The organism is Allobosea sp. 05T433, from assembly GCF_056396065.1.
Window position 1 is genome coordinate 111,298 of record NZ_JBFTKS010000011.1, and the last position, 110,709, is coordinate 222,006.

General features: G+C 64.2%; 104 protein-coding genes and 1 tRNA gene (1 of these 105 only partly in view). 68 read left to right on the forward strand and 37 right to left on the reverse strand.

Annotated features, from left to right (window positions below):
- Positions 1-195, forward strand: partial view of a UMP kinase gene (gene pyrH, locus AC1DGP_RS17120; RefSeq protein ID WP_069880715.1) — the 3' end only. 513 nt of this gene lie to the left of the window's left edge; the window shows 195 of its 708 coding nt (coding positions 514-708); its start codon lies off the left edge, out of view; the stop codon is at positions 193-195.
- A gap of 28 nt (positions 196-223) precedes the next feature.
- Here the strand turns inward: pyrH and AC1DGP_RS17125 are convergent, their stop codons facing one another.
- Positions 224-637: a VOC family protein gene (locus AC1DGP_RS17125; protein WP_476770096.1), complete on the reverse strand. Its 414-nt coding sequence runs from the start codon at positions 635-637 to the stop codon at positions 224-226.
- A gap of 250 nt (positions 638-887) precedes the next feature.
- Between AC1DGP_RS17125 and frr the strand changes: the two genes are divergently transcribed.
- The 11 genes from frr to lpxB all read left to right on the forward strand — a co-directional run bounded on the left by frr (position 888) and on the right by lpxB (position 12,889).
- Positions 888-1,451, forward strand: a complete 564-nt coding sequence (gene frr / locus AC1DGP_RS17130) for a ribosome recycling factor (protein ID WP_069880717.1) — start codon at positions 888-890, stop codon at positions 1,449-1,451.
- 67 nt (positions 1,452-1,518) lie between these two features.
- The gene (locus AC1DGP_RS17135) at positions 1,519-2,280 is read left to right on the forward strand and encodes an isoprenyl transferase (protein ID WP_441491824.1); all 762 of its coding nucleotides are present in this window, start codon (positions 1,519-1,521) and stop codon (positions 2,278-2,280) included.
- Entirely contained in the window at positions 2,277-3,107 is an 831-nt protein-coding gene (locus AC1DGP_RS17140) for a phosphatidate cytidylyltransferase (protein WP_441505535.1), read from the forward strand. Before AC1DGP_RS17135 ends, AC1DGP_RS17140 begins: the two co-directional genes overlap by 4 nt.
- 7 nt (positions 3,108-3,114) lie before the next feature.
- A complete protein-coding gene (gene dxr, locus AC1DGP_RS17145) occupies positions 3,115-4,293 on the forward strand; it encodes a 1-deoxy-D-xylulose-5-phosphate reductoisomerase (protein ID WP_476775408.1) in 1,179 nt (392 codons plus the stop codon).
- A 23-nt stretch (positions 4,294-4,316) separates the two neighbouring features.
- The gene (rseP, locus tag AC1DGP_RS17150; RefSeq protein WP_441505537.1) at positions 4,317-5,468 is read left to right on the forward strand and encodes an RIP metalloprotease RseP; all 1,152 of its coding nucleotides are present in this window, start codon (positions 4,317-4,319) and stop codon (positions 5,466-5,468) included.
- 268 nt (positions 5,469-5,736) lie between these two features.
- A complete protein-coding gene (bamA, locus tag AC1DGP_RS17155; RefSeq protein ID WP_441491820.1) occupies positions 5,737-8,256 on the forward strand; it encodes an outer membrane protein assembly factor BamA in 2,520 nt (839 codons plus the stop codon).
- 37 nt (positions 8,257-8,293) lie between these two features.
- On the forward strand, positions 8,294-9,355 hold the full coding sequence (gene lpxD / locus AC1DGP_RS17160) for a UDP-3-O-(3-hydroxymyristoyl)glucosamine N-acyltransferase (protein WP_441505539.1): 1,062 nt from the start codon (positions 8,294-8,296) through the stop codon (positions 9,353-9,355).
- Positions 9,356-9,565: 210 nt separating this feature from the next.
- Entirely contained in the window at positions 9,566-10,024 is a 459-nt protein-coding gene (fabZ, locus tag AC1DGP_RS17165) for a 3-hydroxyacyl-ACP dehydratase FabZ (RefSeq protein WP_043236894.1), read from the forward strand.
- Positions 10,025-10,062: 38 nt separating this feature from the next.
- Positions 10,063-10,872 carry an acyl-ACP--UDP-N-acetylglucosamine O-acyltransferase gene (lpxA, locus tag AC1DGP_RS17170; protein WP_113518509.1) on the forward strand — a complete coding sequence of 270 codons (810 nt, stop codon included), beginning with the start codon at positions 10,063-10,065 and terminating at the stop codon, positions 10,870-10,872.
- Positions 10,869-11,729, forward strand: a complete 861-nt coding sequence (locus AC1DGP_RS17175) for an LpxI family protein (protein ID WP_162768454.1) — start codon at positions 10,869-10,871, stop codon at positions 11,727-11,729. The genes lpxA and AC1DGP_RS17175 overlap by 4 nt, the downstream gene beginning before the upstream one ends.
- The gene (lpxB, locus tag AC1DGP_RS17180; RefSeq protein WP_476775407.1) at positions 11,726-12,889 is read left to right on the forward strand and encodes a lipid-A-disaccharide synthase; all 1,164 of its coding nucleotides are present in this window, start codon (positions 11,726-11,728) and stop codon (positions 12,887-12,889) included. The genes AC1DGP_RS17175 and lpxB overlap by 4 nt, the downstream gene beginning before the upstream one ends.
- Positions 12,890-12,906: 17 nt before the next feature.
- Here lpxB and AC1DGP_RS17185 read toward each other — a convergent pair whose 3' ends face one another.
- From AC1DGP_RS17185 to gltX, 3 genes are all read right to left on the reverse strand, one after another.
- A complete protein-coding gene (locus tag AC1DGP_RS17185) occupies positions 12,907-13,899 on the reverse strand; it encodes a Bug family tripartite tricarboxylate transporter substrate binding protein (RefSeq protein ID WP_476775406.1) in 993 nt (330 codons plus the stop codon).
- A 125-nt stretch (positions 13,900-14,024) separates the two neighbouring features.
- Positions 14,025-15,314 (reverse strand): citrate synthase, encoded by a 1,290-nt coding sequence (gltA, locus tag AC1DGP_RS17190; RefSeq protein ID WP_441491816.1) that lies wholly within the window; start codon positions 15,312-15,314, stop codon positions 14,025-14,027.
- Positions 15,315-15,583: 269 nt separating this feature from the next.
- Positions 15,584-17,002 carry a glutamate--tRNA ligase gene (gene gltX / locus AC1DGP_RS17195; protein WP_476826654.1) on the reverse strand — a complete coding sequence of 473 codons (1,419 nt, stop codon included), beginning with the start codon at positions 17,000-17,002 and terminating at the stop codon, positions 15,584-15,586.
- Positions 17,003-17,160: 158 nt separating this feature from the next.
- Between gltX and AC1DGP_RS17200 the strand changes: the two genes are divergently transcribed.
- Entirely contained in the window at positions 17,161-19,398 is a 2,238-nt protein-coding gene (locus AC1DGP_RS17200; protein WP_476775405.1) for a ComEC/Rec2 family competence protein, read from the forward strand.
- Here AC1DGP_RS17200 and lexA read toward each other — a convergent pair.
- The 6 genes from lexA to AC1DGP_RS17230 form a co-directional block, all read right to left on the reverse strand.
- Positions 19,392-20,096 carry a transcriptional repressor LexA gene (gene lexA / locus AC1DGP_RS17205; protein WP_441505544.1) on the reverse strand — a complete coding sequence of 235 codons (705 nt, stop codon included), beginning with the start codon at positions 20,094-20,096 and terminating at the stop codon, positions 19,392-19,394. The genes AC1DGP_RS17200 and lexA overlap by 7 nt on opposite strands.
- An 81-nt stretch (positions 20,097-20,177) precedes the next feature.
- A complete protein-coding gene (locus AC1DGP_RS17210; RefSeq protein WP_476826672.1) occupies positions 20,178-21,389 on the reverse strand; it encodes a molybdopterin molybdotransferase MoeA in 1,212 nt (403 codons plus the stop codon).
- Positions 21,386-21,874, reverse strand: a complete 489-nt coding sequence (gene moaC / locus AC1DGP_RS17215) for a cyclic pyranopterin monophosphate synthase MoaC (RefSeq protein WP_441505546.1) — start codon at positions 21,872-21,874, stop codon at positions 21,386-21,388. The genes AC1DGP_RS17210 and moaC overlap by 4 nt, the downstream gene beginning before the upstream one ends.
- Positions 21,871-22,680: an indole-3-glycerol phosphate synthase TrpC gene (trpC, locus tag AC1DGP_RS17220; protein ID WP_476775403.1), complete on the reverse strand. Its 810-nt coding sequence runs from the start codon at positions 22,678-22,680 to the stop codon at positions 21,871-21,873. The genes moaC and trpC overlap by 4 nt, the downstream gene beginning before the upstream one ends.
- A 7-nt stretch (positions 22,681-22,687) precedes the next feature.
- Positions 22,688-23,701 (reverse strand): anthranilate phosphoribosyltransferase, encoded by a 1,014-nt coding sequence (trpD, locus tag AC1DGP_RS17225; protein WP_476775402.1) that lies wholly within the window; start codon positions 23,699-23,701, stop codon positions 22,688-22,690.
- A gap of 13 nt (positions 23,702-23,714) precedes the next feature.
- Complete coding sequence (locus tag AC1DGP_RS17230) at positions 23,715-24,332, reverse strand: anthranilate synthase component II (RefSeq protein ID WP_476775401.1); 618 nt, start codon at positions 24,330-24,332, stop codon at positions 23,715-23,717.
- Positions 24,333-24,509: 177 nt separating this feature from the next.
- Between AC1DGP_RS17230 and AC1DGP_RS17235 the strand changes: the two genes are divergently transcribed.
- Complete coding sequence (locus tag AC1DGP_RS17235) at positions 24,510-25,718, forward strand: patatin-like phospholipase family protein (protein ID WP_476775400.1); 1,209 nt, start codon at positions 24,510-24,512, stop codon at positions 25,716-25,718.
- On the opposite strand, the gene AC1DGP_RS17240 is transcribed toward AC1DGP_RS17235, so the two are convergent.
- The 3 genes from AC1DGP_RS17240 to AC1DGP_RS17250 are packed head-to-tail and all read right to left on the reverse strand — an operon-like array spanning position 25,646 to position 29,900.
- The gene (locus AC1DGP_RS17240; protein ID WP_476775399.1) at positions 25,646-26,470 is read right to left on the reverse strand and encodes a HipA family kinase; all 825 of its coding nucleotides are present in this window, start codon (positions 26,468-26,470) and stop codon (positions 25,646-25,648) included. The genes AC1DGP_RS17235 and AC1DGP_RS17240 overlap by 73 nt on opposite strands.
- Positions 26,470-27,984, reverse strand: a complete 1,515-nt coding sequence (gene trpE / locus AC1DGP_RS17245) for an anthranilate synthase component I (RefSeq protein ID WP_441505552.1) — start codon at positions 27,982-27,984, stop codon at positions 26,470-26,472. Before trpE ends, AC1DGP_RS17240 begins: the two co-directional genes overlap by 1 nt.
- Complete coding sequence (locus tag AC1DGP_RS17250) at positions 27,984-29,900, reverse strand: peptidylprolyl isomerase (protein ID WP_441505553.1); 1,917 nt, start codon at positions 29,898-29,900, stop codon at positions 27,984-27,986. Before AC1DGP_RS17250 ends, trpE begins: the two co-directional genes overlap by 1 nt.
- Before the next feature lie 171 nt (positions 29,901-30,071).
- Between AC1DGP_RS17250 and tpiA the strand changes: the two genes are divergently transcribed.
- The 8 genes from tpiA (at position 30,072) to AC1DGP_RS17290 (ending at position 36,884) form a co-directional block, all read left to right on the forward strand.
- Positions 30,072-30,836, forward strand: a complete 765-nt coding sequence (tpiA, locus tag AC1DGP_RS17255; RefSeq protein ID WP_441505554.1) for a triose-phosphate isomerase — start codon at positions 30,072-30,074, stop codon at positions 30,834-30,836.
- A gap of 159 nt (positions 30,837-30,995) precedes the next feature.
- On the forward strand, positions 30,996-31,397 hold the full coding sequence (secG, locus tag AC1DGP_RS17260; protein WP_441491803.1) for a preprotein translocase subunit SecG: 402 nt from the start codon (positions 30,996-30,998) through the stop codon (positions 31,395-31,397).
- Between the two features lie 157 nt (positions 31,398-31,554).
- Complete coding sequence (locus tag AC1DGP_RS17265) at positions 31,555-33,183, forward strand: CTP synthase (RefSeq protein WP_441491802.1); 1,629 nt, start codon at positions 31,555-31,557, stop codon at positions 33,181-33,183.
- Positions 33,184-33,310: 127 nt separating this feature from the next.
- Positions 33,311-33,700: a DUF350 domain-containing protein gene (locus tag AC1DGP_RS17270; RefSeq protein ID WP_441491801.1), complete on the forward strand. Its 390-nt coding sequence runs from the start codon at positions 33,311-33,313 to the stop codon at positions 33,698-33,700.
- Positions 33,701-33,712: 12 nt separating this feature from the next.
- The gene (locus AC1DGP_RS17275; RefSeq protein WP_441491800.1) at positions 33,713-34,324 is read left to right on the forward strand and encodes a DUF1190 domain-containing protein; all 612 of its coding nucleotides are present in this window, start codon (positions 33,713-33,715) and stop codon (positions 34,322-34,324) included.
- Position 34,325: 1 nt separating this feature from the next.
- Positions 34,326-35,492: a glutathionylspermidine synthase family protein gene (locus tag AC1DGP_RS17280; protein ID WP_476832329.1), complete on the forward strand. Its 1,167-nt coding sequence runs from the start codon at positions 34,326-34,328 to the stop codon at positions 35,490-35,492.
- Positions 35,493-35,565: 73 nt separating this feature from the next.
- A complete protein-coding gene (locus AC1DGP_RS17285; RefSeq protein ID WP_441491798.1) occupies positions 35,566-36,441 on the forward strand; it encodes a VOC family protein in 876 nt (291 codons plus the stop codon).
- A gap of 38 nt (positions 36,442-36,479) precedes the next feature.
- Positions 36,480-36,884, forward strand: coding sequence for a DUF350 domain-containing protein (locus AC1DGP_RS17290; protein WP_441491797.1), 405 nt, complete (start codon positions 36,480-36,482; stop codon positions 36,882-36,884).
- Positions 36,885-36,981: 97 nt separating this feature from the next.
- Here the strand turns inward: AC1DGP_RS17290 and AC1DGP_RS17295 are convergent, their stop codons facing one another.
- Both AC1DGP_RS17295 and AC1DGP_RS17300 read right to left on the reverse strand, forming a co-directional pair.
- Complete coding sequence (locus AC1DGP_RS17295) at positions 36,982-38,295, reverse strand: M23 family metallopeptidase (protein ID WP_441491796.1); 1,314 nt, start codon at positions 38,293-38,295, stop codon at positions 36,982-36,984.
- Between the two features lie 100 nt (positions 38,296-38,395).
- Positions 38,396-38,860, reverse strand: a complete 465-nt coding sequence (locus tag AC1DGP_RS17300; protein WP_441491795.1) for a peroxiredoxin — start codon at positions 38,858-38,860, stop codon at positions 38,396-38,398.
- Between the two features lie 237 nt (positions 38,861-39,097).
- On the opposite strand from AC1DGP_RS17300, the gene AC1DGP_RS17305 reads away from it, so the two are divergent.
- Positions 39,098-42,565, forward strand: coding sequence for a hypothetical protein (locus tag AC1DGP_RS17305; protein WP_476832330.1), 3,468 nt, complete (start codon positions 39,098-39,100; stop codon positions 42,563-42,565).
- Positions 42,566-42,607: 42 nt separating this feature from the next.
- Here the strand turns inward: AC1DGP_RS17305 and tyrS are convergent, their stop codons facing one another.
- Positions 42,608-43,852, reverse strand: coding sequence for a tyrosine--tRNA ligase (gene tyrS / locus AC1DGP_RS17310; RefSeq protein ID WP_441491793.1), 1,245 nt, complete (start codon positions 43,850-43,852; stop codon positions 42,608-42,610).
- Between the two features lie 135 nt (positions 43,853-43,987).
- Positions 43,988-44,659, reverse strand: coding sequence for an alpha/beta hydrolase (locus AC1DGP_RS17315; protein WP_113515436.1), 672 nt, complete (start codon positions 44,657-44,659; stop codon positions 43,988-43,990).
- Positions 44,660-44,954: 295 nt separating this feature from the next.
- Here AC1DGP_RS17315 and AC1DGP_RS17320 point away from each other — a divergent pair, with 295 nt between their 5' ends.
- The 8 genes from AC1DGP_RS17320 (at position 44,955) to AC1DGP_RS17355 (ending at position 52,684) form a co-directional block, all read left to right on the forward strand.
- Positions 44,955-46,160 carry a cysteine desulfurase family protein gene (locus tag AC1DGP_RS17320; RefSeq protein ID WP_441491792.1) on the forward strand — a complete coding sequence of 402 codons (1,206 nt, stop codon included), beginning with the start codon at positions 44,955-44,957 and terminating at the stop codon, positions 46,158-46,160.
- A gap of 61 nt (positions 46,161-46,221) precedes the next feature.
- Complete coding sequence (sufB, locus tag AC1DGP_RS17325; RefSeq protein WP_441491791.1) at positions 46,222-47,694, forward strand: Fe-S cluster assembly protein SufB; 1,473 nt, start codon at positions 46,222-46,224, stop codon at positions 47,692-47,694.
- A gap of 115 nt (positions 47,695-47,809) precedes the next feature.
- Entirely contained in the window at positions 47,810-48,562 is a 753-nt protein-coding gene (gene sufC / locus AC1DGP_RS17330) for a Fe-S cluster assembly ATPase SufC (RefSeq protein WP_441491790.1), read from the forward strand.
- Entirely contained in the window at positions 48,562-49,908 is a 1,347-nt protein-coding gene (sufD, locus tag AC1DGP_RS17335; protein WP_441491789.1) for a Fe-S cluster assembly protein SufD, read from the forward strand. Before sufC ends, sufD begins: the two co-directional genes overlap by 1 nt.
- On the forward strand, positions 49,908-50,114 hold the full coding sequence (locus AC1DGP_RS17340; RefSeq protein ID WP_069880753.1) for a tautomerase family protein: 207 nt from the start codon (positions 49,908-49,910) through the stop codon (positions 50,112-50,114). The genes sufD and AC1DGP_RS17340 overlap by 1 nt, the downstream gene beginning before the upstream one ends.
- 2 nt (positions 50,115-50,116) lie before the next feature.
- Positions 50,117-51,355, forward strand: coding sequence for a cysteine desulfurase (locus AC1DGP_RS17345; RefSeq protein WP_441491788.1), 1,239 nt, complete (start codon positions 50,117-50,119; stop codon positions 51,353-51,355).
- A gap of 14 nt (positions 51,356-51,369) precedes the next feature.
- On the forward strand, positions 51,370-51,753 hold the full coding sequence (locus AC1DGP_RS17350) for an SUF system Fe-S cluster assembly protein (RefSeq protein WP_441491787.1): 384 nt from the start codon (positions 51,370-51,372) through the stop codon (positions 51,751-51,753).
- A gap of 19 nt (positions 51,754-51,772) precedes the next feature.
- A complete protein-coding gene (locus AC1DGP_RS17355; RefSeq protein ID WP_476832331.1) occupies positions 51,773-52,684 on the forward strand; it encodes a protein-L-isoaspartate O-methyltransferase family protein in 912 nt (303 codons plus the stop codon).
- Positions 52,685-52,695: 11 nt separating this feature from the next.
- On the opposite strand, the gene AC1DGP_RS17360 is transcribed toward AC1DGP_RS17355, so the two are convergent.
- Complete coding sequence (locus AC1DGP_RS17360; RefSeq protein ID WP_441491785.1) at positions 52,696-52,998, reverse strand: ArsR/SmtB family transcription factor; 303 nt, start codon at positions 52,996-52,998, stop codon at positions 52,696-52,698.
- Positions 52,999-53,079: 81 nt separating this feature from the next.
- On the opposite strand from AC1DGP_RS17360, the gene AC1DGP_RS17365 reads away from it, so the two are divergent.
- Entirely contained in the window at positions 53,080-53,967 is an 888-nt protein-coding gene (locus AC1DGP_RS17365; protein WP_441491784.1) for a PhzF family phenazine biosynthesis protein, read from the forward strand.
- Between the two features lie 198 nt (positions 53,968-54,165).
- On the opposite strand, the gene AC1DGP_RS17370 is transcribed toward AC1DGP_RS17365, so the two are convergent.
- Both AC1DGP_RS17370 and AC1DGP_RS17375 read right to left on the reverse strand, forming a co-directional pair.
- The gene (locus AC1DGP_RS17370; protein ID WP_441491783.1) at positions 54,166-54,528 is read right to left on the reverse strand and encodes an MmcQ/YjbR family DNA-binding protein; all 363 of its coding nucleotides are present in this window, start codon (positions 54,526-54,528) and stop codon (positions 54,166-54,168) included.
- A gap of 35 nt (positions 54,529-54,563) precedes the next feature.
- Positions 54,564-55,637, reverse strand: a complete 1,074-nt coding sequence (locus AC1DGP_RS17375; protein ID WP_441491782.1) for a malate/lactate/ureidoglycolate dehydrogenase — start codon at positions 55,635-55,637, stop codon at positions 54,564-54,566.
- A gap of 178 nt (positions 55,638-55,815) precedes the next feature.
- Between AC1DGP_RS17375 and AC1DGP_RS17380 the strand changes: the two genes are divergently transcribed.
- The gene (locus tag AC1DGP_RS17380; protein ID WP_441491781.1) at positions 55,816-56,211 is read left to right on the forward strand and encodes a HesB/IscA family protein; all 396 of its coding nucleotides are present in this window, start codon (positions 55,816-55,818) and stop codon (positions 56,209-56,211) included.
- A 17-nt stretch (positions 56,212-56,228) separates the two neighbouring features.
- Here the strand turns inward: AC1DGP_RS17380 and AC1DGP_RS17385 are convergent, their stop codons facing one another.
- On the reverse strand, positions 56,229-57,287 hold the full coding sequence (locus tag AC1DGP_RS17385) for a GGDEF domain-containing protein (RefSeq protein ID WP_441491780.1): 1,059 nt from the start codon (positions 57,285-57,287) through the stop codon (positions 56,229-56,231).
- A gap of 186 nt (positions 57,288-57,473) precedes the next feature.
- A complete protein-coding gene (locus tag AC1DGP_RS17390) occupies positions 57,474-58,946 on the reverse strand; it encodes a DEAD/DEAH box helicase (protein ID WP_476832332.1) in 1,473 nt (490 codons plus the stop codon).
- A 162-nt stretch (positions 58,947-59,108) separates the two neighbouring features.
- On the opposite strand from AC1DGP_RS17390, the gene AC1DGP_RS17395 reads away from it, so the two are divergent.
- Positions 59,109-59,804 (forward strand): alpha/beta fold hydrolase, encoded by a 696-nt coding sequence (locus AC1DGP_RS17395; protein ID WP_441505572.1) that lies wholly within the window; start codon positions 59,109-59,111, stop codon positions 59,802-59,804.
- A 3-nt stretch (positions 59,805-59,807) separates the two neighbouring features.
- On the opposite strand, the gene AC1DGP_RS17400 is transcribed toward AC1DGP_RS17395, so the two are convergent.
- From AC1DGP_RS17400 to parE, 3 genes are all read right to left on the reverse strand, one after another.
- On the reverse strand, positions 59,808-60,071 hold the full coding sequence (locus AC1DGP_RS17400; protein ID WP_441491777.1) for a hypothetical protein: 264 nt from the start codon (positions 60,069-60,071) through the stop codon (positions 59,808-59,810).
- A gap of 74 nt (positions 60,072-60,145) precedes the next feature.
- Positions 60,146-61,072: a LysR family transcriptional regulator gene (locus AC1DGP_RS17405; RefSeq protein WP_441491776.1), complete on the reverse strand. Its 927-nt coding sequence runs from the start codon at positions 61,070-61,072 to the stop codon at positions 60,146-60,148.
- Positions 61,073-61,276: 204 nt separating this feature from the next.
- Positions 61,277-63,370 (reverse strand): DNA topoisomerase IV subunit B, encoded by a 2,094-nt coding sequence (parE, locus tag AC1DGP_RS17410; protein WP_476775394.1) that lies wholly within the window; start codon positions 63,368-63,370, stop codon positions 61,277-61,279.
- 335 nt (positions 63,371-63,705) lie between these two features.
- Here parE and AC1DGP_RS17415 point away from each other — a divergent pair, with 335 nt between their 5' ends.
- The gene (locus AC1DGP_RS17415) at positions 63,706-63,906 is read left to right on the forward strand and encodes a hypothetical protein (protein ID WP_162768477.1); all 201 of its coding nucleotides are present in this window, start codon (positions 63,706-63,708) and stop codon (positions 63,904-63,906) included.
- A gap of 55 nt (positions 63,907-63,961) precedes the next feature.
- Here the strand turns inward: AC1DGP_RS17415 and AC1DGP_RS17420 are convergent, their stop codons facing one another.
- Both AC1DGP_RS17420 and AC1DGP_RS17425 read right to left on the reverse strand, forming a co-directional pair.
- Positions 63,962-65,110, reverse strand: a complete 1,149-nt coding sequence (locus AC1DGP_RS17420; RefSeq protein ID WP_476775393.1) for a glycosyltransferase — start codon at positions 65,108-65,110, stop codon at positions 63,962-63,964.
- A 69-nt stretch (positions 65,111-65,179) separates the two neighbouring features.
- Positions 65,180-66,046, reverse strand: coding sequence for an FkbM family methyltransferase (locus AC1DGP_RS17425; protein ID WP_476832333.1), 867 nt, complete (start codon positions 66,044-66,046; stop codon positions 65,180-65,182).
- Between the two features lie 192 nt (positions 66,047-66,238).
- Here AC1DGP_RS17425 and AC1DGP_RS17430 point away from each other — a divergent pair, with 192 nt between their 5' ends.
- Positions 66,239-67,606 carry a TIGR03808 family TAT-translocated repetitive protein gene (locus tag AC1DGP_RS17430; RefSeq protein ID WP_441505576.1) on the forward strand — a complete coding sequence of 456 codons (1,368 nt, stop codon included), beginning with the start codon at positions 66,239-66,241 and terminating at the stop codon, positions 67,604-67,606.
- 114 nt (positions 67,607-67,720) lie between these two features.
- On the opposite strand, the gene glnA is transcribed toward AC1DGP_RS17430, so the two are convergent.
- Both glnA and AC1DGP_RS17440 read right to left on the reverse strand, forming a co-directional pair.
- Positions 67,721-69,130, reverse strand: a complete 1,410-nt coding sequence (gene glnA / locus AC1DGP_RS17435) for a type I glutamate--ammonia ligase (protein WP_441491770.1) — start codon at positions 69,128-69,130, stop codon at positions 67,721-67,723.
- A gap of 95 nt (positions 69,131-69,225) precedes the next feature.
- Positions 69,226-69,564, reverse strand: a complete 339-nt coding sequence (locus AC1DGP_RS17440; RefSeq protein ID WP_113518708.1) for a P-II family nitrogen regulator — start codon at positions 69,562-69,564, stop codon at positions 69,226-69,228.
- A 327-nt stretch (positions 69,565-69,891) separates the two neighbouring features.
- Here AC1DGP_RS17440 and AC1DGP_RS17445 point away from each other — a divergent pair, with 327 nt between their 5' ends.
- On the forward strand, positions 69,892-71,436 hold the full coding sequence (locus tag AC1DGP_RS17445; protein ID WP_476775391.1) for an NAD(P)H-hydrate dehydratase: 1,545 nt from the start codon (positions 69,892-69,894) through the stop codon (positions 71,434-71,436).
- A gap of 63 nt (positions 71,437-71,499) precedes the next feature.
- On the opposite strand, the gene AC1DGP_RS17450 is transcribed toward AC1DGP_RS17445, so the two are convergent.
- Entirely contained in the window at positions 71,500-72,057 is a 558-nt protein-coding gene (locus AC1DGP_RS17450; RefSeq protein ID WP_476775390.1) for a PRC-barrel domain-containing protein, read from the reverse strand.
- A gap of 256 nt (positions 72,058-72,313) precedes the next feature.
- Here AC1DGP_RS17450 and AC1DGP_RS17455 point away from each other — a divergent pair, with 256 nt between their 5' ends.
- Positions 72,314-72,535 carry a hypothetical protein gene (locus AC1DGP_RS17455; protein WP_113517628.1) on the forward strand — a complete coding sequence of 74 codons (222 nt, stop codon included), beginning with the start codon at positions 72,314-72,316 and terminating at the stop codon, positions 72,533-72,535.
- On the opposite strand, the gene AC1DGP_RS17460 is transcribed toward AC1DGP_RS17455, so the two are convergent.
- Positions 72,532-73,854 carry a GGDEF domain-containing protein gene (locus AC1DGP_RS17460; RefSeq protein WP_476775389.1) on the reverse strand — a complete coding sequence of 441 codons (1,323 nt, stop codon included), beginning with the start codon at positions 73,852-73,854 and terminating at the stop codon, positions 72,532-72,534. The two genes, AC1DGP_RS17455 and AC1DGP_RS17460, sit on opposite strands and share 4 nt — an antisense overlap.
- A gap of 26 nt (positions 73,855-73,880) precedes the next feature.
- Here AC1DGP_RS17460 and AC1DGP_RS17465 point away from each other — a divergent pair, with 26 nt between their 5' ends.
- The 4 genes from AC1DGP_RS17465 (at position 73,881) to AC1DGP_RS17480 (ending at position 77,236) form a co-directional block, all read left to right on the forward strand.
- A complete protein-coding gene (locus AC1DGP_RS17465; protein ID WP_476775388.1) occupies positions 73,881-74,570 on the forward strand; it encodes a pentapeptide repeat-containing protein in 690 nt (229 codons plus the stop codon).
- Positions 74,571-74,704: 134 nt separating this feature from the next.
- Positions 74,705-75,037, forward strand: a complete 333-nt coding sequence (locus AC1DGP_RS17470) for an SMR family transporter (protein WP_476775387.1) — start codon at positions 74,705-74,707, stop codon at positions 75,035-75,037.
- A gap of 203 nt (positions 75,038-75,240) precedes the next feature.
- Positions 75,241-76,065: an LssY C-terminal domain-containing protein gene (locus tag AC1DGP_RS17475; RefSeq protein WP_476775386.1), complete on the forward strand. Its 825-nt coding sequence runs from the start codon at positions 75,241-75,243 to the stop codon at positions 76,063-76,065.
- A 136-nt stretch (positions 76,066-76,201) separates the two neighbouring features.
- A complete protein-coding gene (locus AC1DGP_RS17480) occupies positions 76,202-77,236 on the forward strand; it encodes an AI-2E family transporter (RefSeq protein ID WP_476775385.1) in 1,035 nt (344 codons plus the stop codon).
- Positions 77,237-77,624: 388 nt separating this feature from the next.
- On the opposite strand, the gene AC1DGP_RS17485 is transcribed toward AC1DGP_RS17480, so the two are convergent.
- Positions 77,625-77,843: a hypothetical protein gene (locus AC1DGP_RS17485; RefSeq protein ID WP_441480139.1), complete on the reverse strand. Its 219-nt coding sequence runs from the start codon at positions 77,841-77,843 to the stop codon at positions 77,625-77,627.
- A 369-nt stretch (positions 77,844-78,212) separates the two neighbouring features.
- On the opposite strand from AC1DGP_RS17485, the gene AC1DGP_RS17490 reads away from it, so the two are divergent.
- The 17 genes from AC1DGP_RS17490 (at position 78,213) to AC1DGP_RS17570 (ending at position 91,792) form a co-directional block, all read left to right on the forward strand.
- The gene (locus AC1DGP_RS17490; protein ID WP_476832334.1) at positions 78,213-79,352 is read left to right on the forward strand and encodes a tyrosine-type recombinase/integrase; all 1,140 of its coding nucleotides are present in this window, start codon (positions 78,213-78,215) and stop codon (positions 79,350-79,352) included.
- Between the two features lie 175 nt (positions 79,353-79,527).
- Positions 79,528-79,809: a hypothetical protein gene (locus AC1DGP_RS17495; protein WP_476832335.1), complete on the forward strand. Its 282-nt coding sequence runs from the start codon at positions 79,528-79,530 to the stop codon at positions 79,807-79,809.
- 123 nt (positions 79,810-79,932) lie between these two features.
- Positions 79,933-82,116, forward strand: coding sequence for an AAA family ATPase (locus AC1DGP_RS17500; protein WP_476832336.1), 2,184 nt, complete (start codon positions 79,933-79,935; stop codon positions 82,114-82,116).
- A gap of 224 nt (positions 82,117-82,340) precedes the next feature.
- Positions 82,341-82,577, forward strand: a complete 237-nt coding sequence (locus AC1DGP_RS17505; protein WP_476832337.1) for a hypothetical protein — start codon at positions 82,341-82,343, stop codon at positions 82,575-82,577.
- A gap of 295 nt (positions 82,578-82,872) precedes the next feature.
- The gene (locus AC1DGP_RS17510; RefSeq protein ID WP_476832338.1) at positions 82,873-83,271 is read left to right on the forward strand and encodes a phage terminase small subunit P27 family; all 399 of its coding nucleotides are present in this window, start codon (positions 82,873-82,875) and stop codon (positions 83,269-83,271) included.
- A complete protein-coding gene (locus AC1DGP_RS17515; protein ID WP_476832339.1) occupies positions 83,268-83,516 on the forward strand; it encodes a helix-turn-helix domain-containing protein in 249 nt (82 codons plus the stop codon). The genes AC1DGP_RS17510 and AC1DGP_RS17515 overlap by 4 nt, the downstream gene beginning before the upstream one ends.
- A 34-nt stretch (positions 83,517-83,550) precedes the next feature.
- Positions 83,551-85,554 carry a phage major capsid protein gene (locus tag AC1DGP_RS17520; RefSeq protein WP_476832340.1) on the forward strand — a complete coding sequence of 668 codons (2,004 nt, stop codon included), beginning with the start codon at positions 83,551-83,553 and terminating at the stop codon, positions 85,552-85,554.
- 108 nt (positions 85,555-85,662) lie between these two features.
- Complete coding sequence (locus AC1DGP_RS17525; protein WP_476832341.1) at positions 85,663-85,926, forward strand: hypothetical protein; 264 nt, start codon at positions 85,663-85,665, stop codon at positions 85,924-85,926.
- Entirely contained in the window at positions 85,913-86,197 is a 285-nt protein-coding gene (locus tag AC1DGP_RS17530) for a hypothetical protein (protein ID WP_476832342.1), read from the forward strand. Before AC1DGP_RS17525 ends, AC1DGP_RS17530 begins: the two co-directional genes overlap by 14 nt.
- Positions 86,194-87,603 carry a phage portal protein gene (locus AC1DGP_RS17535; RefSeq protein ID WP_476832343.1) on the forward strand — a complete coding sequence of 470 codons (1,410 nt, stop codon included), beginning with the start codon at positions 86,194-86,196 and terminating at the stop codon, positions 87,601-87,603. The genes AC1DGP_RS17530 and AC1DGP_RS17535 overlap by 4 nt, the downstream gene beginning before the upstream one ends.
- Positions 87,593-87,841: a hypothetical protein gene (locus AC1DGP_RS17540; RefSeq protein ID WP_476832344.1), complete on the forward strand. Its 249-nt coding sequence runs from the start codon at positions 87,593-87,595 to the stop codon at positions 87,839-87,841. Before AC1DGP_RS17535 ends, AC1DGP_RS17540 begins: the two co-directional genes overlap by 11 nt.
- Before the next feature lie 3 nt (positions 87,842-87,844).
- A complete protein-coding gene (locus tag AC1DGP_RS17545; protein WP_476832345.1) occupies positions 87,845-89,797 on the forward strand; it encodes a hypothetical protein in 1,953 nt (650 codons plus the stop codon).
- Between the two features lie 2 nt (positions 89,798-89,799).
- Positions 89,800-90,363: a hypothetical protein gene (locus tag AC1DGP_RS17550; RefSeq protein WP_476832346.1), complete on the forward strand. Its 564-nt coding sequence runs from the start codon at positions 89,800-89,802 to the stop codon at positions 90,361-90,363.
- Positions 90,360-90,755: a hypothetical protein gene (locus AC1DGP_RS17555; protein WP_476832347.1), complete on the forward strand. Its 396-nt coding sequence runs from the start codon at positions 90,360-90,362 to the stop codon at positions 90,753-90,755. Before AC1DGP_RS17550 ends, AC1DGP_RS17555 begins: the two co-directional genes overlap by 4 nt.
- Positions 90,752-91,093 carry a head-tail adaptor protein gene (locus tag AC1DGP_RS17560; RefSeq protein WP_476832348.1) on the forward strand — a complete coding sequence of 114 codons (342 nt, stop codon included), beginning with the start codon at positions 90,752-90,754 and terminating at the stop codon, positions 91,091-91,093. The genes AC1DGP_RS17555 and AC1DGP_RS17560 overlap by 4 nt, the downstream gene beginning before the upstream one ends.
- 13 nt (positions 91,094-91,106) lie before the next feature.
- Positions 91,107-91,496, forward strand: a complete 390-nt coding sequence (locus tag AC1DGP_RS17565; RefSeq protein WP_476832349.1) for a hypothetical protein — start codon at positions 91,107-91,109, stop codon at positions 91,494-91,496.
- Entirely contained in the window at positions 91,463-91,792 is a 330-nt protein-coding gene (locus tag AC1DGP_RS17570) for a hypothetical protein (protein WP_476832350.1), read from the forward strand. The genes AC1DGP_RS17565 and AC1DGP_RS17570 overlap by 34 nt, the downstream gene beginning before the upstream one ends.
- 52 nt (positions 91,793-91,844) lie before the next feature.
- On the opposite strand, the gene AC1DGP_RS17575 is transcribed toward AC1DGP_RS17570, so the two are convergent.
- Positions 91,845-92,036, reverse strand: a complete 192-nt coding sequence (locus AC1DGP_RS17575) for a hypothetical protein (protein WP_476832351.1) — start codon at positions 92,034-92,036, stop codon at positions 91,845-91,847.
- A 558-nt stretch (positions 92,037-92,594) separates the two neighbouring features.
- Positions 92,595-92,684, reverse strand: a tRNA-Ser gene (locus AC1DGP_RS17580).
- Between the two features lie 622 nt (positions 92,685-93,306).
- Here AC1DGP_RS17580 and AC1DGP_RS17585 point away from each other — a divergent pair.
- Genes AC1DGP_RS17585 through AC1DGP_RS17615 form a run of 7 tightly spaced genes read left to right on the forward strand, consistent with a single transcriptional unit; the run spans position 93,307 to position 100,554 of the window.
- Positions 93,307-94,359, forward strand: a complete 1,053-nt coding sequence (locus tag AC1DGP_RS17585) for a septal ring lytic transglycosylase RlpA family protein (RefSeq protein ID WP_476775384.1) — start codon at positions 93,307-93,309, stop codon at positions 94,357-94,359.
- A gap of 49 nt (positions 94,360-94,408) precedes the next feature.
- Entirely contained in the window at positions 94,409-95,620 is a 1,212-nt protein-coding gene (locus AC1DGP_RS17590; protein WP_476775383.1) for a D-alanyl-D-alanine carboxypeptidase family protein, read from the forward strand.
- Positions 95,621-95,632: 12 nt separating this feature from the next.
- Positions 95,633-96,283, forward strand: coding sequence for a dTMP kinase (gene tmk / locus AC1DGP_RS17595; protein ID WP_441505585.1), 651 nt, complete (start codon positions 95,633-95,635; stop codon positions 96,281-96,283).
- Positions 96,283-97,353, forward strand: coding sequence for a DNA polymerase III subunit delta' (locus AC1DGP_RS17600; protein WP_476768717.1), 1,071 nt, complete (start codon positions 96,283-96,285; stop codon positions 97,351-97,353). Before tmk ends, AC1DGP_RS17600 begins: the two co-directional genes overlap by 1 nt.
- Before the next feature lie 23 nt (positions 97,354-97,376).
- Entirely contained in the window at positions 97,377-98,936 is a 1,560-nt protein-coding gene (gene metG, locus AC1DGP_RS17605) for a methionine--tRNA ligase (protein WP_441505587.1), read from the forward strand.
- On the forward strand, positions 98,936-99,736 hold the full coding sequence (locus AC1DGP_RS17610) for a TatD family hydrolase (protein ID WP_441505588.1): 801 nt from the start codon (positions 98,936-98,938) through the stop codon (positions 99,734-99,736). Before metG ends, AC1DGP_RS17610 begins: the two co-directional genes overlap by 1 nt.
- A gap of 14 nt (positions 99,737-99,750) precedes the next feature.
- Positions 99,751-100,554 carry an MBL fold metallo-hydrolase gene (locus AC1DGP_RS17615; protein ID WP_476775382.1) on the forward strand — a complete coding sequence of 268 codons (804 nt, stop codon included), beginning with the start codon at positions 99,751-99,753 and terminating at the stop codon, positions 100,552-100,554.
- A 34-nt stretch (positions 100,555-100,588) separates the two neighbouring features.
- Here AC1DGP_RS17615 and AC1DGP_RS17620 read toward each other — a convergent pair whose 3' ends face one another.
- Positions 100,589-101,224, reverse strand: a complete 636-nt coding sequence (locus AC1DGP_RS17620) for an isochorismatase family protein (protein WP_441505590.1) — start codon at positions 101,222-101,224, stop codon at positions 100,589-100,591.
- A gap of 140 nt (positions 101,225-101,364) precedes the next feature.
- Here AC1DGP_RS17620 and AC1DGP_RS17625 point away from each other — a divergent pair, with 140 nt between their 5' ends.
- Complete coding sequence (locus tag AC1DGP_RS17625) at positions 101,365-102,009, forward strand: TetR/AcrR family transcriptional regulator (RefSeq protein WP_441505591.1); 645 nt, start codon at positions 101,365-101,367, stop codon at positions 102,007-102,009.
- A gap of 28 nt (positions 102,010-102,037) precedes the next feature.
- Here AC1DGP_RS17625 and AC1DGP_RS17630 read toward each other — a convergent pair whose 3' ends face one another.
- Together AC1DGP_RS17630 and AC1DGP_RS17635 are read right to left on the reverse strand one after the other, a co-directional pair.
- Positions 102,038-102,685: a response regulator gene (locus AC1DGP_RS17630; protein WP_441505592.1), complete on the reverse strand. Its 648-nt coding sequence runs from the start codon at positions 102,683-102,685 to the stop codon at positions 102,038-102,040.
- Positions 102,678-104,156: a sensor histidine kinase gene (locus AC1DGP_RS17635; protein ID WP_441505593.1), complete on the reverse strand. Its 1,479-nt coding sequence runs from the start codon at positions 104,154-104,156 to the stop codon at positions 102,678-102,680. The genes AC1DGP_RS17630 and AC1DGP_RS17635 overlap by 8 nt, the downstream gene beginning before the upstream one ends.
- A gap of 402 nt (positions 104,157-104,558) precedes the next feature.
- Here AC1DGP_RS17635 and AC1DGP_RS17640 point away from each other — a divergent pair.
- The coding region (locus tag AC1DGP_RS17640) for a peroxidase family protein (protein ID WP_476832352.1) at positions 104,559-110,709 on the forward strand (6,151 nt) is incomplete at its 3' end.

A 110,709-nucleotide genomic window follows, 5' to 3' on the forward strand; every position in this document is an offset into this window, starting at 1 on the left:
GATCCGAACGCCAAGCGCTATGAGAGCCTGACCCATGCCGAGGCGATCAGGCATGATCTCAAGGTGATGGATACGGCTGCTTTTGCGCTGGCGCGCGACGCCGGGCTGACGATCGTCGTCTTCTCGATCGCCGAAACTGGCGCGCTTGCGGCCGTTCTGCGCGGCGAGGGCAGGGCAACCTACGTGACGCCCTGACCGCCGGATTCCCTCGCGGTTGCAAGGCTCAGTAGTTCGGCCAGATCCCCGGCGTCATCAACTCAAGCAGATGGCCGTCGGGGTCACGGAAATAGAGGCTGTTTCCGCCGCGATCCCAGCTCATCCGGCCCTCGATATCGATTCCATGCTGCTGCAACCGCTCTTCCCAGGCTGTGAGTTCGCTGGTGTCGATCGCGAAGCAGATATGGAGGGGGCCGCTGCCGTCATGCGGTGGAATATTGCCCTTCGCAGATGATTGGGTGAGGAGAGATTGCCCCCGAAGGAAGAGCAGAAGGACACTCTCTCCGCCAACATCATAGGCGAACAGCGTCCTCGTCTTCAGCATCGGCTTCAATCCGAGCTTCGTCTCATAGAACTCCTGCGCGCGATCGAGATCGTCGATGTAGAGCGCAGTTTCAATGATGCGGTTCAGACGGGGCAAGGGGCCTCCTCGTGGTTCGGTTGTGCTCGGCCGTGACGTCTCGACCGAGGCCCGACCTTAAAGCTAGGAAGCGGCGCCCGGTCTTGCCACCGTTCCGGATCACCCGTCCGCCATGCCCGGCCTGCCTCAGGCGTTTTTCCCTTGCAGATTGTCCCGGGAAGGTGCTGTTGGAACATGAAATCCTTGACCCTGAGCGGGGCCGCGGCCATGGTCGCGCCGGTTTTCGATTATCTGCAAGGTCTTGACTAAAATGGCCCAGACGACATTCGACCTCGCCGACGTGAAGCGTCGGATGCAAGGCGCGGTGCAATCCTTCAAAGGCGATCTCGCCTCCCTGCGCACCGGCCGCGCCTCCGCCAACGTTCTCGATCCGATCCAGGTCGAGGCTTATGGTGCACGTACACCCTTGACTCAGCTTGCCACCGTCAGCGTGCCTGAAGCACGCCTGCTCAGTGTCCAGGTCTGGGACCGCAGCATGGTCCAGGCGGTGGAGAAGGCGATCCGCGAATCCGATCTGGGCCTCAACCCCCAGACGGAAGGGCAGGTGCTGCGCATCCGAATTCCGGAGCTGAACGAGCAGCGCCGCAAGGAGATGGTCAAGGTCGCGCATAAATATGCCGAAGAATCCAAGATCGCTGTGCGCCATGTCCGCCGCGACGGGATCGACGTGATCAAGAAGCTCGAGAAGGACGGTCACCTGACCAAGGATGACGTGACGCGCGAGTCGGATCAGGTCCAGAAGGTCACAGACCAGCATATCGCCGAGATCGATCAGGCGCTGGCGACGAAGGAAAAGGAAATCCTGCACGTCTGATCCTGTCGCCCGGCGGGTTTGAGCCGCTGGCTATGATCCGGGACGCAACGCCGAAAGAGGCACGAGAATGTCAGCAGGCCAGCGTCCGGAGGTCCAGGCTGCAGGGCCCTCCCATGTCGCAGTGATCATGGACGGCAACGGGCGCTGGGCTCAGTTGCGCGGCCTGCCGCGACATGAAGGGCATCGGCGCGGGCTGGAGGCCTTGCGCCGGACCGTCCGCAACGCCAGCGATCTCGGCATCGAGATTCTGACGGTCTACAGTTTCTCGACGGAGAACTGGCGCCGGCCTGCTGCCGAAGTTTCGTTTCTGATGACGCTGCTCAAGCATTTCATCGAGAAGGATCTTACCGAACTCGGTGCGGCTGGGGTCCGGGTCCGGGTCATTGGCGGCAGGAGCGATCTGGCGCCCGATCTGCGCCGTCTGGTCGAGCACGCCGAGGCGACCACGCGCAACAACACGGGAATGACGCTCGTCGTCGCCTTCAACTATGGCTCGCGCGACGAGATCGTCCGAGCGGCGCGCCAACTGGCCTCGGATGTTGCGGCAGGCCTTGTCGACGCAACCACCATTGACGAGAGCAGCATCTCTGCGCGGCTCGATACCGCAGATCTGCCCGACCCCGAGCTCGTCATCCGCACATCGGGCGAGACACGGATCTCGAATTTTCTGCTTTGGCAGGCCGCCTATGCGGAGTTCGTCTTCACCCCGGTACTCTGGCCCGATTTCGATCGCGCGGCGTTGGAAGAAGCGCTGGCCGAGTATCGCCGCCGCGAACGCCGTTTCGGCGGCGTGTCGGAGCCATCCGGCCGCAATGTGGGCGTAGCGTGAGTGACCAACCTTCCGGCGGTCCGGCCGCCGGCCCGAGCGAACTGAAGCTGCGTATCGCATCCGCGCTGGTGCTGGCCGCGGGCATTGTGGCTGCGACATTTGTCGGGGGCTGGCCGTTCAGGCTCATCTGGGCGCTGGCTGCCGGATTGGTCGCCTATGAGTGGCTCGCGATCGTGAGCCGCCGGAACGCGGTGCCCGCAGGTATCGGCGTTACGATTGCCGGCCTGGCGCTTGGCTTCGCCCCGATCAGTCCAGTGGCGCTCGCCGGTGTTTCCGCCTTCGCTGCGTTCTTCGGGGCGCTCCTGACCCCGGTTCTCGAGAAGCGGAACTGGCTGGAGGCCTGCGGTGTCGCCTATGCGCTCGCCTTTGCCCTGATCACGCCGGCGCTGCGTGCACTCCCGGATTTCGGGTTTGCTGTGATCATCTGGACCTTTGCGGTCTGTTGGCTGACCGATATTGCCGCCTATTTTACGGGGCGGGCTCTTGGTGGGCCGAAGCTCATGCCTGCGATCAGTCCGAAGAAGACCTGGTCCGGCGCACTCGGCGGAACCGCTGCCGGCACACTCGGTGGTTATGTCGTCTGGGTGTTGACCCCGGGGGCGGCCGCAGTCGTCGGTCCGGCCTTTGTGATCGCCGCCTCGCTTTCGGCCTCGATCGTGAGCCAGGCTGGCGATCTCTTTGAATCGGCCGTCAAGCGTCGCTTTGGCACCAAGGACTCAAGCAAGTTGATCCCGGGCCATGGTGGCTTTTTCGATCGGCTTGACGGCTACTGGGCCGTCCTGGTCCTCGCTGGTGCTGCACTGTTCCTGGCGCATCTGGAGTTCTGAAGACGTCATGCGCCGTCTCGTCACTCTTCTTGGAGCCACAGGCTCCATCGGCCGGTCGACGCGCGACGTCGTGTCGGAGAATCCTGAACGCCTGAAGATCGATGTCGTGGTTGGCGGGCGGGACGCTGCGAGCCTCGCCCGGGTGGCGGTCGAAACAGGTGCCCGCTTTGCCGCCTTGGCGGACGAGGCGGGAGGCGAAGCTCTGGCGCAGGCCCTGGCCGGTAGCGGTATCGACAGCGGGGCGGGGCGGCAGGCCGTTCTCGATGCCGTCGCGATGCCAAGCGACATTGTCGTCAGTGCCATAGCAGGAGCTGCAGGTCTGGAAGCGACTTTTGCCGCGCTGACACCTGGCCGCGTGATTGCCCTCGCCAACAAGGAGAGCCTGGTTTGCGCCGGTGCCGCCGTGATGGCGCAGGCCACGGCCGTGGGCGCGCGCATCCTGCCGCTGGATTCGGAGCATAATGCTCTCGTCCAGGCTCTTGGAGCCGAGCCGATCTCGGCGATCCGATCCATGACGCTGACGGCATCGGGGGGGCCCTTCCGCACCTGGTCGGCAGAACGAATTGCGGCGGCCAAGCCGGAGCAGGCTCTGGCCCACCCGAATTACGCAATGGGCGCCAAGATCACGGTCGACTCCGCCAGCATGATGAACAAGGGCCTTGAGCTGATCGAGGCCTGTTTCCTGTTCGGGCTGAAACATGATCAGCTCGATGTTCTGGTACACCCCCAGCAGATCGTGCATGGCCTCGTCACCTTCCGCGATGGCTCGGTCACTGCAGGCATGGCAATTCCGGATATGCGGGTTGCGGCCGCGCATTGCCTCGGCGTCGACGGCCGGCTCGATGCGCCGGCGACGCGCTTCGTCGATCTCGTCACGACCGCGCCGCTGGCCTTCGAACGCCCTGATCTTGCCCGCTTTCCGGCGCTTGCTCTGGCGATGGCAGCGTTGGAGACCGGAGGAGCGGTGCCGGCGATCCTCAATGCCGCCAATGAAGTCGCGGTCGAGGCCTTTCTTGCCGGACGGATCGGCTTTCCCGGCATCCCGGCTCTCGTCGATGCCGTCTGCAGCGGGCTCGGTGCTGACATCGCGGCACCGGTCGATATTGAAGCGGCCCTTGCCATTGACCATGAGGCGAGAAACCGCGCTCGCCTGCTCTTGTCGAAGGGCACCTTCACTGTCACGTAAGGGGCAGGAATCGGGAGAATTTTATGGATATTGCAGCGACCGTCTGGAACTCGGGCAGCTTCCTGCTCAGTTACCTGGTGCCGTTCCTGTTTGTCCTGACCATCGTTGTTTTCGTGCACGAGCTCGGGCACTTCCTCGTCGGTCGTTGGTGCGGCGTCGACGTGAAAGTGTTCTCGATCGGCTTCGGCCGCGAGATTTTCGGATTCGTCGACAAGCACGGCACGCGCTGGCGCTTCGCGCTGATCCCGCTCGGCGGCTATGTGAAGTTCTCCGGTGACGCGGATCCCTCGAGCTCCGCAGCCGATAGCGCTGAAGTCGAGCGCATGACGGAGGAACAGCGAGCGCGTTCCTTCCCGGCTCAATCGATCGCTGAACGGGTGGCGATCGTCGCGGCCGGCCCGATTGCCAATTTCGTACTGGCCATCCTCATCTTTGCCGGGACCGTCTACGCCTTCGGTCGCCCGGTCCTGACGCCCCGGGTCGAGCAGGTGATTGCCGGGAAGGCCGCTGAGCGCGCAGGTCTGCTCGCCGGGGACGTCGTCCTGACGATCGACGGCAAGCAGATCCGCAGCTTCAGCGACATGCAAAGAGTGGTCTCGACACATCCGAACGAGACCCTTTCGGTGACGGTCGATCGCGCGGGCACCATGGTGACCCTGCCTGTCACGCCTGATCTGAACGAGACATCGACGGCTCTCGGCAAACAGCGCATTGGCGTTATCGGGGTCCAGGCTTCCCGCCGGGCCGAGGACTGGACGACCCAGCATTACAGCCTCGGTGAAGCCGTGAAGGTTGGATTCTCCGAGACCTGGTTTGTGGTCGACCGGACCTATGACTATCTGTCCAAATTGATCAGCGGGCGTGAATCGACGGATCAGCTTTCGGGGCCGATCCGCATCGCCCAGGTTTCCGGGATGGTTGCTTCCAATGGAGGCCTGCTCGCGCTGATCAATCTTGCGGCGATTCTGTCGGTCTCGATCGGCCTGATGAACCTGTTGCCGGTTCCGATGCTCGATGGCGGACATCTGATGTTCTATGCGATCGAGGCTCTCCGCGGCCGCCCCTTGAGCGAGCGCGCCCAGGAAATCGGCTTTCGGGTCGGTTTTGGGCTGGTCCTGATGCTGATGCTCTTTGTGACCTGGAATGACATCGTCCACGTCCACTCGCGTCTGTAGACTCCGACTGGCAAGCCCACGAATGCTGGGACCTGCGGCAAGGTTCGTTGCCGATAGGCCCAAAAGCTGCGTCGAATCGGGCGCTTTGCTCAGGGCGCGTGGCCTCCTGGCAACGACGAGGTTAAAAATAATTTGTTAACGACAATGTTCGTTTGCACCTCGTCGGAAACTTTGTAGAAGCGATTGGTCTGCAATGTCGCCATGCACCTGCCCAAAGGCAGGTGTCCCCGGTTGGGGTGGTGACCTACTAAATGGAATAGGCGACCCGATGACGTCGACCCCAAAGAGCCGGTCTTTCAAAATGCGGCTCTCTCGATCAGTCGGACTTTCGGCCTTTATGTTGGCCGTTAGCGGTGGCGTTGTTTTTGCGCAGGCCGTGATTGTCCAAGGCAACCGCCGCGTCGACGCGGAGACCATTCGGTCCTATGCAGGGCAGGGTGGTCCGCAGGAGGTTCGGCAGAGCCTGATGGCGACCGGACTGTTCTCGAACGTCCAGGTCAGCCGCCGCGGCAACCAGACTGTGATCTCTGTTCACGAGAACGACACGATCAATCGCGTCGCCTTCGAAGGCAACAAGCGCCTCAAGAGCGAGATCCTGCTGCAACAGGTCGAATCGAAGGCGCGTGGCCCTCTGAGCCAGGCGCTGATCGACTCCGATGTGCAGCGCCTGAAGGAGGTCTATCGCCGGGCCGGTTACGGCACTGCGACGATCTCCGGGCGTATCGCGCCATTGCCCAACGGTCGTTCGGACGTGGTCTTCACCATTGTCGAGAGCGGCAAGACCGGCATCAAGGAAATCAATTTCGCGGGTAACGGCGCCTATTCGGCATCGCGTCTGCGCGGGTTGATGAGCTCGACGGAATCGAATTTCCTCAGCTTCATCAAGACCTCCGACGTCTATGATCCCGACCGTATCGCGTCCGATCTCGATCTGGTTCGCCGCTTCTACCTGAAGAACGGCTATGCCGACTTCCGGGTCGTTGCGAGCGACGCGCGCTTCGATGACGCCAAGGGTGGCTGGGTTATCGACGTCACGGTCGATGAAGGGCCGCAGTACAAGGTCGGCAACGTCGCGGTGGATTCGCAGCTCAGCGATATCGACTCGGCGACGATGCAAAGGCTCCTCGCGACCTCGGCTGGCGATACGTACAATGCCGAGGCGGTCGAAAAGTCGCTCGTCAACCTCACGACCGAGGTGTCCCGCCGTGGTCATCCCTTTGCGCAGGTTCGCCCCCGCGGTGAGCGTGACGCCGCTGGCCGCCTGATCGGCATCACCTATGTCGTCGAAGACGGTCCGCGGGTCTATGTCGAGCGCATCAATGTGCGCGGCAATACGCGGACCCGCGACTATGTGGTTCGCCGGGAGCTCGATCTGGGTGAGGGCGATGCCTACAACAAGGTGATGGTTGATCGCGCCGAGCGGCGCCTGAACAATCTCGGCTTCTTCAACAAGGTTCGCATCACCAATGAGCCGGGCAGCGCGCCTGACCGGGTGATCATGAACATCGACGTCGAGGACAAGGCCACCGGCTCCTTCTCGATCGCGGGCGGTTATTCGACGTCTGACGGTGTCATCGGCGAAGTCTCGCTGTCGGAATCCAATTTCCTTGGCCGCGGCCAGTTCGTGAAGATTGCCGGCACGCTGGGGCAGCGGACCCAGGGCATCGATTTCTCCTTCACCGAGCCCTATTTCCTCGGTCGCCGTATCGCGGCCGGTATCGATCTGTTCTCGAAGTACAACGACAACTACAATATCGGCCGCTACGAAAGCCGTGTGACCGGCGGTCAGCTGCGGTTCACCTTCCCCATTACGGAAGAGTTCTCGATCACGCCGCGCTACTCGCTCTACACGACCGAGATCAAGATCCCGAATACGTCGAGCCGTCCGTATAACGACTGCTCGTTCCCGATCCCCGGGATTACGCCTGGAGCGCCCGGCTCTGGATTTGCAGCAACGCAGAACTTCAACTGCGTGACTAATGGCGAAGCGACGCTCGCGGTCAAGGAAGCCCGCGGCGAAACGCTGACCTCCCTTGCGGGCGTGACGCTGAACTACAACTCGCTTGATAACTACCAGACACCGCGCAACGGCTTCATTGCGGAGTTGAAGCCGGAATTCGCGGGCCTTGGCGGCGACTCGAAGTTCCTTCGTGTCGCGGCGGATGCGCGCTACTACCGCGAGATCTTCGACGATGTCGTCGGCTTCCTCCGGGTCCAGGGCGGTCACGTCCAGGCGACGGAAGGTACCTTGCGCATGGTCGATCACTACTTCCTCGGCCCGAGCCTGGTGCGTGGCTTCGCTCCGTCGGGCATCGGTCCGCGCGACGTGCTGAACGACCCGACGGCCAACGCTCTCGGCGGCCAGTCGTATTTCGGTGGCTCGGTCGAAGTGCAGTTCCCGATCTGGGGCCTGCCGCGTGACCTTGGCCTGCGCGGCGCGATCTTCGCCGATGCCGGTACGCTGTTCGACTACGATGGCGGCTCGAAGGTGATCACCAGCCCGATCCCGACGACGAACGGGCTTTGCCCGGGCGGGTCGGAGCCCCGGCAGTTCAATGTCCCGAGCACGTCCCAGTTCCAGAGCAACGTGGCCTGCGTTCGCGACAAGAACGTCATCCGCTCCTCGATCGGCGCGAGCCTGCTCTGGCAGTCGCCGCTCGGGCCGATCCGGTTTGACTATGCCTATGCCCTTAGCAAGGATGAGGGCACGCGCGATCCGATCACCGGCGTCCGTTACGGCGGCGACCGTCTGCAGGCCTTCCGCTTCTCCGGCGGCACCCGCTTCTGACGCGGCGGGGCGGCAACGCCCCGCACGGATCCATTGCATGTCAGAACCTCAATTCTTCCCGATCGCGACCTCGCTGAGCTACGGCGAGGTCGCTGCCATTTCAGGGGCTGCTCTGCCTGAGGGCGTGGAGCCCACGCGGCTCGTTACCGGCGCGGCCGCACTCGAGGCCGCCGGGCCCGATGACATCGCCTATATGGACAACCCCAAATATACGGATGCGCTGGCGGGGACTTCGGCGGGGCTGTGCCTGGTTTCTTCCCGGTTCGCTGCCCGTGTTCCCGCGGGCACTGTCGCGCTCGTATCGCCCGCGCCCTACCATGCCTTTGCCCGGATCATGGCGCGCTTCTATCCCGATGCGCTCAAGCCACGGTCGGTCTTTGGCTCGCAAGGGGTCGCGCCGGGCGCCTTCGTCCACGCCACGGCAAGGATCGAGGATAACGTCACGATCGATCCGGGTGCCGTGGTCGGCCCCGGTGCCGAGATCGGCGCCGGTTCCGTGATCGCCTCGCATGCCGTGATCGGCCCCCAGGTCCGGATCGGGCGTGATTGTGCGATCGGCGCTGGCAGCACCTTGCAATCGGCCCTGGTCGGAAACCGGGTCATCATTCACCCGGGTGTCCGGATCGGCCAGGATGGCTTTGGTTTCGCGATGAGCCCGAAGGGCCATATGAAAGTGCCGCAGATCGGGCGGGTCATCATTCAGGATGATGTCGAGATCGGCGCCAATAGCTGCATAGACCGGGGCGCCAGCCGCGATACGGTCATCGGTGAAGGTACCAAGATCGATAACCTCGTTCAGATCGGCCATAACTGCGTCATCGGCCGCCATTGCGTGATCGTTTCGCAGGTTGGCATCGCCGGCTCTACGACTTTGGAAGATTTCGTCGTGCTGGGTGGCCAGGTTGGCCTCGCCGGCCATCTCACGGTCGGGATGGGCGCGCAGGTTGCCGCCCAGAGCGGCGTCGCCGGTGACATCCCTCGCGGCGCGCGCTATGGCGGTTATCCCGCGCAGCCGGCGCTCAGCTGGGCGCGCGAGACAGCGCTTCTCAAATCTCTTGTTGCAAAGCGCGGCAAGTCTTCGGGCGGTTCGGAGAGCTGAGGATACGCGAGAGCGCGAGGCAGCCTTCGCAATCCATGCGAAGAGTGGGCCTCGTGTCGAATTCGCTTGATCGTCCGGTACCATTTCCGGCAAACGGGCATAGAAGCTGACAGGAACCCGGCGCCAGCCGCAACCTCCTGTTCCGGCATCGATTTAAACGATACAACTTTGCGGGCGAAGCCGGCAGGCCTGCGCGGGAGACGGGAGAGCATGACCGACGCGACGACATCGCTGGGTGTGGCCGATATTCAGAAGATCATGGCCTGCATTCCCCACCGCTATCCGTTCCTTCTCGTCGACCGTGTCATCGAGATGAATGGCGACGAGTCCGGCATTGGCATCAAGAACGTCACCGCCAACGAACCCCAGTTCACCGGACATTTTCCTGGCCGTCCGGTCTTTCCGGGTGTGTTGATGATCGAGGCCATGGCGCAGACCGCCGGCGTGCTCGTCGTCAGCGCGCGGGGAATTGACGAGGAAGCGGTACAGTCCGTCCTCTTCACCACGATCGACAAGGCCAAGTTCCGCAAACCGGTCGTGCCGGGCGATACCCTGCGTTTCCACCTCACCAAGGTCGCCCGCAAGCGCAATATCTGGTTCTATCGCGGTGAGGCGAAAGTTGACGGCGTGCTTGTCGCGGAGGCCGAGATCTCTGCGATGGTGGCTTAAGGCCAGCCGCTTTCCGTCGAAATCAGGACAGAACTTTCATGAGTGCGACTATCCATCCGATGTCGGTCGTCGACCCGGCTGCGCAGCTGGGCGAGGGGGTCGTTATCGGTCCGTTCTGCACGGTCGGCCCCCATGTCGTTCTCGGGGACGGCGCTGAGCTGTTGAGCCACGTTGCAATCGCCGGCCGAACCACGATCGGCCCCCGGACCAGGATCTACCCCTTCGCTTCCATCGGCCACCCGCCGCAGGATCTCAAATATCACGGCGAGCCGTCGACGCTGACGATTGGCGCGGATTGCATGATCCGCGAAGGCGTGACGATGAATCCGGGCACCGAAGGCGGCGGCATGAAGACGGTCATCGGCGACCGCTGCCTGTTCCTTGCCAATTCGCATGTTGGCCACGACAACGAGATCGGCAACAACGTCATCTTCTCGAACAACGTGATGAGCGCCGGCCATGTCAAGGTTGGCGACTATGTCATCGTCAGTGGCGGGACGGGGCTCCACCAGTTCGTTCGCATCGGAGAGCATGCCTTCATCGGCGGCGGCGCCGGCGTGATGAATGATGTCATTCCCTTCGGCATGGTGCGGGACAATCCTGCGCATCTGGCCGGGCTCAATCTGGTCGGGCTGAAGCGGCGTGGTTTCTCGCGGGAGCAGATTCATGAGCTGCGGCGCGCCTATCGCCTGCTGTTCGCCGATGAAGGCACCTTGGCCGAGCGCGTCGAAGACGTGGCGACGGAATTTGCGTCGCACCCGCTGATGCTCGAGATCCTCGATTTCATCCGCTCGGGCAGCGACCGCGCCATCTGCATTCCGCGCGACGTCAACGCGCCCGACCGGTGAGCACGGGCAGCGACGCAGCGACCGGCGCCTTTCCTCTCGCGATCATAGCCGGAGGCGGCGAATACCCGCCGCATCTGGCCCGGCTGGCGACAGCGCGGGGGCATCAGCTTTATATCGCGGCGATCGACGGTGCAGCCAACCCCAGCGATTTCGATCCTGAATCCTCGCGTGTCTATCGCCTGGGACAACTCGGGCGATTGCTCGACGAGCTCAAGCGACGCGGGATCGTCGATATCGTCATGATCGGCGCGCTGCCGCGGCCGAGCTTTGGCTCGCTGATGCCCGAGCCCTCGACGCTGAAATACCTGCCCCATTTCGCTCGCGCCTTTCGCGGCGGAGACGATCATTTGCTCAAGGGCGTGGTCCAGTTCTTCGAGGGGCGGGGTTTTCGCGTTCATGGCCCAGCCGAGATCGCTCCGGGCTTGACCGCGCCGCTCGGCCCACTGGGGCGCCGCAGCGTCTCGGCCGTGGCGCGCGACGGCATCGAACATGGCTTCTCCTTGCTGGCGGCTTTGTCGCCCTTCGATGTCGGTCAGGCCGCAATCGTTGCCGATCATCGTATCGTGGCAATTGAGGCTGCAGAGGGTACCGACGCCATGATCAGGCGCGTCGCCGAGCTGGTAAGCGCAGGGCGTCTCAAGATCGACAAGGGCGACGGCGTTCTGGTCAAGGCCCCCAAGGACGGCCAAGACCTGCGCGTCGACATGCCGGCGATCGGACCTGAAACCCTGCGGAACGCGGCCAAGGCTGGACTCTCCGGCATCGCACTTCGCGCCGGCAATGTGCTTGTCGGAGACAGCGTTCGATTGGGCGCACTGGCCGACGAGCTTGGCCTGTTCGTCGAGGGCGTCGCGTGATCCGGCCCTTCCGGCTCGCCGTCATTGCGGGCGAAGCGTCTGGAGATGCTCTGGCGCTGCGTTTTCTCACCGTCCTGCGGCAGCGGTTGGGGGATCGCCCGCTCGAGATCGTGGGCGTCGGCGGCGAGAGCCTGATCGCGCAGGGGCTGCGGCCGCTCTTTCCCCAATCCGATATCGCCGTGATGGGGTTTGGTCCGGTCCTGGCTCGGCTGCCCCTGTTGCTCCGGCGCATGTCTGATGCGGCCAAGGGGGTCGTTGCTTTCGCGCCTGATCTCCTGCTCACCATCGACAGCCCGGATTTCTCGCTGCGCGTCGCGAAAAAAGTCCGGCGGGCATCGTCCGCAATCCCGATTGCGCATTGGGTTTGCCCCAGCGTCTGGGCCTGGCGTTCTGGCCGCGCCCGCAAGATGGCGCCACATGTCGATCGCATCCTGGCGCTGTTACCCTTCGAGCCCGCTGCGCTGGAAAGGCTGGGCGGACCGAAGACGATCTATGTCGGTCACCCCTTGATCGAGCGGCTCGCCGAGCTACGGCCAAGCGCCGAGGAACAGGTGCGGCGCAACGCTCCTTCAACGCCGGACATCCTGGTCCTTCCCGGCAGCCGTCGCTCGGAGATCAGCCACCTCATGCCGGCCTTCGGCGAGACGGTCGCGCTCATCGCGAACGAGGTGCCCGGCGCGCGCTTCGTGCTGCCGGCCGTGCCGCATCTGCGCGGCATGATTGAAGAGGCTGTCTCGACCTGGTCGGTGAAGCCCCGTCTCGTCGATGGCGAAGACGCCAAGCTTGCCGCTTTTCGCACGGCGCGCGTAGCGCTCGCGGCCTCCGGGACCGTGACGCTCGAGCTCGCCTTGGCACAGGTACCGCTGGTCGCTGCGTATCGCGGCGCGGCCTGGGAGGCGATGCTGGCGCGCAGGCTGATCAAGCTACCGACTGTGATCCTGCCCAATCTCGTCGCCGGCACGCGCATCGTTCCCGAGTTCATCCAGGACGAGGCCTCGCCCGAAGCGCTCAGCGCAGCTGTGCTGGCGGTCCTCAGCGAGGGGCCTGCGCGCGAGGCCCAGCTTGCGGGTTTCGCAGATGTCGAGCGCATCATGAAATCGGCCGGGGCGAGCCCGGCCGAGAACGCGGTCAATGCCGCCCTGGGACTGCTGGCAGCTTGATCAGCGCGGTGCAGCGCTCATTCAAGCGCCGCACCGGATGCCTTGGCGATGGGCCCCCATTTCGCGAATTCGACTTTGACGTGTTCGCCCAGCGCCTCCGGTGTCGAGCCGACGATGACGGCACTGACATCGTTCAGGCGCTGCTTCACATTGGGGTCTGTCAGGGCCTTGTTGGCTTCGGCGTTCAGGCGCTCAACGACTGCCCTTGGCATATTCGCCGGGCCAAACAGCGCGTTCCACGTATAGGTTTCATAGCCGGCAAGACCGCCTTCGGCGATGGTCGGTATCTCCGGGAATGAGGGCACGCGCTCCTTCGTGGTAACGCCGATCGCGCGGAGCTGGCCGCTGCGAATGAACTGCGCGGAGGAGGGCAGGTTGTCGAACATGATCGGCACGGCGCCAGCCACGACATCGTTCAGAGCCGGGCCAGCGCCGCGATAGGGCACATGGTTCATGCTCACGCCGCCCAGCGACTTGAACAGCTCGCCCGAAAGATGCAGCGGCGTACCCACTCCCGATGAGGCGTAGGAGTATTTGCCGGGATTGTCCTTCAGGACCTTGACGACCTCCTGGACCGTCTTGGCCGGAAAGCTCGGGTGCACGACCATGACGTTGGGCACCACGGCCAGCAGGGAGATCGGCGTGAAATCCTTGACCGGATCGAACGTCACCACCTTGAGGATCGCGGGATTGAGGGCATGGGTCGAGATCGTGCCCATCAGCACCGTGTAACCGTCGGGTGCGGCGCGAGCGACCGCGGTCGAGCCGACATTGCCGCCTGCGCCGGCGCGGTTCTCGATCACCACTTGCTGGCCGAGCGAATCCGCCATCTTTGCCCCGACGAGGCGGGCAACGATATCCGTCGAGCCGCCGGCTGCGAACGGCACGACAAGCATGATCGGCCGGGTCGGGAAGTTCTGAGCCCGCGCGGGCCCGCTGCCGGCTACGAGGGCGGATGCCCCGGCCCCAGCGATGAAGGCGCGGCGGTTCGGTGTCGTGAGGCGGTCCATCTGGCGTTTCCCGTCATTGCTCTGCGAAACGCGAGGTTATGGCAGCGCACCATATGATAAACCCCACCGGATTGTTTAATCCGGTGGGGTTCGACCTGCGTCATAAAGACTGTGTCAGATTGTTCTCAGCGACGGCCGATCGGCGTGTAATCGCGCTTCGGCGAGCCGGTATAGAGCTGGCGCGGGCGGCCGATCCGCTGGGACGGATCCTCGATCATTTCCTTCCACTGCGCGATCCAGCCGACGGTGCGGGCGAGTGCGAAGAGCGCGGTGAACATCGAGGTCGGGAAGCCCATCGCCTTCAAGGTGATGCCCGAATAGAAATCGATGTTCGGATAGAGCTTCTTCTCGATGAAGTAGCTGTCGCTGAGCGCGATGCGCTCGAGTTCGATCGCGACATCGAGGAGCGGATCGTCCTTGATGCCGAGCTCGTTCAGCACCTCATGCGTCGTCTTCTGCATGATCTTGGCGCGCGGGTCGTAGTTCTTGTAGACGCGGTGCCCGAAGCCCATCAGGCGGAACGGATCATTCTTGTCCTTCGCCTTGGCGATGTATTTCGGGATGTTGTCGACCGACCCGATCTCCTCGAGCATCTTGAGGGCCGCCTCGTTGGCGCCGCCATGCGCAGGGCCCCAGAGGCAGGCGATGCCGGCTGCGATGCAGGCGAAGGGATTGGCGCCCGAGGAACCGGCAAGACGCACGGTCGAGGTCGAGGCGTTCTGCTCGTGGTCGGCGTGCAGGATGAAGATGCGGTCAAGCGCGCGCGACAGGACCGGATTGACCTTGTACTCCTCCGCCGGCACCGCGAAGCACATGCGCAGGAAATTCGAGGTGTAGTCCAGCGAGTTCAGCGGATACACGAAGGGCTGGCCGATCGTGTACTTGAAGGCCATCGCAGCCAGCGTCGGCAGCTTGGCGATCATCCGCATCGACGCGATCATGCGCTGCTGCGGGTCCGAGATGTCGGTCGAGTCGTGATAGAAGGCCGACATCGCGCCGACCGAGGCCACCAGCACCGCCATCGGATGCGCATCGCGTCGGAAGCCCTGGAAGAAGCGGGCCATCTGCTCGTGCACCATGGTGTGGCGCGTCACGCGGTAGTCGAAATCCGCCTTCTGCGCCGCGGTCGGCAGGTCTCCGTAAAGCAAGAGATAGCAGGTCTCGAGAAAGTCGCCATGCTCGGCAAGCTGCTCGATTGGATAGCCGCGATGGAGCAGAACGCCCTCGTCGCCATCGATATAGGTGATCTCCGACTCGCAGCTCGCGGTCGAGGTGAAGCCGGGGTCATAGGTGAACATCCCGGTTTGTGCGTAGAGCTTGCTGATGTCGATGACGGATGGGCCGATCGATCCGGTCTTGACCGTCAGGTCGACGGTCTTGCCGTCCACACTCAGCTGGCTGTTGGTTCCGCTCATCGATACCGATCCTTTCAGGCTCGCTGCTGATCAATCTTCGTTCCATCCGAGCCGGCACGAATGGGTGCCGGAACGGCAATCATCATCCGAGTGGCTCTGCGTAACGGCCATGTGACGGGATTGCAGGCAAAGGAAGGTACATCCGACTGATATTAAAGCAATATTCATACCGGGGCGCCGCTTCGGACACCCTCGGCATATGGGGCGTCACTAGCCCATTTGCCCTTGGGGTTCAACCAATCACAAAGGCGGGGCTGCCCCGCCTTTGATCACGTTTGATCGCTGAGACGAGCGAGCGTTTCCTCGCGGCCGAGCACCGCCATCACATCGAACAGGCCGGGCGACTGGCTCCGTCCGGTGAGTGCGGCCCGCAGCGGCTGCGCCACCTGTCCGAGCTTGAGGGCATGTTCTTCGGCGAAGGCCCGGACCGCGGCCTCGAGCGGAGCCGGTGTCCAGTCGTTCACCGCGGCAAGCTTCTCTGCCAGGCTGGGCATGCGCTGGCGGGCGCCCTCGTCCAGCAGCGTCGCCGCCTTCTGATCGAGTGCGAGCGGACGCTTGGAAAAAAGATAGGAGGCGCTGTCGAGCAGCTCGATCAGCGTCTTGGCTCGCTCCTTCAATCCCGGCATCGCAGCAAGAAGCTTGGCTTCGAGAGCCGGATCGAGCTCGGGGCCGAGGCCGTGCGCGGGGCCGATTTCCGGCAAGATGCTCTTCAGTGCATCAAGCAGGTCACGATCATCGGACTGGCGCATGTAGAGCCCGTTCAGGCTCTCCAGCTTCGCGTAGTCGAAGCGTGCCGGGGAACGGCCGATCGAGGAAAGATTGAACAGCGAGACCATCTCTTCGGTCGAGAAGATCTCCTGGTCGCCATGGCTCCAGCCCAGCCGGAGGAGGTAGTTGCGCAGGGCCACCGGCAGATAGCCCATGGAGCGATAGGCATCGACACCGAGCGCACCATGGCGCTTGGAGAGCTTCGCGCCGTCCGCCCCATGGATCAGCGGGATATGCGACATGCTCGGCACGCGCCAGCCCATCGCCTGGTAGATCTGGGTCTGGCGGGCGGCGTTGGTGAGATGGTCGTCGCCACGGATGACATGGGTCACGGCCATGTCATGGTCGTCCACGACGACAGCGAGCATATAGGTCGGGTTGCCGTCGGAACGCAGCAGCACGAGGTCGTCGAGATTCTCGTTCTGCCAGACGACGCGGCCCTGCACCTCGTCCTCGACCACCGTCTCTCCGGTCTGCGGCGCGCGCAGGCGGATGACCGGCTTCACGCCGGCCGGCGCGGTTGCCGGATCGCGATCGCGCCAGCGTCCGTCATAGCGCATGGGACGGCCCTCGGCGCGCGCCTTCTCGCGCATCTCCTCGAGTTCCTGCGGTGTCGCATAGCAATAATAGGCCTTCCCGGCGGCGAGCATCTGCTCGGCGACCTCGCGGTGCCGGGCCGCACGGGCGAACTGGTAGACGGTCTCGCCGTCCCAATCGAGGCCAAGCCAGGACAGGCCGTCGAGAATCGCCGCGATGGCCGGCTCGGTCGAGCGTTCGCGGTCGGTGTCCTCGATGCGCAGCAGCATCTTGCCGCCATGGCGACGGGCATAGAGCCAGTTGAACAGCGCGGTACGCGCGCCGCCGATATGCAGGAATCCGGTTGGAGACGGCGCGAAGCGCGTAACGACCGCATCACTCATGAAAGGCAGGCTCCGGCAGGACGGGAAATGAGGCCGACAGAGCGGCAGAGGAACAAGACGTCGAAGGGACATGACAACCGACGCCGCCCCTGTAACATGCTGATGGGGCCGACGTTAAGCGCAAGATCGCATCTGGTTGGCTGACCGAGGGACGGCCTATGCGCGAGGCGCCGCCAGACCCGAGCCGGCTGCGCGGCGCGCGTGTTCGCGCCGTACCATTCCGCATTCCCGAGATATGGTTTCAGGACGCTGCCATTCGGTTGTTTCTCGCCGAATGGCGCGCGCGCTTCCTGGGCGCCATCGCGATCGAGGCCGGACGAAGAAGGCTGTTTCTCTGGCTGCCGGTGCTGATGGGAGCCGGCATTCTGCTCTATTTCGCGGCTGATCGCGAGCCATCCTTCTGGGTCCCGCTCTCCGGCTTTGGCGTCTCCGCTGCGATGGCAGCGCTGTCGCGCGCCCGACGCCCGGTCATGCTCGCTTGCGTCGGCCTTGCTGCCATCTTCGCCGGCTTTGGTGCCGCGGCCTGGCGCACGGCGACGATCGCAGCACCGATGCTCGATCGAATGCGCGTGGGACAACTCACCGGCTTTGTCGAATCGGTCGAGGCGCGCGACGCCGGCGCGCGCCTCGTGATCCTGGTGACCGGCATTGCCGGGGTGGAGCCTGAACGCCTGCCACGGCGGGTTCGGGTCAACGTCAAAGGTGGTTCGGTTTCGCCGGGCGATCACATCGCTGCCGTCGCGCGCCTCCTGCCGCCGCCCGGTCCAGTGCGACCAGGTGGCTACGACTTCGGGCGCGACGCCTTCTTCCGAGGGCTTGGTGCAGTCGGGACCATCCCCGGAAAGATCACGCTCGCCCCACCACCCTTGCAGCCACCGCTCGAGCTTCAGATACGCGCGACGGTCGACCGGGCGCGCAATGCCCTGACGGAGCGCATCGCCGGGATCGGGGGAGGGCAGGCTGGCGCGATGGCGGCGTCGCTGGTTACTGGCAAGCGCGGCCTCATCACGGAGGCGACCAATATCGACCTCCGCGCGGCCGGAATCTATCATATCATCTCGATCTCGGGCCTTCACATGGTGCTGGCCTCCGCCACGATCTTCGGCCTGGTCCGTGGCCTGCTGGCGCTATCGCAAACGCTGGCATTGCGCTGGCCCATAAAGAAACTCGCCGCCCTGGCCGCGATGCTCGGCGCCACGGCTTATTGCATCTTCTCGGGAGCCGAGGTCGCGACGGTGCGCTCGCTGATCATGACATTGGTCATGCTCGGTGCGATTCTCGTCGATCGCCCGGCGCTCAGCATGCGCAATCTGGCTCTCGCTGCGATGATCGTTCTGCTGCGCGAGCCTGACGCGCTGCTTGGTCCAAGCTTCCAGATGTCCTTTGGCGCTGTCGCGGCGCTGATCGCCTTTGCCGAGCGCTGGGAGGATCGCGGCCACTCCGAGGCGCCGGCGAACCTGCCTTGGCCGCTACGGCCGATCTGGATCGCGGTGGTCGGGCTCACGGTCACGACCGTGCTGGCGACGGTCGCAACCGCACCGTTCGGTGCCTATCACTTCCAGACCTTCAACCCCTTCGGTCTGCTCGGCAATGCGCTCGCCTTGCCCTTCGTTTCCCTGATCGTCATGCCTGCCGCTGTCTTCGGCGTGCTCGCCTATCCCTTCGGCCTGGATTGGCCGGCTTGGGCGCTCATGGGAGTCGCTTCGGACTATGTGCTGCAATCCGCGCGCTGGGTTGCGGGATTCGACCACTCCGCGGTGATCATTCCTGCATTCGGGGCCGCGGCGCTCGCATGCTTTGCCGCTGCGCTTCTCTGGATCACGCTCTGGACGACACCGCTGCGCTTCCTGGCCGTCGCCCCCCTGATCGCGGGACTGCTCGTGGCAGCGAAGCCCGACAGGCCCGACATCCTGATCGAACGCGATGGTTCCGGCATCCTGGTCCGCGGGGGCGATGGTCGCATGATCCTGGCGGGGCAACCGAGCCGCTTCGTGCTGCAGCAATGGCTGAACGCAGATGGCGATAATCGCCGGACTGACGACAACAGCCTGCGGGAAGGCGCGGCCTGCGACACGTTGGGTTGTGTCGTCCGCAGCAAGGATGGACGAAGCGTTGCCTTTGCACGTGATCGCCTGGCCATCGTCGAGGACTGTCGGCGCGCCGATCTGGTCATCACGCCGATTCCGTGGAACGCTCCGTGCGCAGCACGACTGATCGACCGCAGGGCATTGTCGCGCGATGGCGCGACCGCCCTTGTCGGCAACAAGGGCGGCTGGCGCGCCCATCTATCAGAGCAGGATGGTGTCGATCGTCCCTGGAGCCGCAAGCGGGAGCGGCCTGCAAGCACGCCGGCTTTGCCGCTGGCGGCTGTCGAAGAACACGAGCCGCTTCAGTAGCGCCGCATCAGGTTGACCAGGCGGCCCTGAATCTTGACGCGGTCCGGTCCCAGCACCCTTGTCTCATAGGCGGGATTGGCAGCCTCGAGCGCGATCGAGGAGCCGCGCTTGCGCAGTCGCTTCAGCGTTGCTTCCTCGTCATCGATCAGAGCCACGACGATATCCCCGGTATTGGCCGTGTCCTGACGCTTGATCACCACCGTATCGCCGTCGAGAATGCCGGCTTCCACCATCGAGTCGCCGCGAACCTCGAGGGCAAAATGTTCACCGGGGCCAAGCATGTCGGCAGGCAGTGCCACGGTATGGCTGCGGCTCTGGATGGCGGAAATCGGTGTACCGGCGGCAATCCGCCCCATGACCGGAATCGCAACCGTGGAGCGCACATCTTCGTCCGGGGGCGGTGCGATCGGCCGGACCTTGCCAAGCCCCCCTTGGACGACGGAGGGGCTGAACCGTCCGCGCGTCGCCTGAGGGCCGCCGGCCCCTTCGGGCAGCTTTATGATCTCCAGCGCTCGGGCTCGATTGGGAAGGCGGCGAATGAACCCGCGCTCCTCCAGCGCCATGATCAGGCGATGGATACCGGACTTGGAGCGCAGATCGAGCGCGTCCTTCATCTCGTCGAAGGAGGGGGGCACCCCTGTCTCGCGCAGGCGTTCCTGGATGAAACGAAGCAGTTCGAACTGTTTGCGTGTCAGCATGGTTCCCGCCGGCGCTCTTTGTATGGAATCGAAACAAAGCACGAACACCATACAGGTTCGCGTTGTGTTCCGCAAGCGCGCTCAGCGTAGGCGGATGATCCGGCAGTTGTCGCCTTTGTTTGCCGGCGCAGCAAACGATTCGCGAATGAGTAGCGCGTCGGCGCGGGCAAGAGTGGCCAGCATCGACGAATCCTGCTTGGCGAAGGGCGTTGCCAGCCATCCTTCCGGAGTGAGCGTCAGTTCCGACCTCATATAGTCTCGCCGCTCATCATTTGCCGGCAAATTTCTTCCGACGATTGCAGGCTCACTCAGATCGCGCTCCGGTTCCGGTACGCCCAGGAGGGTCCTGAGCAGGGGCACGACGAAGAGATGTCCGCAAACGATGGACGAGACGGGGTTTCCGGGCAGGCCGAGCGCGACCATGCGGCCGAGGCGGCCCATCATCATCGGCTTGCCCGGCCGCATGGCGATCTTCCAGAAGCCGAGCGCCATGCCTTGACCGATCAACGCTGCCTGGACGAGATCGTGCTCACCTACCGAGGCTCCTCCGAGGGTGATCAGCACATCGGCATCGGCCTTCCGTGCCTGGCCAATCTTGTCGGCGAGATCGGCATGATCATCGCGGGCAATCCCGAGATCGAGCGCCGTGCCGCCGGCCTGCTCGACCAGCGCGGCGAGCGCAAAACTGTTGGACGCGACGATCTGGTCGGGTCCAACCGGCTCGCCGGGCTGGACCAGTTCGTCGCCAGTCGCGAGGATCGCGACCAGTGGCTTGCGACGCACAGTGAGCATGGGGTGGCCCATGGCTGCCGCGAGGCCGAGGCTCGCACTGTCGAGCCGGCTGCCGGCGAGAAGCAACACCTCGCCCTCGGAGAAGTCCAATCCTGCCTGACGAACGAACTTGCCGCGCTCGGCGCCCTCGCGCACGCGGATCGTCGCAGTGCCGACGCCGTCCGCATTCTCCTGAATCAAGATCGTATCGGCGCCCTCCGGAATCGGAGCACCGGTGAAGATGCGAACAGCCTCATTGGAGCGGACCATCCCTGAGAAGGAACGACCGGCAGCCGATTCGCCGATGACACGCAATTCATTTGCCGGCGCAATATCGTCTGCGCGAACGGCGTATCCGTCCATTGCGGAGTTGGCAAAGGGGGGCTGGGTCCGAAGCGCCTGCAGGTCGGCGGCGAGCACGCGCCCTACGCATTGTGCGAGTGGCAGGGTTTCTGATGGTGTCGGTGCCGGAACGCTGTCGATTAGCGCCTTCAGGGCGACGGGGACGGGCGTGAGGCTCATCGCGCAGTTTCCGGGAGATCGAAGGTGCCGGATTTTCCACCTGACTTGTGGACGAGCCTGATGCCTTCGATCCGCATCGCCCGGTCGACCGCCTTGACCATGTCGTAAACTGTGAGGCAGGCGACGCCGACAGCGGTCAACGCCTCCATCTCGACGCCGGTCTGTCCCTTCATCTTGACCTCAGCGCTCACGCGCACCCCGGGCAATGTCTCGTCCAGGGTGAGGTCGACGCTGATCTTGCTGATCAGCAGCGGGTGACAGAGCGGGATCAGTTCATGCGTGCGCTTGGCGGCCATGATTCCAGCCAGGCGCGCCGTGCCAAGCACGTCGCCCTTCTTGGCGTCGCCATCGCGCACGATCGCCAGGGTCCCGGGCTGCATGACGACACAGCCCTCGGCGACAGCGATGCGCGAGGTCTCCTCCTTGTCGCCAACATCGACCATATGGGCCTGGCCGCTGGCGTCGAGATGGCTGAGCTTGCTCATGCTGCGCTGCGCGCAGAACCGGTCAGGAGATCACGGGTCGCAGCGGCGACATCGTCCTGCCGCATCAGGCTCTCGCCGACGAGGAAGGTGTTGACGCCGGCGCGCTGCAACCGTGCGATGTCGGCATGACTGAAGATGCCGCTCTCGCCAACGATGATGCGGTCCGCGGGGACGCGCGGTGCAAGTCTCTCGGTGACGGCGAGATCGACGGCAAAGCTGCGAAGGTCGCGATTGTTGATGCCGAGCAAGGGGCTGTCGAGCTCGAGGGCGCGATCGAGCTCAGCTTCGTTGTGAACCTCGACCAGCACGTCGATGCCGAGTGACTTTGCCGCCTCGTTCAGCGCGCGGGCTGTCCCGTCATCGACGCCGGCCATGATGATCAGGATACAGTCGGCGCCCCAGGCGCGAGCCTCGAAGACCTGATAGGGGTCATAGAGGAAATCCTTGCGCAGGGCGGGCAGGCCGCTTGCCATGCGCGCCTGCTGCAGGAATTCCGGCTGTCCCTGGAAAGAGGGGGCATCGGTCAGTACGGACAGGCAGGCCGCGCCGCCATCGGCATAGGCGCGTGCCAGCGATGGCGGGTCGAAATCGGCGCGGATCAGCCCCTTGGACGGGCTGGCCTTCTTGATCTCAGCGATCAATGCAGGCTTGCCGGCCGCGTGTTTCGCGGCAAGAGCGGCCGTGAAGCCACGCACGGGGCCGGCAGCCAGGGCGCGCTGCTCGATCTCAGCCTGGGAAACCGCGGCCTTGGCAGCGGCGATCTCCTGGCGCTTATAGGCCTCGATGCGGGCGAGGATGTCGCTCATGACGTCCTCACGCGTTCGAGCTGGCGATAAGTGCGGTCAGCGTCGCCTTGGCCTTGCCGCTGTCGATCGCCGAGGTCGCGCGGGTGAGGCCGTCGCGCAGATCACCGGCCTGACCGGCCACGACGAGCGCGGCGGCGGCATTGAAGGCCGCGATATCGCGGAAGGGCGTCTTCTTGCCGTCGAGAACCGCGCGGAGCGCCTCGGCATTCTGCGCCGGTTCACCGCCGCGCAGATCCTCGGGCTTTGCACGGGCCAGGCCGACATCGTCCGGGCTGATCGAGAAACTCTCGATCTTGCCCTTTTCGAGCGCGACGACGCGGGTCGGCCCGGTGGTGGTGATCTCGTCAAGGCCGTCAGAGCCGTTCACGGCCCAGATGCGGTCGGAGCCCAGAGCAGACAGCACGCGCACCATCGGCTCGAGCCAGGTCTCTGAGAAGGCGCCGACGAGCTGCCTCTTGACACCGGCCGGGTTGGAGAGCGGCCCGAGCAGGTTGAAGATGGTGCGGGTGCCGAGTTCTGTGCGCACCGGTGCTACATGCCGCATCGAGGCGTGATGGGTCGGCGCGAACATGAAGCCGACGCCGGCCTCGGCGATGCAGCGCTCCGTGCCCGCGGGCTCGAGCCCCACCTTGACGCCGAGCGCGGTGAGCACGTCGGCCGCTCCGGAACGTGACGAGGCGGCGCGATTGCCATGCTTGGCGACCGGCACGCCGCAGGAAGCAGTGATGATCGCGGCCAGCGTCGAGACGTTATAGGAGCCCGAAGCGTCGCCGCCGGTTCCGACGATGTCGATCGCGCCGGCCGGTGCTTTTACCGGCAGCATCTTGCCGCGCATGGCGCTGACCGCGCCGGCGATCTCCTCGACGGTCTCGCCACGGACGCGCAGCGCCATCAAGAAGGCGGCCGCCTGCGCATTGGTGACCTCGCCGGACAGGATGGTGTCAAAGGCATCGCGCGCCTCCTCGCGGGAGAGTGAGGCGCCGGTCGCCACCTTGGCGATGAAGGGTTTGAAATCGTCCATGGGTTCTTCGACGTCAGGCTGTTTCGGAAAGGGCGGCACGGTCCTGTGTCTGCGACCATCGTTCCGCCAGGCCGAGGAAATTGCGCAGGATCGTCGCACCCTGTTCGGAGGCGATGCTCTCGGGGTGAAACTGTACGCCATGCACCGGCAGGGAGCGGTGCGAGAGCGCCATGATTTGCCCGTCTTCCGTCGTGGCTTCGATCTCGAGTTCGGTCGGGCAGCTTTCTCGTGCCACGATGAGCGAGTGATAGCGCGTCGCCTGGATCGGCCCGTTGATGCCGTGAAAGAGGCCGCGGGCGTGATGGCCAATGGTCGAGATCTTGCCGTGCATCGGCAGCGGCGCGCGCACGATCTCGCCACCGAAGGCCTGACCGATGGTCTGCAGGCCGAGGCAAACGCCAAAGATCGGCTTCCTGTCGGCACCCTGGCGTACGAGGTCAAGGCAGATGCCGGCCTCGTTGGGGGTGCAGGGGCCTGGCGACAATACGATTGCGTCATGCCCTCCCCCCAGCGCCTCTTCGACGGCAAGGGCATCGTTGCGGCGAACCTCGACCTCCGCCCCAAGCCCGCCGATCAGGTGGACAAGGTTCCAGGTGAAGCTGTCGTAATTGTCGATCAGCAGGATACGCATTGCCGCTAACGAGATCTCCGGTCGCGATGATGGCAAGGTGGTCATGCCCGTTCGGGGGGCAAGTGGTCAAGTTATTGTCGGATCGTGGCTCCATCGCGATTGCGCTCGCAGCTCCGCTGGCGACAAGATGGCGGTGAAGAGACCGCGCAATCTTGCAGGGGCGTTCGGGTGTGGGGCATGGCGATGTTGCGTCGGGCCAAGGCGATCAGGCACGTGCTGCTGGCCTCCGCGCTGCTCGGCCTGGCTGCATGCAATTCCGGGGAACGACCGCAAGCTCTGCCCGCGGAAGGCCTGTCGACAGCCGAGGTCGCCGGATTCGGCACGATCCGCTTCTGGGGGGATGCGGTCGTCCCCACCACAAGCAAATATGTCGATATCCAATACCGGCAGATCGCCGCTTCGGGCTGTGGCAAATGCCAGGCGGCCGCAACATTTCTTGCGATTTCAGGTGGGAGCGGAGAGGGGGCCTATGGCGCGGGTTTCCTGAAGGGCTGGAGCGCGCGCGGCGACAGGCCTCAATTCGAGGTCGTCACCGGGGTCAGTACTGGCTCGCTCGCTGCGCCCTTTGCGTTCCTCGGCTCGCACTATGACGGCGCCCTGGAGGAGATCTATACGCGCTACGGCGATAACGAGCTCTTTCGCAGCAAGGGAGTCCTCGGACTGTTTGGCGAGTCCCTCTACGACACGACGCCACTGCGCCACCTGGTCGAACGCTATGCGACCGAGCAATTGCTCGATGAAATCGCTGCCGAGCACCGCAAGGGCCGCCGTTTATTGGTCCAGACCACCAATCTCGATGCTCAGCGGCCAGTGATCTGGGACGTGGGCAGCATTGCCGCGAGTCAGCGGCCCGACCGGCAGAAGCTCTTTGTCGATATTCTGCTTGCTTCGGCAGCCATACCGGCGGTCTTTCCGGCCGTGCGCCTCAATGTCGAGAGCAACGGCAAGGTCTTCGACGAGCTTCACGTCGACGGCGGTGTCACCTCGCAGATCTTCTTTGCCCCACCGGGGCTCGATCTCAACGGGGCTGCCCGGCGCAATCTCGGTCAGGAACGCAGTCTCTCGCTCTATGTCATTCGCAACGGCAAGCTGGAGCCGGAATACAAGGCCAGCACCCAGACGGTGGCGGGGTTGGCCACACGCTCGATCTCGACGCTGGTGAAATACCAAGCGCTCGCCAATATCGCAGCGATCTCGGAGATGGCGAAGCGAATGCACGCGCGCTTCTCCTTCACCGCCATTCCCAAGAGCTTTCAAGGCAATCAGCGCTCCGAATTCGATACGGAGTACATGAAAGCCCTGTTCCAGCGCGGCTATGAGGAAGGTCGTAGCGGCAAGGCCTGGGAGACACAGCCGCCGCTCTCGCCGACGCTGGCCTCTCGCTGATCGCCAGCCTCTAGCGCCCCGTCGGTGCATAGGGCGTTCCAGTGCCGGATATAGGTCGCAAGCGCGTTGGCGATGACTGGGACCTCGCGTCCCGCGGCGTCGATCCAGGCCGACGGTGCTTCTGCCAGCCAGGAAATCGGCAGGTCGGGATCGAGTGCCTTGCCCTTGCTCGCCGTCATCATACCTGCCAGGAGATGTGTGCGTGGAAGTGCGAAGCTGGCGGGCAGGCGGCCGGCCAGTGCCCTGTCGAAATAGAGACAGGCGTCGAAATCGATCGCGTGCAGCGTACCGCCGGCCCCGCGCAGGAGATTCGGATTCGAGCGCGGCCGGTCGACATTGTGCAGGAAGCAATCCGCCTCCGCGATCGCCAGGAGACTCGCCGCATCGTCGGGGCCAAGGTCCGCGGCTGCGACCGGCGCGGTGTTCGGGATGAAAGCAACGCCGAGATTCCAGCCAAAGCTGCGCTGGATCATCTCGTCGAATTCGTCGGTGCCGACCATCCATGGGAAGCTGTGCGGCAGCAGCAGTGGTTTGGCATCGGGGACCGGTGCGCCGAGCAGCTTCGCGAAGCGCAGGGCAAGGAGCTCGATCAGCAGGCCACGAGGCCCTGGCCCGGCGCCGGCGAGCTTCAGGACATGCAGCCTGCCGTCGGTCGTCCGAACCAGGCAGGGGCGTGTGCTCGCATCACTGAAGACCCGCAGGATTTCGACGACCGTAACGGCTTCGTCATCCCGGGGCTCCGGCGAGGCCACTATTGTCCCCGGCCAGCGCGCGCCGCGAACCGGATTGCTTCCTCCGCTGCCTTGAACAGGGCCTTGGCCTTGTTGATGCATTCGAGCTGTTCGGAGGCCGGGTTCGAATCATAGACGATGCCGGCGCCGGCCTGGACATGCATGCGGCCGTCCTTCACCACGGCGGTGCGCAGCACGATGCAGGTGTCCATTTCGCCATTGGCACCGAAATAGCCGATGCAGCCGCCATAGGCGCCGCGTGCGTCATGTTCCATCTCATCGATGATCTCCATGGCACGCACCTTCGGCGCTCCGGAGACGGTGCCGGCCGGGAAGCCCGCGGCGAGTGCGGCCAGCGCATCATGCTGCGGGTCGATCGCTCCCTCGACATTGGAAACGATGTGCATGACCTGGCTGTAACGTTCGATGAAGAAGGAATCGGTGACCTTGACCGAGCCGATCCGTGCAACGCGGCCGACGTCGTTGCGGCCAAGATCGAGCAGCATCAGATGCTCGGCCCGTTCCTTGGGGTCGGCCAGCAGTTCCTCGGCGAGCGCCGCATCCTCTTCGGTCGTCGCGCCGCGCCGCCGCGTGCCGGCGATCGGCCGGATGGTGACGGTATCGTCGCGCAACCGTACCAGGATCTCGGGGCTCGAACAGACGATCTGAAAATCAGCGAAGTCGAGATAGCACAGGAACGGCGCCGGGTTGACGCGCCGCAGCGCCCGGTAAAGCGCAAAGGAGGGCAGGGCGAAGGGCGCCTCGAAACGCTGCGACAGCACGACCTGGAAGATGTCGCCGGCGCGGATATAGTCCTGCGCCCGCGCCACCATGGCGTGAAACTCGGCCTCGGTCGTGTTGGAAACGATGTCGGGCTGCGGCAGCGCGGCGATATCGATGTCGGCTTCCGGGGGGAGAGGACCCTCGAGGATATCCGTGACCCGGTCGAGCCGCTCCTGGGCCCGATCGTGGGCGACGCGTGCGGCAACGCCCGGTTGCTGGCGGACGGGCGTCACGAGATGGATCTCGTCGCGCACGGAATCGAACACCACCATCAGGGTGGGGCGGGTCAGGATCGCGTCGGGGACGCCGGTCCCGGTGTCCTTTGGCTGCGGCAGTCGCTCCATCAGCCGCACCATGTCGTAGCCGAGATAGCCGAAGACGCCGGCCGCCATCGGTGGCAGGCCATCCTCGTCGGGGATAGCGCTCTCGCCGAGCAGAGCCCGCAGGCTCTCGAAGGCGGGGCGCGGATCGGCGACGAAGGCCTCGCCCAAAGCCGGTCGGCAAAGCGAAGCCTCACCGCGATGGCAGCGCCAGATCACATCCGGCTCGATGCCGATCATCGAATAACGCCCGCGTACGGCGCCGCCCTCGACCGATTCGAGCAGGAAACTTGGGCCGGACGTGGCGTGCCTCAGCTTCATGAAGGCGGCGACGGGCGTCTCGCAATCACCGACCAGGACGCGCCGCAGAAGCTGCGGCGCTCCCGCGTCATACGCCTCCGCAAAGGAGGACAGATCGGAGGGCGCAGACATCAGTTCTGCGCGCCGCCGGTGGCGTTCCGGAAGGCCGTCTCGTTGACCGTGACGCCGAGGTTGCTCTGCAGTTTCGCGACATACTGCGCGAGGATATCCTCGCTGACGCTGGAGCCGAGCAGGCGGGCAAAATTCTCCGCCTCCTGCGTCGTCCGGGCATAGGGCGGTACCGTCGCCGAAACGACCTTGAAGAGGACGCGCCCGCTGTCGTCTGCGCCCAGCGCCGAGTTGCTCTTGCCGACAGGCGTTCCGAAGATCAGGCTGATGACATTGGCGGGCAGCTCCGGCTTCTGGTCCTGCCGGCCGAGCTCCGCCGCCTGTTCGACAACCAGGCCGGCCGAGGCGGCCACGGCATCGAAGGCCTCGCCGGAATCAAGACGCTGCACCAGTTCGCGGGCCTTGGCCGAGAGCTTGCTCGCCACCTCGTCTGCCCGCCATTGACGCTCGACCTCGCCCTTGACCTCGTCAAAGGTCCGCTCGCGCGAGGGGTCGATCTTGGTCACATCGAACCAGACATAGCCCGTGTCGCGCGGCAGGCGAATGGCCTCGTTATCGACGCCGATATCCGAGCGGAAGATGGCGGGAAGCGTGGCGTCGCCGCCGGGCAGGGGCTGTGCCTGCGTGCCGTCCGGCTTGCCCAGGCTGGCATCGACCGGGCCGACCGTCAGCAGGGGCAGATTGAACTCGCGTGCGATCTCGGCAAGCGGCTTGGCCGCGGCCCGTTGGTCCTCGATCCGGTCATGCAGGTCCGTGAGCTGGCTCGTGGCCTTGCTGGTCGCGACGTCCTTGCGCACCTCGGCAGCAACCTCCTCAAAGGGCCGGATATGCTCGAGTTCGATCGTCGGGACGCGGAGGAGCACCGAGCCGAAGGCGCTGGCGACCGGAGCGCTGACGGCTCCCTGGGCAAGCGCGAACGCGGCCTCGCGCACGGCCGGATCGAAGACCTGATTGCGCGTGAAGGTGCCTAGCGTCAGGTCCTTCTCGGCGACATTGCGCGCGGCGGCGATCGCCTCGAACGCTTCGCCGGCATCGATCTTCGCCTTGGCGGCCTGCGCCTCCTCGGCATTCGGGAAGGTGATCTGCTGGATCGTGCGCTTCTCGGGGGAACCAAAGCGCTGCGCCTTGACCTGCTCATAACGGGCCTTGGCCTCTTCGTCGGTGACCTTGCTCGGGTCGGCCAAAGCTTCGGTCGAGATCGTCAGCACGTTGGCGCTACGGAACTCGGGAGCCCGGAAACTCGCCTTGCGTTCGTCGAAATAGCCCTTGAGCTGAGCTTCGGTCGGTGCGGCGATCTCACCGGCGGCGGCCGGCGGCAGCTTGGCGAATGTCACTGCGCGGCGCTCGTTGCGCAGGCGATGTCCCAGTTCCTGCAGCGCGACCGGAGCGGTCACGCCGCCGACCACCATCTCGGCGATCTGTTGGCGCAGGATCGTGGCGCGCTGCTCGCGCACATAATTCTGTTCGTTGAGCCCGTTCGAGCGCAGCAATTCGTTGAAGCGGGCCGGCGAGAAGTTGCCGGAGGCATCGCGGAAGACCGGGTCCTGGAAGATCAGGTTGCGGATGGTCTCGTCGGAGACCGCAAGCCGCATCCGGCTCGCGGTCTGATCGAGCACAGCCTCCGTCACGAGGCGCGAGAGCACCTGGCGGTCGAGCCCCAGCGCGCGCGCCATTTCGGGAGTAATCGAGCGGCGCTGCTGGCGCGTCAGGTTCTGGACTTCGTTCTGATAGGCCACGCGCATCTGCTCGAGGCCGATCTCGGTCTTCCCGACCTGAGCGACAGAGTTGCGTCCATACCCCCGGAAGATGTCGCCGATGCCCCAGATCGCGAAGGACAGGATCAGAAATCCGAACATCACTGTGATGATGAGCTTGCCAATGAGGCCCTGACCCGCCTTGCGGATGCGATTCATCATCATGGGGTCGTTCTTTCCCTCTCCGGCCGCATCGCTGCGACGCGAGCCTTCGCGTTTTGTGGCGCTGCTTATAGGAACCGATCACGCTGCCCGCAATCTTCACCGTGGTCTTGCCGGCTGATTGCGGCGCGTTGCGGGCGTTGGTAGAGCCCGGAGCGAGAGAAGAGGAGAAAAATGGTGACGCGCAGCATCAAGCCGTTGGTGGCAGGCAATTGGAAGATGAACGGGCTCAAGGCCGAGCTTGCCATCGCAGCCGAGGTAGCCAGGGGCTATGACCGGGAGCTGAAACACGCTGTCGATCTCGCCATCTGCCCACCGGCGACGTTGCTCTTTGCCATGACGGCAGCCCTGACCGGCTCGCGTATTGCCTCGGGCGGACAGGATTGCAGTGAGCAGGAAAGCGGCGCGTTCACCGGGGAGGTCTCCGCCGCCATGCTCGCCGATGCCGGCGCCGGCTATGCCATCGTCGGTCATTCCGAGCGCCGCACCCTCCACGGCGAGACCAATCCGGTCGTCAAGGCCAAGGCCGAAGCGGCGCAGCGCGCCCTGCTGGTCCCGATCGTCTGCGTCGGCGAGACGCAGGCCGAGCGCGCAGCCGGCAAGGCGCTTGCCGTGGTCAGGAAACAGCTTCGCGGCTCGGTCCCCGATGCGTCGACGCCCTCGACCCTCGTCATCGCCTACGAACCGGTCTGGGCTATCGGCACCGGGCTGACCCCGACCGCCGCCGACGTCGCCGAGATGCACGAGGCGATCCGGAGCGAACTCGGCAAGCTCCTGGGCAAGGCGGCGGCCGCTGGTGTGCGCTTGCTCTATGGCGGATCGGTCAAACCGTCCAACGCGGCCGAACTGATGAATGTCCCCCATGTCGACGGTGCGCTCGTCGGCGGCGCCAGTCTCAAGGCCGAGGACTTCCTCGGCATCGCACGCGCCTGCCGCTGATCCATGCCGTCGCGTTGACGGCGGCATTGCACGAATGACGCAATTGCCGGGTGGTGCACCCGGCAACTGCATGCTATGTGCGCCGCCGAGCCCGCAATTGGCGGACATGCGGCGCGGGGCACCTTGTGGCGGCCCGCGTCATACCTATTTCGTGGGATCATGCAGAACGTTCTCATCGTCATCCATCTGATCATCGTGATCGCGCTCGTCGGCGTGGTCCTGCTGCAGCGTTCCGAGGGCGGCGGCCTGGGCATGGGTTCGGGCGGTGGCGGTGGTGTCGGCGGCTTCATGACCGGCCGCGGCCAGGCCAATGCCCTGACCCGCGCGACGGCTATCCTTGCCGGGCTCTTCTTCCTGACCTCGATCGCTCTGGCGATCATGGCGACCCATGGGCGGACGCAGCGCTCGATCATCGACGGCGCGCCGGGAACGACTGCTCCCGCGGCACCGAACGGTCCAAGCGCTCCCAACGCCGCAGGCGGCGTGCTCGACCAGTTGCGCCAGATGCAGAATCAGGGCGGCTCACAACCGCCGACACCGCCGGCAGCGCCGCAGCAGTGACGAGGACAGGGCAGGGGCCGGGAAACCGGCCCTTCTCTTTTGGGGAAGAGCTGGCGGAAGTCCGGCCCTTCTCCGTTGTGGACAAGCATAAACAGCAGGGCGGGTCTGCAACGGCGCGCTTAGCGAATCGAAACCCTGGCGTTAAAGGTGATCTCCCATGACGCGGTACGTTTTCATCACCGGCGGCGTGGTATCCTCGCTTGGCAAAGGCCTCGCGGCGGCAGCTCTCGCAGCTCTCCTGCAGGCACGTGGCTATACGGTCCGTCTGCGCAAGCTTGATCCCTATCTCAATGTCGATCCGGGCACGATGAGCCCGTATCAGCATGGCGAGGTCTTCGTCACGGATGACGGGGCCGAGACCGATCTCGATCTCGGGCATTACGAGCGCTTCACCGGCAGGCCCTGCAACAAGGGCGACAACATCACCACCGGCCGCATCTATATGGACATCCTGACCAAGGAGCGCCGGGGTGACTATCTCGGTGCGACGATCCAGGTCGTTCCGCACGTCACCAATGCCATCAAGGAATTCGTCCTCACCGGCAATGAAGACTATGACTTCACGCTGGTCGAGATCGGCGGCACGGTCGGCGACATCGAGAGCCTGCCCTTCCTCGAATCCATTCGCCAGATCAGCCAGCAGCTGCCGCGCGGCCAGTGCATCTTCACGCATCTGACGCTGCTGCCCTATATCCCGACGGCCGGAGAGCTGAAGACGAAGCCGACCCAGCATTCGGTTGCGGAGCTGCGTTCGATCGGCATTCAGGCCGATATCCTGCTCTGCCGCACCGACCGCGAGATCCCGCGCGAGGAACGCCGCAAGCTCGCTTTGTTCTGCAATGTCCGCGAAACCGCGGTGATCGAGGCGCGGGACGTTGCTTCGATCTATGACGTGCCGCTGTCCTATCATGCCGAAGGGCTCGACACCGAGGTTCTGGCGGCGTTCGGCCTGGACGCCGGCGAAGCGCCCGATCTGAGCAACTGGCGGCGCATTTCCGAGCGCGTGAAGAATCCCGAGGGCGAAGTCACGATCGCCATCGTCGGCAAATACACCGGCATGAAGGACGCCTATAAGTCCCTCATCGAGGCCCTGATGCACGGCGGCATCGCCAACCGGGTCAAGGTCAATCTCGACTGGATCGAATCGGAGGTCTTCGAGAAGGAAGACCCGGCTCCCTTCCTGGAGCATGTCCACGGCATCCTGGTTCCCGGCGGGTTCGGACATCGCGGTGCCGAGGGCAAGATCAAGGCGGCGACCTTCGCCAGGCAGCGCAAGGTTCCCTATTTCGGCATCTGCTTCGGCATGCAGATGGCGGTGATCGAGGCGGCCCGTTCGCTCGCTCAGATCGARAAGGCCAATTCGACCGAGTTCGGCCCCACCGAGGAGCCTGTCGTCGGCCTGATGACCGAATGGATGCGCGGCAACGATCTCGAGATGCGTGCGGCCGGTGGCGATCTGGGCGGCACGATGCGGCTCGGCGCCTACGCCTCCAAGCTGGCCCCTGGCTCAAAGATCGCCGAGATTTACGGTTCGACCGAGATTTCCGAGCGCCATCGCCACCGCTACGAGGTCAACATGGGCTATCGCGAGCGGCTTGAGGCAAATGGCCTGAAGTTCTGCGGTGTTTCGCCAGACGGGCTTCTGCCCGAGACGGTCGAATATCCCGACCATCCCTGGTTCATCGGCGTGCAGTATCATCCCGAGCTGAAGTCGCGGCCATTCGAGCCTCACCCGCTTTTCGCCAGCTTCGTCGAGGCGGCGGTGGTGCAGAGCCGCCTGGTCTGATCCGAACCGGGCGGCGCGAGCTGCCCGCCTGATCAAGTGCCTGGATACCTCCGACAAGCCGCTGGTGCAGCCGCGCTGGCGGCTTATAGTCGCGTTGCGACTCGGGGGGAGCGATATGGCGGTCTCGATGGCCGGTTTGCCGGCTTTTTTGCTGTATTTCGTGGTCGGATCGGCGCTGATCACGGGTTTCGCTCTCATCTATATGCGATTGACCGCGCATGACGAAATCGCACTGATCCGGGCAGGCAATCTCTCCGCTGCGATAGCACTAGGCGGCAATCTCGCCGGCTTCTCGATCCCGCTCGAAAGGGCGATCGCTCAGGCGAGCAGCATTGCGGACTGCGTGCTCTGGGCGCTTGCCGCGATGCTGATCCAGTTCGCGGCCTATGGGCTCGCCCGCGTCCTGATCCCTGACCTCTCGAAGAAGATCCAGGAGGATCGCCTCCCGTCCGCCGCAATGCTGGCGGTGATCGCGGTGATCAGCGGCACGCTGGCGGCCGCCAGCATGACGGTTTGAGGGGAGGCGGTCATGAAACGCTCCTCGCAGATCGGATTGGCCGCAGTGGGGGTGGTGCTGGTCGCGATAGCGTGGCCGCGCTCGGAAGACGATGTGGAGGATACCCTCGTTTATAACTCGCTCGCCGATTGTCGCGCCGCCGGGCAGATGTCCGGCAGCCAATGTGAGCAGCGCTTCAACGAAGCCTCCGCAAATCAACTCCGCGACGCGAAGAAGTTCACCAGCACCAGCGCATGCGAAGCCGAGTATGGCTCCGGCTCCTGTCAGAGCGCGGTTTGGAACGGCGCGCAGGCCGTTGTTCCGGCGCTTGCCGGAATCATGCTCGCGCGCAGCTTCGCGCAGAGCGGTGGTGGTGCAGCCCAGCCGCTCCTGCCGCCGACGCGTCAGGCCTGCCCGACTGGCAGTGTGGCCGAGGAATGTCAGCAGGCCCGGTCCTCGTCGTCATCGTCCTCCGGAGGGGGAGGCGGCCGAGTCGGAAGTTCACGCGCCTATTCGACAACCGCGGGACAGGCGCTGGTCGCGCGCAATGTCTCGTCGACCGGGGTCGCCAGCATGCCAAGCGCTGCCTCCCGCGGCGGTTTCGGCTCGACCTCCCGCTCCTACAGTTCCTCCTCGTCGTCCTGAGATGCGGCGGGTTGAACTCTCACCTCGTCGGGATTGGCAGGCTCAGGTCGAGCGTCTGGGCTTCGCTTTCCACACGCTCGACGGCGAGACCTATTGGGACGAGAGCGCTGCCTACGCCTTTACGCTCGAGGAGATCGAGCGCGATATCGAAGCGCCGACAGGCGAGATCGAACAGCTTTGTTTCGCTTTCGTCGAACGCGCGATCGCCGACGAGGAGATCCTGACCCGGCTCGCAATTCCGCCGCCGCATTGGCCACTGATCCGCGACAGCTGGCAGCGCGGCGATCGCAACCTCTACGGCCGGCTCGATCTTGCCTATTACGGCAGCGGGCCGGCCAAGCTGCTGGAATACAACGCGGATACGCCCACCGCACTGTTCGAATCGAGCGTCGTTCAATGGGACTGGCTTGAGCAGGCCATGGCACGGGGTGCCCTCCCGCCGGATAGCGATCAGTTCAACTCGCTGCACGAACGGCTGATCGCGGCCTTTGCTGCCCTGCGCGAGCCATCGCCCTATCGACTGCATCTGACTTGCGTCCAGAACAGCAATGAAGACAAGGGCACCGTCGACTATCTCAAGGATTGTGCCGTGCAGGCCGGCCTCGACGCGCGTTTCACCTTCATCGAGGAGATCGGACTGCTTCCCGACGGACGGTTCTGCGACGGAGCCAATCTGCCGATCGAGACACTGTTCAAGCTCTATCCCTGGGAGTGGCTCTTCCGAGAGAGCTACGCGGATGCTCTGGCCGGCTCGCGCTGCCAGTTCACCGAGCCGCCCTGGAAGGCCCTTCTCTCCAACAAGGGCCTGCTTGCCTGCCTCTGGCAAATGGAGCCCGGCCACCCGAATCTGCTGCCCGCCTTCTTCGAGGGCGATCCGCGTTGCGCGGAGCTCAATCCCCGCTATGTCCGCAAGCCTCTCTATTCGCGCGAGGGCGCCAACATCACGCTGGTCGAACGCGGAACGGTGCTAGACAGCGATGACGGTCCCTATGGGGCGGAGGGTTTCATCCTTCAGGATGCCGCGGCGCTTGCCTCCTTCGCCGGGTATCATGCCGTGCTGGGTTCATGGCTCGTCGCCTCGCAGCCTTGCGGGCTGTGCATCCGGGAGGATGTGACGCCGATCACCAAGAATACGTCGCGCTTCGTGCCGCATTACATCGAGCCGTGACCGCTTCGGCAAAGCTTGCTACAGCCGGCGCCTGAGACCGCAACGCGCGGCCTGAGCAACGGCGATTCGCGACATGTCCCAGCCCAATCGGCCACGTGGCCTCGATCATCTCGTCATCGGCGTGCGTGACCTCGATGCTGCCGGCCAACTCTATGCGAAGATGGGCTTCAGGGTTGGAGCCCGCAATCGACATCCCTGGGGCACGGAGAACCGCATCGTCCAGTTTCCGGGGGCCTTCCTGGAGCTGATCACGATCGGCGACTCCGGGGCCATTCCACCCCATGCCCATCGGCGCTTTTCCTTCGGAGCCTTCGTCCGCGATCAGCTCGCCCGAGCAGAAGGCCTGTCGATGCTGGTTCTCGAAAGTCGCGATGCGAAGGCGGATGCGCAGATTTTCGAAGCAGCCGGCATCGGCGACTACGAGCCGTTTCTCTTTGAGCGTCAGGCGCGCAGTCCTGATGGCAACGAGGTCCGTGTCGCCTTTTCGCTGGCCTTTGCCCGCAACGCATCGGCGCCCGCTTGCGGTTTCTTCGTCTGCCAGCAGCACGAGCCGCAGAATTTCTGGAATCCGGCCTTTCAGCAGCATCAGAACGGCGTACAGGCATTGGCCTCTGCCGTCATGGTCGCGGAGAACCCGACCGACCACCACGTTTTCCTTTCGGCCTACACTGGCGAGCGCAGTCTGAAATCCAATTCGCTCGGCATCAGCGCTGCCCTTCCGCGCGGCCGCGTCGATATTCTGACGCCGCATGCCGCCTACCAGCTCTTCGGCGTCGAGGAGGGGAGAAAGGATCCGCATTTCGCCGGATTCGCGGTCGCGGTGAAGGATCTCGATGGGGTGCGTGGGGTTCTGGACGCGGCTGAGGTCGAGTGGCGACAGATCGGTGGTCGCATCGTCGTGCCGGCCAGCACCGCCATGGGTTGCATGGTTGCGTTCGAGGCGAACTGAAGCGCAGGATCGCGCACAGAATCACTTAGGGGATGACGATGCTCGGCCAAGCTTTGGCGCGACTGCCGGATTTTGCACTTTTCTTTTCAGCGTCGCTCGGGCTCGTCGCCGTTTATCTGCTGATCTACACCCTGGCGACCTCGCATAATGAATTCGGCCTGATCCGCCGCAACAACGTCGCTGCGGCACTCTCGCTGGGGCTGAGTCTCACGGGTTTTGCTCTGCCGCTGTCGAGCGCCGTGGTCCATGCAACGACGATCATCGACCTCGTGGTCTGGGGCATTGTCGCCCTCGTGGTGCAATTGCTGGTCTATTTCCTGGTCAGGCTCGTGCTGCCCAACCTGTCAGCGCGGATCGCTGCCGGTGAGCTGGCCGCCGCACTGTTCCTGGGTGCCGCCTCGCTTGCGGCCGGCGTCATCAACGCGGCGACGATGACTTTCTAGCATATCAGACCGGATTTTATATCCAGTCCGATGGGCTAGCCTTCCTTGATTGCATCGGCTCACCCGAAAACTGCAATCCACTTTTCGGGCCGATGCTTTAGAGCTGGTTGGCGAGCTTGCTCCCGGCGCGGACAAAGCGCGTCGGGTCGATGGGCTCGCCCTCGATCCGGGTTTCGTAATGCAGATGTGGGCCGGTCGAGCGCCCGGTCGTGCCGACCTTGCCGACCACGGTCCCGCTCGTCACCATTTGTCCGGCCGAAACGCTGATGGCAGACATGTGAGCATAGCGCGTGGTGATGCCGCCCGCATGCTCGATCTCGACCATGTTTCCGTAGCCGCCGGTATATTCAGCTGAGACAACCTTGCCGGGCGCGGTGGCGCGGATCGGCGTGCCGGTTTCGGCGCGGAAGTCGATGCCGGTATGCATCGCCGGGCTGCGGGTGAACGGGTCGACGCGATAGCCATAGTTCGAGGTCATGTCGACTTCGCCCTGCATCGGCTTGCGAAGGGGCAATTGCTCGACAAGACCGCGCAGCCGGTAGACCGCCGATATGCGCGGTTGCAGGGCGCTCAATGTGGCCTCGAAGGGACCGGCGGACGCATCGACCTTGAAGGGGACGAAGGGGCCGCCGACACCCTTGGCGATCGTCGTCGTGGCGGCAAGCTTGTCGGTGTCGAGCCCGGTCTCCGCCAGCGCCCCGCGCAGTGTTTTCTGAGATTCGGCGAGCGACTGTTCCATATGGCGTAGCGCGGCGAGTTGCGCCGTTGCGGTCTCCGACAGCGACTGGTCAAGCCTGGTGAGCGATTCTGCGACGCGTTGCGCGGGTGCTTGCGGAGCTTCCTCCGCCTCGCCCGATTGCCAGGGGACGCTCTTGTGCTCTTCCGAGCTGCGGAGCCCGGGAGCGTCGGGAGCGGGCATCGGCTTGCTTGAGGTGATCGGCGCGAAGCTTGAGACGCTGGAGGCGCGGATCGGTTCCTCCGCCTTGATCAGGCGTGAACGCAGTGGAACCTTTGCAGGCGATGCAATGCCGCCGGCCTGCAGAGTTTCGGTGACGGCAGCGACCAGGGCCTGCTTGCTCTCCAGCTCGGCCTGACGCGTGGCCAGTTCGTCGACACGAGCCTCGACGCCATCCTGATCGAGCAGGGCGCGGCTGGCGAGCCGGTCGATATCGGCGCGCAACGCCGCGATCCTGTCTTCATAGGCATATTGCCGGGTGGTTTCGCGGGCGATCAGCCGCGCCGCGATATCGTCCTTGCTGAGGATGTACCAGCCGGTCACACCGCCCCAGGCGGTCGTAAGGGCCAGAAGCGAGAGCCCCGCGAAGGCTGTCGAACGGCGGATCGTGTAGCTCTTGTGTGAGGCCAGTCCCGTGACGGGAAGGGCCGGGCCAGGCGAGGCGGGATGAGTCATACGCAAAACCGGATGTAACGCTGCCGATGATGCGAGTAGACCTTGTTAGGGTTAATCCTTTGCAAATCGCCAGCGCCGGCTCAGCATTCTGCGGCGAGTGTCACATCTCCCGAACGGCCGCCAGCACCTCTTCGGCATGGCCGGCGACCTTCACCTTGGGCCAGATCCGCACGATGCGGCCGTCCTGATCGATCAGAAAGGTGGTTCGCTCCACCCCCATATACTTGCGGCCATACATGCTCTTCTCGACCCAGATGCCGTAGTTCTCGAGCACCGCGCGGGCTTCATCTGCGACAAGCGGGAAGGTGAGGGCATATTTCTGCTTGAAGCGATCGTGACGCTTGATCGGATCGGGAGAGATCCCGACGATTTCGGCCCCAGCTGCGGCAAACTCCGCATGCAAGCCATTGAAGGCAATGGCTTCCTTTGTGCAGCTCTCGGTATCGTCCTTTGGATAGGCATAGAGTACGATCTTGCGTCCCCTAAGGTCGGCGAGCGAGATCGTGCCTGCGCCATCCCTTGGCAATGTGAATTCGGGTGCGAGATCGCCCACCTGCAAGCCCATGAATTGCCTTCCTTTCGTCGCGATCGCGCTGCAAGGAGCGCACGGAATCGATGGGCAGGGTGTGCCGCCCGTTCATGCGCCAGCCAGCCTGGATGGAGCAGAAGCCGAATCGGTTAGTCTGGCCGCAACATCCGTGTAACCCGCATACGGCCATTCAGAGCCGGCGAAGACTCATAGAATCTGGTGAAGCCGGACCGAAGTCGCATTTCGGCCCCTTTCAGAACGCGAAAGTCCTTGGTGAACGAAGGTAACGACAAGGTCGGTCAGGAGCCGCCGCGGGTTGTGGCACCCGAAAGCACGACCTGCGACGAGGTTGCTGCGGTCGCGCGGCGCGCGAAGGCTGGGCTTGTCACGATCGTGGTGGCGGTGGCTGTCGCTGTGGTGACGCTGGCGGGCGCGGCTGGCGCTCTGCTGGTCACCGGGATGATTCCGCTCTCGGGCCTGGAGGGCCGCATCTCGGCCGCGATTGCAGAACGGCTCGGTCCTGACTGGCAGGTCGAGGCTGGCAGCGCAGAGCTCAGCCGGATCGACGGGCGTGCCCAGCTCCGGGTCAGGCAGGTTTCGTTCCGTCACCGTAGCGGTGCGGCCTTCCGTGCTCCGGAGGCCGTGCTCGGTTATGTGCCGCTGGCGCTGCTGCGCGGCGAAATCCGGCTGGTGTCGGTCGACCTGCGTGGCGTCAACATGCGCCTCGGCGTCAATCATGACGGCGCATTGATCGTGAATGCGGATGCGGCCCCTCCGGAACCGGTGGTGCAGCCGCCCGCCATTCCAGATGCCAGCCATTGGAACGTCTTTACCAACATCATGGAAGCCGTCGCGACGGTTGCGGCCGGAGACGGTCTTCTCGGCGCGCTCGAAACGGCAGGCATGCGCGGAGCGAGGCTGGCGCTGGTCGATCCCGATGGTCGACAGAGGACCAGTCTCGAGGATGTCGACATCAGATTGTCGCGTGTCGGCAACGGAGTCAGCCGCCTCACGATGAAGGGCCGGACCGGCTCGCGCTGGAAGGAACTCGCTATCGACCTGTCGGCCGATCCGGATGGAACGCGGCGGGCGGAGATCGATGTCGTTCGCTTCGAGCCCGCCGAGGCTGTTGCTCTCGCCGTGGGCACGTCCAGTGTCGCGATCAACGGGCTGCCGATGAAGGGCAAGATCTCCTTGGCTCAGCGCCCGGGCGGCGAAAGCAAGATGTCGGCGCGCTTCGACATCCTTCCTGGCACGATCACGTTTCGCGACAGCCCGGTCGCACCGATCTCGGTCGATACTGCCCATGTCGAGTTGGAGAGCGGAACGGGGCTGGCTGATCTCCGTGTGACCTCGGCGGAGTTCAAGGCTGGTCCGACGGTTCTGCGTGGTTCCGGCAGCTTGCGGGGAGAGAATGGTGTCTGGCGCGTGGGGCTGGATGCCAAGGGACAGATAGCCGGGGTCGGTTCGGATCCGGCGGTCGCCATCGACAGCATTCAGAGCGGCATCGTCCTCGACAGCTCGGCCGGGGAGGTCCGTATCGAGAGTTTCTCACTGCGCGGCCCGCTGATCGCGGTCGACATGACCGGGCTTGTGCAGAAGCGGGGCGAATCGCCCTATCAGCAGTTCTGGATCCGGGCGACGGATTCTGACGCGCGGGCCGCCCTTGCAATCTGGCCGGAGTGGACTGCGCCCCATCTGCACGCTTCGCTGAGCCGGGAGGTGGCCGCAGGCCGTCTCACTGCGGTGGATGTCAAGGTCGACCTGCCGGCAGAAGATCACGCCCGAATGCTGCAAGGTGCAGGCATGCCCGACAAGGCGCTGCTCGTAACGGTGGACGCGACGAATGTACGCTATCTGCCGGGGCCCGGTTTGCCGCCGCTGATCGACGGCACGGTCAGCGGCACCGCGACCGGCCGGACGGTCCAGCTTACCATCCCGAAGGCGACAGCCGATCTGCGTGATGGCCGAAAGCTCGCGTTGAGCGAAGGCAGCTTTGGCATTCTCGATACCTGGGCGCCGCGTCCCCAGGCCAAGATCGGCTTCCGCTCCGTCGGGCCGGCTGACGCGGTTGCGGCACTCTTCACCTTTCCCGCGCTCAAGGAGTTCAATCCCGGAGCAGGCGATCCGGCCTCGATCCGGGGCAGCAGTGACCTGAAGACCGTCATCACCTTGCCGATGGCCGACGATATCCAGCCTTCCGATGTCGTGGTCCAGACCTCCGGCACGCTCTCCAACATTGCCTCGGATACATTGCTCGCCACCGAGAAGCTCGAAGCGGCCAATTTCACGGTCGGGTTCGATCGAACTGGCCTTTCGATCCGGGGCGAAGGCCGCGTCGGCGGCGAACGCGCGCAGATGGAGATCCGCCAGAACACGAAGGGACAGGGCGAGGCGACGCTCGCCTTCACGCTCGACAACGCTGCCCGCCAGAAGCGCGGCTTCGGGCCGGAGCTCGGCGTCAACGGCCCCGTGCAGGTCAAGGTATCGAAACAGCTTGGCAAGGGCGCGGAAATCGCGCCGCGTGTCGAACTCGATCTGACCAAGGCGGCGATCGACGGAGTAATCCCCGGATTCGCCAAGCCCGCCGGGCGCGCGGGGCGGGCGACCTTCAATTACTTGGTCGATGCCGATGGTCCCGATCTCGATGATTTCACGCTCGATGCGTCGCCGGTCCTGATCCGTGGCAAGATCGAGCTCAACAAGCAGAGTGGGTTCGAGGGGGCCAGCCTCTCGCAGTTTCGGATATCCCCAGGCGACAATCTCAAGGTCGAGGCCAAGCGTGACGGAACGGTAACGAAGCTGGTGATCCGCGGGCAGGTTGCCGATGTACGGCCCTTCATTCGTGACCTGCAGGTCGGCGCGGCTCCGACGGCGCGAGGCGACAAGAACGCCGCGCGCGGCAACGATGTCGACGTCGATCTCGACGTGCCGATCCTGACCGGATTCAACAACGAGGCGATCGGCAACGGAGTGCTGAAGTTCTCAAAGCGAAATGGTGACCTGCGCTCCCTGAGTTTCGACGGTCGTATCGGCCGGGCAAGCGTTTCCGCAAGGCAGGCCCGTCAAGGTGAGGGCGCCGGCACACTTGTCCTGCAGTCGGAGAATGGCGGCTCGGTGCTGCGCTTCTTTGACTTCTACCGTCGGGCTCACGGCGGCGATCTGGTGCTGACGCTGGGCCCGGGCGACACGCGCCAAAGCGGAGAGCTGCTCTTCCGCAACTTCGTCGTGCGCGACGAACCGGCGTTGCGGCGGGTCCTCGGAGAGCAGGCAGTGACGGCCCTGTCCGGCGATCGCGTTGGCGGAGCGGGAGGACGCATCGACGCCAGCGAGGTCGCCTTCACCAAGCTGAGGGCAGAATTCACCCGTTCTGCCAGCCGCCTGGATGTCTCGGACATGGTGATCTGGGGTCAGCAGATCGGGTTCACGCTTCAGGGGAATGTCGATTACGGCCGCGACAAGGTCGATATAGGCGGCACCTTCGTGCCGAGCTATGCCTTCAACAACGCCTTCGCGCAGGTGCCGGTCGTCGGAATGATCCTCGGCGGAGGTCAGTATGGCGGCTTGTTCGCCCTGAATTTCCGGATATCGGGATCTGCCAGCGCGCCGACCATGTCGATCAATCCGCTCTCCGCGATTGCGCCCGGCATCCTGCGTCGTTTCGTCGATCCGCTCGGGGGCGCCCCTCTGGAGCGCCCCGCCAGGCTACCGGTCCCTGCGCCGAGCCAGGCCCAGCGCTGAGCCTGGCTCGGCGCCGCGACTTGGTGTCGCGACTTGGGGCGTCTATTCCGGCCGCAGCAGGACGTGCTTCTTGCGGCCGAAGGAGAGCTTGATCACGCCCTCCGGCGAGAGATGGCCTGCCCCGAGCGCCGCGCGCTCATCGGTGACGACCTCGTCATTGACGCGAAGACCACCGGACTTGACCTGCCGGCGGGCTTCGCCGGTCGAGGGCACCAGGCCGGCGGTGACGAAGGCGGTCAGGACGCCGAGACCTGCGTCGAGAGCGGTCCGCGAGACTCCGACACTCGGCAGGTCCTCTGCGAGCGTGCCCTCCTCAAAGGTCCGGCGCGCCGTCTCGAAGGCCGCTTCCGCAGCCTCGCGGCCATGCAGCAATGCGGTGGCCTCCGTCGCGAGTACCTTCTTGGCGTCGTTGATCTCGGAACCGCCGAGGGCTGCCAGACGGGCGATCTCGTCCATCGGGAGCTTGGTGTAGAGCTTCAGGAAGCGCTCGACATCGGCGTCCTCGGTATTGCGCCAGAACTGCCAGAACTCATAGGGGCTCATCAGATCGGCATTGAGCCAGACGGCGCCATTGGCGGTCTTGCCCATCTTGCCGCCCGAGGCCGTCGTCAGCAGCGGCGACGTCAGCGCATAGAGCTGCACATTCGCCATGCGGTGGCCGAGGTCGATGCCATTGATGATATTGCCCCACTGGTCGGAGCCGCCCATCTGCAGCACACAGCCCGTGCGCTTGTTCAGCTCCACGAAGTCGTAGGCCTGCAGGATCATGTAGTTGAATTCGAGGAAGGACAGCGACTGCTCGCGGTCGAGCCGCATCTTCACGCTGTCGAAGGACAGCATGCGGTTGACCGAGAAGTGACGGCCGACATCGCGCAGGAACTCGAGATAGTTGAGCCCGAGCAGCCAGTCGGCATTGTTCAGCATGCTCGCCGCACCGTCGAAGTCGAGATAGCGGGCAAAAACCTTGCGGATACCCGTCAGGTTGCGCTCGATGTCTTCGACCGTCAGCAGCTTGCGCGCCTCGTCCTTGAAGGACGGGTCACCCACCATCGAGGTGCCGCCGCCCATCAGCGCGATTGGCTTGTGGCCGGTCTCCTGCATCCAGTGCAGCATCATGATCTGAATCAGCGAGCCCGCATGAAGAGACGTCGCGGTCGCGTCGAAGCCGATATAGGCGCTGATCGGCCCCTTCAGCGCAGCCGCATCAAGCCCTTCCGGATCGGAGATCTGATGAACATAGCCGCGCTCGGAGAGAACGCGCAGAAGATCGGATTTGAAAGTCGTCATGGCGAAAGCTCGTTTGCATAATGCGACCTCATCTCCGAGGAGCAACCGCGGATTGCGTCCCGAAGGATGTCTCCAGCATGCGCTGGAGCGCCCTTCGGGATGCCGCTTCGCGACTCCCTGGGATGAGGGCTGAATTCAGACCTGTTCCTGTTCGGCCTTGCTGATCTCGGGGCCGACCTTGCGGTCGAGATAGAGGCTGACCGCCTCCATCAGCTGGTCGACGCGACCATCGAAGAAGTGGTTGGCGCCCTCGACCACGGCGTGTTCGATCTGGATGCCCTTCTGGGTCTTCACCTTCTCGATCACGGCCATGACCTCCTTGACCGGCGCCACGCGGTCTTCCGAACCGTGCACGAACAATCCGGAGGAAGGGCAGGGTGCCAGGAAGGAGAAATCATAGCGGTTCGCCATCGCGGCGATCGACATGAAGCCCTCGATCTCCGGGCGGCGCATCAGCAGCTGCATGCCGATCCAGGCGCCGAAGGAGACGCCGGTGATCCAGCAGCTCTTGGCCTCGGGGTTCAGCGCCTGCATCCAGTCCAGCGCAGCGGCGGCGTCCGACAGTTCACCGGCGCCATGGTCGAAATGGCCCTGGCTGCGGCCGACGCCGCGGAAATTGAAGCGCAGCGCCGAAAAGCCCCGGTTCACGAACGTGTAGAACAGATTGTAGACGATCTGGTTGTTCATCGTGCCGCCGAACTGAGGGTGCGGGTGCAGGATGATGGCGAGCGGGGCGCCCTTCTTCTTTGCGGGCTGGTAGCGACCTTCGATCCGTCCGGCCGGTCCGTTGAAAATCACCTCGGGCATATCACACTCGCCTTTTGTTGGGGCAGAGCCGCGCGCAACCGGCAAATCGGCGGCAAACTGCCGTCCAAAATGTCCCGCTGCCCTTGACGGACCTGCCGCTCGCGCCCTACATCAAGCGCTTAGAATAGTTCTAACAGCCGTGAACAAGACCGGAACAAACGAGCGGTTTGCCGTTTTGGCGAACCTGCGGTCCCGGAACACGGCCGGTTGGATGGGCGGCTATAGCACGGCGCAGGGGTGCAATTTCAAGCATTTCGTGCCGGCCAGGCCGCCGCTGGATCGGAGCTTCGCAAACGTGACCGGGTCAGCCCGCAGCTATCTCGACCACAACGCCACCACGCCGGTTCGCCCGGACGTGGCGGAGGCGATGCTGGCCGCGTTGCGCATGCCCGGCAATCCATCCTCCGTCCACGGTGAGGGCAGGCTGGCGCGGGCTGCTGTCGAGAAGGCACGGGAACAGGTCGCACGCCTTTGCGCTGCCAGCCCGGCCAACGTCGTTTTCACCAGCGGCGGCACGGAGGCCAATGCCACGGTGCTTTCGCCGGGGTTGATGGAATGCAGTGGCGGACGCGATTGCATCCGCGTGCCGGGCTCGCTTCTGCTCTATGGGGCGACCGAGCATGCCTGCGTCCGCGACGGTCATCGCTTCGCAGGTGGTGCAGCGGAAACCATCCCGGTCGATGCCACGGGGCTTGCCGATCTGGCCTGGCTCGAGGCGCGGCTGCAGAGATTGGCCAGCGAGCAACCCGGCGCGCGGGCGCTCGTTTCGCTGCATCTTGCAAATAACGAAACCGGCGTCATTCAGCCGATTGCCGAAGCAGCGGTCATTGCCAGGCGTTACGGCGCGCTGCTGCACTGCGACGCGGTTCAGGTCGCCGGCAAAATTTCTATCGATATCAACGCATTGGGCGCAGATGTTCTGGCTCTGTCTGCGCACAAGATCGGCGGTCCGAAGGGAGTTGGCGCCATCGTCCTCCGCAGTGGTGCCTACGAACTCGCCGACAAGCCGGTTCGCGGTGGTGGGCAGGAACGTGGCTGGCGTGCCGGCACAGAAAACGTTCCCGGCATCGTCGGCTTCGGCGTCGCTGCCGAGATCGCCGGCGAGGCCATCGCGACCGAGGCGGCCAGGCTTTCGGATCTCCGCAACATGCTGGAAGCCGGTATCCTGTCCCTCGCACCGGAGACGGTTCTATTCGGTGGCGCTACCCCGCGTCTGCCGAATACCAGCGCCTTCGCGACGCCGGGGATCAAGGCGGAAACGGCGTTGATCATGCTGGATCTCGCTGGCATAGCGCTCTCGTCCGGCTCGGCCTGCTCCTCGGGCAAGGTCAAGCGCTCGCATGTCCTGGATGCCATGGGCGTCGACCCTGTCATGAGTGCAGGGGCCTTGCGGGCGAGCCTGGGATGGACCACTTCCGAGGCCGATATCGCTCATTTCCTTGCGGCATACGCGAAGGCGCTTGCCGCGAAAACCGGTCGGGAGAGGCAGGCGGCGGCCTGACTGTTCCGGCGACTATCTTGAAAGAACCGGCGGGCCTTGAACCCGCGACTGGAGACTGAATATGGCAGCGGTCCAGGAGACCATTGATCAGGTCAAGTCGATTGACGTGACCGAGTACAAATACGGCTTCGTCACCGAGATCGAAGTCGATAAGCCCGCCAAGGGGCTGACCGAAGACACGGTCCGCTACATCTCGGCGCGCAAGAACGAGCCGGCATGGATGCTGGAATGGCGGCTGGATGCCTTCCGGCGCTGGAAGACGATGACGGAGCCAACCTGGTCGCGCGTCAACTACCCGCCGATCGATTATCAGAACATCTATTACTACGCCGCGCCGAAGATGGGCGCGCAGCCGAAATCGCTCGACGAGGTCGATCCGGCGATCCTTGAGACCTATAAGAAGCTCGGTATTCCGCTCCGTGAGCAGGAGATTCTCGCTGGCGTCGCGCCGGAGAACCGCGTTGCGGTCGATGCCGTCTTCGACTCCGTTTCGGTTGTCACCACCTTCAAGAAGGAGTTGGCCGAGGCCGGCGTGATCTTCTGCTCGATCTCCGAGGCGATCCAGGAGCATCCCGAGCTCGTCAAGAAGTACCTCGCCACCGTCGTTCCGGTGACCGACAACTACTTCGCCACGCTGAACAGCGCGGTCTTCACCGATGGCTCCTTCGTCTACATCCCCAAGGGCGTGCGCTGCCCGATGGAGCTGTCGACCTATTTCCGCATCAACGAGCAGAACACCGGCCAGTTCGAGCGCACGCTGATCATCGCCGAAGAGGGCTCCTATGTGAGCTATCTCGAAGGCTGCACGGCGCCGAAGCGCGACGAGAACCAGCTCCACGCGGCGGTGGTCGAGCTGATCGCGCTCGATGATGCCGAGATCAAGTACTCGACCGTGCAGAACTGGTTCCCCGGCGATGCCGAGGGCAAGGGCGGCATCTACAACTTCGTCACCAAGCGCGGCGATTGCCGTGGCAAGAACTCGAAGATCTCGTGGACGCAGGTCGAGACCGGCTCCGCCATCACCTGGAAATACCCGTCCTGCATCCTGCGCGGCGACGGCTCGCGCGGCGAGTTCTACTCGATCGCCGTGTCGAACGGCATGCAGCAGGTCGATAGCGGCACCAAGATGATCCATCTCGGCCGCAACACGACCTCGAAGATCATCGCCAAGGGCATCGCGGCGGGAAAGTCGGACTCGACCTATCGCGGCATGGTCTCGGCGCATCGCAAGGCGACGGGCGCGCGCAACTTCACCAACTGCGATTCGCTGCTGATCGGCGACCAGTGCGGCGCGCACACGATCCCCTATATCGAGGCCAAGACCGCCACCGCGATCTTCGAGCATGAGGCTACGACCTCGAAGATCGGTGAGGACCAGCTCTTCTATTGCCAGCAGCGCGGCCTCTCCGAGGAGGAGGCGGTGGCGCTGATCGTCAACGGCTTCGTCAAGGAGGTGCTGCAGCAACTCCCGATGGAGTTCGCCGTCGAGGCGCAGAAGCTCATCACTATCTCGCTCGAAGGCTCCGTCGGCTAGCGCGACATCATGGTCTGGCATGTCCAGACCAGCCACGCCCTTCTTGAACAGACACCAGCCGCGGATGCTTGGCACAAGACCGAGCGCGACGCGGCAGAAACCGGAACTCTGACCAATGCTCGAAATCCGCAACCTGACCGTCAAGATCGCCGACGAGGACACCCAGATCCTGAACGGCCTGAACCTCACCGTGAATGACGGCGAAGTCGCTGCCATCATGGGGCCGAACGGCTCCGGCAAGTCGACCCTGTCCTATGTCATCGCCGGCAAGGAGGACTATGAGGTCCTCGACGGCGAGATCCTGCTGAATGGCGAGAACGTGCTGGAGATGGAGGCCGATGCCCGCGCCGCCGCCGGCATCTTCCTGGCCTTCCAGTATCCGCTGGAGATCCCCGGCGTCGCCACCATGACCTTCCTGAAGGCGGCGATGAACGCGCAGCGCAGGGCTCGCGGCGAGGACGAACTGCTGACGCCAGACTTCATCAAGCGCGTCAACGCTGCAGCTGATGGCCTTGGCATCAATCGCGAAATGCTGCGCCGCCCGCTCAATGTCGGCTTCTCCGGCGGTGAGAAGAAGCGCATGGAGATCCTGCAGATGGCGCTGCTCGCGCCCTCCATGTGCATCCTTGACGAGACCGATTCCGGCCTAGACATCGACGCGCTGCGCATCGTTGCCGAAGGCGTCAATGCCTTGCGCGACAAGAGCCGCGGCTTCCTGGTGATCACCCACTACCAGCGCCTGCTCGAGCACATCGTGCCCGACACCGTGCATGTCATGGCCAGGGGCCGCATCGTCCGCACCGGCGGCAAGGAACTGGCCCTGGAGCTCGAGAAGAGCGGTTACGCAGCCTATGGGGAGGCCGCCTGATGGCCATCGTCACCCCGCTGAAGACCGCGGCCGAGCAGGTCCTCGCCCAGCAGTTCGCCAATGTGAAGGCTGAGCTGCCGGGAGCCGGGCCGGTTCGCAAGCTGCGCGAAGATGCCTTCGCCGGCTTCGAGGCCAAGGGCCTGCCGCATCGCCGCCTCGAAGCCTGGCGCTATACGGATCTGCGCATGATGCTGCGCGAGGCGAAGCCTCTCGCCGGCGGCAATGCTGCAACCCAGGCCGTGCGCGACCGTCTTTCCACGCTGAAGCTGGACGGTCTCAGGCTCGTCCTGATCGACGGCGCCTTCAATGCCGAGCTTTCGGGCCTCGCTGCCTTGCCCGAGGGCGTCACGGTTCATGCCCTGGCCGACGCGCTGGTTTCGCCGCGCGAGGATCTGACGCGGATCCTCTCCGGTCCCGCCGTCGCGGAAGGCGATACCGGCCTGATGCTCAACACGGCGTTGATGCGTGACGGTGTCCTGGTCGAGATCGCGGAAGGCACCGAACTCGCGGCGCCGATCGCGATCATCTCGCTCGCCTCCGGCGAAGACGAGCAGGCGATCTTCAGCCGCTCGGTCGTGCTTGCCGGCAAGGGCGTCAAGGGCTCGATCGTCGAGATCAGCGAGAGCGCCGGGGCGAAAGCTGCGCAAATCAACACGGCGATCGTCTTCGAAGCCGGCGACGAAAGCGAGATCCAGCACATCCGGCTCGTGACGCGCCAGCCGGCCGAGACAGTGCAGGTGCTGAGTCTGCTCGCGACTGTTGGCGCCCATGCCAGGTTCGACTCCTTCGCGTTGATCTGCAATGCGGGCACGGTGCGTCAGCAGCATTTCGTGCGTTATGCCGGAGAGCACACTGAGGTCGGGCTACGCGGCGTCAACCTGCTCGGTGGCCAGGAGCATTCCGACGTCACGCTCGTGGTCGACCATGAAGTCCCTCACGGCACCAGCCGCGAGCTGTTCAAGTCGATCATTGGCGGCGAAGGCACCGGCGTCTTCCAGGGCAAGGTCATCGTGCGTCAGCATGCGCAGAAGACCGATGGCAGCATGAAGAGCAATGCGCTGCTCCTGAACGACGGCGCGACCATGTTCAACAAGCCCGAGCTCGAGATCTTCGCCGACGACGTGGTCTGCGGCCATGGCGCCACCGTGGCGCAGATCGATGGCGAGCAGCTGTTCTATCTGATGGCGCGCGGCCTGCCGCGGCCTCAGGCCGAGGCGCTGGTTCTGCAGGCCTTTGCCGGCGAGGCGGTCGAGTTCGTTGCCGACGAGGCGTTGCGCGACCTGATCATGGGCGAAGTCGAAGGTTGGCTCGCCAACCGCGAGCACACAGCCGAGAAGGCAGCCTGATGCCATACGTCAATCTCCAGATCACCAAGGGTGCGACCCGTGAACAGAAGGCCGAGATCGTCAAGGAGTTCACGCAGACCCTTGTCCGCGTGCTCGGCAAGAACCCGGACAACACCCATATCGTGATCCAGGAGATCGAGCGCGAGGACTGGGGCCATGCCGGCGTGCTCGTCGCCGACAGGCCAAGCAATCCTGGAAAGGCCTGACCATGAATGCGCCGGTGAAGCCTTATGACGTTGCGGCGATCCGCCGGGATTTCCCGATCCTGAGCCGGGAGGTCTACGGCAAGCCGCTGGTCTATCTCGACAATGCGGCCTCGGCGCAAAAGCCGAATGTCGTCATCGATGCGATGAGCCGGCTGATGCGCGAGGACTATGCCAATGTCCATCGCGGGCTGCACTACCTCGCCAACGCGTCGACTGAGGCCTATGAGGCGGCGCGCGAAAGCGCGCGCCGCTTCCTCAATGCCGCCCATCTCGAAGAGATCATCTTCACCCGGTCCTCGACCGGCGCGCTGAATCTCGTTGCCTCGTCTCTCGGGCGCCATCTCGGCATCCAGGAGGGCGACGAGATCATTCTCTCGATCCTGGAGCACCATTCCAACATCGTGCCCTGGCACTATTGGCGCGAGCGGCATGGGGCGGTGATCAAATGGGCGCCGATCGACGAGGACGGCAATTTCCTCATCGAGGAATTCGAGAAGCTGATCTCGCCGCGCACCAAGATCGTGGCACTGACCCATATGTCGAATGCGATCGGCACGATCGTTCCGATCGCCGAGGTTGCTGCCATCTGTCAGGCCTATCGGATTCCGCTGGTCGTGGATGGCAGCCAGAGCGCGGTGCATCTGCCGGTCGACGTGCAGACCCTCGGCTGCGATTTCTACTGCTTCACCGGCCACAAGACCTATGGACCGACTGGCTCCGGCGTCCTCTGGGGCAAGCGCGAATGGCTGGAAAAGCTGCCCCCCTATGAGGGCGGCGGCGAGATGATCGTCACCGTCAGCGAGGACGCGATCACCTATAACGACCCTCCGCATCGCTTCGAGGCGGGGACGCCGGCGATCGTCGAGGCCGTGGGGCTTGGTGCCGCGCTCGACTACATGATGGCGCTGGGGCGCGAGAATATCGCCGCCCACGAGGCCAAGCTCACCAGCTATGCCATGCAGCGGCTCGGCGAGATGAACTCGATCCGGATATTCGGCAGGGCTGCGAACAAGGGTGCGATCGTCTCCTTCGAGTTGAAGGGCGCGCATGCGCATGACGTTGCGACCGTGATCGACCGCGCAGGTGTCGCAGTCAGGGCCGGTACCCATTGCGCGATGCCGCTTCTGGCCCGATATGGAGTGACGTCGACCTGCAGGGCTTCTTTCGGCCTCTACAATACGCTGGAAGAAGTCGACCATCTGGTCGAGGCGTTGCGGAAGGCCGAGAGCCTTTTCGCCTGAACGGGATTGTTGTGATGAGTGAGAGCGCCACCGAAGAGCTGAAGCCGAACGCCCCCAGCATGGGCGCGAGCTCGGGCCTGCCGCCGGAGGAGATCGATCGTCTCACCGACGATATCGTTGCAGCGCTGAAGACGGTCTACGATCCGGAGATTCCGGCTGACATCTATGAGCTCGGCCTGATCTACCGGGTCGATATCGCCGATGACCGCCAGGTCGCGATCGACATGACTCTGACCGCGCCAGGGTGCCCGGTTGCCGGCGAGATGCCCGGCTGGGTCGAGAACGCGGTGAGCGCCGTGCCCGGCGTCGCTGCGGTGACGGTGAGCATGACCTTCGATCCGCCCTGGGACCAGTCCCGGATGTCGGACGAGGCCAGAGTAGCGCTCGACATGTGGTGACAAGGGCAGGCGGGCTTCCGTGCGGGGACAGCGCAGGACGAACGAGCGGGAGCTCGCGATCGCGCGGCGCGCATATGCCCGGCAGATGCTCGCCAGCGTCGGCGTCGCCGATAATCCTGCGCTCGAGAGCGCCTTTGCGGCAGTCGCGCGCGAGTGCTTCATCGGCCCGCCGCCATGGCATATGTCGCGCGGCGGCAGCTATGCGATCCTGACATCCAGTGATCCGACCGTCGTCTATCAGGATGTCCTGATCGCCTTGGCGCCGGAGCGCGGCGTCAACAACGGCAGCCCAAGCCTGCATGCCCATTGGCTGAATGCGCTGAGGCCGCGTGCGGGCGAGCGCGTCGTCCATATCGGTGCTGGCACCGGATATTATACGGCAATCCTGGCGCAGCTTGTCGGCCCCGCGGGACAGGTGCTGGCGGTCGAGTACGATCCGGTCTTGGCCGAGCGTGCCGCCGCCAATCTGTCGGACCAGCCCTCGGTCACGGTCGTCAAGGGCGACGGCGCCGAATGGCCGCGCGAGCCGGTCGATTGCATCTACGTCAATTTCGCCGCCGCCCGCCCTGCCGAGGCATGGCTCGATCGCCTCGCGCCCGGTGGCCGGCTGATCTTTCCGCTTGGCGTGCCCGGGCCGGTCGATGCAAGGGGCAGGAGAGGGCGACATTCCTTTCGCGGTGCGGGCTATCTGGTTGAACCTCAGGGCGAGGGCTTCAGCGTCTCCTGGCTCGGAATGGCATCCTTCGTCTGCGCTGAAGGCGCCCTTGCCGGGACGCCGGCCGAGCAGGCGGCCCTGTGGGCGGCCTTTGGCGGCGGAGATGCGGAATTCGTGCGCAGCCTCAGGCGCGGCGACGAAAAATCCTCTGCGCGGCTCTGGCTGCAGGGCAATGGCTGGAGCCTGAGCTACGACACCGCCACGAAGGAGCACTGATCTCCGCCGAGCTAAAGCTCTGCGAGCATCGCTGCCTTGGCAGCGCAGATGCGCTCCTCATTGCGCCGGTAGAAGGTCCATTGCCTGATCCGCCTCGGCGTCACCAGCCGTGCCCGCACGAGAACCTTCATGTGTTCGCTCAGCGTCGGCTGGCTGATACCGAGCTTCTCGGCGATGAAGACCCCGCAAACCCCATCCTCGACCAGATCTCCGTCGACCTGTGGCGGAAAATGCGCGCGCGGATCCTTCAGCCAATCCAGGATCTGGAGGCGGCGCTCATTGGCGAGCGCGCGGAACAGGTCAGCCGGGTTCATTCTGGCACTTTGCCAAATCCCTAATTCATGGCAAGAGGAATCCCTCTGAGCCATCGGATTCCAGCGTCGATCGGAGCCGCCATGCCGTCCTACCCCTTCGAAACCGTCGATGTCTTCACGGACCGTCGCTTTGGCGGAAATCCGCTGGCCGTCTTCACCGATGCGCGCGGCATGTCGGACGCGCAGATGCAGTCCTTGGCCGCGGAGATGAATCTCAGCGAGACGACCTTCGTGCTGCCGCCAGACGATCTGGCTCATACCGCACGTGTCCGCATCTTCCACCGCACCGGCGAAATGCCCTTTGCGGGCCATCCCAACGTGGGTACGGCCTGTGTGCTGGCGCGGCATGGCCACGACCGCGATGGCGTGCTTCTTTTCGAGGAAATCGCGGGCCTCGTCGAGGTGAAGGTTGAGCGAGATCCCAATGGCACGGTGACGGGCGCCACGATCGCTGCGCCGCAGCCGCTCTCGACAGGCATCACGCTCCCCGTTGCCGGGATTGCCGCCTGTGCCGGTCTGAACCCCTCGGATGTGGTGGTCGTGTCGCACCAGCCGCTCCAAGCCTCGGTCGGCGTGCGCTTCGTGCTGACCGAAGTGAAGGCGGAGGCTCTGTCACGGGCCGTTCCCGATCTCGCATCGTTCCGGGCGCTTGAAGCAGCGCACCCGGAGCTGGAGAAGCGGTTATCGCTCTTCCTCTATGTGCGTAATGGGCAGAGCATCCGCGCCCGCATGTTTGCGCCATTGGCCGGTACATGGGAGGACCCGGCAACGGGTTCGGCGAGTGCCACGCTGGCAGCGTTGCTGCTATCGCTTGGTGATGGCGAGAGTGCACGCTTCGAACTCACCCAGGGCGTCGAGATGGGGCGCCCGAGTCTGCTGCAATTGACGGCGCGGCGCAGTGAGGACGGCATCCGCGCGACCGTCGGCGGCGGATGCGTACCGGTGCTGCGCGGCGAGGCGCAGCTTTAGATCATCGGACCGGATCTCGTATCCGGTCCGATGGCCTCATCTCCTGTGTTCGCGTCGGCTTTTCCGAAAATCACGATCCACGTTTGGGGCCGACGCCTTAGATCATCGGACCGGATATCGTATCCAGTCCGATGATCTAACCCTTTGTCTTTGCATCGGCTTTCCCGAAAACCGCAATCCACTTTTCGGGCCGATACTTTAGCCGTTCAACCCCAATTGCTGGCGCAGCGTCTTTGTCAGTTTGAGCGCAATCAGACGATGGCTTTCGCGGAGATAATCCCGAAGCGCATCGTCGGCCATGCTCTCATCGGATTGCCGCTGGATCCAGGTCATTCCCCGTGAGGCGAGATAGGGGGCAGGCCGCAGGCCGGGCTGCTCCTGGAGGATGGTGTAGGCCATATCCGAGCATTTGAAGGTGACGGCCAGCGGCTTGCCGCCGCTCCAGCCGGCAATGGCAAAAACCTTGCCGCCGACCTTCCAGACATGGGCGCCGCCCCATTGCACGACATGGCTCGTCGCTGGCAACGAGGCGCAGAACGCGTTGTAGTCATCAAGCGTCATTGGCGCCCCCGTGCTCCCATTGCGAGCCTGAGCGCTCAGTACTGCTCTGCATCAATCCCGTAGCGCGCCGCTGCCCCCTTGATCTGCGACCAGGTCTCATCGTCAAGGGGAATGCCGGCGCGAGCGCGCTCGGCGCGGACCGCGCGCTCCTTGTCGCCCGGCGCCAGCACGGGATTGGCCGGGTCCTGCGGCTTCGCGGCGCGAACAAACGCGAGATAGCTCTCGGTCCGGCTCTTGCGGAGCGCGGCGTCCGGCTCCAGCCGCGACGGGTCGATCAGCACGCCGAACAGCGAATTGATGATCCAGCTCCTCTGTGGCTTTTCGTCGATACGGGCAGCGCCCATCAGTCCGGCTGAGAGCAGTTCGGCAATCAGCGACAGGCCGGCGCCCTTGTGATCGCCGAAGGGCAGCAACGCGCCGAGCGGCAGGTCCGGAATGGCGTGCTGGAAGACATGGGAGGGATCGGTCGTTGGCCTGCCCTCGCCATCGATGATGTAGCCCGGAGGCACCTCAACGCCCTTGTTCAGCGCGACGCGAGCCTTGCCATGCGCCATGCGGCTGGTGGCGAAATCCAGGATGATCGGCTGACCATCAGGCACGGGAATGCCGATGGCGTGCGGATTGGTGCCGAAACGGGCTTCCTTGGCGGCATAGGGCGCGACGATCGGCGGGCGGCCGGCGACATTCACCCAGAAGAACGAGATCAGCCCGGCTTCCGCGGCGATCTCGGCATAGTGGCCGATGCGGCCGATATGGTGCGCGTCCAGCAGATTGACGATGGCGACGCCACCGTCTTGCGCCATCTTGGCTGCGCGTTCGACCGCCTCGCGCGCGGTGGGCTGCCCGAGCGCGACCTGGCCGTCGATGATCAGGAAGGGAGCGCTGTCGAGTTTCGTGACGGGCGCTGCGTCCGGTTTCAGGTTCCCGTCCGCCAGCGAGGTGAAATAGAGCGGGATCATGCCGACACCATGGCTGTCATGGCCGCTCAGATTGGCGAGCACGAGATGGTGTGCCGTCTCCTGTGCCTGCGCCTCCGTCCAGCCGGCCCTTGTGACCATCTCGCGGACGAGGGCATGGAGCGATTCCGGGCGGTGCAGGCGATAGGTCATGTGTGTTCGAGCCGCTTCTGGTGAGAATGTCACAGTGCATGCCCCGGTCCGTCATGCAATGCGCGCAATGAAATGGCGCCGTTGCGCCGCAACACCTCGACGTTGCGCTTACCGATCCTTATGTAGGACATGCAATCCTGTTTCATCGGGCCTTGAACCCGATCGAGGAGGGACGAGGATGTTTTCAATTCCGGGCCTGAAGGTGGTGTCGCTGACCGACGCCGCTGCGACGCGTATCCGCGAGATCATGGCGCAATCGGCGCTCGACAATCCGGACGCGCCGGCGCTCGGCCTTCGTGTCGGCGTCAAGAAGGGCGGCTGCGCGGGGATGGAGTACACCTTCGAGGTCGCCCGTGAGGCGCATAAGGGCGACGAGGTCGTCACCGAGAAGGATGCGACCGTGGTCGTCGATGGCAAGGCTGTGCTCTTTCTGCTCGGCACCGAGCTGGATTTCAGGAGCGACCGCTTCTCCTCGACCTTCGTCTTCAACAACCCGAACCAGGTTTCCGCCTGTGGCTGCGGCGAATCGGTCGAGATCAAGCCCCACGCCGAAACGGCGCTTACCGGCTCCTGATCCCCGGATAGCGCGAGTCAGGCCACGCGGCTTGTCGTGTCCAGCGCCTCTTCGGTGATCGTGCGGTTGCGGCCGTCACGCTTGGCCTGCATCAAGGCCTGATCGGCGCGATCGACCAGTGAACCGGCCGTGTCGCCTCGACGATAGACCGAGACTCCCAGCGAGATGGTGATCCGACCGAGGTTTTCGTTGGTCGAGCGCTTGATCAACTCGCGGGTGAGAAGCGCCTGGCGCACCGTCTCGGCACCGAATTTGCCGGCGACGATATCGGCTTCCGGCAGGATGATCGCAAATTCCTCGCCGCCGAAGCGCGAGATCACCGCCTTCTCCTTGAATTTGTCCTTCATGGTGCGGGCGACGAGGCGCAGCACCTGATCGCCGGTCAGATGGCCATGTGCGTCGTTGAAGGTCTTGAAGAAGTCGATATCGGCCATGACCAGCGCAAAGGGCTCGCGCTGCAGCGTCGCCTGGTCGATCGATTTCTGCAGCATCTCCTCGAAGTGGCGGCGATTGGCGAGGCCGGTCAGAGGATCGGTCAGCGCCTCGGCCCGCGTCGTTTCCAGCGCCTCGCGAAGATGGCGGATCTCGTTGGAGCTGTCCTTCAATTGCGACTCGAGCTGGGTCTTGCGCACCACCTCTTCGCGGGTCGACATGACCAGCGCTTCGACCCATTCGCGCAAGCGCTGCCGGTCGGTCATGGGCGGGACTTCGTCCGACATCGCGCTGAGGCGGCCGTGATAGCGCTCGCTCGAATCCAGCGCGCGATCGACCAGCGACATCAGGCTGTCGATCTCGCCGAGAACCTGCAGGCTGGTGCGTTCGGCCTGGCGCGCGAGCCGTTCGGTGCTGATGAAGCGGTCATAGAGGCTGTCGATATCGGCAGCGCCGACCTGACCCTCGCTACCGGTGATGATCGCGTTCATCACCATGCTGAGTGCGGGCATCTCGCCGCTCAGATGTGCGTACCAGACCTCGAAGGCGCGGGGATAGCCGGGAGAGCCATGTTGGCGCATGGCCGCAACGACACGGTCGGGCAGGTCGGACGTGTACTGGGAGGACTGCGTCTGTTCGCTCATCGTCATCGCCCGACCGGAGCCGATCCCGCTGGCCACACCGGCCATCTCGGGCTCGATTGTGAATCGAAGCGGGACATTCTGTCCGTCATGACGGCGGCAATCGCGCCCCGCAGGGTGGCTGCGGGAAGCCCTAGCCACTCACTAAGATTGGAGGAACGGTGTTAAGATACCGTTGATGCTGCGGTGTCAGCCGACCTTGACGGGCCTCAGCAGGAAGGCCGGGACGTGATCGCCCAGGCCCTTGACCTTGGGTTCGCGATCGTCCTCGTCCCGACGCCGATCATGTGGGCGCGAGTGCGCTGGCGCAGGCTGCTCGCTGGCATKGCGAATGCGGGTCTTGGTCGGCCGGTCCTCGCCACGGCGGCGGGTGTCCTGAGGGGCACGATCGGCGACTTCCACGACCGCTGCCTCTTCCGACGGTGCGGCTTCCTCGCGTGGGGTCCGCAGGGGACGCCCGCGACCGCCACGCGGCGAACGCTTGTCGTCGCGGCGGCTGCGACGCTCGTCGCGCGGTTCACCGGGAGGCAGGTCGTTGAGGCCGGGGCCTTCCCAGGCAATCGGCTGGCCGGTGAGCTTCTCGACGGCGGCGACAAGCTTGTCGTCGTGACGGGTGACGATCGTGAAGGCTGCGCCGAGGCGGCCGGCCCGGCCGGTGCGGCCGATGCGGTGGACATAGTCCTCGGCATGGGTCGGAACGTCGAAATTGAAGACGTGGCTGACGGCCGGGATGTCAAGCCCTCGGGCGGCGACGTCGCTCGCCACCAGGATCGGATTCTCGCCGGTACGGAAGGATTCCAGTGCGGCCATGCGGGCATACTGGTCCATGTCGCCATGCAGCGCGACGGCAGGGAAACCATGTTTCAGCAGGGACTTATGGAGCGTCGCGACATCGCGCTTGCGGTTACAGAAGACAATCGCGTTCTGCAGGTCCTTGGCGTCGCGGATCAGCTTGCGCAGCGTGTCGCGCTTCTCATAGTCCTGCGAATTGGAGGCGATCAGGCGCTGCGTGATGGTCGTGGCTGCCGTCGCGGGACGCGAAGCCTCGATGCGCACCGGATTATGCAGGAACTGCTCGCTGATCCGAGTGATTTCCGGCGGCATCGTCGCCGTGAAGAACAGGGTCTGCCTCGTGAAAGGCACAAGCTTGCAGACGCGCTCGATGTCGGGGATGAAGCCCATGTCGAGCATGCGATCCGCTTCGTCGATGACTAGCAATTCGACGCCGGTCAGCAGCAACTTGCCGCGCTCCACGTGATCGAGCAGGCGCCCAGGCGTCGCGATCAGTACGTCAACGCCGCGGGTGATCTTGGCGTCCTGATCGCCGAAGGAGACGCCGCCGATCAGCAGCGCGACCGAGAGCTTCTGGTTGACGCCGTAACGCGAGAAATTCTCCTCGACCTGCGCGGCAAGCTCGCGGGTCGGTTCCAGGATCAGCGTGCGGGGCATCCGCGCCCTGGCCCGGCCATTCTCCAGAATGGTGAGCATCGGCAAGGTGAAGGCGGCGGTCTTGCCCGTGCCCGTCTGCGCAATGCCGAGCACATCGCGGCGCGCGAGCACATGGGGAATGGCCTGAGCCTGGATGGGGGTAGGCGTGGAATAGCCTGCGGATGTGACCGCCGTCAGAACTTTATCGCTGAGGCCGAGTTCGGCAAAAGACATCGAGAGTTGCGCTTCTTCAGGGTCGGTGACACGTGGCGGGACGACCTATCAACCGCGACGGTGGCGCGACTTCTCTTTCCTGCGCGCCTTCGGACCCCTGTCCAATGCAGAAATAACGCGGGAAAGTCAACAAACTAGGCAAGAACGGAAGGTATGATTGCCATGAACGAGCCGCTTGTGCTGATTCCAGGGTTGAGCTGCACCGCGGCGCTCTATGGACCGCAATGGCCGGCGCTTGCCCCAGGGCGGCCGGTCCTCGTCGCCGATCATGCCCGCGACGATAGCCTGGCCGCCATCACAGCTCGGCTGCTGGAGGCGGCCCCGGAGCGGTTTGCGCTCTGCGGTCTGTCGATGGGTGGCTATATCGCCTTGGACATCATGCGCCGGGCGCCGGAGCGCGTGACGCGGCTGGCGCTGCTCGACACCAGCGCGAAGCCGGCGACGCCGGAAACCAACGCGCCGCGTGAGCAGATGATTGCTCTCGCCGAGAAAGGGGCCTTCGACAATGTCACGACTTTGCTCTGGCAAAAGCTCGTGGCGCCGGAACGCCTGACCGACGAGGTACTGCGCCTCGATGTGCGGAAAATGGCAGAAGATATTGGTGCAAAAGGGTTTGTTCGCCAGCAAAGAGCGATCATGGGGCGGCCGGACTCTCGGCCGGGCCTTGCTGCCATCTCGGTGCCGACAATGATTCTGGTTGGCGCGGAGGACCAGATCACGCCTGTCGCGGAAGCCCGGGAGATCGCCGATGGAATCGGGGGCAATGCGCGGCTGCGCACCATTCCCGATTGCGGCCATCTCTCGACACTGGAAGCGCCACAGGCGGTTACAGAAGCGCTGCTGAGCTGGCTGGGCTGACGCTCAGCGCGGAGCGGAGCAGGGGTCGAGCCTGGTTTCGTTTGCGCTCTTGCGGATCGATCCGGTGACGAGCGGATCGATCATCTGGCCCTTGGAGGCTGCGGATGCGACCTGGCTCAGGCGCTCTGTGTCGAGATGGTGCGCCGTCTGGGTGGAAACGAAATTGACGGCGATGACCGAAAGGAAGGCGATCGCCGCGCCAGCCTTGGCAACATCCGCGACCATGCTGCCGCGCTCGTTTTTCAAGAAGAGTTTGATGACCCGCATGGGGCGCTCCGCATCGTTGGGGCGCAATGCCGCCCCTTGATGAGCATTTTGCGCGCGCGCCAGTAAAAGCTTGGTTAGCGAATGCTTGCCGGGGTCGTCAGAATGCCATTCAAGCGTGTCCTGTTTGCTCGAAAGAGTGTCTGCAGCGCCCGCAGCACGGCCATCACGGCCGGACGCTGGCGGGGGACCTCGTGCGAGACGAGAAAGATCTCGTCGGCAGTTTCGTCCGGGGGCGGCGCGAGGCGGATCAGCGCGTCGTCGAAATCGGCCATGAAGCACGGCGCCATCGAAACGGCGCCCGCCGAGCGAATGCTCTCATAGCGCGCGGCTGAATCTCCGACGCGGGCCGCGATCGGGCGCCCATTGGCCCAGTTCAGGATGTGCTCCTCGATACGGGAGGAGACGTCACGGCTGACCGAAATGATGGGCGCCGTCAGAGGATCGACATCGCGGCGCGCATAGAGCGCCTGCACCAGTCGACCGATCTTCTGGCTGAAATAGCCGCTCTCCTGCGGGGGGCGGCGCATCCGGATTGCAATATCGGCATCCCCGCGAGCCAGGTCGAGCCGGTCTCGCGTGCTGATGATGCCGATCTCGACGCCGCCCGCCTGGGCCGAAATCGTCGTCGCATGCATGGTCAGGAACAGGCTGATCGAGGTCGTCGCCGTCACCCGGACAGGCGCATCATCGGCGGAGCGTGCCGCACGCGTCCGGTTGCTGAAGCGCTCCACCGCATTGGCGATGTCACTGGCATCGCCGGCGAGAGTTGCGCCGATCTCGGTGAGAACGAGCCGGTTCGCCATGCGCCTGAACAGCGGCAGGCCGAGCTCTGCCTCGAGACTCTTGAGGCGACGGGCTACCGTTGCCTCGCTCAGCCCGAGCGCGACCGCTGCCACGGCCAGCGTCCCACCGACCGCGACGGAGTGGAAGATCGCGATGTCGTCCCAGTTGGGTGAAACCAGCGCGTGGCGTCGAGGTGGAGAGGAAGCAGGCTGCCCCATGCGATCATCGGCCATGGCTGAGCATGGGGGCCTGTTCTGGCATCGGCATCATCATGCGGCGTGTTCGGGGGCGGGCGATTGCGGTTGGGCATGTCGGCAAGATGCCGTCGGGACACCTGGCTGACAGCCCGCCGACTTTGATGGTCTCACCGACAAAAATGCGAGGGTAGCGCGCGCCCGAATATCCTGGCCGCGCCCCCGGCCTCACAGGTCGATCAGTTCGCCGGCGAAGGCCGCGCGCTCCTGGATGAAGATGAAGCGGGCTTCCGGCTTGTTGCCCATCAGCCGCTCGACGGTATCGGAGGTCTCGTCCCGCGCCTCGTGCTCGACCATCACCTTGAGCAGGATGCGCTTGGCCGGGTCCATCGTGGTTTCCTTGAGCTGCGCCGGCATCATCTCGCCCAGACCCTTGAACCGGCTGATCTCCGGCTTCTTGCCCTTGAACACGGTCGCGATCAGCTCGTCCTTATGGGCGTCGTTGCGGGCATAGACGCTCTTGCCGCCATGCTGGAGCCGATAGAGCGGCGGCACGGCAAGGTAGAGATGTCCCTTCTCGATCAGGCGCGGCGTCTGGCGCCAGAAGAAGGTGACGAGCAGCGAAGCGATATGGGCGCCGTCGACATCGGCGTCCGTCATCACGATGACCTTCTCGTAGCGCAGGTCATCCTCGCGGAACTGGCTGCCGATGCCGCAGCCCAGTGCCAGGATCAGGTCGGCAAGCTGCTGGTTCTGGTTCAGCTTCTCGCGGGTCGCGTTGGCAACGTTGAGGATCTTGCCGCGCAGCGGCAGGATCGCCTGCGTCGCGCGGTTGCGCGCCTGTTTGGCTGACCCGCCGGCGGAATCGCCCTCGACGATGAACAGTTCGGAGCCTGCAGCGCCGGCGCTGCTGCAATCGGCTAGCTTTCCAGGCAGCCGAAGCTTGCGCGTCGCGGTCTTGCGCGAAACTTCCTTCTCGAGCCGGCGGCGCTGGCGTTCCTCGGCCCGGTCGACCGACCAGTCGAGCAGCTTCAGTGCCTGCTGCGGCGCGGCGGCGAGCCAGTGATCGAAAGCATCGCGCACTGCGTTCTCGACGATGCGCGCGGCCTCCAGAGTCGCAAGCTTGTCCTTGGTCTGGCCCTGGAACTCAGGCTCGCGGATGAAGACCGACAGCATCGCGGCACAGGTCGCCATGACGTCGTCGGAGGTCACTTGCGCCATGCGCTTCGACTGACCGATACGCTCGGCATGGTCACGCAGGCCGCGCAGCAGCGCGACGCGCAAGCCCTGCTCATGCGTGCCGCCTTCGGGCGTCGGAATGGTGTTGCAGTAGGACGAGCTGAAGCCGTCTTCGCCGGTCGCCAGCCACGCCACGGCCCATTCCAGCGAGCCGTGGCCGCCATCCCGTGTGATCTTGCCGGAGAAGATCGGCTCGGCGACCAGATCCTTGCCCTCGATCTCGCGGCCGAGATAGTCGCGCAGGCCTCCGGGAAAGCGGAAGACGGCCTCCGCGGCGACGTCACCCTCCGGCTTCAGCAGCGCCGGAGCGCAGCGCCAGCGGATCTCCACGCCACCGAAAAGATAGGCCTTCGAGCGTGCCATCCGGAACAGGCGGGCAGGGGAGAAATGGGCCCCCTCGCCAAAGATCTGCGCGTCGGGATGAAAACGCACCTTCGTGCCGCGCCGGTTGGCGACGCGTCCGACGGTTTCCAACGGCCCCTGCGGGGCCCCGCGCGAAAAGACCTGACGATAAAGCATCTGGCCGCGCGCGACTTCGACCTCGAGCCGGTCGGACAGGGCATTGACGACGGAAACGCCGACGCCATGCAGGCCGCCCGAGGTCTCATAGGCCTTGGAGTCGAATTTTCCGCCGGCATGCAGCGTTGTCATGATGACTTCGAGCGCCGACTTGTCCGGGAATTTCGGATGCGGATCGATCGGGATCCCGCGCCCGTTGTCGGTGACGGCCAGCGAACCGTCCTCGAAGAATTCGACGTCGATGAAGGTTGCGTGGCCGGCGACCGCCTCGTCCATCGCGTTGTCGATCACCTCGGCGAAGAGATGATGCAGCGCGCGTTCGTCGGTGCCGCCGATATACATGCCTGGCCGTCGGCGCACCGGCTCGAGCCCCTCGAGGACTTCGATGGCGGACGCGGTATAGCCGGCCTCGGACAAGGTGCCGTTGCGCGGGACGGAAGGTGAGGCCGATTGCTGCGAAGGCTTGCTCGGGGCGGCCGCATCACGCTTGACCGGCGATGGCTCGGGCGCCCGCTGCGGCTGCTCGCCGCTGCCCTCACCGAAAAGATCGCCATTCTCCGTCATTTCGTTCGCCGATCACCTGATTCGCAGCGCTGATAGAATAGCGCATCCGGGACGTCGCCAGGGCCGGCACTCAAGCCAGCCGCAACGATTGTTCCCCAGACATATAACGAACATCGCTCCGAACAAGCAGGAGAATCGTCGCTCCACCCCTTGCTGTGCACCGAACCCTCAGCCGAGCGAGCGTCGCAGCGGTGTCACGCGAGCATGCCATACGGTGTCGCGGCGGATGGTTCATGTCGCATTAACCCGGCGCGAACGAGAGTGGTGGGGTCGAGATTCGCCAGCTTGCGAATGGCTCTGCAGCTGTCGGAAACTTGGGAAATTGGGAGGCTGTCGTGGTCGCGCGTTCGTCGGTTCCAGGGATGAAGATGGCCGGGCTCGAGCGCACCGCGCGCCTTGCCGGTGAATCCTTTGGTTACGAGGATATGGCGCTGCTGACCGGCTCCCGCTCGATCGATGCCGGCCAGGGCCGCAAATTGTGGTGGCTCGCAGCCTCGGTTGCGCTGATCGGCGTCGTGGCGCTCGCCTTGCGCTGAGGCGGACGCCAACCGACAGGCTTAAACGCGGGCGGAGTGCAGCGTCGGTCGCCTGTCAGTCCCGACGATCGGCGATCAGCCGGTCGTAGAAGGCGAGATGCCTCCGCGCCGCCTCATCCCATGAGGCGGAAAGATTGACACCAATCGCGTCCGCCCTGTGAAGCTGGGCGGCGATGATGGCGTCGGCGAATTCTTCAGGCGCCGCATCGACCCGGCAAAGCACTGTCGCTGGACTATCGATCTTGGTCTTCAGGGAGGGCGACAGGTCGAACTCGTCCCGACGCTCGGCTTCGGTCGAGACCAGCGGGATCGCGAGCTGGCTGACGGCTTGGAAGCTGCCGCGGCGCGTGCTGATGCCGTCGGTGAAAGGCAGCAGGAAGACATCAGCCGCCGAAAGCGTTGCCATCAACTCGCCCTCGTCGTCGATGCGGCCGCGAAAGTCGAGCCAGTCGATGATGCCGAGCTCGCGCGCGAGGGCAAAGAAGGCCTCGCGATCCCTGGGCTTGTCCCAAAGGAAGTCACCACAGACTAGGAGCCGCGCCTTGATGCCACGCTCGTGCAGCGCCTTGACGACGCGCAGCAGCATGTCCGGGCGCTTGCTCGCATAGAGCACGCCGAAATAGCCGATGACGATGTCGGCTCGCATCGTGCCGCTGCCCAGTGCTTTCGTCCGCTCCTCGACGACACGTTCCGGATCGATCTGGGCCGGCATGATGTTCGGGCCGATAGGGATGACCGGGGCAGCGAGCTTCCTCCTTGGCCCGACCAGCGGGGTCTTGAGAAAGCTCTCGCGCTGCTGTTGCGAAACGAAGATGAAGCCGTCGGTCGCGAGGATGTCGGGGATGATCGAGAGGTAGCGCAGCCGGTTGAGCGAGGCCCACTCGTGCAAGGTCGCGACGGTATCCCCCTTGCGCGTCCAGAGCCGCGCCAGCATCAGCGCCGAACCTGGCAGGATCGCGTTCCCCCAGCCTTCGACAGGAAGCTGAAAATGTGCAATCCGGTCCTCGCGCAGAGCCCCGGCGATGGCACGGACGAAGGCTGCGGGCTGGTCGGGCTCTATCGTGTGAAGGGTGGCAAAACCGGGACGCTGCGCGTTGATGGCGTTGGCAAGTCGGCGCGCATAGTCCATCACCGCGCAGGTGACGGGTTTGGCCGAGCCGAAGATGATCACGGAGGGCGTGGGAGAGAGACGGGAGCCAGGCATACGCGTCCTGAATTCGAGCACTTGACCGGCGTTAACTTATCCTGGGCGGCGCGCTGCGTGGGCTGAACCTCAGATCAGTGAACCGAAGCTCGCCACAAGATTGCAGCGTCGTATCGGAACCTTGGCAACTTCCTCGAGCCAGCAGGAATAGCCGAATGTCAGTCGGCTCAGCTCCTGAGCAAGCTTGCCCCGGTGATCTCCAGTTTCGCGCAGAGAGTACAGGGTGTCGTAGCCAGCAGCCTTCAGTTCGGCCCATGCTCCCTCGCCCGCGGTGCTATCGTTGCTCTCGAATGCAACGATCGGGCGATGAGATGAGAAGGTTTGCCGTAGGCCCGCAAATACATCTGCCTCGAACCCCTCGACGTCGCATTTGACAAACCCGACCCGCTTCGCACCCGATGCAATTGCCGGCTCTCGTTGAGCTAGGAATGCGTCGCCCCGGCGGACTGGCAGCAGAAGGTCTCCCTGCCCAGACGCGAAGCTGCCGCTCCCATCGTTTCCCTGCTCAAGCAAGGAAAACCTCAACTCGGCATCTGCTTGGCCGAGGCCGACTTCATGAACGCGAATGTTGCCCGTTTGCGAAAGCACGACGTTCGTCTTCAACAGCGAGGCGATAGGAGGATTGGGTTCGAACGATATCACTTCCTCGAACGAATCTGCGAAGTTTATGGAATGATTTCCTATATTCGCGCCGATATCCAGGAAGATGCATGAGCCGAGGTTCCTCTCTTTGAAGAGGGCTTTGAGGAACGCGATCTCGCGACGTTCATACACCCCATTTCCAATGATCGAGATGCCGAGATAGTCCGTTGGGATCACCGCAATCCGAGGATGGGGCGGAAGGTGTTTTCTGCTGCTCGGGACGAGCTTCTTGATCAGAAGGTCATGCGCGCGCTGAACGGCATATGTCAGACGCCCTTCCTTGATCGGCAGCATCGCCGCAATCTCCCCTAACGGCATGGATCGCGACGCATAGCCCCAATCCTCTACCGAACGCTTAATGGGCCCGTGCATCGCTGTCCCCGGCCGCACCTACGCTCGGACATCGTGAGTTATGCACGGTGCATTTGACGTGGATAGGAATACTGACCCATATCGTTCTCGTTATGTTCGATATGGAGATATTCGATGCCATCCTACGCCCTGTTCGACGACGCTGTGGTTGCCCGCACCGCCGCAGCGAGTTCCGGCTGGACTACATTCACCGACCTCCAATCCGTATTCGACTACGCCCGCAATCAGGGGAGGCCTCTCTTCTTTCAGCCCGGTGTTTATGACTCGGGCACCGTCACGGTCCTGCCGACGAATGGCGGCGGCAAGCCGTTGCAGGTTCGCGCCATGCCCGGYTCGGTCGTCCTGCGTTTCACAGGAGCGAATACATTCCTTCGGATCGAAGGGCAGAACCAGGTTCGCTTCGAGGGGATTTTCTTCGACGGCCAGAACCGGGCCTTGACAGACTATGTCTCTCAGCGCCCGGCCTTCATCGCAATCGCCGGCAATGCCCAGGACGTCCTGTTCGATAACTGTCAGATCATGAACTCGCCTGGCATTGGAGCCTATATCGCGAGTTCGTCCGGCGCGGTCTTCCGGTCCTGCTATTTCGGCAACCATTCCGTCGGGATCTGGAGCGAGAACGCCCAGATCAAGGCGCTGAACAACACCATTACCGGCATGTTGAACAATGGTATCGCGGTCTGGCGTGACGCGATCACCGGCGACAGCTCGACGATTACGGGCAACTTCATAAACGGCGTCGATACGGTTGGCGGCGGGACTGGGCAAAACGGCAATGGCGTCAGCGTCTTCCGGGCCGTTGGCGTTTCKATCACCGATAACAAGATCTTCAGCGTCAAATTCTCCGCCATCCGCTGCAATGGCGGGGGGCTGCACAACGTCAGCAACAACAATATCTACAACACGCGCGAAGCGGCGATCTTCATCGAGGCGCCGGGTGCCGGAATTGATCTCACGGGTTGCATCGTTTCCAACAACAGCCTCGACACGGTCGGTAGCGGCATTCTCGTCGCCAACTCCGGCCAGTTCTCCGACGGCGTTTCACGCAGCGTCATCGTGGAAGGCAACCGCATCTCCAACGTCACCGACAATCCGATTCCCGATCCCGGCTACTATCCGCCTTCAACGATCGGAAACGGCATCGTCGTCGAGCAGGACTGCGTGGTTTCCGGCAACCTGATTGACGGAGCTGCGCGGGTAGGCATCCAGGCAGGCATCAATACGGCTGCACGCGCGCTGGTGGTTTCCGGGAATTTGGTGCGTAACGCGGCTATCGGTATTGGCGTCTCGAACGAAGCTGTGACGAACAGCGGACGGTCCGTCGTTGTCTCTGGAAACATCGTCAACGGTGCCAGCCTCGGTGGCATCGTGCCGACCGTCTTTACCGGCACCTCCATGAATCGCGTGGGAACGGCCGATTACGGCAATGATCTCGCAACGGCCGTCGGCAGCGTCACCTTCGGGCATAATCGCTACGTCTGAGGGCCCTGTCAGAAAAAAAGCCGGGGCGTTGCCGCCCCGGCGTTTCAGGTGGACCGCGATCTGCCGCGGTCGGGAGGATAGCGGCTGCGCCGGGACGTTCCCGGCGCAGAGCTCTCAGTAGGAGTAGTACATCGCGAACTCGACCGGGTGCGGCGTCATTTCGAAACGCGCCACATCCTGCATCTTGAGCTCGATATAGCTCTCAATGAAGTCGTCGTTGAAGACGCCGCCGGCCTTGAGGAAGGCGTTGTCCTTCTTCAGCGCCTCGAGCGCCTCGCGCAGTGAGCCGCAGACGGTCGGGATCTTCTTCAGCTCGCGCGGCGGCAGGTCGTAGAGATCCTTGTCCATCGCCGGGCCGGGATCGATCTTGTTCACGATGCCGTCGAGGCCGGCCATCAGCAGCGCGGCGAAGGCGAGATAGGGGTTCGCCATCGGATCGGGGAAGCGAACCTCGACGCGCTTGGCCTTCGGCGAAGTCGTCCACGGAATACGGCAGGAGGCCGAACGGTTACGGGCCGAATAGGCCAGCAGCACCGGAGCCTCATAGCCGGGAACGAGACGCTTGTAGGAGTTCGTCGACGGGTTGGTGAAGGCGTTCAGCGCCTTGGCGTGCTTGATGATGCCGCCGATATACCAGAGGCACTCCTGCGACAGGTCGGCATATTTGTTGCCGGCCATGATCGGCTTGCCAGCCTTCCAGATCGACTGGTGGACGTGCATGCCCGAGCCGTTGTCGCCGTAGATCGGCTTCGGCATGAAGGTCGCGGTCTTGCCGTAGCTCTGCGCCACGTTATGGATCGCGTACTTGTAGACCTGCATGGTGTCGGCCATGTGGGTCAGCGTGTCGAACTTCAGGCCGAGCTCATGCTGGGCGGAGGCGACCTCGTGGTGGTGCTTCTCGACCTTGGCGCCCATCGCCGCCATGGCTGCCAGCATCTCGCCGCGCATGTCCTGCGCCGAATCCTGCGGCGGGACGGGGAAGTAGCCACCCTTGGTGGCGATGCGGTGGCCGAGATTGCCGCCTTCGTAATCGGTCATGCCGTTGATCGGCAGCTCGACGTTATCGAGCTTGAATCCGGTGTTGTAGGGGTCGGCCGAGATCTTGACGTCGTCGAAGACGAAGAATTCGGCTTCCGGGCCGACATAGACCGTGTCGCCGATACCGGTCGACTTGAGATAGGCTTCGGCCTTCTTGGCGATGCCGCGCGGATCGCGGTTATAGGGCTCGCCGGTCGCGGGCTCGAGCACGTCGCAGGTGATCACCATCGTCGCTGCCGAGAAGAACGGGTCCATCACCGCCGTCGTCGGATCAGGCATCAGCAGCATGTCGGACTCGTTGATCGCCTTCCAGCCGGCAATCGACGAGCCGTCGAACATCGTGCCCTCGGCGAAGATGTCCTCATCGATCATGGTGATGTCGAAGGTGACGTGCTGCCACTTGCCGCGCGGGTCGGTGAAGCGGAAGTCGACATACTTGACGTCATTGTCCTTGATCGCCTTGAGGACGTCCTTGGCGCTCTTCATCTCAGCATTCCTCTTGAAAGCAGTTTCTCAACATTCATCGATCCGCGGGTATTCGCCCGGCGGACGCCGATTTCGCGGGTTCGGGAATGAAGCCCTCAGATCGCGTCCGCGCCGGTCTCTCCGGTGCGGATGCGGATCGCCCCCTCCACCGACGATACAAAAATCTTGCCATCGCCGATCCGGCCGGTCTGAGCGGCCTTCTTGATGGCTTCGATCGCGCTCTCGACCATCTCGTCGGCCAGCACGATCTCGATCTTTACCTTCGGCAGGAAGTCGACGACGTATTCGGCGCCGCGATAGAGCTCGGTATGGCCCTTCTGGCGGCCGAATCCCTTGGCTTCGAGCACGGTGATGCCCTGCAGCCCGACTTCCTGCAGTGCCTCCTTCACCTCATCCAGCTTGAAGGGCTTGATGATCGCTTCGATCTTCTTCATGCGCCGACCGGCCTCCCTTGCGCGTGGTTGGAAACGGATATTCGTCCGTTCCTCGATACCGCCTGCCGGTCCAATCGTCGATGCACTGAAAATCGGCCTTTCCCGATGGCTCGGAGGCCGGTTCAGCGTTCCGCCGTGGCAGACGAACACTCGCCGTATGTGCTCATAGCATCGGCGCGTGTGCCTCGCCATGAGGGAGCGTGGCAGGTATCGCCTCATGATGAGGCGATATTCCGCCCATAATTTATGCAGATGATCAATCGATAGCCAAACGAGATCCGCGCGCCCGATCTTGCTATGAGCGTCCGGCTTCCGGATGATCGCGCGATGAGCACAGCAGACGAGATCGCCCTTGCCCTGTTGACCCCAACCGAGATGGCGCGCGCCGACAGGGCTGCGATTGCGGCCGGAACGACGGGGCCCGTCCTGATTGAGCGAGCGGGCAGGGCGGTCGCCGATGCCGTCAGCCGGCGGGCCCTACCCGGACAGGCCATTCTGGTTCTCTGCGGTCCTGGCAACAATGGCGGGGACGGGTTCGTCGCAGCCCGTCTCCTTCGCGAGCGCGGTTTCGGGGTGACGCTTGCCCTGTCGGGTGACCGTGAAGCCTTGAAGGGCGATGCCCTTGCGATGGCGCAGGCCTGGACCGGTGAGGTCATGCCGATTTCCTCTGCCGCTCCCGAGCGGGCAGCCATCGTGGTCGACGCCCTTTTCGGTGCTGGCCTCGATCGGCCGCTGGCCGGCGACGTCGCCGCCGTGGTGCAACGTGTCAACGCCTCGGCAGCTGCGGTGATCGCCGTGGATGTCCCCAGCGGCCTTTCGGGGGAGACCGGACGCGCTGATGGAGCGGTCACAAGGGCCGATGAGACGGTCACGTTCTTTCGCCTCAAGCCGGGGCATCTGCTCTATCCCGGGCGTGGATTATGCGGCGTGGTGACGCTTGCCGATATCGGCATCACGGCGGAGGTGGCATTTGGCAAGGGCGCCCTGGAGGCGCGAACTTTTCGCAACGAACCGCCGCTATGGCGCGCCGAGTGGCCGCACCACGCGGTCGATACCCATAAATACAAGCGCGGCGCGGTGCTCGTTCTGGCGGGCGGGCTTGCAGGGGTTGGCGCGCCCAGACTCGGGGCGCGTGCCGCGCTGCGCATTGGCGCCGGCCTGGTGACGATTGCGTGCCGGCCCGAAGCCCTTGCCGCGCATGCCGCCCGCGGCCCGGATGCGCTGATTCAGCGGGCAGCTGCCTCGGCAGCCGATATAGAAACTCTGCTGGCCGAGAAACGGCTCGGCGCAGTCCTCGCCGGCCCGGCACTCGGGCTTGACGAAACGGCTCGGGAAGCCGTCCTTGCCGCGCAGCGCTCGCGTGTTCCAGCGGTATTCGATGCGGACGCGCTCACCCTGCTGGCAGCGGAAACCACGTCCGTCCCGATCGGCTCGAGGATCAGGCCGAGCGGCGCAGCTTGCGTACTTACGCCGCACGAAGGGGAATTCGAGCGCCTCTTTGCCTCGTCTGCGGACGTGATGGCTGCTCCGTCTAGGCTCGAACGGGCGCGCCGCGCTTCGGCGGCCACCGGTGCGGTCGTCGTCCTGAAGGGGCCGGACAGCGTCATTGCCGAGCCCGGTGGAAGGGCCGCGATCAACATGACCGGCAGCCCGGACTTGGCGACGGCTGGGTCCGGTGATGTCCTGGCCGGCCTCATCGCGGGGCTGTTGGCCCAGGGCATGCCAGCCTTCCAGGCCGCCTGCGCCGCCGTCTGGCTCCATGGCAAGGCCGCGGAACGGTTTGGTCGTGGCTTGATCGCGGATGATCTGCCGGAAGCTGTCCTGCCCGTTCTCTCCGAGCTGCCTGCTCGTCGAGATGGTAACGTCCATTAGCTGGCGAACAACTTTGGAGATCGCCGGCCCGCTGCTTTGCAGGCCGGGATGTCTGGTGGCCAATTAGCGGCTGGCATAGGTCACGGCCGGTGCCGCCGTGAGTTGTTCCTTCGTCATGCTGATGACGCCATGGTCCGGGTACATCATCGGACCACGCGGAACAGGCGCAGCCGCTGTCGGAGCCGTGGCCGGACCGCTCGTGCTGCCGCTTCCTCCTGCGGGGGCAGGGGCAGGGGCCGGAGCGGGAACCACCATCGGCTCTTCGCTCCACGTCACCTGTTCGAAGGGGATCGCAACATCCTTCGATCCGATGCCAAGAAAGCCGCCGACGCCGACGGTCACCATCTCGACCTTGCCTGCCTTGTCGAACAGGACTTCCGTCACATCACCGACCTTCTTCTTGTCGGAGCCGTAGATATCGACACCGATCAGCTTGGACGCACGCCACTTCCCCTGGCCTGCGAGGTTGTTCTCTGGCGGCTTGGGGCGCTCCACGGCGGGGGCCGGAGCCGAAGGAGCTGCCGAGGGGGCGTTCGATGAGGGCGCACTGGTCTGCGAGATCGCGGTCGTCGCAAACATGACAGCTCCGACGGCCGTCAGCGCGATTGAATGCTTGAACATCGCTTCCTCCATTCAGGAACCGCAATTGCGGCTTGAGCGGAAAACGTCGGAATCCGGATTTGGTTCGCCAAAACCCTCCCTTTCGACGCGGGACATTGCCATGCGCTTGACGCATGGGCATGCCTGAAGGAGGGCGTCGGGACGGGGCCTGCAGGGCTGTTGCGCCTTGCTGCGCCCCGCGATCCTGTCATGCTTCTATCGTCGGATTGCTGCCGCCGGGCGAGCAGTCCGTCGCGAGAGCGGACGGGAGTATGCCATGCCTGCAGCCGAGCCGAGGACGCCCCTGACCATCCATCTGAGTGCTGCCGAACTGACTGCGCTCGATCGCTATCTGCGGGAAATCCAGTCACGTCGATCGCGTGAAGAGGCTGTCGCCGAGATTGTGGCGCGCTGGGCGACGGGGCAGGGGCTGTTGCCTGATCCGAACGACAAGGACGGGCTTGAGCTGGACGAACTCAACGCCAGCAATGACGCCTAGGATCGCGCCGGCACTAAGGGCGTGGCCGTGCGCGTACGGTTCCGTCCGGCGTTCTTGGCTGCGTACAGAGCCTGATCCGCGCGGCCGATCGCATGTGCGAGCGTCTCGCCACGGCGAAGCTCGGCAATGCCGAAACTGCACGTCACCGTCCGATCGGGCGGCAGCCTGGGAAACGAGATCCTGGCGATTTCGCCCCGCAGGCGTTCCGCGAAATGGAAGGCTTGTTCTGCGGTCGTATCTTTGAGCAGGATGACGAATTCTTCGCCTCCCACGCGACCGACGGCATCGTTGCTGCGAACGGCGCTCCGGATGGAGGCTGCAATCGCGATCAGCACGGCGTCCCCGGCCGCGTGGCCATAGGCGTCGTTGATGCTCTTGAAATGATCGATATCGCAGGCGACGACGCTGAGCACCAATGGATGACGCGCCGCGCCCAGAGATTGAAACCGGCCTTGCAGGCCGCGCCGGTTCAACGCCCCCGTGAGCGGATCGGTATCGCGCTCCTTGCGCAGCCGGGCCGTCACATCCAGCCCTATGACGAGGAGCAGCCCAAGGCCCATCCCGACCCCGAAGACCGAGGCACTGAATTGCACCCAGGTCCAGAATCCGGACTGCAGGAACCCCGAAGCGGATGTTGCCGCGGCCAATTCGCTCGTCAGCAGCGTACGCAGGAAGAAATGCAGGCCAAACACCAGAACCAGCCAGAAGATTATCCTGTCGGTCGCGCTTCCCCGAGCAAGCGACCGCATGATCCAGGCGGCTGAGACGATGATGCCGCCGAGGCCGAAGCTCACGATATGGATGCGCACGATGAGGTTGCGGTCAATGTAATAGAAATAGCCGAGCGCGCCCATCACTGCGGCAAACCAGATGGTGAGGAACCAGCGAGAAGGGCGCCGGCCGGAGCGCACCATCACGCCAGTCACGAAGCCCAGCGTGCCGGAAACATAGAGCATTCCGTACAGCATCGTGTTCAACCCGAAATCGGCTGGAGTCCGTGTTGTCTGGACGAGCATCCCAAGGCCAAAGGCCAGGAACGCATGCGCAAAATGGAGCAGATACCAGCTTCGGCGCTCGGCCAGCCAGACGGCGCAGAAGGTTGCTGCGAACAGAAACAGAATGGCCGTTGGTACGAGATTCACGATGATCTGACTGCAGAGGCTGTCCGGTTCGAGATGCTGCTGCTCTCTACTGCCCCTGGGTAAACAATTCGCCGTCGCCGGATGTTCTGTCTGGCTCGCGAGCATCACTATCGGGGAGGGCGGCGACCCCAGAAGCAAGGGAGTGCGACGGCCCACGAAGGTGCTGAAATTGATCATCCGCCGGCCAGTTGCTACGGGAGCGCATGCCTGATGATCCCTTTCAGACCGTCGCGGAGCGGACCCTGCAGCGAGCCGATGTGGCAGCTCTCTCTGAGCTGCGCATACCGCACCATGTGATCGCGTGCGATCTTGATGAGGCGGACCTGTCGGGGCTCGATCTGTCGGGTTGGCTCTTCGAACGGTGCAGCCTCAAGCGCGCGAAGCTGAGAGGTACGAAACTCGAGCGGGTGCGATGGCTCGGCTGTCGGGCGGCCTTCGCAGATTTCATGGGGGCCGATCTATCGGACGGCCGGGTTCAGTCGGGAGATTTCAACAACGCCGTTCTGCGCCGGACGACACTGGTCTCGGCGTCCTTCGCGGGCTGCAAATTGACTGGCGCGGATTTGTCCGAAGCAAGGGCATTGGACTGCCGGTTCGAGGAGGTCCTGCTCGTCAGCGCGAAGCTTCCGTCGTTCAGCTTCCGCAAGACCACGCTCAGGAAAATCGATTTTAGCCAGTCGGACCTGAGGAAATGCGATTTCCGGGATGCTGTCTTCGAGGATTGCAGTCTGATGGATGCGGCACTGACCGGCTCGCGCTTCGAGGGGGCTGATCTTCGTGGCGCTGATCTGGGCGGACTGAGGCTGGTTGACGCCACGCTCTTTCGCGGCGCCACGATCTCTCGCCAGCAGGCTGGCCAGCTGCTCGCGGAATTGGGCTTGAAGGTGCGCTAGGGGGGCAGCCTCCGTGGGGCATCTCGGGGAAGTGTCGCCCTAACGTTCCCGGGGACGCCAGCGCCTCGGGCTGCTGCGGGGCTCCCTTCGATCGGGAGCCTTGAGAGCGTCACACAAGGATGTTTAGGCGGGGTATGAACGCCTTTCTTACTCTTGCCGTTGCCATCGTCGCCGAGGTCATCGCCACCTCGGCTCTCAAAGCGTCGGAGGGGTTTTCAAAACTGGGACCCACGGCCGTCGTTGCGATCGGATATGGCGTCGCGTTCTACTTCCTGTCACTCACCTTGAGGAGCATGCCCGTCGGGATCGCCTATGCTGTCTGGTCGGGCGCAGGTATCGTCCTGATCTCGGCGGTGGGGTGGTTTGCGTTCGGCCAGAAGCTCGATCTCTGGGCGGTGGTCGGAATGGGCCTGATCGTGACGGGCGTCCTGGTCGTGAACATCCTCTCCTCCTCTGGCGGGCATTGAGCGCTTTTGCGGCCTGGCTAATTTGGCGCCCTGGCGCGCGGCCATAGCGCCAATACCAAGCATCCACTAGTATAGGGGCAACGGGATCACCGGTTTGCCGCCCGCAAACAGTGCCGTCACTTATGTGGTTGTGTTCGGATGCCAAAATCCCCACGACGAACAGCGATGGCGATTTCACCCAGCACCAGACGGGACCAAGAACGTTGAGACTGCTCGCGCGCCTCTTTCAGAGATTCCTCGTTCTCTGCCTGGGCGTCGTCAGCGTTTGGCTGATCGTCTTCGTCATTTTCGATACGGCAGACCACAGGCTGCCATGGATCCTGGCGGCAAGCCTGACCTACGGTCTGGCTGCCTATGTCATTTTGCCAAACGTGGTTCGAATGGGCCTGAAGGTTCTTCACCGCAGATTGATCCCCCGATACACGATCACCGGAGATGGTCTGCCCGGAGACCCTGTAAACCTCGTCCTCATCGGCACTCTTCAACAACTGCGCGATGCGTTTGCAGCAGCGGGCTGGTCGACGGCCGATCGCTTGGGGATAGCCAGCTCCTGGCGAATGATACGAGCGTTTCTGCTGAACTCGACCTATCCGACCGCTCCTTTCAGCACCCTCTATCTCTTTGGACGCAGGCAGGACATCGGCTTCCAGGAGCCCATCGACAACAGCCCGCGCAAGCGCCATCACATCCGCTTCTGGGCGCTGAGCCTCGCCCATTCCGAGGACGATATGACGGGAGCGAGCTTCTGGTTGAATACCGATAAGCCAGCGACCGACCGGCCTGTGTTATGGGTCGGCGCTGGTACCCGGGACACTGGGCTATCTCTGACCCGGCTGACGTTCCAGGTGACCCATGCGACCGATTCCGACACGAATGCGGAGCGCAACTACATAGTCGCCCAGTTGAAGGCAAAGCAGATGATCGGTGATGTCGTATTGCATCAATCCGGTACACGTTTGCAAACCGGAAAGGTCAACCACTACATTACCGATGGCGAGATCGCCTTCGCCAGCCTGATCGTGAACTGAACTGAACGGAGCGCTGCGCTCTCGCTGCTTTCTCCTGGGGCGGGCGCAACGAAGCCGGCAATCGAGTTCGAAACCGCATGTGCGCAGAACGTCGATGAGGATCGCGCAACCAGCCAAGTTCTGGATTGCGGTCTCAGTGGTCGCCTTGGTTGCGCTGGTGCTGTTGCGCCAAATCCTGCTGCCGTTTGTGGTCGGCGCTTTGCTTGCCTATCTGCTCGTCCCGGTGGTCGACAGAATGGAACGGTTCGGCATGAATCGTTCCCTTGCAGCTCTGACCGTCTTCTTGCCGCTGGTTGCGGGCTTCATTGCCTTTCTCCTGGTGATGCTCCCGGCCATCATTGGCGAGTTCCGATTTTTCGTTGAGGAATTCCCCCGCTACCTCACGCGGCTCCAGTCGCTCGTGAGCGATGCGAGCGGCCCCTGGCTGCACAATGTCATGGGCGGCGAACTCCACCTCGAGCAATCCCCCGCCGATCTCGCCAAGTCGATGGGTAGCAGCTGGCTCGACAGCTTCCTTCGCTCGTTATGGTCAAGTGGGCTGGCCCTGGTTTCCCTTCTCTCGCTGCTCGTGGTGACGCCGATCATCGCCATCTATCTCGCCATCGACTGGCACCGCATGATGGCGGCGGTCGATGGCTGGTTTACCCCGGCGTATCGCGACGATGCTCGGGCACTGGCGCGCGAAATCCACGATACGATCGCTGGCTTCGTGCGCGGCCAGGTGGTCATCTGCTTCGTTCTGGCCGTGCTTTATGCATCAGCCCTGAAAGTGGTCGGGCTCAACCATGCCATTGTGATCGGGCTCACCGCCGGTCTCATCAGTTTTGTTCCCTATTTCGGCGCGGCGACGGGGTTCTTCGTGGCGGCCTGCGTTGCCCTGGCCCAGTTCTGGCCGAATTGGGTGCCTGTCGCTGTCGTGGGCGGCATCTTCATCGTCGGAGAAATGCTTGCCGATTATGTGCTGTCACCGCGCCTCATCGGCCGTCGGGTCAACCTCAACCCGGTCTGGATGATGTTCGCGCTGTTCGCCTTTGGATGGCTGTTCGGCTTCATCGGCGTGCTGCTGGCGATACCACTTGCGGCATCGCTGGGTGTGATCCTGCGTTTCGCGTGGCGGCGGTCTCTGGCAAGCTCGGGGCATCAGGCCCCAGACAGGCCTGGCTCAGAATGACGAGAAGGCCGGGACAGGATCGATAAGCGGCGTGGCCTGTCGCCGAGGATGACGGCGAACCGGGCCTGTCCCATTTGGACCAATCGCGCGGCGCGATTTTCCGCGCCTTCTTCAAGCGTTCCTGTACGAAGAAGCGGAGCTTCAGTGCTGGGCGAAGGCCGCAGCCAAACACGATGCCGGGCGTTCGACGGCTTAGGCCCATGGCCAGCATCCGCAGCGACAGTCAATAATGCCGTCTGCAACCCGACATCTTGATCGCACTGCGACGGCGGACAGGAGACGCCGCTGCATGCGCACATGCAGCCGGAACGGATTTACGGTCAGGCCACAGATTTGGGCTGAAATCGAGCGCGCCGCCAACGTGGGATACATGACGGGGCAAGCCCGCTCACATCCATTGAACGATCATCCCAGGCCCTAGCTGGTGAATGTCGATCTCCGCATCGCTCAGGCGGCGCTGCAGCTTCAGTTTGAAGTTGGGCAACAAGGCAGAATGATTGGCCAATAGTGCGACGGCGGCCTCGCCTGATTCTGCTGCGACGAAGAAGACCTGGCGGGCGCTGTCGCCCTCCGACGTCACTTCGATCTGGAATGCCTTCAAATCCATGGACCCCACCCCTGCCTCGCTGACGAGGCGGTAGCACGCTCCTCAACTCGCAGCCACCGACCGACGCTCCGATCTTTGCATCGCTATGTATGGCTGGGGCGAATTGGGATGAAAATTAGAGCCGCAAGGGGGAGCGCATTTCGCTATTTCAATGCGTTACAGCAAGGAACGGCTGGCAAGCATAAGTGGCGGAAGGGGTGTCTTTGGGGGAACGATTTCCGACGATTTCCCACGTTTTCCGATTCGTTCTTTCCCTTGCAATCTCAATTGGTTGATCCCATCCTTTCGTTTCCGTTCGTTTCCGTCCATTTCAACAATTGGGGGGAACGAGCGGGGGACGAAAGGGTTCGAATCCCGGTTGAGAGAACGATGCCGCTGCGCCAAAAAGATCTTGCTGACCTACCGCCTGGAAAATATCACGATTCGGGCCGGCTCGGAACGCCGGGGCTGATCCTGCTAGTCAAGCCGACCGGAACGCGCTCGTTCGTCTGCCGGTTGTCGATCGCTGGCAAGCGCGTCGAGATCGGCATCGGCTCGCTGCGCGATACGCCGTTGAGCCTCGCCCGCGAACGTGCGCTGAAAATGCGCCAGCGCGTCCGCGACGGCGAAGACCCGCGGCGGGATCGGGCGACAGCCATTGCCGCAGCGACGACATTCGGCGAAATTTTCGAGGAAGCATGCCAAGCCCGCGAGGCGGCAAGCGACGGCAAGCATGTGGCGCAATGGCGCAACAGCGTCGAGCAGCACGCGCTGCCGACGCTGGGCAAGGTGCCGATCGGCCAGATCGACGCCGCGCTGATCGCCGATGCGCTGACGGCGATCTGGAAAAGCAAGCCCGAAACCGGGCGGCGGGTCTTGCAGCGCATCGGGACAACGCTGGAACTGGCGCGCGCCAAGGGGCTGTTTCATGCGCCGTCGCCGCTTCCGGCCGTGCGCGTCTTGCTGGGCAAGCAAGGCGACACGGTAAAGCATTTCGAGGCGATGCCGCTCGGCGATCTGCCCAAGTTCATGAAGCGGCTGGCGGCGTTGAAATCGCCGTCCGCGCGGGCTTTGGAGTTCACCATCATGACGGCGGCGCGATCTAAGCCAACGCGGTTGCTGGAGTCCGGTCAGATCGAGGGCGCGGTCTGGACCGCACCAGCCGAGAACATGAAGGGCGGTCGCGCGCATCGCACGCCGCTCTCGACGCAGGCGCTTGCAACTCTGGCGGCGGCGAAACGCTTCAACGGCAAGCCCTATCTGTTTGCCGGCAACGGCGGCAAGACGCCTCTGTCCGAAATGGCGATGGCCGAATGCCTGAAAGGCCTTGCGCCGGGCGTGACGGTCCACGGCTTCCGAAGCTGCTTCAACGATTGGTGTCGTCGCGAGGGCGTTGCGCACGACCTGCAAGAGCGGGCGCTAGCGCATATCGAGGAAGACAAGACGCGCCGGGCCTATGCGCGTGACGATCTGCTGGCCGAGCGCGCGCCCGTCATGCAGGCATGGGCCGATTTTATCTGCGGCGGCTAAATCCGGATCAAGGTATATCCACAAATTGTGGATGCCGCCTCACAAGATGTGGATGTGATTAGTCCACAAAATGTGGATCAACTCGGCCGGACGAAATAAGCAACGATGGGAACTTGTAAAATATAAAAAGTAGGTTCAACGTGCGTTCCGGTGTTCAACCCCCGGAGTGCTGGCGATGTCTCAGATCCATGATGCTGAGAACGTTACCCGTTTGTCCCATCCCACGCGGTTCGGCGCGCTGCCGCCAGAGGGCTATGTCGGTGCGCCGGTTGTCCGAGAGTTTTTTGGCGGGATCAGCATCACAACGCTCTGGCGGCTGTTGAAGCTCGGCGTCATCCCTGCGCCCGACATTAGCGAGGGGAAGATCCGGCTTTGGGATGTCGCGAAGCTGCGCGCCGCCCGCGTCGGCAAGCCGGGTTCCCGGCGCAAAACTCGTCCCGAAGCCGCCTCAAAATGAAAACCCCCGCAGCTGAACGACAGCGCGCGAGGGTTTTCAGGTCCGCCACAACGCGTGGATTCTAGCTGACGCGCACATTGCTGTCGAACCAGCTGCGGCCAACCCGATCGGGAAGGCCGGCCGATGCACGGCACATCAAGCGGGTTCACTGAAAGTGACATTGCTCGCGCCCGCGCCATCCGCATCGAGGATATCGCCGACAAGCGCGGGATCGTACTGAAGCGGATCGGCGCCGAATGGGTCGGGCCGTGTCCGCATTGCGGCGGCACGGATCGGTTCGCGATCAAGCCCGCCAGCCAGGAGTTTCACTGCCGGGGCTGCGACTATGGCAGTGGCGGCGCGATCGACTTCATCATGTGGCTCGACGGCGTTGGCTTCCGTGAGGCGGTCGAGATCCTGAACGGCGCGCCTTCCGGCCCGCGAACCGAAAGCCCGCGCCGCGACCAGCAGTCCCGCAAGCCGCCGCCCGACGAGGGCGACGACGCCGAAAATACCGAGCGAGCCGGCAAGATCTGGGATCAGGCCAAGCCGATCGAGGGGACGCTGGGCGAGGATTACCTGAACTGGCGCGGGCTCGATCTGCCAGACGATGACCGATCGCTCCGGTTCTCGCCGTCGCTGATTCACAAGCGATCGGGCGAATCGTATCCGGCGATGGTGGCCGCCGTGCATGACGGTGACGGCCAGTTTCGCGGCATTCACCGGACATGGCTTGCCAGCGACGGCCAAGGCAAAGCGCCGATCAAACCGCCCCGAATGACGCTCGGACCCTGGAAGGGCGGCGCCATCCGTCTCGCCAAGGCCGGCCCGGTTCTGCTGCTCGCCGAGAGCATCGAGGATGCCTTGTCCGGGATGCAGGCGACCGAGCTCCCGGCCTGGTCGGCCGTGGCGGCGGGTGGTTTCGGCTCGGTTGTGCTTCCGCCGATCGTGCGCGAGGTGATCGTGCTCGCGGATAACGACGAGGCAGGCGACAAGGCGGTGCTCGCCGCCGGGCCGTGGTTCGAGTCGCAGAGCCGCACCGTCCGCGTTGCTCGCCCGCCGCATGGCATCAAGGATTTCAACGATCTCTGGCGGACGGATAACGGGCGGGATGCCGTAACCGAGTGCATCGACAGGGCACATCCATGGCGCGCCGATCGCGCGGCGGCCGGCCTGGAAAGCGATGATCTGCTGGGGGAATGGGACGCGGGCGCCGACGACAAGATTCCGCCGCCGCGCGGCTGGCTGCTCGGCACCTCGTTCTGCCGCGGCTTCGGCAGTTCCCTGCTGGGCGACGGAGGCGTCGGCAAAACCGCGCTCCGCTATGCGCAGGCTTTATCGTTGGCGACCGGCAAACCCCTGACCGGCGAACGTGTCTTCCAGCGCGCCCGCGTCCTGATCGTCTCACTCGAGGACAGCGAGGACGAACTGCGCCGCCGCATCCGGGCCGCGCTGATCCATCACGGCATCGACCGCGGGGAGATCAAGGGCTGGCTCTTCCTGGCGGCGCTCGGCGCGAAGGGCGGCAAGCTGATGGGCGTCGACAAGAAGGGCCATCCCGTGCCGGGAACCTTGCCCGCGAAGCTCGAACGCGCCATCACGTCACGCCGGATCGACCTGGTCATGCTCGATCCGTTCGTGAAGGCGCACGCGGTCAACGAGAACGACAATAACGGCATCGACCAGGTCGCCAGCCTTCTCTGCCAGATGGCCATCAACCTCGATATCGCGGTCGACGTGCCCCATCACATGAACAAGGGGCCAGGCGACCCCGGCAACGCCAGCAAGGGCCGCGGAGCCTCCGCGCTGAAGGATGCGCTCCGGCTGGTCCGCACGGCCACGGTGATGACGTCAGAGGAGGCCAGGGCGTTCGGGCTGGACGAGGCCGAGCGGCGCAGGCTGATCCGGATCGATGACGCAAAGCTCAACATCGCCCCGCCGGCCGAAGCGACATGGTTCCGGCTGGTCAGCGTCCCGATCGGAAACGGCAACGAGTTCTATCCGAGCGGTGACCATGTCCAGACCGTCGAGGTGTGGATTCCGCCCGATCTGTTCGCCGGTCTCAGCGTCCCGACGATCAACAAGATCCTCGACGAGATCGACGATGGCCTGCTCGATGGCAACCGCTACAGCAGCGCGCCGAACACGGACCGCGCGGCTTGGCGGGTGGTGCAGAAACACTGCCCGCAGAAAACCGAGGGACAGGCCCGCGAGGTAATCCGGATCTGGCTCAAATCCGGCCTTCTGTTCGCGAAGGAATACGACCACCCGACCAACTGGAAAAAGGTCAAGGGACTCTGGGTCGACAACCTCAAGAGGCCATCATGAACGACCTGCCATTAGGCCAATTTCAATGGCAGGTTAATGGCAGGAAACGGCCAACTGCCGTTATTAATTGGCCGCCTATAATATCAATGGCGGGTTGGAACCCGCCATCATTGATCTTTCAATGGCGGCCAACGGCGCAACGTCGGCGAGATGCCCGCGCAGATTCCGCTCTGCGACTGCACGCATCAATCATCCGACAGCACCAACCAATCAGGAGGCGTGACATGAACCGCCATCAACGACGGGCCGAACAGGCCGAGGCGCAGAAACGGGGCTATCACGAACGAATGGCGAGCCAGGCCGAGAGCCTGCGCTCAATCGGGCTGGTCGGTCCCGGAAGTCTCACGCATTTCATCATCCGACACGATGATTGGTGTCCACGGCTGCGCGGCGGGCAATGCCTCTGCCATCCCGAGATCAGTTCGACGCCCGACTTCCCGCATCACCTGTACCGGAAGTGACGGCGCCGGCCGGCTCGACCTGGCGGGGCGGATCGAGGCCGGGGGGGGCGGTCAAAAAGGTCCGGGGGTGGGCCTCTCGAACCAATCCGTGGCCAATCGTTCGCGCGAACGCAAAAGAAAACCTGTTTTTGGCCAACAGATATTGCATTAATGCAAGATCAGGTGTCGGCCAGGTCAAATTGGGGCACATGAGATGCCAACAGGAAGGCCACGCAAGCCATCCGAGATCCGCCGCCTCGAGGGCAACAGGTCATGCAGACCTATTCCGAACTCGGTCCGCTTGCCGGCCAGACCAATGCCGCCGGATCATCTGAGCGATTCCCAGAGGGAGCTCTGGCGGCAGATCGAGAAATCCGCGCCGCCAGGCGTTTACACAAGCGCCGATTCCCAGGCGCTCGAGCGCATGGCGATTGCCTGGGATCGATACAGGCATTGTCAGCGCGAAATCGAGGAAACCGGCTTCTATTCGATCGGCTCAATGGGCCAGCGCGTCGTCTCGCCGGCCATCCGGATCCAGGCCGAGGCCGAGAAGGCCATGCACAGGGCCGGCGAGGTTCTGGGGTTGAGCCCGGTTGCCAGAAGCCGGATCGCACAACCGGACGGGATCGAGGACGATCCGTTTGAAATGCTGCTCGACCATTCCGGCTACCGGCCGCCCAGCCCGGCCGCCAAGAAGTTGAGGGTGATCCGGTGACGGACCGGCCCGAGATCGATTTCCGCGCCATCATTGCCGGCATCGAGCAGAGCGGCCTGCGTCGTGCGGACATTGCCCGATCGCTGAAGGTTTCTCGGTCCTGCATCACCCGGCTCGCCAGCGGAGAGCACCAGTCGCCGTCGTGGCCGGTCGGGCGGGGATTGATGTCCCTGGCCGAGCGCCGCGCGCCGTCCTTGCTGAGTCAAAACGCCGCGGCTGTGTTTGCCATAGGCAACAAAACTTGACTCATAGTCCCGCGCGTCAACCGGGACGCGCACCGTGCCCATCATCAAAACCGGCGAACAATCCCAGGCTGATCCGTTCGAATTCGTCATGTCTGACGAGAGCGTCGATCGTGTCGGGGACATCATCGAGGTGCGCGGCTGGCAACTCGCCGAGTTCAAGAAAAACCCGATCGCCTTGTACGGGCATGATTCCAGCGCGCCGCCGATCGGCACATGGGAAAACGTCCGCGTCGAGGGCAAGCGCCTGGTTGGCCGGCTCAAGCTGGCCGCGGCCGGAACCTCCGCCTTCATCGACACTTTGAGAAGCCTGCTCGAGCAGCGCATCCTGCGCGCCGTCAGCGTCGGTTTTCAGCCGCTCAAGGCCGAGCCGATCGACCGCGAGCGGCCCTATGCCGGGCAGCGCTTCCGCAAGCAAACCTTGCTCGAGTGCAGCCTGGTTGCGGTTCCCGCCAACCCGGCCGCGCTCGCCATCGCCAAACATCTCGATCCTCAAGATCGCACGCGCCTGTTCGCCGAGTCTGGCGAAGGGACGGGCCGCGTCGGTAGGGCCGCCGGGACCGCGCATCCCGGCGGCCTCTTTCCCGCAAATCCAGCACGAAGAAAGGGCGCGGCCATGTCGGTCAGCGAACGGATCTCCGCATCGCAGCAAAACCTAACGACCCTGCGTGATCGCCAGCGCCCATTGGCGTTGCGCGTCAACGATCAGCTCGATCTGAGCGACGACGAGGCGGCTGATTTCGATCGGCTCAATGCCGAGATTGCGGACGAGGAAAAGACCCTGGACCGGCTGCGCGCCACTGAGCGGGCCTTGTCCGAGCGCCTGGTCCCGGCCGCGCCCGTGTCGCGCCAAGCTGCTCCGTCCTATTTCGGGGCCGGGCAGCGCTCGACGGCCAAGGCCGGCAGGCCGATGGATCTGCTTGTGAGGCTCGGCGTGTGCAGCCTCGTCAGCCACGTCAAGCGCCAGCCGATCGAGCAGGTGTTAGTGCAGCGCTATCGCGATCATGAGGATCTGGCGGCGGTGACGCGGGCCGTCACCTCGCCGGCCATGACCGATGTGGTCGGTTGGGCGGCCGAGCTCGTTGACACGGCGATTGCCGACTTCATGGAAACCCTGATGCCGGTGAGCGCCTATGCGCAACTCGCGCCGAAGGGTGCCAGGTTTAGCTTTGACCGCAACGGCGCAATCAAGATCCCGCGCCGCAACCCCGGCACGAATGCGCCTGGTGATCTCCGCGGGGCGTTTGTCGGCGAGGGCCAGCCGATCCCGGTCCGGCGCGGCTCAACCGCCAGCCTGACGCTGTTTCCCTACAAGATGGGCGTGATCTCGACCTATTCCCGCGAGATCGCGGCGCACTCGACCCCGGCGATCGAGGCGGTGATCCGGCAAGGCATTACCGAGGACACCGCGATCGCGCTCGACACCGCGCTTCTGGACAGCAATGCGCTGATCGCAGGCGTGCGGCCGGCTGGCCTGATGAACGGCGTAACGCCAACCGCCGGAGCGGCCGGCGGCGATGTTGCCGCGGTGATCAAAGATATCTCCGCGCTGGTCGCGCCGTTTGTTGCGGCCAACGCCGCGACGGGCATCGTCATTCTCGCCAATCCGAGCGACGTGGTCAGGCTCGGATTGCTGGTCAACGCGCTCGGCGCCTTCGTTTTCCGCGATGAGATCAATTCCGGCTCGCTGCTCGGATTCTCGCTGATCCAATCGACCAACGTCCCGGCCAAGACGCTGATTGCGGTTCGGGCGGTGGATTTTGCTTCGGCGACCGGCGATGCGCCGAGTTTCGATATCTCGGACACTGCGACGATCCACGAGGAAGACGGGGGTTATCCGGTCAATCAGGCCATGCCCGATCCGGCGGTTGCACCCGGGCCGCTGCCGATCGCGACCGGCGCGGCCGGCGCTGGCGTGGTCGCAACGCCGGTTCGCTCGCTCTGGCAAACCGCCTCGATCGGCATGCGGATGCTGCTCGATGTGTCGTGGGGCATGCGCCGCGCCGGCATGGTTCATGCCGTGAATGCGATCACCTGGTGAACCGGCTGGCGCTTCCGGCCCGTCAGCCCAGCGAGCGCCAGTGAACTCCGGGCCAGCGTTTCACACCACGCGCTGGTCCGGCCTTTCAACTCATGAAGGGCAAGGCCAATGCCGACACTTCACGTCCTGCGCGGCTCCTACCGGGGCCAGTTGATCGAGATGGACGACGCCACGTCTGCGGCGGCCTTGGCCGATGGCTGGGGGACAGATCCGGCCGAGCCGGTCCCGCTCGCCGAAGGCACGGACCTTTCGCAAACGCCTTATCCGGATTCGCTGCTCGAGTTTGAAGCGACGGGCAAGGTCGAGCCGCCCGATCCGCCGGAGGGCCGCGCCAGGTCACGCAAGACGGCCAGCCGCGATGATGACGAGTAAGAATCTCCCGGTCTGGATCTATGCCGGGCCGCTCGCCGGCACGGTCGTGGTCCTGATGGAGCAGGACGCGCTGTTCGCCGAGGCCGAGCAGTTCGGCGAGATCCTGCGCGACGGCAATCCAAAGAACGGGGTTTCCGGCGAGCGCCACCCGGCGGCGGAAGCCTTCTACGCCGACCGCCAGGCGCAGGTTTATCGCGACCGGCAGATGCGGTCCCGCGCGGTGGCGGCCGCGGGCCGGAGCCGGTCAGGCAAGGCGAAGGGCAAGCCATGACCGTGCACCCGTTCCCGCCCGCACCACTACCGCCCAGGCCGGGCCTGCTCGCCAGGCTCGGCGCATGGCTCGGCCGCTCCACAAACTGGAGCTCGCGGCCTGGTCCGCTGGCCGGGCCGGTCGCGGCCACATCCGAGGGGCTGATCTCGTTCAACTGGCCGCTGAACTTTGGCCAGGTCGGCTATGATCCGGTGCGTGGCGAGTTGAACAGCGTCGTCTATGCCTGCATTGCGCTTTATGCCCGCACGATCGCGCAGTTGCCCGGCCATCACATGCGGGCGCTCGAGAACGGCGGCACGGAAACAATCAAGACCTCGGCCCTGTCGCGGATCTTGCGCAAGCCGAACGATTATCAGAGCCGTTCCGATTTCATGTTCAATCTCGTCACGAGCCTGCTCGATGACGGCAACGCCTATGCGCTCGCGCTCCGGAATGGCGCTTATCAGCCCGATTCCCTGCATCAGCTCAGTTCGCGCAACACGCGCCCGCTGATCTCTCCGGACGGCGAGATCTTCTATGCGATCGGCTCCAATCAGATCATTGAAGCCCGGCCGGATTGGTGGGCCGATCCGATGCGCCCGGCCGAGGGCCGTCACTATGTGCCGGCGCGCGACATCCTGCATTTGCGCGCCTGGTGTCCGCGTCATCCCCTGATCGGCGAAAGCCCGCTGATGGCGGCGGCCGTGCCGATCATGGCACAGGCGCAGGGGCTCGGCTCGATGGCCGCCTATTATCGCAACATGGCCAGGCCGAGCGGCGTGTTGCAGACCGATCTGATCCTGTCGAAGGAACAGGTTGTCGAGCTTCGCGAACGCTGGAACGAGCAGGCATCCGGGGCCGCGATCGGCGGGACGCCAATCCTGACGGCCGGGCTGAAATGGCAGGCGGCCGGCGAGATCAACGCGGCCAACGCCCAGATCGCCGAACTGCTCAAGTATTCAACCGCCGACATTGCCCGCGTCTTCGGTGTTCCGCTCGCCATGATCAACGACATGACCGGCGCGACCTACAACAACACCGAGCAGTTGATCATGACATGGCTGCGTATGGGCTTGGGGTTTTACCTCGAGCACATAGAACTTGCCTTCGACAAGCTGTTCGAGATCGAGCGCTCCGACGATTATTGCGAGCTCGATATCCGCGCGTTGCTCCGGCCGGACTTCAAGACACAGGTCGAGGGCCTGGCGAAGGCCGTCACGGGCGGGCTTTACGCGCCGAACGAGGCCAGGCGCGAATTGTCCCTGCCGGCGGTCGAGAACGGGGACGAGCCGCGCGTGCAACAGCAAATGGTGCCGTTGTCATGGGAACCGCCGGCCGCCCAGCCGCCGGCCGATCCACCTCCGGACGATCCCGCGACGGACGACGAGGCGGAGCCCGAACCGGAGGATGTCAGCGATGGCCGGTGACATGGTGCGCGATGGCGGGGCCGTGGCCGCTGCCGGCCAGCAGATCACGCGGCTACGCGCGGCGGCGCTGCTGCTGCAACGGAGCTATGCCGGGCGGATCGCGGCGGCCAGGACGCCGGCCGAGAAAACCGCGCTCAAGGCCGAGATCGCCAACCGCATCCGGCAGATGGCCGTCGACGGGACGCCGTCCGCGCCGCTGGCCGGTCCGTCGATCGCGAATGACGTGGGAGGGGGCTGAACCATGGCGATCGGCAAACTTGACGTTCAACTCGGATTAGACACGGCCGAATTTACGGCCGGCGCGGCTAAGGCCGAGCAGTCGATTACGAAGCTCGGCGTTGCGCTCGCGACCATGGCCGGGACCGCGGCCGGAAACCTGATTGGCGGCGCAATCGCCAAGGGCATTGACGCGATTGCCAACTCGGCGCGCGAGTCCCTGAAAGCCGTCGAGGATTTCGCCAACGCCGCCGTTAGCATGGGCGCGGCCGGCCAGGCGCAAGGGCTGCAAGCTCTTGCGAGCGGGATCAACGCGCTCGGCGTTTCATCGAAGACGGCGCAAGAGCAAGTCACGACATTTTCGGGCGCGCTCAAAGACGGAATGATGGGAGAGGCGACCAACGCCACACGCGCGTTGGACAAGCTCGGCGTTTCGATTACGACCGCATCCGGCGCATTGAAGCCTCAAGCGCAGATCATGCAGGAGGCGATCAACAAGCTCTCAAAATATCAGGACGACGCCTTCAAGGCGGCCGCGGCACAGGAGCTCTTTGGCAATAACGCGGCGGCCAATGCGCAACTGATGACGCAAACCGGCTCGGCGATTACCGATGCGGCGGCGGCCGCGGCCGCGAGCTCCGCGGCCTGGACGGCGCTTTCCGGCGAGCTCGATCGCGCGCAAAAGGCGACACAACCGCTGATCAATGCGCTTTCTCAGGGCTTGGCCGAGGCCGCGCAATTCACCGTCCAGGCCACAATGGCGATGGGCGAGGCTCTATCCGGACCGCTGCTAAAGGCCTTCGATCTCCTGTCCAGCACGGCCGACACAACCGGAAAGGATGTTGGGGACGCAATGGTGACGGCCGGCCAAATCCTGGCCGGCGCGGGCGCGGCGATCATTAGCGTGATTGCGTCGGTGATTGCTGCTTTCTCGGAACTGGCCAAGGCGGCCTATGCGGCCGGCCAGGCCGTGGCGGCGGCGCTCAATAAGGATTTGGCCGGTGCCGCCGAGGCTGGTGGGAGGGCATTGGATGCGCTCGGCAAGAGCGGAACCATCGCGTTGAACACCGTCACGGTGGCAACGAACGAAGCGCTCTCCGCGGGCGAAAAATACGCCAAGTCGATGGTCGACCTGAAAGACAAGGCGGCCGCGGCGGGCAGGGCGCTAACCGGAACGGCGAGGGCCAGGCCGTCGATCGGCTCGGTTGACGCGCCAAAGAAGGGCGGCGGCGGCAAGGGCAGCGGCGGCAAAACCGATCTCGAAAAGGAGATGGAAGCGCTCGAGAAATATGCGGAGCTCGTAAAGAACGCGGCCGATCCGCAACGCGTGTTCACGGCCGAGATGGAGAAATTCAACAAGGCCGCCGCGGCCGGGTTGCTGACGATGGATCAGTATGCCGTCGCGGTTTCKATGGCGACGAAGAAGATGGAAGCGGCGGCCAAGTCTTCCGGCCTGGCAACGCCGATGCTCGACTTCAAGAAGGGCATGAAGTCCTGGGGCGACGAGGTTGCGAGCTCGCTCTCCGACGCKATCATCGAGGGCGACAACCTGAATGACGTGTTCAAGAACCTGATCAAGTCGCTGGCCAAAATGGCGCTCGAGTTGCTGGTGCTGAAACCGCTGATGCAATCGATCACGAGTGGCCTGACCGGCGGCGGGCTGGGCTTTGGCGGCCTGGCCGCGCCGATGGCGGGCGCATCATCCGGCTATGACGCGCTCGGCCGAGCCGTCCCGACGACCAACGCACTCGCCTCCGGCATCCTGTATCCGCGCGCGCCGAGCGGCCGCGCTGCGACCGGCGGGCCGAGCAAGATCACCAACAACATCGGCGATATCTCGATGCAGATCACGCCGGAGGGTGGCGGTGTTACCGGCGACACCAACCAGGGCAAGCAATTTGGCGAGCGCGTGCGGGCGCTGATTCAACGCGAGATGGTCCAGCAATCGCAGCCTGGCGGGCTGCTCCGGGCGAGGTGATCATGGCCGAACTGTTCCGCACCTCGATCGACAGGACGGCACTGCCGGGCGATCTCGTCCCATTGCTGAAATCGCATTGCCGCGTCGAGTTTAGCCGGGACGATCTGTATCTCGAGACGGTTGCGGCCCGCGCCATCGATCTGTTCGAGCGCCTGACCGGCTGGCTGGTGTTCGGGCGCCTGTACGACTGGACCGTCACGATGGAACAGGGCGCGCTCGCCGGGACGGCCTGGCGCTGGCCGGCTCCGGTCGCGCCTTTTACCGGCTTCACGGCCTTCGATCAGGCGGTCGACGTGTCGGGCCAGTATCGGATTGTCGCCGCCTCGCCGGATCTGGTCGGCCCGGCCTGGCTCGAGCGCGCAAGCGGCCAGCCGGACGCCGTTCCGGTGCTGACCGCGGCGAGCGGCTATGCCAGCGCCGACGAGCTCCCGCCAGGCGTGCTCGACTTCGTCCTGCGCTCCGGGGCCTGGCTCTACGAGTACCGCGAGGCCGGAATGATGCCCGGCGCGGACATGCTGGCCTATGGCAACTCGTTGCTGGCCGGCCAGTGGGTGCCGCGGGCATGACGATGATCCTTCACATCGTCATCGAACCGCTCAAGCATGGCCGCTTCTGGCGCGTCTATCACGATGGGGCGGTGCTGCTACAAAGCGAGCGCACCCCGTTCTGTGCTGCCGCACGCGAATTCGTCCGGCGCGGCTATCCGCCCGAAACCCGGCTCACCATGGCCCATCTCGGCAAGGCTGGAATTACGCTCAGCGGGCCGCTCGGCAAGGCGGCCGGGCTGACAGTCTGGGAGGAACCATCCACGCGCTTCGCCCCATACCAACCTTTTGAGGACGAAGGGCTGATTGCGGTCGAGCGGCATCGCGCTGGGCGGTCAAGACGGGATTCCCCGCTACCACATACCGGCCGGAGCAAAGAGGCGGCCCAGGGACACCGGGGACCGCGCGCATGAAAGCCGGAACGCTCCGCGACAGGATCAGGATCGACAAGCCCGTCGCCGGGACGGACACGGTCGGCGGCGCGGTCAAGGCATGGCAGGAAGTGGCAACAGTCCAGGCGGCGATCTATCCCGGTGCGGTCGGGCGCGAGGCGGCGCTGGCCGGGACCGACTTTTCGGAAGTCTCCGCCTCGATCCGCTTTCGTGAGCTCCCCGGCGAGATGCCCGATCCGCTCTGGCGCTTCACCGACATCGATCGCGGCGCGGTCTATTCGGTTGTGGCCCTGCAACGGTCCAGGCTGGCGAACGAGTGGACGGCGTTCTGCAAGATGGGAGGCGCAAGACGCCCATGAACAGGACCGGGCCATGATCATAGAAACCGCGATCATCAATGCGCTGCGCGGCCCGCTCGGCGCGACCTATTACGGGACCGCGCCGCAGCCGGACGGCGATGAGCCCGTGCCGCTGCCGGTCGTGATCGTCAACCGGCCGGCCTCGAAATGGTTGAGCGGCCTGACCGGCACAGATCCGGGCCTGTCGGTCGTGACGGTGCAAGTCGATTACTACGCCGAGACGGCGCAACAGGCCCGCGAGATGGCCGACACGGGCCGGGGCCTGATCCTCGGCTTGACGCATCCGGGCGGCGATTCCGTCGCTCCCTCGCTCGAGAACGAGATCTCTCTCCGCGATGACGTGTCCCGGTCCTGGCGGGTAATGCAGCAATGGTCAGCGACGGACTATTCTCCGGCCGCATAGAGGCCAGGCTGGCCGCGCTCGAGGCCCGCATTGCTGCGCTCGAACGGCGCGGACGGCCGGTGCCGACGGCCCCGATCGACGGTATCGGCGCGCCGCTCGAGGCCGGTTCGTGGCCGGTGCTGCGCGATGCGGTCAAGCAAACCATTGCCGAGCTCGGCCTGGACGAGGCGGCCCGGCGCTACGGGGCCAGCCCGGAAACATTCCGCGATGTGGTCTATCGCAGGCGCGAACCAGGCGCCGGAACGCGCGCTAGGTTATCGGTGGTGGCCGGCGGCAAGTTCGACGGGCCGGACTGAGCGCAGGGATGGGCAAAAATGAACCCCGCCGGAGCGGGGTTCGGTTCGCCGATCAGCCAACCGCTAGCGAGGCTTGCTCGCTGCCGGGATGGCGCTTGCCGTTCAACACCTCACTCACGCGGCCGATGTTGGTATCAAAGTAGGAGGCTATCCGCATTTGGGTTTCGCCAATTCGATACCGCTTCCAGACGATAATCGCGTCTTCAAAGGTAAGCTTGTAGCTCGGCTTTCTTTTCACGTTCATAACTTCGGGCCTTCCTAAACGGGAAAGCCTGGGCAGCCTTGACACCAACTCGATCGGGTGTTGTTGTCGACACGTTCTCCACAGAACTAGCCAGAGGCAGCCACCCAGGTTTTGCTTCGGTTAAATGGAAGCCGGGCGTTCCACCGCCCGGTTTTTCCATGATCGCCCGCGAGTCGGGCAACCAATTCGATCCTGTACCTTGCGTTAACGGTGGGTCAAGACTAGTCGCCACCGCCTGTGGATGGGTTTCGGGGATAAGTGCGCTAAGTGCCATCGCGCACCGCCGGCCGGTGATCGGTAAAGGTGACACGGTGAACCGTGCGCCAGCCCGGAACGGCAACCGTGCCGGCTTGCGTCATGAGGTGAAGCGCACGCGTGCGGGCGCTGATCTAGCGTGAACTGGGTGCAGCAGTCGCAGCCCGGCGGATTGCTGCGGGCGCGGGGCTGATTCGCCCGTGAGACGTTGTCGCGAATATAATATTTGGGAGGAATAGAAGGGGGAACGAGTTTTCACTCATTCAAAATAATTCAACAAAATCAGCTACATATAGGAATATTTGGCGGAAGGGGTGGGATTCGAACCCACGGTGGGCTTGCACCCACGGCGGTTTTCAAGACCGCTGCCTTAAACCACTCGGCCACCCTTCCGGTTGGCCTGTCATTGCCGGGTGCGAGGCGTTTTTGCAAGTGCGATGACGTCAGGCCGAGGCGAGTTCCCCTTTGCAGTGTCTGGATCAGCCCCCCGCGAGCATGTGAGTCGGGTTGAGGCCGGGCAGGCCGAGCGCCCGGCCGCCCCGAACTGGCGAGCTCTGTGCCGGATTTGCCGGAGGTCCGCTTCCAGGGCGTCTTGGCGGCCCTTTGGCCGCCGATAGGGCCATTCCCAGCGGAAAAACACCACCGAAAGTCGCCAAATGACAGCGTTGCATTGTGGCAACGCCTGTCCGAAAAATGGCGGCGGAATGGTCGCGGGTTGACGCTTGCCGCATTTCGGACACCTTTGTGCCCGCTCAAGGGCATCCTAGATGCCGGATCGGGGCATTCGCGCTCGGCGAGTCGCCCGTTTAACGATCCCTTTACAGGATTGACCGAAAACTTCGGCTTCGCCGCAGGATGCGGCTTGGCCGGGCGATGGCTTTCGGCACAACGACGGACGACCATAATGATGCGAGGCGCAAGCTCTTCGGCTCCGGCATTGGCCCATGTGGTAACCGACTCGGACAGAGCTTCCGCTTCCTCTCCCCTTGCTCTTCGTGCCGCGCGACTTGGTTGCGTGGCGCTCGCAGGTCTCCTCCTTGCCAATTGCGCGAATGATCAGGTTGCGCGCCGCAAGTCGAAGGAGATTGGCGCATTCCCCTCATCGAAATACGGCCCCGCCAGCCCCCGGGTTGTCGCGGACGGCCAGCCCGTTCCGAAGGGCGGCGGCCGCGAACTCGTCGGCAAGTCCTATTCCGTCGCGGGCAAGCGCTATACGCCTTATGAGAAGCCGGTCGGCTACACCGCGGTTGGCACCGCGTCCTGGTATGGCGAGGCCTTCCATGGCCGCCGCACCGCCAATGGCGAGGTCTATGACCGCGAAGGCATCAGCGCCGCGCACCCGACCATGCCGCTGCCGGCGTATGCCCGCGTCACCAACCTCCTGAACAACCGCTCGATCATCGTCCGCGTCAATGATCGTGGCCCTTACCATGGCGGCCGCGTCATGGACGTGTCGCAGAAGACGGCCGACGCGCTGGCCTTCCGCCACCTCGGCACGGCTCGTATCAAGCTCGAATATCTCGGCCAGGCCTCGCTTGGCGGCTCCGACGACCGGCTTCTGCTTGCAACCCTGCGAACGGATGGTATGCCGGCTTCGATTCCCGGCACCAGCGCCCCGACCATGGTCGCGAGCAACGCCGCGGTTGCCACCAACCGCACGGCGAGCCCGGATCTCGAGGACCCGCGCGACGAGCAGGCTCGCCAGCCTGTCGTCGAGGCCCCGGCGGCTCCGCATCCGGTCGTGCAGGCCTATGCGCCGCAACCCGTCCGCACCATCGCGCCAGGCACTCCTGTCGCCGCAACGCTGGTTTCGACCTCGTCGAGTGCCGGCATCCCGGTCCGCGGCGCTCCGCTGCCGCCGAACCGTCCCTTCGACCTCGACACCATCGCCAATGCTGCGACCCCGGTTCTGCTCCGCCCGGCCGTCCTGCCGCCACGGCCGCCGGCATTGCGCACCGCCAGCCTGTTCGCCGCTCCCGAGCGCGCCCCGGCCGAGCGTTTCGCGCGGAATAACCCGCTGGCACGGGATCTGGTTCCGCAGACATTGCGGCCATTATCCCGCAATTGACGCGTATCGGGCTTGACCGGCTGAGCCCCGCTCTGCTTCAGATCGGGGCATGAACCCGCCCCGCTATCGCAATTCGATCGCTACGAGATTTGCGGCCGCCACACGCGCGGCGCTGGCGGCTCTCTTTGTCCTGGCGGCTTCGGCTCCCGCGCTGGCCCAGAGCTTCCAGTCGCTCGCTCCACACGCGATTCTGCTCGATTCGGCCACCGGCGCGGTGCTTTACGAGAAAGCCGCGGACGAGCTCATGGTCCCGGCGAGCCTTGCCAAGCTTGCGACTGTCCTGGTGGCATTCCAGGAAATCGCGCAGGGCCGGCTCACTCTCGACAGCGAGATCGGCATTTCCGAGAACGCCTGGCGCAAGGGCGGCGGCATTTCCGGCGGCTCGACCATGTTCGCGTTGGTCCATAGCCGCATCAACCTCTCCGATATCCTGCAGGGCATCATCGTCCAATCCGGCAATGACGCCTCGATTGCGCTCGCCGAGGCGATCGCCGGAGATGAGGCGAATTTCGCGCGGTTGATGACCGAGCGGGTGCGTGCGCTCGGCCTGACCAAGTCGGTCTTCCGCAATGCGACCGGCATGGGCGACCCCGAGCAGAAGGTCACTGCCCGCGAGTTGGCGCGGCTGGCGGATCACATCATCAAGACCTACCCGGAGCTCTACAAAATCTTCGGGCAACGCGAGTTTACCTGGAACAAGATCAGGCAGCAGAACCGCAATCCGCTGCTGACCATGGATATTGGCGCTGACGGCCTGAAGACCGGCAATATCGATGAAGCCGGGTTCGGCCTGGTCGGTTCGGCGGTGCAGAAGGGGCAACGGCTGATCGTCGTGGTGAACGGGCTGAAGTCGGGCCGCGACCGTGCGCAGGAAGCGCGCAAGCTGCTCGAATGGGGCTTTCGCTCGTTCGAACCCCGCCAGCTCTTCGCCGATGGCGAGATCGTCGGCGAGGCCAGCGTCTACGGTGGAGCCAAGGGGCGGGTCGGGCTCAAGGCCAAGGGCCCGGTGAGCCTGCTGCTGCCGCGCGGCAGCAGCGACCGGTTGAGCGCGCGCATCACCTATCGTGGGCCGCTGACCGTTCCCGTCCAGGAGGGCGCCGAGGTCGGGCGGCTCCTTGTCACACGCGGTGAAATAAAGACGCTGGACATTCCACTCTACGCGGCCGAGACGGTCGAGGCCGGCAGCCTGCAGAGCCGCGCGCTCGATGCGCTGATGGAGGCTGCCACTGGCTGGGTGCGCAAGGCGCTCGGCAGGACCTGAGCGGCACGTGTCATGACAAAGGGACGTTTCATCACGCTTGAGGGCGGAGAAGGGGCCGGCAAGTCGACGCTGGCGCGCGCGCTCGCCACGCAGCTCGAGGCCGCGGGCATCCGTTCGGAGTTGACGCGCGAACCCGGTGGTTCGCCCAAGGCGGAAGCCATTCGCGAAGCCATTCTGTCGGGCCGGGTGAAGCATCATGGGCCCTTCATCGAAGCGCTGATGTTCTCGGCCGCCAGAATCGACCATATCGACCAGCGCATCCGGCCGGCACTTGCGCGGGGCGACTGGGTGATTTGCGACCGTTTCATCGATTCGACGCGGGTCTACCAGGGCACGCTTGGGCGCATCGATCCCAAGCTGCTGGCGGAACTGGAACAGGTCACCATCGACGGCCTTACGCCGGATCTGACGCTGATCCTCGATCTCGACCCCAGGGTCGGCCTCGCTCGCGCCGCCCGTCGGCGGGCGCCCGGCGAGGGCAAGGACCGCTTCGAGGGCGAGGCGCTCGCCTTCCATCGCAGCTTGCGCGCGGCCTATCTTGCAATCGCCGAAGCCGAACCGGCGCGCTGCTCGGTGCTTGATGCGACGCTCGCTCCGGAGGATCTGGCCCAGGCCGCCTGGGCGGTCGTGCGCGAGCGCCTGCCGCTGAACCAGGACGCCTGATGCGCGAGAGCAGCAACGAACCGGACCGCCTTCCCGATGCGCCGCATCCGCGCGAGACGCTGGCGCTCGTCGGACATGCGCGCCAGGAGCGGAGTTTCCTGGATGCGCTGCGCTCAGAGCGCCTGCATCACGCCTGGCTTCTCGGCGGTCCCGAAGGCATCGGCAAGGCGAGCTTTGCCTATCGTGCGGCGCGCTTCCTGCTGGCTTCGGGCGATCCGCTGGCGCGCGCCGGCTCGGTGGAAAGCCTGGCGATGCCGGAAGAGGATCCGGCGACGCGGCGCGTGATGGCCCAGTCGCATCCCGACCTGCATCTGCTGCGGCGAACGGTGAAGCCGGACGGCAAGGGCGTGACCAGCAATATCCCAGTCGATTCCGTCCGCCGCGTCATCGACCGGTTCGGAACGAGCGCGGCCGAAGGCGGTTGGCGTGTCTGCATCGTCGACAGTGCCGAGGACATGGATCGCTCCAGTGCCAATGCGCTGCTGAAACTGCTCGAGGAGCCGCCGCCGCGCGCCCTTTTCCTCATCGTTGCCCATGCGCCCGGACGGGCGCTGCCGACCATCCGCTCGCGCTGTCGGCTGCTGACATTTGATGCGCTGGACGAAGGCGCGGTTGCCGAGGCCGGCCGGCTGGCGCTTGAGCGGATGGGATCGCCGTTCGACGCCTCCGCATTGATGCGCGCCGCAGCACTCGCGGACGGTTCCGTACGGCGTGCCCTGACCTATGTCTCCCCGGAGACGCTGGCGCTGGTCGAGGCCGTCAGGGCGCGTCTCGATGCCTTGCCGGGCGTCGATCTCACCGCGCTGCTCGCGCTGGCGGAAGATGTCGCGGGCCGCGCCGGCGAGAGTGATTTCGCGATCATGATCGACACCATTCAGAGCTGGCTCGCCGCGCATCTCCATGCGCATGCCCATGCCGGCGCGGCTCGCCTTGCACCGCTGGCGGAGGTATGGGAGAAGCTGGGTCGCGCGGCCCGCGAGGTGGAAACCTACAATCTCGACCGCCGGCCGCTCGTGATCTCTATGTTTCATGATCTGTCGGAGGCTGTTCGCCGGTCGCGCGCAGCTTGAAAGCGAACCGTCCGGACTGAACGATGGCCCAGGCCCCGAAATTCTATCTGACCACCGCCATTCACTACACGAATGGCCCGCCGCATATCGGGCACGCCTATGAGATGGTGGCCTCGGACGCGATTGCGCGTTTCAAGCGGCTGGACGGCTATGACGTCTTCGCCATGACCGGCACAGACGAGCACGGCCAGAAGGTGCAGCGCACCGCCGGGCAGAACGGGCTCGACGCGAAATCCTATGTCGATCAGGTGGCCCAGCGCTTCCAGGAGATGGAACAGACGCTCGGCTGTTCCTTTGACCGGTTCATCCGCACCACCGATCCGGATCACCTGCCGTCGACCCATGAGCTCTGGCGGCGCATGGAGCAGGCCGGCGACATCTACCTTGCCAAATATTCCGGCTGGTATTCCGTGCGTGACGAGGCCTTCTACGGCGAGGAGGAAACCACCCTCCTGCCGGACGGCACGCGGCTGGGCGGGCAGGGCACTCCGGTCGAATGGGTCGAGGAGGAGAGCTATTTCTTCCGCCTGAAATCCTTCCAGGAGCGGCTGCTGAAGCTCTACGAGGACGTGCCGGATTTCATCTCGCCGGCAACGCGCAAGAACGAGATCGTCAGCTTCGTGAAGGGCGGTCTCGAGGATCTTTCGATCAGCCGTACCACCTTCGACTGGGGCCTGCCGGTCCCAGGTGACCCAAAGCATGTGATGTATGTCTGGGTCGACGCGCTCAATAATTACGTCACCGGCTGCGGCTTCCCCGACGAGACCAATCCGCGCTGGCACTATTGGCCCGCCGATGTGCACATCATCGGCAAGGACATCGTGCGCTTTCATACGGTTTACTGGCCGGCTTTCCTGATGTCGGCCGGGCTGCCGCTGCCGAAGCGCGTCTTCGGCCATGGCTTCCTGCTCTCCAAGGGCGAGAAGATGTCGAAATCGCTCGGCAATGTCGTCGATCCATTCGGCCTCGCCGAGACCTATGGCGTCGACCAGCTGCGCTATTTCTTCCTGCGCGAGGTCTCTTTCGGCCAGGACGGCAACTACAGCCACGAGGCCATCATCGGGCGCATCAATGCCGATCTTGCCAATGATCTCGGCAATCTGGCCCAACGTTCGCTCTCGATGATCGCCAAGAACTGCGAAGGCAAGGTGCCGGTGCAAGGCGCATTGAACGAGGGCGACGAGGCCATGCTCGCTCTTGCCGATGGCGCGCTCGCCAAGGCACGGGCAGCGATGCAGGATTTTGCCCTGCACGTCGTGCTCGCGGAGATCTGGGCGCTGGTGGCGGAGGCAAACCGCTATTTCGCGGCCAATGAACCCTGGCGGCTGAGCAAATCGGATCCCGCCAGGCGCGACACCGTGCTCTATGTCACGGCGGAAGTGCTGCGCCAGGTCGCAATTCTGACGCAACCGGTGATTCCGAGCTCGGCCGGCAAGCTGCTCGACCTGCTTGCGGTCGGCGCGGAGGCCCGCAGCTTCGCGAGCCTGGGCGAAGCCGGGCGTCTCGCCAGCGGCACAGTTCTGCCTGCACCGAGCGCGATCTTCCCGCGCTATGTCGAGCCCGATGCCGGGCAGGTGGCCTGATGTTGATCGATACCCATTGCCATCTCGACTTTCCGGATTTCGCCGAGGATCTCGCGGCCTATGTCGCGCGGGCCGAGGCGGCAGGGGTCTCGCGGATGGTGACGATCTCGACACGGGTTTCGCGCTTCGGGACCTATGCCGGGATCGCCGAACGCTTCGCATCGGTGTGGTGCACCGTCGGCACGCATCCGCACGGCGCGCATGAAGAGCTCGACGTCACGGCCGACCAGCTTGCCAGGTTGGCGGAGCACCCGCGCTGTGTCGCAATTGGCGAGGCCGGGCTCGACTATCACTACGACAAGAGTCCGCGCGATGCGCAGGCGCAGGGGCTGCGCACGCACATTGCCGCAGCGCGCATGACCAGGCTTCCGCTCGTCATCCACGCTCGCCAGGCCGACGAGGACATGATCGCGATCCTGCGTGAAGAGACGGAGATGGGCGCTTTCCCGGCCATCCTGCACTGCTTCACGGCAGGTCCGGAACTGGCTCGGGTCGGCGTCGAGCTCGGACTCTACGTGTCCTTCTCCGGGATACTGACCTTCAAGACCTCAGAGGATCTGCGCCAGATTGCGCGCGATATCCCGATTGATCGGCTTCTGGTCGAGACCGATGCGCCCTATCTCGCCCCGGTCCCGTTCAGGGGAAAGCGCAACGAACCGTCTTACGTCGTTGAAACGGCGAAGACTCTCGCCGACGTGAAAGGAGTCTCCTTCGACGAGATCTCGCGCGTCACGACGGAGAATGCGCGACGCTGCTATTGGAAGATGGATCACGCGGCGCCTGTGGCGCAGGTCGCCTGAGCAGCACGCCCAAGATGGCCCTGACGATCACGATCCTCGGCTGCGGTTCTTCTGGAGGCGTACCCCGGCCGGGCTCGGGCTGGGGGGCCTGCGATCCGAAGAACCCGAAGAACCGGCGTCGGCGCTGCTCGATCCTTGTCGAGCGCAATGGCGGCAACGGGACGACCAGGCTGATCGTCGATACCACGCCGGATCTGCGCGAGCAGTTGATCGATGCCGAGGTCAAGCATCTCGATGCGGTGCTCTTCACTCATGACCATGCCGACCACACCCATGGCATCGACGATATGCGGGCGCTGGTGCTGCATATGCGCAAGCGGATTCCGGTCTATGCGGATCCGGTAACGGCCGCGACCTTGCGGACGCGCTTCGGCTATATCTTCGAGACGCCGCCCGGCAGCCTCTATCCGCCGATCCTCGAGATGCAGTCGATGCTGGCCGGCGAACCGCTGACGATCGAGGGGGCAGGGGGCGGTATTTGCGCGCGCCCCATCGCGCTGGAGCACGGGCCGGGTTACGAGGCTCTCGGCTTCCGCTTTGCCGATCTCGGTTATGTACCTGATGTCAGCCTGATGCCGCCCGAGGCCAAGGCCACCCTGGCCGGCCTCGACGTGCTGATCCTCGACTGCTTGCGCGAGACGCCGCACCCGAGCCATTTCAGCCTGTCGCAGGCGCTGGAGGCAATTGCCGAACTGGCCCCCAGACGCGCGGTGCTGACCAATCTCCATATCGACCTGGACTATCAGAACCTGTCCAAGCGCTTGCCTGCGCGCATCGCTGTCGCCTTCGACGGCATGAGCCTGACGGTCGACGGCTGAGGCGAGAAGAGGGCACCCCGCCCCCGGTTCGGCCTCAGGCAGCGTTCTGGTGGTGCCATTCGTCCAGATAGGCCAGCACGGTCTTCAGGTCCGACACATCGACATAGCGGCGGCCGAGATCGCGCAGATTGTCCCTGTGTGGCTGCTCCTCGATATCCCCGACGCAGTCCTCAGGCACGATGGTGCGGTAGCGATAGCTGAAGGAATCGATCGAGGTCGCGCGAATGCAGCCGCTGGTGTTGCAGCCGGTGACGATCACGGTATCGACGCGTTCCTTGGTGAAATAATCGCTGACACCGGTATTGAAGAAGATCGACGGACCCTTCTTGCACACGGTCAGATCATAGGACGCATCATAGATGCGTGGATCATGGGCGACGCTCGGATGGTCGTGCAGGAAGGTCTCGCGCACGGCCGTGATCTTCCAATAGGGCATTTCCCGCTCGTTCATATAGGCGGTGTTGCAGTTGGCGACCGGCACATTGTAACGGCGCGCGACCTCGAGCAGAGTTGCGGTGTTCTCGAGGGCACGCATGACCAGCGGTGCACCGCCCAGCGGATACTGCGGATCGGTAAAGCCCTTCTGGAAATCGACCACGACAATGCCTGGCTTCCTGCCGAACCCGACCGGGATCTCGCCATAGCTGCGGTTCTGGTAATCGTCGCTCATCGCGGCTCTCCCTGCTTGCTGGCATGTTGTCGAGGTCATCCTTGATTGCACTAAAAAAACAAGCAAGATTGTTTTTCTAATACTGTATCGCCGAACGCCGGCGAGGCGAGGGCGGCCATGTCGAGCCCGAGGAGGAGAAGGTGAGCAAGGCAGAGCGGCAGCAGCAGATGCGCAGCATCATGACGCGCGAGCGGCTGATCCAGTCGACGCTCGATGAGATCTTCGAGGTCGGCTATCACGCCGCCACCACCCAGGAGATCGCCGCCCGGGCCAATGTCTCGCGGGGCGCCTTGCTGCATCATTTCCCAGCGCGGGCCGACATCGTCCTCGCCGCCATGGAGGAACTGCTCGAGGACGGCACTCGGCAGATCAGGGCCGTGGCCGACGAGGTCCAAAGCGGCAAGATCTCGCTCGAGGGGTTCGTCGAGTTCCTGTGGCAGCTCTTCTCGGGCCGGTTCTTCTATCTCTCGCTGGAGATGATCACCGAGGCACGCAACGATCCGGAGCTGTGCGAACGGATGATTCCGGTGGTGAAGCGCTTCCATCAGGTGCTCGACGGCATTTGGTCGGAGTTTTGCGACCCGCAGAAGCGCCCGCCGCAGCAAGCGCGCATCATCCTCAATCTGACGCTTTGCCTGGTTCGCGGCATGGGCGTCCAGACGGTTCTGCGTCCAGACCCGGGCTATTACCGCGAACTCATCGAGGCCTGGAAGGCATTGCTGCCGCAGCTCATCGACGGCCCGACCGGGGATCTCATCTTCGCGGGAGAAAACGGCTCGAGGTGACCAGCGAAGGATCAGCGCTGCGACGACGCTAATCCTGGAGGTGCTTTTGCGCGATCAGCGCGGCTTCGACCCGGCTCTTGAGGCCGAGCTTTGCGAGAATGTTCGAGACGTGAAACTTGGTGGTCTGGATTTGCACCCCCGTCGCCTCGGCGATCTCACGATTGCTGAAGCCGCGCCCGAGCAGGCGTAGCGTGCGGTTTTCCTTCGCTGAAAGCGCTGCGATCTTGGTGATGACGGGGTCGACCTCCTGCTGCCCTCGCATCGCGCTCAGCAGGCGCACGGCCATGTTGGGAGGGACATAGGATTCGCCCCCTGTGATCGCCCTGACGATCGCGATCAGATCCATGGCCGGGACGCCCTTCAAGGCATAGCCCGACGCGCCGGCGTCCAGCGCCTGCAGCACGACGTCTTCTTCCTCCGAGACCGTCAGCATGACCACTTTCACCTGCGGCCATGTCTGGTGAATCCGTCGCGCCGCGGCAATTCCGCCGCCAGGCATCGACACATCGAGCAAGGCGACCTGCGGGGAGAGCCTTCCTACTAGCTCGAAGGCTTCGTCGGCCGACGCACCTTCGCCGACCACCTCCAGGTCACCACTTCCCGAAAAGATCTGCACCAGACCCGCGCGGAAGATCGCGTGATCGTCCACGACAACGATGGATTTTCGTTCACGCAACGAGCAGCCCTCCACTGAGGTCCAGGGTCATCTTGAGCAGATTGCCTCCGTCACCGAGGCGGCGTTTCGTCAATGTTCCGCCAAGGCTCTCGACCCGTTCCTGCAGGCCGTAGAGCCCAATGCCCGCGCTGGGAAGGTCTTTCTCTGCAGACGAAGAGTCGCCTCCGCTGTCGGCCACCGAGACATTCAGGAGCGTTCCGTCCATCCAGCTCCGCACCTCCTGACCTGTTGCCCCGCCATGGCGATAGGCATTGTTGAGCCCTTCCTGGACGAAGCGGAAGACGCAGATCCTGACGGCATGCGACACCGGCTGAGGCAGCTCGGTGGTGGCGAGAGCTACGGATGTTCGCGTGCGCGCTTCGTGTGCCCGCACAGCCCGCTCGATAACCATATGGAGCGGCAGGTCGGCGATCTCGGGAAGGACAAGCCCCTTGGAGATGCTCCTGATCTCGCGCATCGCCTCGTCGAGCGCCGACTGCATAGTCAGCAGGGAGCGATCGCGCGGGGCCTTGCTTCTGGCGTTGCGCGCGTCCTCGATCTTCAGGATCGAGAAGCTGATCAACTGGGCGGGGCCATCATGGAGATCCGCGCCGATCCCGCGGATGAACTGTTCGTTCAGCTCCGCGACCCGCGCCGAGGCGCGCTGCAGCCGGTCGGACAACTGCCGGTTCTCGAGCAGCAGCTGTTCGGTCTCTTCGACGCGCCGCTCAAGGGCCTTCCTTTGTGTCTCGATGGTTCGGCTCCCGCGATGGACGATGCCGAACAGGGCGAGCATGATCGCCGCCGTAACCGCGGCAATGACCAGCCAGCTGCTCCGTCTGAGCGCTGCAAGCTCCTCCCGGAAGGGCTCGGCCTGCTCGTGGATTTCGGCAACGGCAATGATGCGGGAAGAGCCTTCCAGCCGGATCGGGCTGTAGATTTCGAGATAGCGGGTCCTGATGCCCCGAATCACATGCTCGCCTGCACGAGGGTCGGCATGGTCGGCCGTGACCTCGCCCGTCAGCGCCCGCAACAGGCCGTTGGGGCGGTCGAACTGATGGCCGATGATCTGGGGGGTGTTGGAGTAGGCCACGACCCCATCCGGCGTCCAGACCTCGAAATAGGGAAAGCGGCGCTTCACGGCCTCGTCGGCGAACAACTGGTCGAGCCGTGCGATCGCCCCCGCCGACAAGCTCTGGGAGGTGGCAAGCTCCTGAACGGCCGGAGCAACCAGACTCTGCATGAACAAAGCGGTCGAGGCTGCCTTGCTTCTGATCGCCTCACGAGAAACCAGCTCGGTGATCAGATAGCCGGCCACGAGCATGGCGATCTGCATGACGAGGCCACCGGCGATCAGGAACTGCACCGACAGCGTCGCGCGTCGTGGCGCGGCCTTCCCGGCGGGCAAGTGCTGCAACGGCACGCCCGTGATCACGTCACTGCTCTCGAAGTCCTGAACCGGCTTCAGCATATCGCCCGTCGACGTCTCCACGCAGAGATTAGCTCAAACTGATGACTGTGAGATCACCATCTGGCAGCGCGATCCATCAGTATTGCAAGCGAAACCGGCCAAGCGGCCCGGATCACTTCCGCAGTGAACGAAAACTGGTCGAAGGTCTAGTAAGCCAGCTCGCCCCCAGATGCGTCAGCGTCGGTTCAAAGGTCGTCGCGGTGCCACGCCCGTAAGTCGCCGAATATTGGCCGACCTTATCTTCTTCAAATCGACCCCATACCCAGCAATCCTTTTGCTTAACGAAGCGTAATCGGGCGGTTCGTCGGAAATGCCGCATGCAAGGGCGCTCACAGTCCTTCGTGCGGCTCAACGGCAGACGCTCGGTGCGGCAGAAGCAATTCTTGGGTCTTAACGCAGCACCGTGGGCGGAGCGAGGGTATCATGAAGCTCAATACGCACGACCTTGAGTTCATCCTGAAGCAGATCAAGATCGCCGAGGCCCATACGGCCGGGACGCCCTTGACCGAGTTGGTCGATAATCCGCTGGTGCCCTACGGGCTACGCACGGTCGACGGCACCTACAACAACATCATCCCGGGCAGGGAATGGGTCGGGTCGTCCGACCAGACCATGCCGCGCCTGCTCGATCCGGTCTTTCGCCCGGCAGAGAATGGGCCTGGCGGGGCACCGACGAGCTACCAGCAGACCTCTGGGAACGTCTACGACTCCCAGCCTCGTGTGATCTCGAACCTGATTTCAGATCAGACGATCGGCAATCCCGCCACGATCATTTCCGCGCTGACCAATCTTGGGCACGAGGACCCCTATCTGTTCCTGCAGGCGCATGCGGCTGTCTATGAAGCTGCCGTGTTGGCCTATGAGGAATGGGAGACGGCTGACCGCGGCCTCGCGCAGGCGAACGCCAATCTTGCACTTGCGCAACGCGCAATCGGACCAGCGCAGGGTCAGGTCGCTGTGGCACAGGCTGCTTTCGATCTGGCGGTTGCAGAGGGGGGCGATACCGGGCCGGCACTGGCTGCGCTCGCCACCGCGCAGGCAAGTCTCGCCACGGCCGTAGGCAATGCCACTGCTGCCGCGGCGGCCGTCGGCGTCGCAACCGCGACGCTAGCGGCCGAAGTGCAGCAGAAGCACGTCGCCTACGACGCAATGACGGACGCGCTCGGCGTCACGATGCAGGGCGACACCGTCCTTATCCCGAACGTCGCGCCCGATTTGGGCGACACCGCTCCGTTCAACGGGTTCTTCACGCTGTTCGGCCAGTTCTTCGATCATGGGCTTGATCTGGTCAGCAAGGGCGGGAACGGCACGGTCTATATCCCGCTCCAGCCCGACGATCCGCTCTACGTCGCCGGTAGCCCGACCAATTTCATGGTGCTGACGCGCGCGCAGAACCAGCCGGGCGCCGACGGTGTGGTGGGTACCGCCGATGACGTGCGTGAGCATAACAACGAGACGACGCCCTGGATCGATCTGAACCAGGTCTACACCTCGAATCCGTCCCACCAGGTCTTCCTGCGGGAATACGCCATGCTGGACGGCAAGCCCGTCGCGACCGGGCGCATGCTGGAGGGGGCGAATGGCGGCCCTCCGACCTGGGCCGACGTCAAGGAACAGGCTGCGTCCAAGCTCGGCATCCTGCTGACCGATGCGGACGTCCTGCGCGTTCCGGCGATCCTGACCGACCTCTATGGCGAGTTCATTCGGGGGGGCACCGGCTTCCCGCAGTTGGTCACCGGCACCGGCACGGGCTCCGTCGAGGGAAATCCGGGCGCGCTGGCTGTGGCCTCGGACGCCTTGTCGGCTGGCCGCGCCTTCCTGAACGACATTGCCCACACGGCGGTGCCGGGCGGGCTGGTCGATCATGACCGAAACCCGGCAACCGCGCCCGTTCTCGTGCTTGCCGACGATGATACCGTTGCCGGAAACCAGATCGCTCTCAACCAGTTCGGGATTGCGACAACCTATGACGACGAACTTCTCAATGCTCACTTCATCGTCGGCGATGGTCGCGGCAACGAGAATATCGGCCTGACCTCGGTCCACCATACTTTCCACCACGAGCACAATCAGCGCATCGACCAGATCAAGACGCAGTTGCTGACAGGCGAGGGGGCAGACGTCGCGTTCCTGAATGAGTGGCTGCTGACCGATGTCACGGTGATGCCGACATCGCAGGCCGAGATCGATGCGCTGGTCTGGGATGGCGAGCGTCTGTTTCAGGCCGGCCGGTTCTCGACGGAGATGGTCTATCAGCATCTCGTCTTCGAGGAGTTCGCGCGTGCCATCGCACCCGATGTCGATCCCTTCGTGTTCTCCAACACCACAGTGATCGATGCCGGGATCGTCGCCGAATTCGCCCATGTCGTCTATCGCTTCGGGCATTCGATGCTCACCGACACGATCGACATGTTCAAGCTCGATGCGAACGGCAATCCCGTCGCGTCGGACATTGCACTGTTCGACGCCTTCCTGAATCCGATTGCCTTCAATGCTGCCGGTACGACGGCCGAGGCTGCGGCTGCGGCGATCCTGACCGGGATGACCCGGCAGGTCGGAAACGAGATCGACGAGCACATTACCGATGCGCTGCGCAACAATCTCGTCGGCCTGCCGCTCGACCTCGGCGCACTCAACATAGCGCGGGCTCGCGATACCGGCATTCCCTCGCTCAATGAGGCCCGCCGCCAGTTCTACGAGGACACGCATGACAGCCGCGTGAAGCCTTACGAGAGCTGGTACGATTTCGCGCTTTCGATGAAGAATCCGGCCTCGCTGATCAACTTCATCGCAGCCTATGGCACGCATTCCTCCTTGCTCGGCAATCTGACGCTTGAACAAAAGCGGGATGCCGCAACCCTGCTGGTCATGGGCGGGGCCAATGCGCCGGCCGATCGCATCGCGTTCCTGAACGGGACGGGCGCCTGGGCGAATGCCGCCAATGGCGCGACCATCACAGGCCTCGACGCAGTCGATTTCTGGATCGGCGGGCTCGCCGAGAAGAAGATGGCCTTCGGCGCGATGCTGGGGTCGAGCTTCACCTATGTCTTCGAGTACCAGATGGAGCAATTGCAGGCCGGCGACCGGTTCTACTATCTGAGCCGGACCCAGGGCCTGAACCTGCTGAACGAGTTGGAGGCGGATTCCTTCGCGCAACTCCTGATGCGCAACACGGATGCAGGGGCCGAGGGAGCGCCGCATATCAACGGGGCAGCCTTCCAGACGGCCACCTACATCCTCGAGATGGACCCGACCAAGCAGATCACGGGCCTAGGCCTCAACGGCAAGGCGGACCCGACGCATACCAACCCGGTACTGCAGGCCATTAGCCCGATGGTCATCCGCGACAATCCCGCGACGCCTGGCGCCGACAACAATTATCTGCGCTATACCGGCGTCGATCACGTCGTCCTCGGCGGCTCTGCCGGAAACGACATCCTGATCGGCGGCGAGGGGGACGACACGCTCTGGGGTGGGGCGGGCGATGATCGCCTCGAGGGCGGCTATGGCGTCGATCACCTGCATGGTGGAGCCGGCAATGACATCATCACCGACAGCGGCACGGATATCGGCGCAGCCGACGTCATTCATGGCGACGCCGGCGATGACGTCATCACGCCCGGCAACGGTCTCGACCTGATTTTCGGCGGGGACGGCAGCGACTTCATTTATGGCGGCACCGAGGGCAAGACCGTCTCGGGTGGCCAGGGCAATGACTTCATCCGCGGCGGGACGGGAGGCAGCTTCCTGGCCGGCAACGAGGGGGACGACTGGATCGAGGGCGGGGACAGCTTCGACACCCTGGCCGGCGAAAACTCCGAGCTGTTCTTCAACTCGACGATCATCGGCCATGACGTGCTCAACGGCCGCGGCAACGACAATGATTACGACGCCGAGTCGGGCGACGATATCATGATCCAAGGCGAAGGCGTCGAACGCAATAACGGCATGGCCGGGTTCGACTGGGCGATCCACAAGGGCCACAACGAGGCCGCTGACTCCGACATGGGCATGACCATCTTCCAGAACCAGCAGGACAACATCCTGCGCGATCGGTTCGACCTGGTGGAGGGCCTGTCGGGCTGGAAATACAACGACAAGCTGACCGGGCGCGAAGTCGTCATGGGCGCCTTCGACGAAAACGGCAATGCGACGCAGGTCGACCCCGGTGCGCCTCTCGACTCCTATTCGAGCGCGCTGCTCGAGAAGAACCTCTCGCTGATCGCGGGACTGGAGCGGCTGGTCGCGCATCTCGACCGGACGACTGTGACGGTTGCCGGCAAGACCGAAACCATCGTCATGGACACCTCCGACGCCTCCGACATCCTGCTGGGCGGCGGCGGCAGCGATCTAATCGAAGGCAAGGCCGGCAACGATATCATCGACGGCGACTCCTGGCTGAACGTGCGGATCAGCATCCGCGATGACCAGKGCAATGAACTCGCAACGGTCGACACGCTGTCGGACACGATCACCAATGCGGACCCGTCGGTTGCGCATTGGAACGGGCGGACTCTTCCAGAACTGATGCTCTCCCGTGAGATCATACCAAATCAGCTCAACATCGTTCGCGAAATCCTCGACGGAAACCAGGCCGGCGATATCGACACTGCGGCTTACTGGGATGTCGCGGCCAATTACCTGATCAGCCGCAATGAGGATGGCAGTGTCACTGTCACGCATGTCACCCAGTCCGCAGCGGTGATCGATCCGACCACGGGGCGGGCGCGCCAGTCTGACGGATCCGACCGGCTGTTCAATATCGAGGCGCTGAAGTTCGCGGACCAGACCGTCAGCCTCAACCGGCTCGTGACCGGGGCGCTGACCATCACGGGCACCGAGAACGTGCTGACCGCGGACACCTCTGGCCTCAGCGATGCCGACGGCCTCGGCACCTTCAGCTATGCTTGGCAATCCTCGACGGATGGTGGCGTCACCTGGAACACGATCGCTGGCGCAGCATCTGCCAGTCTGACCGTCTCGGCCGCCCTCACGGGCCAGTTGATCCGGAGCGTCGTGAGCTATGTCGATGCTCGCGGTTTCGCGGAGTTCGCAATCTCCGATGTGACGGCGAAGGTCGGCAGCAACACCAATGGCGCGGTGGTCGAGGTCATCAACGGAACCGCCGACGCCAACCTGCTCAATGGTCGCGGCGGCAACGATACGATCAACGGGCTGGCCGGCAACGACATCATCAATGCCGGGGCCGGGGCCGACACGGTCGATGGCGGGGATGGCAACGACACGATCGATGGCGGTGCGGGCAATGACGTGCTCTCTGGCGGAGCCGGGAATGACACGATCATCGGTGGCGCCGGAAACGACACCCTGACTGGCGGCGCCGGCAACGACACGCTCGACGGCGGCGACGGCACGGCCGATGTTGCGGTCTATGCCGGCCCGATCACCGACTACGACATCGCGCTGGATGGGGCCGGCCGGATCGTGGTGACAGGCGCGGCCGAAGGCACCGACACGATCAGCGGTGTCGAGCGCTTCTCGTTCGGCGGGACGACCTACACGCAGGTCGTTGCGGGCACGAACGGTGCCGACGGCGCGCTTCTCGGCGGAGCCGGGTCTCAGCTCATCTTCGGCTTTGCCGGCAATGACACGATCATCGGTGGCGCCGGAAACGATGCCATCCATGCGGGAGCGGGCGACGATATCATCGCCTGGGCCGTCGGCGATGGCCGCGACGTCGTCAATGGCGGAACCGAAGGTTCCGTCGGCGACACCTTCTCGATCACCGGAGCGGTCGGCGCCGAGACATTCCGCGTCTATACCCGCGCCGCCGCCGCCGGCGTTGGCGGGATCGGCTATACCGGAACGGCGGAGATCGTGATCACCCGAAGCGTCGGGGCCGGGGCGGCGACGATCATCGCCGAACTGACCGAGATCGAGGAGATCGTGATCAACGGCGCGCCCGCATCGCCTCCAGGCGGTCCGGTGAACACCACCATCGCCGGTGACACGATCCAGGTCTTTGGCGATTTCACCCAGACCAGCCTCAACCTGAACACCATCACGATCGATGGCACGAGCGGCAACGACACGATCGACATCTCGGCGCTGAGCTCTGCGCATCGCATCGTCTTCAGGTCAAACGGTGGCAATGACACGATCATTGGCTCGCTTCGGGCTCAGGACGTCATCGAGCTGCCGGATGGCGCGACGCTGGCAGACTACGAGGCGACCGATAATGGCGACGGCACGACGACCCTGTCGAATGGCAGCCACTCGATCACCTTCACCGGGGAGATGCCGGTCATCGATGATGGCGACGACGATGATGATGACGATGATGACGACGATGACGACGGCGCCGGCAATGGCGACGATGACGACGACGATGATTGCGGCTGTGACGACGACGATGATGATGACGGGGCTGGCACGGGTACACCGCCTCCCGGTTCGGGCACCAATCCTGGGACGCATGTCGGGACGGGGCTGAGCGATGTCCTGATCGGGGCAGCGGGGGCGGACAACCTGATCGGCCAGGGCGGCGACGATGTCCTGATCGGTGCGGGCGGCGACGACACGATCTCGGCGGGCGATGGCAACGACTTCGTCG

What these genes read in the sequence shown, in the direction of transcription:
- AC1DGP_RS17465 (WP_476775388.1), top strand. Translation starts at nt 73,881, where the DNA reads ATGCCTGATGATCCCTTTCAGACCGTCGCGGAGCGGACCCTGCAGCGA.
- glnA (WP_441491770.1), bottom strand. Translation starts at nt 69,130, where the DNA reads ATGAAGAGCGCCAAGGACGTCCTCAAGGCGATCAAGGACAATGACGTC.
- AC1DGP_RS17530 (WP_476832342.1), top strand. Translation starts at nt 85,913, where the DNA reads ATGATGACGAGTAAGAATCTCCCGGTCTGGATCTATGCCGGGCCGCTC.
- AC1DGP_RS17500 (WP_476832336.1), top strand. Translation starts at nt 79,933, where the DNA reads ATGCACGGCACATCAAGCGGGTTCACTGAAAGTGACATTGCTCGCGCC.
- tyrS (WP_441491793.1), bottom strand. Translation starts at nt 43,852, where the DNA reads ATGACGACTTTCAAATCCGATCTTCTGCGCGTTCTCTCCGAGCGCGGC.
- metG (WP_441505587.1), top strand. Translation starts at nt 97,377, where the DNA reads ATGGCCCAGGCCCCGAAATTCTATCTGACCACCGCCATTCACTACACG.
- fabZ (WP_043236894.1), top strand. Translation starts at nt 9,566, where the DNA reads ATGACCGACGCGACGACATCGCTGGGTGTGGCCGATATTCAGAAGATC.
- AC1DGP_RS17470 (WP_476775387.1), top strand. Translation starts at nt 74,705, where the DNA reads ATGAACGCCTTTCTTACTCTTGCCGTTGCCATCGTCGCCGAGGTCATC.
- AC1DGP_RS17450 (WP_476775390.1), bottom strand. Translation starts at nt 72,057, where the DNA reads ATGTTCAAGCATTCAATCGCGCTGACGGCCGTCGGAGCTGTCATGTTT.
- AC1DGP_RS17600 (WP_476768717.1), top strand. Translation starts at nt 96,283, where the DNA reads ATGCGCGAGAGCAGCAACGAACCGGACCGCCTTCCCGATGCGCCGCAT.
- AC1DGP_RS17575 (WP_476832351.1), bottom strand. Translation starts at nt 92,036, where the DNA reads ATGAACGTGAAAAGAAAGCCGAGCTACAAGCTTACCTTTGAAGACGCG.
- AC1DGP_RS17350 (WP_441491787.1), top strand. Translation starts at nt 51,370, where the DNA reads ATGAGTGAGAGCGCCACCGAAGAGCTGAAGCCGAACGCCCCCAGCATG.
- rseP (WP_441505537.1), top strand. Translation starts at nt 4,317, where the DNA reads ATGGATATTGCAGCGACCGTCTGGAACTCGGGCAGCTTCCTGCTCAGT.
- AC1DGP_RS17200 (WP_476775405.1), top strand. Translation starts at nt 17,161, where the DNA reads ATGCGCGAGGCGCCGCCAGACCCGAGCCGGCTGCGCGGCGCGCGTGTT.
- AC1DGP_RS17295 (WP_441491796.1), bottom strand. Translation starts at nt 38,295, where the DNA reads ATGACTCATCCCGCCTCGCCTGGCCCGGCCCTTCCCGTCACGGGACTG.
- AC1DGP_RS17560 (WP_476832348.1), top strand. Translation starts at nt 90,752, where the DNA reads ATGAAAGCCGGAACGCTCCGCGACAGGATCAGGATCGACAAGCCCGTC.
- gltA (WP_441491816.1), bottom strand. Translation starts at nt 15,314, where the DNA reads ATGAGCGGAACCAACAGCCAGCTGAGTGTGGACGGCAAGACCGTCGAC.
- sufC (WP_441491790.1), top strand. Translation starts at nt 47,810, where the DNA reads ATGCTCGAAATCCGCAACCTGACCGTCAAGATCGCCGACGAGGACACC.
- AC1DGP_RS17360 (WP_441491785.1), bottom strand. Translation starts at nt 52,998, where the DNA reads ATGAACCCGGCTGACCTGTTCCGCGCGCTCGCCAATGAGCGCCGCCTC.
- AC1DGP_RS17275 (WP_441491800.1), top strand. Translation starts at nt 33,713, where the DNA reads ATGAAACGCTCCTCGCAGATCGGATTGGCCGCAGTGGGGGTGGTGCTG.
- AC1DGP_RS17505 (WP_476832337.1), top strand. Translation starts at nt 82,341, where the DNA reads ATGAACCGCCATCAACGACGGGCCGAACAGGCCGAGGCGCAGAAACGG.
- moaC (WP_441505546.1), bottom strand. Translation starts at nt 21,874, where the DNA reads ATGAGCAAGCTCAGCCATCTCGACGCCAGCGGCCAGGCCCATATGGTC.
- AC1DGP_RS17510 (WP_476832338.1), top strand. Translation starts at nt 82,873, where the DNA reads ATGCCGCCGGATCATCTGAGCGATTCCCAGAGGGAGCTCTGGCGGCAG.
- AC1DGP_RS17395 (WP_441505572.1), top strand. Translation starts at nt 59,109, where the DNA reads ATGAACGAGCCGCTTGTGCTGATTCCAGGGTTGAGCTGCACCGCGGCG.
- AC1DGP_RS17455 (WP_113517628.1), top strand. Translation starts at nt 72,314, where the DNA reads ATGCCTGCAGCCGAGCCGAGGACGCCCCTGACCATCCATCTGAGTGCT.
- trpC (WP_476775403.1), bottom strand. Translation starts at nt 22,680, where the DNA reads ATGAGCGACATCCTCGCCCGCATCGAGGCCTATAAGCGCCAGGAGATC.
- tmk (WP_441505585.1), top strand. Translation starts at nt 95,633, where the DNA reads ATGACAAAGGGACGTTTCATCACGCTTGAGGGCGGAGAAGGGGCCGGC.
- bamA (WP_441491820.1), top strand. Translation starts at nt 5,737, where the DNA reads ATGACGTCGACCCCAAAGAGCCGGTCTTTCAAAATGCGGCTCTCTCGA.
- AC1DGP_RS17270 (WP_441491801.1), top strand. Translation starts at nt 33,311, where the DNA reads ATGGCCGGTTTGCCGGCTTTTTTGCTGTATTTCGTGGTCGGATCGGCG.
- AC1DGP_RS17460 (WP_476775389.1), bottom strand. Translation starts at nt 73,854, where the DNA reads ATGATCAATTTCAGCACCTTCGTGGGCCGTCGCACTCCCTTGCTTCTG.
- AC1DGP_RS17400 (WP_441491777.1), bottom strand. Translation starts at nt 60,071, where the DNA reads ATGCGGGTCATCAAACTCTTCTTGAAAAACGAGCGCGGCAGCATGGTC.
- AC1DGP_RS17230 (WP_476775401.1), bottom strand. Translation starts at nt 24,332, where the DNA reads ATGCGTATCCTGCTGATCGACAATTACGACAGCTTCACCTGGAACCTT.
- AC1DGP_RS17365 (WP_441491784.1), top strand. Translation starts at nt 53,080, where the DNA reads ATGCCGTCCTACCCCTTCGAAACCGTCGATGTCTTCACGGACCGTCGC.
- AC1DGP_RS17405 (WP_441491776.1), bottom strand. Translation starts at nt 61,072, where the DNA reads ATGGGGCAGCCTGCTTCCTCTCCACCTCGACGCCACGCGCTGGTTTCA.
- AC1DGP_RS17235 (WP_476775400.1), top strand. Translation starts at nt 24,510, where the DNA reads ATGGCGATGTTGCGTCGGGCCAAGGCGATCAGGCACGTGCTGCTGGCC.
- parE (WP_476775394.1), bottom strand. Translation starts at nt 63,370, where the DNA reads ATGACGGAGAATGGCGATCTTTTCGGTGAGGGCAGCGGCGAGCAGCCG.
- AC1DGP_RS17340 (WP_069880753.1), top strand. Translation starts at nt 49,908, where the DNA reads ATGCCATACGTCAATCTCCAGATCACCAAGGGTGCGACCCGTGAACAG.
- AC1DGP_RS17210 (WP_476826672.1), bottom strand. Translation starts at nt 21,389, where the DNA reads ATGAGCCTCACGCCCGTCCCCGTCGCCCTGAAGGCGCTAATCGACAGC.
- lpxD (WP_441505539.1), top strand. Translation starts at nt 8,294, where the DNA reads ATGTCAGAACCTCAATTCTTCCCGATCGCGACCTCGCTGAGCTACGGC.
- AC1DGP_RS17535 (WP_476832343.1), top strand. Translation starts at nt 86,194, where the DNA reads ATGACCGTGCACCCGTTCCCGCCCGCACCACTACCGCCCAGGCCGGGC.
- secG (WP_441491803.1), top strand. Translation starts at nt 30,996, where the DNA reads ATGCAGAACGTTCTCATCGTCATCCATCTGATCATCGTGATCGCGCTC.
- AC1DGP_RS17135 (WP_441491824.1), top strand. Translation starts at nt 1,519, where the DNA reads ATGTCAGCAGGCCAGCGTCCGGAGGTCCAGGCTGCAGGGCCCTCCCAT.
- AC1DGP_RS17610 (WP_441505588.1), top strand. Translation starts at nt 98,936, where the DNA reads ATGTTGATCGATACCCATTGCCATCTCGACTTTCCGGATTTCGCCGAG.
- AC1DGP_RS17385 (WP_441491780.1), bottom strand. Translation starts at nt 57,287, where the DNA reads ATGAGCGAACAGACGCAGTCCTCCCAGTACACGTCCGACCTGCCCGAC.
- AC1DGP_RS17290 (WP_441491797.1), top strand. Translation starts at nt 36,480, where the DNA reads ATGCTCGGCCAAGCTTTGGCGCGACTGCCGGATTTTGCACTTTTCTTT.
- AC1DGP_RS17590 (WP_476775383.1), top strand. Translation starts at nt 94,409, where the DNA reads ATGAACCCGCCCCGCTATCGCAATTCGATCGCTACGAGATTTGCGGCC.
- gltX (WP_476826654.1), bottom strand. Translation starts at nt 17,002, where the DNA reads ATGAGTGATGCGGTCGTTACGCGCTTCGCGCCGTCTCCAACCGGATTC.
- AC1DGP_RS17380 (WP_441491781.1), top strand. Translation starts at nt 55,816, where the DNA reads ATGTTTTCAATTCCGGGCCTGAAGGTGGTGTCGCTGACCGACGCCGCT.
- AC1DGP_RS17555 (WP_476832347.1), top strand. Translation starts at nt 90,360, where the DNA reads ATGACGATGATCCTTCACATCGTCATCGAACCGCTCAAGCATGGCCGC.
- AC1DGP_RS17495 (WP_476832335.1), top strand. Translation starts at nt 79,528, where the DNA reads ATGTCTCAGATCCATGATGCTGAGAACGTTACCCGTTTGTCCCATCCC.
- sufB (WP_441491791.1), top strand. Translation starts at nt 46,222, where the DNA reads ATGGCAGCGGTCCAGGAGACCATTGATCAGGTCAAGTCGATTGACGTG.
- AC1DGP_RS17370 (WP_441491783.1), bottom strand. Translation starts at nt 54,528, where the DNA reads ATGACGCTTGATGACTACAACGCGTTCTGCGCCTCGTTGCCAGCGACG.
- AC1DGP_RS17345 (WP_441491788.1), top strand. Translation starts at nt 50,117, where the DNA reads ATGAATGCGCCGGTGAAGCCTTATGACGTTGCGGCGATCCGCCGGGAT.
- AC1DGP_RS17570 (WP_476832350.1), top strand. Translation starts at nt 91,463, where the DNA reads ATGGTCAGCGACGGACTATTCTCCGGCCGCATAGAGGCCAGGCTGGCC.
- AC1DGP_RS17250 (WP_441505553.1), bottom strand. Translation starts at nt 29,900, where the DNA reads ATGATGATGAATCGCATCCGCAAGGCGGGTCAGGGCCTCATTGGCAAG.
- lpxA (WP_113518509.1), top strand. Translation starts at nt 10,063, where the DNA reads ATGAGTGCGACTATCCATCCGATGTCGGTCGTCGACCCGGCTGCGCAG.
- AC1DGP_RS17445 (WP_476775391.1), top strand. Translation starts at nt 69,892, where the DNA reads ATGAGCACAGCAGACGAGATCGCCCTTGCCCTGTTGACCCCAACCGAG.
- AC1DGP_RS17550 (WP_476832346.1), top strand. Translation starts at nt 89,800, where the DNA reads ATGGCCGAACTGTTCCGCACCTCGATCGACAGGACGGCACTGCCGGGC.
- AC1DGP_RS17440 (WP_113518708.1), bottom strand. Translation starts at nt 69,564, where the DNA reads ATGAAGAAGATCGAAGCGATCATCAAGCCCTTCAAGCTGGATGAGGTG.
- AC1DGP_RS17300 (WP_441491795.1), bottom strand. Translation starts at nt 38,860, where the DNA reads ATGGGCTTGCAGGTGGGCGATCTCGCACCCGAATTCACATTGCCAAGG.
- sufD (WP_441491789.1), top strand. Translation starts at nt 48,562, where the DNA reads ATGGCCATCGTCACCCCGCTGAAGACCGCGGCCGAGCAGGTCCTCGCC.
- AC1DGP_RS17525 (WP_476832341.1), top strand. Translation starts at nt 85,663, where the DNA reads ATGCCGACACTTCACGTCCTGCGCGGCTCCTACCGGGGCCAGTTGATC.
- trpD (WP_476775402.1), bottom strand. Translation starts at nt 23,701, where the DNA reads ATGGACGATTTCAAACCCTTCATCGCCAAGGTGGCGACCGGCGCCTCA.
- AC1DGP_RS17490 (WP_476832334.1), top strand. Translation starts at nt 78,213, where the DNA reads ATGCCGCTGCGCCAAAAAGATCTTGCTGACCTACCGCCTGGAAAATAT.
- AC1DGP_RS17285 (WP_441491798.1), top strand. Translation starts at nt 35,566, where the DNA reads ATGTCCCAGCCCAATCGGCCACGTGGCCTCGATCATCTCGTCATCGGC.
- AC1DGP_RS17425 (WP_476832333.1), bottom strand. Translation starts at nt 66,046, where the DNA reads ATGCTGCCGATCAAGGAAGGGCGTCTGACATATGCCGTTCAGCGCGCG.
- AC1DGP_RS17315 (WP_113515436.1), bottom strand. Translation starts at nt 44,659, where the DNA reads ATGCCCGAGGTGATTTTCAACGGACCGGCCGGACGGATCGAAGGTCGC.
- AC1DGP_RS17615 (WP_476775382.1), top strand. Translation starts at nt 99,751, where the DNA reads ATGGCCCTGACGATCACGATCCTCGGCTGCGGTTCTTCTGGAGGCGTA.
- AC1DGP_RS17280 (WP_476832329.1), top strand. Translation starts at nt 34,326, where the DNA reads ATGCGGCGGGTTGAACTCTCACCTCGTCGGGATTGGCAGGCTCAGGTC.
- dxr (WP_476775408.1), top strand. Translation starts at nt 3,115, where the DNA reads ATGCGCCGTCTCGTCACTCTTCTTGGAGCCACAGGCTCCATCGGCCGG.
- trpE (WP_441505552.1), bottom strand. Translation starts at nt 27,984, where the DNA reads ATGTCTGCGCCCTCCGATCTGTCCTCCTTTGCGGAGGCGTATGACGCG.
- AC1DGP_RS17185 (WP_476775406.1), bottom strand. Translation starts at nt 13,899, where the DNA reads ATGGACCGCCTCACGACACCGAACCGCCGCGCCTTCATCGCTGGGGCC.
- frr (WP_069880717.1), top strand. Translation starts at nt 888, where the DNA reads ATGGCCCAGACGACATTCGACCTCGCCGACGTGAAGCGTCGGATGCAA.
- tpiA (WP_441505554.1), top strand. Translation starts at nt 30,072, where the DNA reads ATGGTGACGCGCAGCATCAAGCCGTTGGTGGCAGGCAATTGGAAGATG.
- AC1DGP_RS17565 (WP_476832349.1), top strand. Translation starts at nt 91,107, where the DNA reads ATGATCATAGAAACCGCGATCATCAATGCGCTGCGCGGCCCGCTCGGC.
- AC1DGP_RS17485 (WP_441480139.1), bottom strand. Translation starts at nt 77,843, where the DNA reads ATGGATTTGAAGGCATTCCAGATCGAAGTGACGTCGGAGGGCGACAGC.
- AC1DGP_RS17375 (WP_441491782.1), bottom strand. Translation starts at nt 55,637, where the DNA reads ATGACCTATCGCCTGCACCGCCCGGAATCGCTCCATGCCCTCGTCCGC.
- lexA (WP_441505544.1), bottom strand. Translation starts at nt 20,096, where the DNA reads ATGCTGACACGCAAACAGTTCGAACTGCTTCGTTTCATCCAGGAACGC.
- AC1DGP_RS17420 (WP_476775393.1), bottom strand. Translation starts at nt 65,110, where the DNA reads ATGCCTGGCTCCCGTCTCTCTCCCACGCCCTCCGTGATCATCTTCGGC.
- AC1DGP_RS17540 (WP_476832344.1), top strand. Translation starts at nt 87,593, where the DNA reads ATGGCCGGTGACATGGTGCGCGATGGCGGGGCCGTGGCCGCTGCCGGC.
- AC1DGP_RS17620 (WP_441505590.1), bottom strand. Translation starts at nt 101,224, where the DNA reads ATGAGCGACGATTACCAGAACCGCAGCTATGGCGAGATCCCGGTCGGG.